General features: G+C 38.4%; 103 protein-coding genes and 1 pseudogene (1 of these 104 running past the window's edge). 91 read left to right on the forward strand and 13 right to left on the reverse strand.

Translation table 11 applies throughout. The features are described 5' to 3' along the window. Nucleotides 1-125: 125 nt before the first annotated feature. The gene (locus KQI49_RS00005) at nucleotides 126-1,115 is read right to left on the reverse strand and encodes a DUF4003 family protein (protein WP_216485578.1); all 990 of its coding nucleotides are present in this window, start codon (nucleotides 1,113-1,115) and stop codon (nucleotides 126-128) included. Between the two features lie 133 nt (nucleotides 1,116-1,248). On the opposite strand from KQI49_RS00005, the gene KQI49_RS00010 reads away from it, so the two are divergent. After that, nucleotides 1,249-1,689: an OsmC family protein gene (locus KQI49_RS00010; RefSeq protein WP_216485580.1), complete on the forward strand. Its 441-nt coding sequence runs from the start codon at nucleotides 1,249-1,251 to the stop codon at nucleotides 1,687-1,689. Nucleotides 1,690-1,891: 202 nt separating this feature from the next. Next, nucleotides 1,892-3,286, forward strand: a complete 1,395-nt coding sequence (locus KQI49_RS00015) for an L-cystine transporter (protein ID WP_216485581.1) — start codon at nucleotides 1,892-1,894, stop codon at nucleotides 3,284-3,286. A 66-nt stretch (nucleotides 3,287-3,352) separates the two neighbouring features. On the opposite strand, the gene KQI49_RS00020 is transcribed toward KQI49_RS00015, so the two are convergent. Continuing rightward, nucleotides 3,353-3,571 (reverse strand): hypothetical protein, encoded by a 219-nt coding sequence (locus KQI49_RS00020; protein ID WP_216485583.1) that lies wholly within the window; start codon nucleotides 3,569-3,571, stop codon nucleotides 3,353-3,355. A gap of 123 nt (nucleotides 3,572-3,694) precedes the next feature. Further along, on the reverse strand, nucleotides 3,695-5,500 hold the full coding sequence (gene ligD / locus KQI49_RS00025) for a DNA ligase D (protein WP_216485586.1): 1,806 nt from the start codon (nucleotides 5,498-5,500) through the stop codon (nucleotides 3,695-3,697). A gap of 112 nt (nucleotides 5,501-5,612) precedes the next feature. Between ligD and ku the strand changes: the two genes are divergently transcribed. Both ku and KQI49_RS00035 read left to right on the forward strand, forming a co-directional pair. Then, nucleotides 5,613-6,461, forward strand: coding sequence for a non-homologous end joining protein Ku (gene ku / locus KQI49_RS00030; RefSeq protein WP_216485588.1), 849 nt, complete (start codon nucleotides 5,613-5,615; stop codon nucleotides 6,459-6,461). A 498-nt stretch (nucleotides 6,462-6,959) separates the two neighbouring features. Next, nucleotides 6,960-7,988 carry an acyltransferase family protein gene (locus KQI49_RS00035; RefSeq protein WP_216485589.1) on the forward strand — a complete coding sequence of 343 codons (1,029 nt, stop codon included), beginning with the start codon at nucleotides 6,960-6,962 and terminating at the stop codon, nucleotides 7,986-7,988. 486 nt (nucleotides 7,989-8,474) lie between these two features. On the opposite strand, the gene KQI49_RS00040 is transcribed toward KQI49_RS00035, so the two are convergent. Then, nucleotides 8,475-9,830 carry a YjiH family protein gene (locus KQI49_RS00040; RefSeq protein WP_216485590.1) on the reverse strand — a complete coding sequence of 452 codons (1,356 nt, stop codon included), beginning with the start codon at nucleotides 9,828-9,830 and terminating at the stop codon, nucleotides 8,475-8,477. 210 nt (nucleotides 9,831-10,040) lie between these two features. Further along, complete coding sequence (locus tag KQI49_RS00045; RefSeq protein ID WP_216485591.1) at nucleotides 10,041-10,934, reverse strand: c-type cytochrome; 894 nt, start codon at nucleotides 10,932-10,934, stop codon at nucleotides 10,041-10,043. A gap of 107 nt (nucleotides 10,935-11,041) precedes the next feature. Between KQI49_RS00045 and coxB the strand changes: the two genes are divergently transcribed. From coxB to KQI49_RS00080, 7 genes are all read left to right on the forward strand, one after another. Beyond that, complete coding sequence (gene coxB / locus KQI49_RS00050) at nucleotides 11,042-11,755, forward strand: cytochrome c oxidase subunit II (RefSeq protein ID WP_216485592.1); 714 nt, start codon at nucleotides 11,042-11,044, stop codon at nucleotides 11,753-11,755. A gap of 14 nt (nucleotides 11,756-11,769) precedes the next feature. Then, nucleotides 11,770-13,689 (forward strand): cytochrome c oxidase subunit I, encoded by a 1,920-nt coding sequence (locus tag KQI49_RS00055; RefSeq protein ID WP_216485593.1) that lies wholly within the window; start codon nucleotides 11,770-11,772, stop codon nucleotides 13,687-13,689. After that, a complete protein-coding gene (locus tag KQI49_RS00060; RefSeq protein WP_216485594.1) occupies nucleotides 13,682-14,254 on the forward strand; it encodes a cytochrome c oxidase subunit 3 in 573 nt (190 codons plus the stop codon). The genes KQI49_RS00055 and KQI49_RS00060 overlap by 8 nt, the downstream gene beginning before the upstream one ends. Before the next feature lie 193 nt (nucleotides 14,255-14,447). Continuing rightward, the gene (locus tag KQI49_RS00065; protein ID WP_216485596.1) at nucleotides 14,448-14,597 is read left to right on the forward strand and encodes a hypothetical protein; all 150 of its coding nucleotides are present in this window, start codon (nucleotides 14,448-14,450) and stop codon (nucleotides 14,595-14,597) included. A 17-nt stretch (nucleotides 14,598-14,614) separates the two neighbouring features. Further along, nucleotides 14,615-14,872, forward strand: coding sequence for a GlsB/YeaQ/YmgE family stress response membrane protein (locus KQI49_RS00070; RefSeq protein WP_371817482.1), 258 nt, complete (start codon nucleotides 14,615-14,617; stop codon nucleotides 14,870-14,872). A 774-nt stretch (nucleotides 14,873-15,646) separates the two neighbouring features. Then, nucleotides 15,647-15,949 (forward strand): YwdI family protein, encoded by a 303-nt coding sequence (locus tag KQI49_RS00075; RefSeq protein WP_216485598.1) that lies wholly within the window; start codon nucleotides 15,647-15,649, stop codon nucleotides 15,947-15,949. Between the two features lie 21 nt (nucleotides 15,950-15,970). Continuing rightward, nucleotides 15,971-16,339 carry a DUF423 domain-containing protein gene (locus KQI49_RS00080; protein ID WP_216485600.1) on the forward strand — a complete coding sequence of 123 codons (369 nt, stop codon included), beginning with the start codon at nucleotides 15,971-15,973 and terminating at the stop codon, nucleotides 16,337-16,339. On the opposite strand, the gene KQI49_RS00085 is transcribed toward KQI49_RS00080, so the two are convergent. Then, nucleotides 16,334-16,585, reverse strand: a complete 252-nt coding sequence (locus KQI49_RS00085) for a hypothetical protein (RefSeq protein ID WP_216485602.1) — start codon at nucleotides 16,583-16,585, stop codon at nucleotides 16,334-16,336. The genes KQI49_RS00080 and KQI49_RS00085 overlap by 6 nt on opposite strands. A gap of 155 nt (nucleotides 16,586-16,740) precedes the next feature. Next, nucleotides 16,741-17,232 carry a spore coat protein GerQ gene (gerQ, locus tag KQI49_RS00090; protein ID WP_216485604.1) on the reverse strand — a complete coding sequence of 164 codons (492 nt, stop codon included), beginning with the start codon at nucleotides 17,230-17,232 and terminating at the stop codon, nucleotides 16,741-16,743. A gap of 501 nt (nucleotides 17,233-17,733) precedes the next feature. Between gerQ and pta the strand changes: the two genes are divergently transcribed. Beyond that, the gene (gene pta, locus KQI49_RS00095) at nucleotides 17,734-18,711 is read left to right on the forward strand and encodes a phosphate acetyltransferase (RefSeq protein ID WP_216485605.1); all 978 of its coding nucleotides are present in this window, start codon (nucleotides 17,734-17,736) and stop codon (nucleotides 18,709-18,711) included. A gap of 404 nt (nucleotides 18,712-19,115) precedes the next feature. On the opposite strand, the gene KQI49_RS00100 is transcribed toward pta, so the two are convergent. After that, entirely contained in the window at nucleotides 19,116-19,970 is an 855-nt protein-coding gene (locus KQI49_RS00100) for a lipoate--protein ligase family protein (RefSeq protein ID WP_216485607.1), read from the reverse strand. A 130-nt stretch (nucleotides 19,971-20,100) separates the two neighbouring features. On the opposite strand from KQI49_RS00100, the gene KQI49_RS00105 reads away from it, so the two are divergent. The 3 genes from KQI49_RS00105 to KQI49_RS00115 all read left to right on the forward strand — a co-directional run bounded on the left by KQI49_RS00105 (nucleotide 20,101) and on the right by KQI49_RS00115 (nucleotide 22,546). Continuing rightward, entirely contained in the window at nucleotides 20,101-21,417 is a 1,317-nt protein-coding gene (locus KQI49_RS00105; RefSeq protein WP_216485609.1) for an HD domain-containing protein, read from the forward strand. Then, nucleotides 21,407-21,931 (forward strand): YwgA family protein, encoded by a 525-nt coding sequence (locus tag KQI49_RS00110; protein WP_216485611.1) that lies wholly within the window; start codon nucleotides 21,407-21,409, stop codon nucleotides 21,929-21,931. Before KQI49_RS00105 ends, KQI49_RS00110 begins: the two co-directional genes overlap by 11 nt. A 90-nt stretch (nucleotides 21,932-22,021) precedes the next feature. Further along, a complete protein-coding gene (locus tag KQI49_RS00115) occupies nucleotides 22,022-22,546 on the forward strand; it encodes a YwhD family protein (protein WP_216485612.1) in 525 nt (174 codons plus the stop codon). A gap of 330 nt (nucleotides 22,547-22,876) precedes the next feature. On the opposite strand, the gene KQI49_RS00120 is transcribed toward KQI49_RS00115, so the two are convergent. Continuing rightward, on the reverse strand, nucleotides 22,877-24,898 hold the full coding sequence (locus KQI49_RS00120; protein WP_216485614.1) for a transglycosylase domain-containing protein: 2,022 nt from the start codon (nucleotides 24,896-24,898) through the stop codon (nucleotides 22,877-22,879). A gap of 186 nt (nucleotides 24,899-25,084) precedes the next feature. Here KQI49_RS00120 and KQI49_RS00125 point away from each other — a divergent pair, with 186 nt between their 5' ends. From KQI49_RS00125 to KQI49_RS00445, 65 genes and pseudogenes are all read left to right on the forward strand, one after another. Next, complete coding sequence (locus KQI49_RS00125) at nucleotides 25,085-25,510, forward strand: YwiB family protein (RefSeq protein ID WP_216485617.1); 426 nt, start codon at nucleotides 25,085-25,087, stop codon at nucleotides 25,508-25,510. Nucleotides 25,511-25,777: 267 nt separating this feature from the next. Next, complete coding sequence (locus tag KQI49_RS00130; protein ID WP_216485619.1) at nucleotides 25,778-27,883, forward strand: heterodisulfide reductase-related iron-sulfur binding cluster; 2,106 nt, start codon at nucleotides 25,778-25,780, stop codon at nucleotides 27,881-27,883. A gap of 487 nt (nucleotides 27,884-28,370) precedes the next feature. Further along, nucleotides 28,371-29,558 carry an acetyl-CoA C-acetyltransferase gene (locus KQI49_RS00135; RefSeq protein WP_216485621.1) on the forward strand — a complete coding sequence of 396 codons (1,188 nt, stop codon included), beginning with the start codon at nucleotides 28,371-28,373 and terminating at the stop codon, nucleotides 29,556-29,558. 250 nt (nucleotides 29,559-29,808) lie between these two features. Further along, nucleotides 29,809-30,660, forward strand: coding sequence for a 3-hydroxybutyryl-CoA dehydrogenase (locus KQI49_RS00140; protein ID WP_216485622.1), 852 nt, complete (start codon nucleotides 29,809-29,811; stop codon nucleotides 30,658-30,660). Nucleotides 30,661-30,721: 61 nt separating this feature from the next. Further along, complete coding sequence (locus tag KQI49_RS00145) at nucleotides 30,722-31,864, forward strand: acyl-CoA dehydrogenase (protein WP_216485624.1); 1,143 nt, start codon at nucleotides 30,722-30,724, stop codon at nucleotides 31,862-31,864. A 286-nt stretch (nucleotides 31,865-32,150) separates the two neighbouring features. Continuing rightward, complete coding sequence (locus KQI49_RS00150; RefSeq protein WP_216485626.1) at nucleotides 32,151-33,290, forward strand: acyl-CoA dehydrogenase; 1,140 nt, start codon at nucleotides 32,151-32,153, stop codon at nucleotides 33,288-33,290. A 27-nt stretch (nucleotides 33,291-33,317) separates the two neighbouring features. Beyond that, a complete protein-coding gene (gene meaB, locus KQI49_RS00155) occupies nucleotides 33,318-34,265 on the forward strand; it encodes a methylmalonyl Co-A mutase-associated GTPase MeaB (RefSeq protein WP_216485628.1) in 948 nt (315 codons plus the stop codon). Further along, nucleotides 34,258-34,932 (forward strand): TetR/AcrR family transcriptional regulator, encoded by a 675-nt coding sequence (locus tag KQI49_RS00160; protein ID WP_216485630.1) that lies wholly within the window; start codon nucleotides 34,258-34,260, stop codon nucleotides 34,930-34,932. Before meaB ends, KQI49_RS00160 begins: the two co-directional genes overlap by 8 nt. A 133-nt stretch (nucleotides 34,933-35,065) precedes the next feature. Beyond that, nucleotides 35,066-38,302, forward strand: a complete 3,237-nt coding sequence (icmF, locus tag KQI49_RS00165; protein WP_216485632.1) for a fused isobutyryl-CoA mutase/GTPase IcmF — start codon at nucleotides 35,066-35,068, stop codon at nucleotides 38,300-38,302. Between the two features lie 837 nt (nucleotides 38,303-39,139). Further along, nucleotides 39,140-39,601, forward strand: a complete 462-nt coding sequence (rpoE, locus tag KQI49_RS00170; RefSeq protein WP_216485634.1) for a DNA-directed RNA polymerase subunit delta — start codon at nucleotides 39,140-39,142, stop codon at nucleotides 39,599-39,601. Between the two features lie 246 nt (nucleotides 39,602-39,847). Then, entirely contained in the window at nucleotides 39,848-41,443 is a 1,596-nt protein-coding gene (locus KQI49_RS00175) for a CTP synthase (protein WP_216485636.1), read from the forward strand. 167 nt (nucleotides 41,444-41,610) lie between these two features. Beyond that, entirely contained in the window at nucleotides 41,611-41,970 is a 360-nt protein-coding gene (locus tag KQI49_RS00180; RefSeq protein ID WP_216485637.1) for a response regulator, read from the forward strand. Nucleotides 41,971-42,156: 186 nt separating this feature from the next. Continuing rightward, complete coding sequence (gene fba / locus KQI49_RS00185) at nucleotides 42,157-43,020, forward strand: class II fructose-1,6-bisphosphate aldolase (RefSeq protein ID WP_216485639.1); 864 nt, start codon at nucleotides 42,157-42,159, stop codon at nucleotides 43,018-43,020. Between the two features lie 648 nt (nucleotides 43,021-43,668). Further along, the gene (fsa, locus tag KQI49_RS00190) at nucleotides 43,669-44,313 is read left to right on the forward strand and encodes a fructose-6-phosphate aldolase (RefSeq protein ID WP_216485641.1); all 645 of its coding nucleotides are present in this window, start codon (nucleotides 43,669-43,671) and stop codon (nucleotides 44,311-44,313) included. A gap of 139 nt (nucleotides 44,314-44,452) precedes the next feature. Beyond that, nucleotides 44,453-45,754 (forward strand): UDP-N-acetylglucosamine 1-carboxyvinyltransferase, encoded by a 1,302-nt coding sequence (locus KQI49_RS00195; RefSeq protein ID WP_216485642.1) that lies wholly within the window; start codon nucleotides 44,453-44,455, stop codon nucleotides 45,752-45,754. Nucleotides 45,755-45,848: 94 nt separating this feature from the next. Continuing rightward, the gene (gene glpX, locus KQI49_RS00200; RefSeq protein ID WP_216485644.1) at nucleotides 45,849-46,817 is read left to right on the forward strand and encodes a class II fructose-bisphosphatase; all 969 of its coding nucleotides are present in this window, start codon (nucleotides 45,849-45,851) and stop codon (nucleotides 46,815-46,817) included. A gap of 378 nt (nucleotides 46,818-47,195) precedes the next feature. Next, nucleotides 47,196-48,476 (forward strand): transcription termination factor Rho, encoded by a 1,281-nt coding sequence (gene rho / locus KQI49_RS00205; protein ID WP_216485646.1) that lies wholly within the window; start codon nucleotides 47,196-47,198, stop codon nucleotides 48,474-48,476. Between the two features lie 156 nt (nucleotides 48,477-48,632). After that, nucleotides 48,633-48,878, forward strand: coding sequence for a type B 50S ribosomal protein L31 (locus KQI49_RS00210; RefSeq protein WP_216485648.1), 246 nt, complete (start codon nucleotides 48,633-48,635; stop codon nucleotides 48,876-48,878). Nucleotides 48,879-49,131: 253 nt separating this feature from the next. Then, on the forward strand, nucleotides 49,132-49,755 hold the full coding sequence (locus KQI49_RS00215; protein ID WP_216485650.1) for a thymidine kinase: 624 nt from the start codon (nucleotides 49,132-49,134) through the stop codon (nucleotides 49,753-49,755). Between the two features lie 368 nt (nucleotides 49,756-50,123). Continuing rightward, complete coding sequence (gene prfA / locus KQI49_RS00220; protein WP_216485652.1) at nucleotides 50,124-51,194, forward strand: peptide chain release factor 1; 1,071 nt, start codon at nucleotides 50,124-50,126, stop codon at nucleotides 51,192-51,194. A gap of 6 nt (nucleotides 51,195-51,200) precedes the next feature. Further along, nucleotides 51,201-52,094, forward strand: a complete 894-nt coding sequence (prmC, locus tag KQI49_RS00225) for a peptide chain release factor N(5)-glutamine methyltransferase (RefSeq protein WP_216485654.1) — start codon at nucleotides 51,201-51,203, stop codon at nucleotides 52,092-52,094. 150 nt (nucleotides 52,095-52,244) lie between these two features. Continuing rightward, nucleotides 52,245-52,847: a stage II sporulation protein R gene (gene spoIIR / locus KQI49_RS00230; protein WP_216485657.1), complete on the forward strand. Its 603-nt coding sequence runs from the start codon at nucleotides 52,245-52,247 to the stop codon at nucleotides 52,845-52,847. A gap of 74 nt (nucleotides 52,848-52,921) precedes the next feature. After that, nucleotides 52,922-53,323: a GNAT family N-acetyltransferase gene (locus KQI49_RS00235; RefSeq protein ID WP_216485659.1), complete on the forward strand. Its 402-nt coding sequence runs from the start codon at nucleotides 52,922-52,924 to the stop codon at nucleotides 53,321-53,323. A gap of 542 nt (nucleotides 53,324-53,865) precedes the next feature. Continuing rightward, nucleotides 53,866-54,894, forward strand: coding sequence for an L-threonylcarbamoyladenylate synthase (locus KQI49_RS00240; protein ID WP_371817487.1), 1,029 nt, complete (start codon nucleotides 53,866-53,868; stop codon nucleotides 54,892-54,894). A gap of 257 nt (nucleotides 54,895-55,151) precedes the next feature. Beyond that, the gene (locus KQI49_RS00245) at nucleotides 55,152-55,706 is read left to right on the forward strand and encodes a manganese efflux pump MntP (RefSeq protein ID WP_216485663.1); all 555 of its coding nucleotides are present in this window, start codon (nucleotides 55,152-55,154) and stop codon (nucleotides 55,704-55,706) included. Nucleotides 55,707-56,338: 632 nt separating this feature from the next. After that, nucleotides 56,339-56,953, forward strand: a complete 615-nt coding sequence (locus tag KQI49_RS00250) for a low molecular weight protein arginine phosphatase (protein WP_216485665.1) — start codon at nucleotides 56,339-56,341, stop codon at nucleotides 56,951-56,953. A gap of 21 nt (nucleotides 56,954-56,974) precedes the next feature. Beyond that, on the forward strand, nucleotides 56,975-58,267 hold the full coding sequence (locus tag KQI49_RS00255) for a methyl-accepting chemotaxis protein (RefSeq protein ID WP_371817483.1): 1,293 nt from the start codon (nucleotides 56,975-56,977) through the stop codon (nucleotides 58,265-58,267). Nucleotides 58,268-58,301: 34 nt separating this feature from the next. Then, nucleotides 58,302-58,748 (forward strand): ribose 5-phosphate isomerase B, encoded by a 447-nt coding sequence (gene rpiB / locus KQI49_RS00260; protein WP_216485667.1) that lies wholly within the window; start codon nucleotides 58,302-58,304, stop codon nucleotides 58,746-58,748. Nucleotides 58,749-59,463: 715 nt separating this feature from the next. Beyond that, nucleotides 59,464-59,982, forward strand: a complete 519-nt coding sequence (locus KQI49_RS00265; RefSeq protein WP_216485813.1) for a TIGR01440 family protein — start codon at nucleotides 59,464-59,466, stop codon at nucleotides 59,980-59,982. Between the two features lie 130 nt (nucleotides 59,983-60,112). Then, nucleotides 60,113-61,348 (forward strand): serine hydroxymethyltransferase, encoded by a 1,236-nt coding sequence (locus tag KQI49_RS00270; RefSeq protein ID WP_216485669.1) that lies wholly within the window; start codon nucleotides 60,113-60,115, stop codon nucleotides 61,346-61,348. A gap of 344 nt (nucleotides 61,349-61,692) precedes the next feature. Beyond that, nucleotides 61,693-62,322 carry a uracil phosphoribosyltransferase gene (upp, locus tag KQI49_RS00275; protein ID WP_216485671.1) on the forward strand — a complete coding sequence of 210 codons (630 nt, stop codon included), beginning with the start codon at nucleotides 61,693-61,695 and terminating at the stop codon, nucleotides 62,320-62,322. A gap of 64 nt (nucleotides 62,323-62,386) precedes the next feature. Continuing rightward, nucleotides 62,387-63,496 (forward strand): non-hydrolyzing UDP-N-acetylglucosamine 2-epimerase, encoded by a 1,110-nt coding sequence (wecB, locus tag KQI49_RS00280; protein WP_216485673.1) that lies wholly within the window; start codon nucleotides 62,387-62,389, stop codon nucleotides 63,494-63,496. A 345-nt stretch (nucleotides 63,497-63,841) separates the two neighbouring features. Next, complete coding sequence (locus KQI49_RS00285) at nucleotides 63,842-66,055, forward strand: S8 family serine peptidase (RefSeq protein ID WP_216485675.1); 2,214 nt, start codon at nucleotides 63,842-63,844, stop codon at nucleotides 66,053-66,055. Nucleotides 66,056-66,472: 417 nt separating this feature from the next. Continuing rightward, complete coding sequence (locus KQI49_RS00290) at nucleotides 66,473-67,120, forward strand: tetratricopeptide repeat protein (RefSeq protein WP_216485677.1); 648 nt, start codon at nucleotides 66,473-66,475, stop codon at nucleotides 67,118-67,120. Nucleotides 67,121-67,598: 478 nt separating this feature from the next. Beyond that, a complete protein-coding gene (locus KQI49_RS00295; RefSeq protein ID WP_216485679.1) occupies nucleotides 67,599-67,973 on the forward strand; it encodes an ATP synthase subunit I in 375 nt (124 codons plus the stop codon). Nucleotides 67,974-68,042: 69 nt separating this feature from the next. Next, nucleotides 68,043-68,765, forward strand: coding sequence for a F0F1 ATP synthase subunit A (gene atpB, locus KQI49_RS00300; RefSeq protein ID WP_216485682.1), 723 nt, complete (start codon nucleotides 68,043-68,045; stop codon nucleotides 68,763-68,765). Between the two features lie 44 nt (nucleotides 68,766-68,809). Further along, on the forward strand, nucleotides 68,810-69,016 hold the full coding sequence (atpE, locus tag KQI49_RS00305; protein ID WP_018930781.1) for a F0F1 ATP synthase subunit C: 207 nt from the start codon (nucleotides 68,810-68,812) through the stop codon (nucleotides 69,014-69,016). A gap of 156 nt (nucleotides 69,017-69,172) precedes the next feature. After that, complete coding sequence (atpF, locus tag KQI49_RS00310; protein WP_216485684.1) at nucleotides 69,173-69,703, forward strand: F0F1 ATP synthase subunit B; 531 nt, start codon at nucleotides 69,173-69,175, stop codon at nucleotides 69,701-69,703. Beyond that, a complete protein-coding gene (locus tag KQI49_RS00315; protein WP_216485686.1) occupies nucleotides 69,696-70,241 on the forward strand; it encodes a F0F1 ATP synthase subunit delta in 546 nt (181 codons plus the stop codon). Before atpF ends, KQI49_RS00315 begins: the two co-directional genes overlap by 8 nt. A gap of 18 nt (nucleotides 70,242-70,259) precedes the next feature. Continuing rightward, a complete protein-coding gene (gene atpA, locus KQI49_RS00320) occupies nucleotides 70,260-71,771 on the forward strand; it encodes a F0F1 ATP synthase subunit alpha (RefSeq protein ID WP_216485687.1) in 1,512 nt (503 codons plus the stop codon). Between the two features lie 43 nt (nucleotides 71,772-71,814). Then, the gene (gene atpG / locus KQI49_RS00325) at nucleotides 71,815-72,678 is read left to right on the forward strand and encodes an ATP synthase F1 subunit gamma (RefSeq protein WP_216485689.1); all 864 of its coding nucleotides are present in this window, start codon (nucleotides 71,815-71,817) and stop codon (nucleotides 72,676-72,678) included. Nucleotides 72,679-72,714: 36 nt separating this feature from the next. Continuing rightward, nucleotides 72,715-74,127 carry a F0F1 ATP synthase subunit beta gene (atpD, locus tag KQI49_RS00330; protein ID WP_216485691.1) on the forward strand — a complete coding sequence of 471 codons (1,413 nt, stop codon included), beginning with the start codon at nucleotides 72,715-72,717 and terminating at the stop codon, nucleotides 74,125-74,127. 107 nt (nucleotides 74,128-74,234) lie between these two features. Further along, nucleotides 74,235-74,630 (forward strand): F0F1 ATP synthase subunit epsilon, encoded by a 396-nt coding sequence (locus KQI49_RS00335; protein WP_216485693.1) that lies wholly within the window; start codon nucleotides 74,235-74,237, stop codon nucleotides 74,628-74,630. A 427-nt stretch (nucleotides 74,631-75,057) separates the two neighbouring features. Next, complete coding sequence (locus KQI49_RS00340) at nucleotides 75,058-75,288, forward strand: DUF1146 family protein (protein ID WP_216485695.1); 231 nt, start codon at nucleotides 75,058-75,060, stop codon at nucleotides 75,286-75,288. Between the two features lie 270 nt (nucleotides 75,289-75,558). Beyond that, complete coding sequence (locus KQI49_RS00345) at nucleotides 75,559-76,272, forward strand: YwmB family TATA-box binding protein (protein WP_216485698.1); 714 nt, start codon at nucleotides 75,559-75,561, stop codon at nucleotides 76,270-76,272. A 36-nt stretch (nucleotides 76,273-76,308) separates the two neighbouring features. Next, nucleotides 76,309-77,640, forward strand: a complete 1,332-nt coding sequence (murA, locus tag KQI49_RS00350; RefSeq protein ID WP_216485700.1) for a UDP-N-acetylglucosamine 1-carboxyvinyltransferase — start codon at nucleotides 76,309-76,311, stop codon at nucleotides 77,638-77,640. A 951-nt stretch (nucleotides 77,641-78,591) separates the two neighbouring features. Next, nucleotides 78,592-79,416 (forward strand): M55 family metallopeptidase, encoded by an 825-nt coding sequence (locus KQI49_RS00355; RefSeq protein ID WP_216485702.1) that lies wholly within the window; start codon nucleotides 78,592-78,594, stop codon nucleotides 79,414-79,416. 9 nt (nucleotides 79,417-79,425) lie between these two features. Then, on the forward strand, nucleotides 79,426-80,238 hold the full coding sequence (locus KQI49_RS00360; RefSeq protein WP_216485703.1) for a serine hydrolase: 813 nt from the start codon (nucleotides 79,426-79,428) through the stop codon (nucleotides 80,236-80,238). A 161-nt stretch (nucleotides 80,239-80,399) separates the two neighbouring features. Next, nucleotides 80,400-81,329 carry an ABC transporter permease gene (locus KQI49_RS00365; RefSeq protein ID WP_216485704.1) on the forward strand — a complete coding sequence of 310 codons (930 nt, stop codon included), beginning with the start codon at nucleotides 80,400-80,402 and terminating at the stop codon, nucleotides 81,327-81,329. A gap of 1 nt (nucleotide 81,330) precedes the next feature. Beyond that, on the forward strand, nucleotides 81,331-82,284 hold the full coding sequence (locus KQI49_RS00370) for an ABC transporter permease (RefSeq protein ID WP_216485705.1): 954 nt from the start codon (nucleotides 81,331-81,333) through the stop codon (nucleotides 82,282-82,284). A gap of 9 nt (nucleotides 82,285-82,293) precedes the next feature. Further along, nucleotides 82,294-83,307 (forward strand): ABC transporter ATP-binding protein, encoded by a 1,014-nt coding sequence (locus KQI49_RS00375; RefSeq protein ID WP_216485706.1) that lies wholly within the window; start codon nucleotides 82,294-82,296, stop codon nucleotides 83,305-83,307. Between the two features lie 148 nt (nucleotides 83,308-83,455). Next, nucleotides 83,456-85,123, forward strand: coding sequence for a peptide ABC transporter substrate-binding protein (locus KQI49_RS00380; RefSeq protein ID WP_216485707.1), 1,668 nt, complete (start codon nucleotides 83,456-83,458; stop codon nucleotides 85,121-85,123). A 149-nt stretch (nucleotides 85,124-85,272) separates the two neighbouring features. Next, nucleotides 85,273-86,190 (forward strand): S66 peptidase family protein, encoded by a 918-nt coding sequence (locus KQI49_RS00385; protein ID WP_216485709.1) that lies wholly within the window; start codon nucleotides 85,273-85,275, stop codon nucleotides 86,188-86,190. Between the two features lie 300 nt (nucleotides 86,191-86,490). Beyond that, nucleotides 86,491-87,504, forward strand: coding sequence for an ABC transporter ATP-binding protein (locus KQI49_RS00390; RefSeq protein WP_216485711.1), 1,014 nt, complete (start codon nucleotides 86,491-86,493; stop codon nucleotides 87,502-87,504). A 245-nt stretch (nucleotides 87,505-87,749) separates the two neighbouring features. Next, nucleotides 87,750-88,979: a stage II sporulation protein D gene (gene spoIID, locus KQI49_RS00395; RefSeq protein ID WP_371817484.1), complete on the forward strand. Its 1,230-nt coding sequence runs from the start codon at nucleotides 87,750-87,752 to the stop codon at nucleotides 88,977-88,979. Nucleotides 88,980-89,227: 248 nt separating this feature from the next. Continuing rightward, entirely contained in the window at nucleotides 89,228-90,136 is a 909-nt protein-coding gene (gene spoIIQ, locus KQI49_RS00400) for a stage II sporulation protein SpoIIQ (RefSeq protein ID WP_216485713.1), read from the forward strand. Between the two features lie 331 nt (nucleotides 90,137-90,467). After that, the gene (locus KQI49_RS00405) at nucleotides 90,468-91,517 is read left to right on the forward strand and encodes an AimR family lysis-lysogeny pheromone receptor (protein ID WP_216485715.1); all 1,050 of its coding nucleotides are present in this window, start codon (nucleotides 90,468-90,470) and stop codon (nucleotides 91,515-91,517) included. A gap of 907 nt (nucleotides 91,518-92,424) precedes the next feature. After that, nucleotides 92,425-92,718: a sporulation transcriptional regulator SpoIIID gene (gene spoIIID, locus KQI49_RS00410; RefSeq protein WP_216485718.1), complete on the forward strand. Its 294-nt coding sequence runs from the start codon at nucleotides 92,425-92,427 to the stop codon at nucleotides 92,716-92,718. A 395-nt stretch (nucleotides 92,719-93,113) separates the two neighbouring features. Beyond that, nucleotides 93,114-94,115, forward strand: a complete 1,002-nt coding sequence (gene mreB / locus KQI49_RS00415; RefSeq protein ID WP_216485720.1) for a rod shape-determining protein — start codon at nucleotides 93,114-93,116, stop codon at nucleotides 94,113-94,115. Between the two features lie 46 nt (nucleotides 94,116-94,161). Then, nucleotides 94,162-94,965, forward strand: a complete 804-nt coding sequence (locus KQI49_RS00420; RefSeq protein ID WP_216485722.1) for a flagellar hook-basal body protein — start codon at nucleotides 94,162-94,164, stop codon at nucleotides 94,963-94,965. A gap of 82 nt (nucleotides 94,966-95,047) precedes the next feature. Then, nucleotides 95,048-95,872 carry a flagellar hook-basal body protein gene (locus tag KQI49_RS00425; protein WP_216485724.1) on the forward strand — a complete coding sequence of 275 codons (825 nt, stop codon included), beginning with the start codon at nucleotides 95,048-95,050 and terminating at the stop codon, nucleotides 95,870-95,872. Between the two features lie 80 nt (nucleotides 95,873-95,952). Next, entirely contained in the window at nucleotides 95,953-96,294 is a 342-nt protein-coding gene (locus tag KQI49_RS00430) for a DNA-directed RNA polymerase subunit beta (protein ID WP_216485725.1), read from the forward strand. A gap of 322 nt (nucleotides 96,295-96,616) precedes the next feature. Further along, nucleotides 96,617-97,039, forward strand: coding sequence for a 3-hydroxyacyl-ACP dehydratase FabZ (gene fabZ / locus KQI49_RS00435; protein WP_216485727.1), 423 nt, complete (start codon nucleotides 96,617-96,619; stop codon nucleotides 97,037-97,039). 89 nt (nucleotides 97,040-97,128) lie between these two features. Further along, nucleotides 97,129-97,380 (forward strand): annotated as a pseudogene (locus KQI49_RS00440) (cupin domain-containing protein); the annotation flags it as partial. 206 nt (nucleotides 97,381-97,586) lie between these two features. Beyond that, a complete protein-coding gene (locus KQI49_RS00445) occupies nucleotides 97,587-97,901 on the forward strand; it encodes a hypothetical protein (protein WP_216485731.1) in 315 nt (104 codons plus the stop codon). Nucleotides 97,902-98,225: 324 nt separating this feature from the next. Here the strand turns inward: KQI49_RS00445 and KQI49_RS00450 are convergent, their stop codons facing one another. Further along, nucleotides 98,226-98,411: a YjfB family protein gene (locus KQI49_RS00450; RefSeq protein WP_216485733.1), complete on the reverse strand. Its 186-nt coding sequence runs from the start codon at nucleotides 98,409-98,411 to the stop codon at nucleotides 98,226-98,228. A 160-nt stretch (nucleotides 98,412-98,571) separates the two neighbouring features. On the opposite strand from KQI49_RS00450, the gene KQI49_RS00455 reads away from it, so the two are divergent. The 4 genes from KQI49_RS00455 to KQI49_RS00470 all read left to right on the forward strand — a co-directional run bounded on the left by KQI49_RS00455 (nucleotide 98,572) and on the right by KQI49_RS00470 (nucleotide 104,211). Continuing rightward, entirely contained in the window at nucleotides 98,572-99,081 is a 510-nt protein-coding gene (locus KQI49_RS00455) for a competence protein ComK (RefSeq protein ID WP_216485735.1), read from the forward strand. 246 nt (nucleotides 99,082-99,327) lie between these two features. Further along, nucleotides 99,328-100,200, forward strand: coding sequence for a TetR/AcrR family transcriptional regulator (locus KQI49_RS00460; protein ID WP_216485737.1), 873 nt, complete (start codon nucleotides 99,328-99,330; stop codon nucleotides 100,198-100,200). 66 nt (nucleotides 100,201-100,266) lie between these two features. Beyond that, complete coding sequence (locus KQI49_RS00465; protein ID WP_216485739.1) at nucleotides 100,267-101,136, forward strand: efflux RND transporter periplasmic adaptor subunit; 870 nt, start codon at nucleotides 100,267-100,269, stop codon at nucleotides 101,134-101,136. A gap of 3 nt (nucleotides 101,137-101,139) precedes the next feature. Continuing rightward, the gene (locus KQI49_RS00470; protein WP_216485741.1) at nucleotides 101,140-104,211 is read left to right on the forward strand and encodes an efflux RND transporter permease subunit; all 3,072 of its coding nucleotides are present in this window, start codon (nucleotides 101,140-101,142) and stop codon (nucleotides 104,209-104,211) included. 119 nt (nucleotides 104,212-104,330) lie between these two features. Here the strand turns inward: KQI49_RS00470 and KQI49_RS18715 are convergent, their stop codons facing one another. Beyond that, nucleotides 104,331-104,456, reverse strand: coding sequence for a hypothetical protein (locus KQI49_RS18715; RefSeq protein ID WP_256438977.1), 126 nt, complete (start codon nucleotides 104,454-104,456; stop codon nucleotides 104,331-104,333). A gap of 139 nt (nucleotides 104,457-104,595) precedes the next feature. Between KQI49_RS18715 and gndA the strand changes: the two genes are divergently transcribed. Next, nucleotides 104,596-106,008 carry an NADP-dependent phosphogluconate dehydrogenase gene (gene gndA / locus KQI49_RS00475; protein ID WP_216485743.1) on the forward strand — a complete coding sequence of 471 codons (1,413 nt, stop codon included), beginning with the start codon at nucleotides 104,596-104,598 and terminating at the stop codon, nucleotides 106,006-106,008. Nucleotides 106,009-106,389: 381 nt separating this feature from the next. On the opposite strand, the gene zwf is transcribed toward gndA, so the two are convergent. Further along, a complete protein-coding gene (gene zwf / locus KQI49_RS00480; RefSeq protein WP_216485745.1) occupies nucleotides 106,390-107,871 on the reverse strand; it encodes a glucose-6-phosphate dehydrogenase in 1,482 nt (493 codons plus the stop codon). A gap of 275 nt (nucleotides 107,872-108,146) precedes the next feature. Continuing rightward, complete coding sequence (locus tag KQI49_RS00485; RefSeq protein ID WP_216485747.1) at nucleotides 108,147-108,554, reverse strand: hypothetical protein; 408 nt, start codon at nucleotides 108,552-108,554, stop codon at nucleotides 108,147-108,149. 154 nt (nucleotides 108,555-108,708) lie between these two features. On the opposite strand from KQI49_RS00485, the gene KQI49_RS00490 reads away from it, so the two are divergent. The 6 genes from KQI49_RS00490 to KQI49_RS00515 form a co-directional block, all read left to right on the forward strand. Next, nucleotides 108,709-109,794, forward strand: coding sequence for a glycosyltransferase family 4 protein (locus tag KQI49_RS00490; RefSeq protein WP_216485749.1), 1,086 nt, complete (start codon nucleotides 108,709-108,711; stop codon nucleotides 109,792-109,794). 485 nt (nucleotides 109,795-110,279) lie between these two features. After that, nucleotides 110,280-110,771, forward strand: coding sequence for a c-type cytochrome (locus KQI49_RS00495; RefSeq protein WP_216485751.1), 492 nt, complete (start codon nucleotides 110,280-110,282; stop codon nucleotides 110,769-110,771). Between the two features lie 15 nt (nucleotides 110,772-110,786). After that, entirely contained in the window at nucleotides 110,787-112,658 is a 1,872-nt protein-coding gene (gene nosZ / locus KQI49_RS00500; RefSeq protein WP_216485753.1) for a Sec-dependent nitrous-oxide reductase, read from the forward strand. A gap of 568 nt (nucleotides 112,659-113,226) precedes the next feature. Continuing rightward, the gene (locus KQI49_RS00505; protein ID WP_216485755.1) at nucleotides 113,227-113,793 is read left to right on the forward strand and encodes a hypothetical protein; all 567 of its coding nucleotides are present in this window, start codon (nucleotides 113,227-113,229) and stop codon (nucleotides 113,791-113,793) included. Continuing rightward, entirely contained in the window at nucleotides 113,790-115,145 is a 1,356-nt protein-coding gene (nosD, locus tag KQI49_RS00510) for a nitrous oxide reductase family maturation protein NosD (RefSeq protein ID WP_216485757.1), read from the forward strand. The genes KQI49_RS00505 and nosD overlap by 4 nt, the downstream gene beginning before the upstream one ends. Beyond that, nucleotides 115,118-115,343, forward strand: partial view of an ABC transporter permease gene (locus KQI49_RS00515; RefSeq protein ID WP_216485758.1) — the 5' end (the start) only. 575 nt of this gene lie beyond the right edge of the window; only the first 226 of its 801 coding nucleotides appear in the window; its start codon is at nucleotides 115,118-115,120; its stop codon lies beyond the right edge, outside the window. The genes nosD and KQI49_RS00515 overlap by 28 nt, the downstream gene beginning before the upstream one ends.

Here is a 115,343-nt window from a genome sequence, read left to right on the forward strand (position 1 = left end):
GGTCGTATACCAAACTGGGCGATGGTTATGAACCAACTTTTAATCCATGATGATCTAAAAGATAGGGTGTTAAAATATCTTGAATAAATTAGAACTTACACACTTTATTTGACAAGCCCTTGTTATCAAGAATTATTATTGCTCGACGTCACTGCAGTTGCACTTACCACAGATGAAACGATGATGGCATGCTGTACTTGGAGAATAGCTTCAAGTGTTGTAAAAATATTTGTTTCTATTAACTGACTATTTTCTAACTTATCACTGACAAAAAAACTAACAGCTAATAGAAAGTTTAAATCTTTTTGCCATTTAAAGTGTTTTTGCTTATTGAGCCGTTCATGTACCTCCAAGATAACCTTCATTTCCACTTCTTCAGCTGGAAGGAATGCAAGTAGCCCCATTACCGTGTAATAATTATTTTTTGGTTTAATTCCATGTTCCCTCATTGTGTCGTATACGTGTATGACTCTATTTAGTAACCCACTGTCATTTTCATCTGCTGCAAGAGTGAGAAGATGACTTAAAACTTGCAGGTCATTTCCTTTTTTAAAGCTATTATTTGCTAAAGCAAAGTAGAAGTTGTCTAGCCGTTCTATTGTTGTATCCACATCTAAATGACTATTTAACGCAAGGATTGTAGCCAATGGGTAGTCACTTGCAGCTGTTAAAAACGGATGTTGTCTTTTCATACCAGTATGAATTACCTTAGCATCATTAATAATCTCCTTAGCTTCCTCCAAAGACTTAGCGTTCAGCAAAACAAGTGAAGCAGCAATATAAGTGAAATTTCCTCGCTTAAATTTATTATTTTTAAATTCATTATAAATATCTAGTAAATCATCAATCTTTTCTGTTGTGTGCTCATAGTTTAAGTCGAGATTAGTGGCCATGGTAAACCTAAATTGTGTTTTAAGCGTAGAGAATAGACTAGCCTTTTTTCTAATCGCTTCAGCAATCAATAAAAAGCGTTCACGATCAAAAGGTTTATTACTTATGACGTACATCGAAGCAATTGTCATGATGATACGGTTATCGCTTACTTTCCAATTTAACTTTTTTCTTAATTGACCATATATATTTTTATATTCATCTACTGTTTGTTCAACTTGCATCAGCTTTCCCCTTTCATTTGCGTCTAAATAACTATACGTTCGAGCAGGTGAATTTGTTTCATATTTTGTAGAAAATTGAAATGTATAGAAGGATGGCAGCTTTATTGCTAAGATAGATTTAGAGGTGATCAAAATGGCGGAACATCATTTTCATTTAAAAGCGTCATGGCCAGGTGGAAGAAATAGTGAGGGCATGATTGAAGCGAAAAATTTAAAAACAAAAATTTCAATTCCGAAAGAAATGGACGGACCAGAAATAGGGACTAATCCAGATGAGATGTTACTCGGCGCAGCAGCCACTTGCTATATTATTACACTTGCAGCCATGATTGAAAGAGCAAAGTTGCCACTAAAAGAGATGTCTCTAGAATCGATTGGCATTGTTGATGTCACTGAAGGTACTTTTACATATAAAAAAATCATACATCAACCCACTGTCGCTTTGAAAGAGGAAGCCAATGATAAAGAATATAAATTACTGGAAAAATTGATACAAAGAGCGGAATCAAGCTGTATGATATCGCGAGCGCTTAAAGGAAATGTGGAAATTAAACTTGAAGAAACAATATTGTAATCAAGTAGAACGACACGACTCAAATTATGTGATCGTGTCTTTTTATTTTTATTTTCCAAAGATATATATGTTGACAGCGTTGAAAATAGGTTGTATTTTATTAAAGCATACTATTTTTATAGGAATTATATAATTAATTAAGAACCAAGCTGATTTAATTGCATATGCTGCATTAATCAACTAAGAATTAGGGGGATGAGAAATGGATAATTTATTTATCGCTTTAAATATAGTTATTTTATTAGCTATTATTGGACTGCTTATTTATATGCAGAAAAAACATGTGTCATTTACCAAACGTGTGTTTACAGGATTAGGGATAGGGATTGTGCTTGGAGCTATTTTACAATGGGGTTATGGTTCGGACTCTATGGTTTTAACAAAAACGACCGATTGGTATAGCATTGTAGGTAGTGGTTATATCAGATTATTAATGATGATCGTTGTTCCACTTGTGATGGTTTCTATTATTCAGTCAATCATCAATTTAGAAAAGACAGCGGCACTTGGTAAGATGGCTGGTTGGATTATTGGAATCTTGATCGCGACCACAATGGTAGCCGCTTTAGTCGGCATCACATCGGCGACGGTATTTGATTTGAATGCTGATCAAATTGAGGCAGGACAGGACGAATCCGATCGAGGAATCATGCTTGAAGACACTCTTGGTGATGTAGAAAATCAGACCACACCTGAACGAATATTAAACTTTATCCCATCTAATATCTTTCTCGATATGACAGGTGAGCGGCCAACTTCAGTAATTGCTGTCGTCATATTTTCAGTAATTGTTGGCATCGCGGTCCTTGGGGTCCGTCGTAAAAGTCCAGAGCAAGCGGAAATTTTCACAAAAATGGTCAATTCAATATACGCAGTCGTCATGCGAATTGTAACGTTAATTTTACGGCTAGCACCGTTTGGTGTTTTAGCGTTGATGGCAAATACAGTTGCTAGCACAGATGTGGCTGGTGTATTAGAGTTAGGAAAATTTGTTCTGGCCTCCTATGTGGCGATTGGGATTATGTTTATCATTCACCTTTTATTGATTACTGTATCTGGATTAAACCCATTCGTATATTTGAGAAAAGCACTCCCTGTTTTAGGATTCGCTTTTACGTCAAGATCGAGTGCAGGTACCATTCCTTTAAATATCCAAGCGCAGAAGAATTCGCTTGGTGTTGACGAAGGTATTGCAAATATGTCTGCATCATTTGGAGCAACGATGGGGCAAAATGGATGTGCAGGAATTTATCCGGCTATGTTGGCAGTGATGATTGCACCAACAATAGGGATTGATCCATTATCCTTTGGATTTATTATCCAGTTAGTATTAATTATAGGAATTAGTTCATTTGGAGTTGCAGGCGTAGGTGGAGGAGCAACATTTGCTGCTTTGATTGTCTTGTCATCCATGAACATGCCGGTTGCTCTTGCAGGGTTGCTTATCTCAATTGAAGCTCTTATTGATATGGGACGTACAGCACTAAATGTAAATGGCAGCATGGTGACGGGAACCCTTACTTCAAGAGTATTGAATAAATTTAATACCAAAACGTATAATGATCGAACTGCTATCGAAGAAAATATATCTTTATAAAAAAGTCACCCGATGAGGGTGATTTTTTTGAGTGAATAATGTGAAGTTCAGTGCTAACTGAAGTGATCATTTTTTTAGGTCACACGGGATTGTGTCCAACTCGCGCGGGAATTGCACCAGGTCGCGCAGCCTCAGGTCCAACTCGCGCGGGAATTGCATCAGGTCGCGCAGCCTCAGGTCCAACTCGCGCGGGAATTGCATCAGGTCACGCAGCTCCAGGTTCAACTCGCGCGGGAATTGCACCAGGTTGCGCAGTTCCAGGTCCAACTCGCGCGGGAATCGCATCAGGTCGCGCAGCCTCAGAGTCCAACTCGCGCGGGAAGGCACCCAGGTCGCGCAGCTTCAGGTCCAACTCGCGCGGGAAGGCACCCAGGTCGCGCGGCCTTTGCTCTATTCGGGTCAGTCATTCTACCCCATAATTAATTTTTTCAACTTATTCAATCGCTGTGCTTCACCTATTTCAAAGTAATTCATAAAAGGACAACCACGTTCCTGCACCAGTTCAATCACAGAATCCAATGTAAAAGGTTCAGGTCGTAGATCGCGTGTTATTTCCTCCCAGAATAATGGCATTGCCACTGTTGCGTCAGTTGTCTTCCGTGGCGAATATGGCGCAATAAGTGTTTTATCTTTTCCATGCTGGACATAATCTATATATAATCGTCCCCCTCGTTTCTTTTTAAAACGCTCTGTTGTAAATTTTTCAGGATCCATTCGTTCAACTGTCCAGGCCACAGCTTGAGTGAATATGGCAGTTTCATCATAGTTAAAACTATTTTTTGGAATAGGAATATGCACTTGTAACCCTTTATTTCCTGATGATTTTATAAAAGAAACCAACTCAACATCATCGAGTATTTTTTTTATAAGTAAAGCAGCTTCAATGGCGTAATGAAATTTTTCCCGGCATGGTGGATCGAGGTCAAAAACAATTTCAATAGGCATGGTCTCAGCAAACTTCTGAAAAGGAACATGATATTCAATCGCACCGTGGTTAGCGAACCATAGTAACGGCTCCAGAGTGTCACATAGAATCCCTCTTTTATCATCCTCTGTCATAAAATAATTAACGTACTCAGGTGCATAGTCTGGTAAATGTTTTTGGAAAAAGTGTTCGCCATTCACGCCGTCAGGACAACGAATTAATGTTAAAGCTCGCTGCTTCATAAAAGGTAGCATATAAGGTGCTATTTCCCGCATATATGTGAGCAAGTTTCCCTTGGTTAAATTCGGTTCAGACCAAAATATTTTATCCAATTTCGACAGATCTACGTTCGGTGGAAACATGGCTAAATTTTGATTTAACTTATCATAAGTACATTCCTTAGCCGGTGTATGAACAGAGAGCTGATTAAATTCAGGTTCCCGCAATTCTCCGTCGTACAAATCAAGCGTATGAATATTAGCGACAATGGCTGGGGGGAGGATATACTCATTGTTTTGTTTAGTTCCTCTTGTTAAAAATATTTCTTTTAACGTATGTAACGTTTCATCCTTAAGACCGTGTTTACATTTACCGATAAATTGTAATTCATCGTCTTTCCACACATTGACTGAAAAATAGCCGTTTGTCACATGATAAGAATGAAGTATACCTTGAATCAGTCGCCAGTTTTTTACTTTGAACCAATCGTGGTGTCCTTTACCTGACTGGTAAGTACTATTCTTCCGTTTAGCGACAAGTCCTTCAGCTTTATAGTCAAAAGTTAATCTCCATAGATCATCAGATGAATCAGATGTATCTACTAAGGAAATACGGTGTTCTTTTCTCCCAATCAGCTCTATAATTTTTCTAAGTTGTGTTTTCCTTTCCTCAAACGTGCTGTTTTCTAGGAAAGCATCATTCAACTGTAAAATATCAAATGCCATTAATGTTGCGGGTCTCTTTTCGGCCAATTGCTTGATTTTATTGGGATTTTTTAATCTCCCACGCTTTTGAATTTCGGGAAAATTAGCTTGGAATGCTGTATTTAGAATAACAAGTTCTCCGTCCAAGCGTATGGGGAAAAATGATTTAAGCAAATCCTGCTTTTCTAAACAAAACTCCACTATCTCAGGAAATTGATCTGTTAACTCTTTATTGTTTTTACTCGTTAGTTTTATATTGTTTATGTCCCAATCTAACACACAACGAAAACCATCATATTTTATTTCAAATAGCCAGTCTTTCCCAGAAGGAATTGTTGTACTTGCGATAGGTTTCATGATGTTCATAGAATCACTCCTTCAGCTATATCCTAGTATTCCAACATATAAGTTATCTATGTTAAATCAGTAGGATAAATCACGTAAAAAGTAACAGACTAATCTTAAGGGAGGTTTTAATATGCACACAATGTGGAAAGGAACGATTAGTTTTGGACTTGTCAATATACCAGTAAAAATGCATGCGGCAACTGAAAATAAGGATGTACCCCTGAGGCAATTGCATAAAGAATGTGACACACCGATCAAATATCAGAAAGTATGTCCAGTTTGTGATCGAGAAGTAGATAATGATGAAATTGTTAAAGCGTATGAGTATGCAAAAAACAAGTTCGTCAAGCTCGATGAAGAAGATTTAAAAGCATTAAAAAAAGAACAAGGCGATAAAGCGGTTGAAATCATGGACTTTGTAAAGCTGGAACAAATTGATCCCATTTATTTTGAAAAGAGTTATTACTTATCACCGAATGAAGGGGGATCCAAAGCATACGGTCTTTTAAGGGCAGCTCTAGAAGATACTAAAAAAATCGGCATTGCAAAAATGATGATTCGATCTAAAGAGCAACTAGCCGTAATTCGGGTCTATGAAGATACCATTGTCGTTGAGACAATCCATTATCCAGACGAGGTTCGCGATGTCAAGGATGTACCTAACGTTCCTGCTCAAGTGGAAACGGGAGAAAAGGAACTTGAAACAGCGAAAATGTTAATTGATCAACTCACAACTGAATTTGATCCAGATAAATATCATGATGAATATAGAACAGCTTTACTTGAATTAATTGAAGAGAAGAAAAAAGGCGATGACGATCATACAACCGCAGTAGAAGAAAAGCCGGCCCCTGATAATGTGACAAATCTAATGGATGCACTACAAGCATCACTTGACAAAGCTAAGCAAGAAAAACCAAAACCTAGTCAGCCGAAACGAAAAGCCAAATCAACAGCTAAAAAGAAAACAGGAACTTAAAAGGTGTCCAGACAACAGCGATGAAGGCCAACTCAGCGACAATTTATCTAAGAGTTGTCGTTCATCAGAGCAAGGGTGGAAAAGTAAAGTATACTTATCATACAAGTTGTTCTCCACCAGTCTTGGCAGAAGATTACTTTCAAATAATAGTCTAAATTCAGTTGAGTTTGTATATTGATATGACAATATGTAAGTATATGGTAAAGTATCCATAGGAGCTGACGAAAACTGTGAGCTCCTTCTTCGCATGTTTATAGAAGGTACGTAAAGAATTGTGGCACAGATTTAGATATTGTTACAAAAAAGACTTAACGTTTCACTTCATTTACAGCAAGCTAACAACCTTTTTAAATCGAAATAAAAGGCTCTTAAAAAACTGAAATAGGGTATAGAATAATAGTAACATCAGATATTCCATAAATAATCTAGCTGAAGCTTTAGTAAAATGAGTGGTTGAAGTTAAGCAACTTTGATCTTCAAGAGAAAAGGGTGTGCAACATGGAGAGAAACGCTTATTTTGATAACGCAAGAGTGCTGTTGATTTTTTTAGTCGTCTTCGGGCATATGATTCAGCCTTTTAGAGATGGATCAACAGAATTGAACACCTTGTATATGTGGATGTATACATTTCATATGCCAGCCTTTATATTTTTAGCAGGTTTTTTTGCAAAAGGATCTGGTGATATAAAGTACGTTTTAAAACTGTCTAAAAAGCTTTTACTCCCATATCTTATATTCCAAGTGGTTTATTCCATTTTTTATTTTTATATAGGTAAAGAGGGATGGCAAACTAGCCTATTTGATCCGCACTGGTCTTTATGGTTTTTATTTAGTTTATTCAGTTGGCATATGTTGCTTTATTGGTTTAAAAAGATACCTGCAGTATTAGGTATTTTAATCGCTGTTCAAATTGGTTTGATTGTGGGTTATTTTGGAGAGATTGGTCATACGTTTAGCTTATCAAGGACTCTTGTATTTTTCCCATTCTTTTTATTAGGATATTGGCTAACTGAAAAACATGTTATGTGGTTAAAACAACGAGCTTTTAAATTAATTTCATTAGTCATTATGTCAGCTGCAGCCGTAGCGATTTATTATGCACCAGATTTTAATTCTGGTTGGTTGTTAGCTTCAAAGTCGTATGGTGACCTTGGCTCACCTGAATACGGTGGGATTGCAAGATTACTTGTTTATTTAACGTCGACCTTGATGGCGATGAGTGTGATGGCATGGGTTCCTACGGTAAAAAGCAAATTAACTTTTATTGGAACTCGGACACTTTATGTTTATCTTCTGCACGGATTTTTCATTCAATATTTCCGTGAAGCTAATTTATTTAACGTCGATAATATCTTTGACCTATTCGGACTCGGCCTGTTATCAGCCTTGATTGTATTCATCTTATCGAGCAAACCTGTTCTAGGTATATTGCAACCACTTGTTGAAGGTAGCACGTCTATTATAAGGAAGACAATCAATGGTTTTCGGTCCACACGAAAAGAGTCGAGTCAAGAGATGAATGCTTAAGTTACTATTCGATAGATAGTATTCAAAATTATGCCCCCTTTTATTTTTATATAAAACAACACCCCGTCAATAATCAAAATTGACGGGGTGTTGTATTTAATGATTAAGTGAATAATTATCATAAACTATGCAGTAACTAATGGACTACTTTCAAAACAAGCGTAATCACCACCGTCTGGGATCGCTCCGGGTGGATGCTTTCCGCGGGCACGGCCTCAGCCTCCTCAGAAGCAAAGAACGCTTCTTGCGGGGTCTTCGGACTCGCGCTATTCCCGTAGGAGTCTACGTATTCTGCCTACGCTTACATAGACTATATGATTTATGGTTAGGGATACTTCGGAAGGTTGATTATTATAGTTCTTTGTATCATGAAAGAAAGTTACTATAAGCGTAGTGTTTATTTTCGTAGCGATGATTTAACACTGTACCTATTCTCCTGCTGAACACAAATAGTCTTATTGCGCAGTTTATATCTAATTTATTCCTTTAAAAAATAATATGAGCAATCACAACAATAACCGGTAAAGTGATGACGGTTCTTAGTAAAAAGATAATAAATAGCTGTTTAATGGATACGGGAACTTTTGAACCGAGTAGGACACCACCGACTTCTGACATATATATTAATTGAGTAACGGATAAAGCAGCGATAATAAATCTTGTGATTTCTGCTTCGATGGATGATCCAATAATTGCAGGTAAGAACATATCAGCAAATCCGATTAAAATTGTTTGTGACGCTTCAGCCGCATACGGAACTTGCATCACTTCAAGTAACGGGATAAAAGGCAGTCCAATCCATTGAAAAACAGGAGTATATTCCGCTAATATAAGTGCAATTAACCCAAATGCCATAACAATTGGTGCAACACCCATCCACATATCAAGCACATTTTGAAATCCTTGTTTAAAAAATTGATACAAACTTGTTTCTTGTTTGGCACGCTTTAAAGCTTGCTCATAAGCATATTCACCCATGTGTCGCTCTTTTGGAATCGACTCATCTATCTTTTCTGCATTCTCGTTAATATACGTATCAGGATATCTAGATAGCGGTGGGATGCGTGGCATAATTAAAGCGGCGACAGCCCCTGCAATAAGTACAGTTAAGTAAAAAGGTACAAACATATGACCAAGATCAACTTCCGAAATGACAACTAAGGTAAATGTGATGGAAACGACGGAAAATGTTGTTCCAATAATAGCCGCTTCTCTTTTTGTATAATATCCATCTTCATATTGCTTACTTGTCAGCAAAACACCAATTGTTCCATCCCCAATCCATGACGCTAAAGCATCAATAGATGAACGTCCGGGTAATTTGAAGACAGGACGCATTATTTTCGTCATAAATGTTCCGATAAACTCCATTAATCCAAAATTCATTAATAAAGGTAAGAAAACGCCAGCAAATAGGAAAACTGAAAATAAGACATGGAGTAATCCGCCTATACCAAGTAATGTCTCACCAGTATCTTCTCCAATCACCGCTTCAGGACCTAAATTAAAATAAACCATCACAGCAAAAATAGCGGCAAGCACTCTTGTAATTAACCAAAAAGGAGTTACATTAAAAAGTTGCTGGAAAAAAGGCGTTTTATTTAACGCTTCCTTGCCGATCATCTTAGCGATAACCGTCATAATTGCTGTTATTACGATAATAATCATCATAATAAGTGACAATTGATTTTCTAGGATACCTTCAATCCAATCGGCTAATATAGCAATTGGTATTGTAAAACCATCCTCTGTCATGATAGGCGTCATAAATAAAAAGATACCAAGTAAAGATGGAATAATAAATTTCAAATGATCAACCAGTTTATAATCTTCTTTTTTCATAAGCTCTCTCGCACCCCTTATCCCTTCATAATAAAGTTTATACGCTACATGGTTAATTTATTACCACTATATAATCATATAAACTTAGTGATGTAAAATTAATATTTATACATTATATTTTATAATTATACATAACAAAACATAAAAAGTACATAAAAATTTTAAGAAGGTGAACCGATGTCGCAGGTTCACCTTCTTAGTAACCATCTATCATTTTTTAATAACATCCAACTCTGACCAATCGAACTCTCCGTTTCGAATTTTTTCCCGTCTTTCTTTCGTAATATAGTCACGATCAGGATCTAAGTGATAGTCTCCTATTTCTTCTGGGTCGGGAACTGGACGTTCGTGAGACAGAACATAGGCTGCCAGATCAGCTGCCTCTTGGTCTGTTAATGTGCCAGGTTGATCTTTTGGCATATTATTTTGTATAAATGCAGTTGCTTTATTTATACGATTCATCCCAGCTGCTTCGTTGAAAGAATTTTCTCCCCAAATGGGTGGGCCAGTTGCCATCCCTCCACCAGAACCATCTGTCGCATGACAAGAAATACAATTTTTTTCCTCAAAAAGCTCTTCACCATGATTGACATCTGGCTCAGGCACCTTATCTTTATCATTCGTCATTCTCCATGTAATATCATCTTCGCCTTCGACATCTTTTGAAATGAAATCAAAATAAGAAACTATTGCTTCCATTTCTTCACTATTTTCGTCTAATGGTTCTCCGTTCATACTTCTTTGAAAACAACCATTAATTCTATCCTGAATTGTTGTATGTTTACCATGATGCTCCCTTGGATATCTATCTGAAACCCCGACCATGGGAGAATTTGGTTCAAGACCTCCATCGCCATGACAACTTAAACAGCTCTGTTCATTACCTACATTGTCTGGAAGCATCACCTCTGTTTTATCAAATAAATCTTTACCTTCGAGGATTGCAGCGTCTTCGGGATCATCAGGATCTAAGTTACTAATCTCTTTACGAATTTTACTAGCGTCAAATGACTGATTTGAAGTTCCTGCTTCTTGGCTACATGCTGATACAACTACAGATAATATTATAAATAACAGCCATATATAGCGGTCTTTCACTCTCATTCGTTATGTCACCCTTTCAATAAATCTACTAACCTACTAAGACATTACCCACTATGTTTCTTTTATAACCCGTTTAATTAATAGAGAGAGTGGGAAAGGGGGTATTAATGATTACAAAGAAAAGGTTGTTGGTACTAATGAAAAGACTCTGGGCTCTTCCAACTATTTTGTTACTTTCAGGTTGTAATATTACGATTTTGAACCCTAAAAGTACGACAGGGGAAGAACAGGCGTTTTTAATCCGTTTAAGCCTTATGATTATGTCGGTTGTTATCGTTACGGTGTTTATTTTATTAATAAGGTTCGTTTATAAATATCGTAAGAGTAATCTATCTGAAGGTTATGTTCCCAAAGATGTACTAGGGAATAAAAAACTTGAGACAACCTGGACACTTATTCCAGTCATGTTATTAGCAGTTTTAGCTGTCCCTACCATAGCGATTACATACTATCAATCTCCTGTATCTGATTCAGCGGCCAAGAAAGAGGGGGTGCACGTAGAAGTCGTTGGTGAGCAATTTCAGTGGACATTTATTCATGAAAATGAAAAGGAAGAAAAAGATGAATTAGTCATACCTGAAGGTGAACCGATTATTTTCCACTTATATTCAAAAGACGTCATTCATTCTTTTTGGATTCCGGAGTTAAGTGGGAAGGTCGACGTTATGCCCCATGAAGAGCTCATTTATGAAGTAGAAGATCCTGAAATAGGTTCGTATGATGGGAAATGTGCAGAATACTGTGGTATACAGCACGCAAATATGCGGTTTGATGTTGAAGTTGTGTCAAAAGAAGATTATAAAAAATACTTAGATGAATAGAGGTGTATAAATAGATGAATCTCTCTTTTTTGGGAATTTCAAAATATGTTCCCTCTGACGTTATAGCAGCGTGGATTTTTACTCTTATTGCTGGCTTACTTATATTGATATATATCATAAAAAAAAGAAAACTTCCCGTGATTTGGGATTACTTAACAACAACAAATCATAGGAAAGTAGGATTAATGTATATCTTATTTGGTTTTATCTTTTTTGCACGTGCTGGAATTGATGCGTTACTGATTCGTTCACAACTTGCTGTTCCAAATAATGACTTTTGGGTGATGCAATATGAAAAATATAATGAAGTATTCACAACACATGGAACGATAATGATTTTCTTTGCAGCGATGCCGATGTTATTAGGATTAATGAACGTCGCTGTTCCACTTCAAATTGGTGCTCGTGACTTGGCCTACCCTTTCTTGAACGCGCTAGGTTTTTGGATGTTTTTCTCAGGTGCCGTATTCTTTAACATAGCTTTCTTTTTAGATAGCGCGCCTGCAGTTGGGTGGACAGGCTATGCACCTTACTCAACAAGCGAATTCACGCCTGGACCCGCGACAGATTATTATGTGTTTGGTGTGCAGATTTCCGGGATTGGAACGGTTATGACAGCACTCAACTTAATCGTTACTATCATTAGACACCGTGCACCTGGGATGAAATTGACTCGCATGCCGCTTTTTTCATGGGCAGCACTCATAACATCAACCCTGATTTTAGTTGCCTTTACAGTTCTTGGTGTTGCTTTATACTTACTCATGTTTGACCGCCAATATGGCACTGCCTTTTTCTCAGGAGACCAAGGGGATCCAGTGTTATGGCAGCATTTGTTCTGGATTTTTGGTCATCCTGAAGTCTATATATTGGCACTTCCGGCGTTTGGAATTTTCTCAGACATCATTACAACTTTTTCCGAGAAAAGAATCTTTGGTTATCCGGCTATGGTTGTCTCACTCGCATTAATTGGGTTTTTAGGTTATATGGTTTGGGCTCACCATATGTTTACAGTTGGCTTAGGTCCTATAGCTAATACATTTTTTGCAGTGACGACGATGGCCATTGCTATCCCGACAGGAATTAAGATATTCAACTGGCTGTTTACCATGCGTGGGGGCAGGCTTAGTTTTACAACACCAATGTTATTTGCTTTAGGTTTTATACCATCATTCGTTATGGGAGGCGTCACTGGTGTTATGTTGTCGGTTTCCGCAGCTAACTTCCAGTTTCACGACACTCATTTCGTGGTTGCTCATTTTCACTATGTAATTATTTCATCAACCATTTTAGGAATATTTGCAGGCATCTATTACTGGTATCCAAAAATTACCGGATATATGTTAAATGAGAAACTCGGAAAATTGCATTTCTGGCTTTTCCTCATCGGTTTTCATATGACATTTTTACCAATGCATATTACGGGTATGCAAGGCATGCCAAGGAGAATATTTACATTCCGAATTGAAGACGGAGTAAACGCGACTAACATGATTAGTACGATTGGAGCGTTTTTAATGGGAATTGCCATAATGGTTTTCTTGTGGAACTTAGTGAAAACTCATACGACAGGTCATAAAGTAAATGCCGACCCTTGGAATGGCCGGACATTGGAATGGACGGTGGCATCACCATCTCCTGAAGAGACATTTAATCCCATGCCTGTAATAACTGAATCTGATGCTTTCTGGTATGCGAAAAAGTCAGGTAAACCACTTAAAACAACAAATGAATTGATTGCGTCACCTATAGCCAAGCCGTCTATACTACCAGCTCTCATGGCCTTTAGTTTATTTATTGTAGCGACAGGGATTACGTATACTTGGAATTGGCTGGCGATTGGCGGTGGTGTCATGTTCTTTACAATAATTATTATTCGTACATTCGTTGATGAAAGAGCCGAAGTATATGGAAAGGGGGAGAATGATGAATAGTTATGAAGCAGAATTATTTAAGGATAAAAAATTAGGCTTCTTTATTTTCTTAGCAGTTGAGGCAGTTATGTTTGCAACGCTTTTTGCCAACTATTTTATCTTTACCCCTGCAGATAGAGGGCCTCACCCGTCTGAGTTATTTGAAGTTAAGACAGTTGTGTTAACATCCTTTTTCTTACTTTCGAGCAGTGGCACATTGTTGTATGCCGAAAAAGCCCTTGAAGCTAAAAAGTCAATGGGTATGTTAATTGGACTGAGTGTTACATTCTTGTTTGCACTCGTGTTTTTGGGCCTGGAAATTAATGAATTCTACGAATATGTCAGTCAAGGATATGGTCTAAGTGCTAGTGTTTTTTTAGGAGCATTTTACGTACTTGTTGGTCTCCACGCAGCTCACGTTACATTTGGAGCTGTCTGGATGATTCTTTTATTTATTCATTATAAAAGTTCAATGCCTAAATCATTGTTCTTTGAAAAATTTAAGATTTTCTCTTATTACTGGCATTTTGTAGATTTCATTTGGGTATTTATTATTATAATTGTTTATTTACCGTACCTTATTTGAAAATTCTTATGACAATATGTGACATTGACAAGTATGCTTTCCAATTGCTTGGGCATGCTAATGGTAATAATAAATAGGGAACCCACTTTAAGCAAATTAGCATGAATTTTTAAAAAACAAGCTTGAAACTTTCTGTTAATAACGGTACAATAAACAAAAATATATATGTCGAATGTTATTGGGGGTTTATAGCGTGAAGAATTTCCAAGACTTTAAAGAAGATACAGAGGAACAACTAAATCGAGATCTTGCAGAAAAAGAAATAAAATTTTTAAAATGGATTTTTAAGCGCTATGAAAATGAACAGCATAAGAAAAAACAAGAGAAAGATCCTATAACCTAGTAAAGGAGGGACTTGACGTGATTCAACTCCTGACGTATGTGATTGTTGCTGTCGTTATTGGTTTTATAGTTTCGGCAATTTTCGGTTTTAAAGTTCCTGGAGGTATACCTGGGATGATGATAGCAGGTTTATTAGGGGCTTGGATAGGGGATGTTCTCATTCATCAACTTGGTCCGACAGTAGGTAATAACCATGTTTTACCTGCTACATTAGGTGCTGTTGTTGTAGCATTAATCATTAGCTTGCTTGGCAGACGAGCAAAAGTGAAAAACTAAACTAAAGCCTTTTATAGGCTTTTTTTGTTTTTTAGAAAACTATAATATTAAAACTTCTGTGGATAACTTTATACTGAAATTGACCACGTCCAGCTTCAGCTTTTGATCGTCCAGCTTCAGCGCCCAGCAACTACCAAGCTTCGAATACCTTCCTACGATAAGTCGAACTCGAATCGCTCCGCTCTTCGGTTCTCCTTTATCTCGTCAGGTCTTCTCCAGCTTGTACGTTCCTCACCGGCCGCTTCAGCTTTTGATCGTTCAGCTTCGGGCGCCTAGCAACTAGCAGCAAGTTTTGGCATTAAAAAACTTGCGAGACTTCCTTCACCTCATGACACGTTAAGTCAACATCGGCTCAAAACACAATAAGGAAGGCCGACTAAGTTCAGCTTTTGCGGCTAACGTCGGCATACCCCTTTTGCAGCGGCACGTTTCCTTTATCTCCTACGTAATGAATGGTCAATTAAAGCCGATGCTCTTGAGCATCAACATTGACCCATCTCGCTTGGCGAGGCGCAGTTCGTACGTTGCTAGACGGGCGCCCGCGTTTTTGTTCTTGTTTTTTAACGTATAATAAAGAGAAGATTCCGACTAATGCCGACTTTTAACGTTTTATCCGAGGAGACTCAGCAGCAAAGAAGAATGAACTGCAATTCCTCTCCCCTGCGAAAGGTGGTAATTTTTCCGTAGCGATGGTATAGAAAGATCTGTTGCTGTTTTCTTTTATGAAACTGCTCGTCTTTTTGGTATACTACAATTATTGAAGGAGTGAGCTTGATGGCTGTATCGAATGAAACGATTATTCAAAAAATGATGCAAGAGTTAAATAAAGCAAAAGTTGTTTCGCATAATACAGAAAATATGACCAAACATATTGAACATGTAAAATTATTATGTGAATTATTGCTGGAAGATAAAGATGAATATACTACTCAAGCAACATCAAAGACAAGAACTAAAATAACTGCAGCGGAAATGAAGGCGATGATGGGACGGACAGAAAGTAAAAAGGTGACGCCTTCTTCTGCAGGAAGCATTGACCATGGGGATGCAAATGGTGAGTCAATCTTTGATTTTTAATCAAAATAGAGGTGGATAAAGATGAAAGTATTTTTATTACTAGGGGTTATTAACGGTTTCTTGGCTGTCGCCCTTGGAGCATTTGGAGCACATGGTTTAGAGGGAAAAGTATCTGATCATATGCTCGGAATATGGGAAAAGGCTGTTAATTATCAAATGTTTCATACAATGGCTTTGCTCGTGACAGGGCTGATTGCCGCTAAATTACAAGTCGGTGCTTTGAACTGGTCAGGTTGGTTATTTTTCATTGGTATTATCCTATTTTCTGGTAGTCTTTATTTATATTCCACGACCGGAATAAAGTTTTTAGCGATGATTACTCCGTTCGGTGGCGTGACTTTCCTAATTGGTTGGGTTCTATTAGGCTATACAATAGTAAAACATTTATAATTTAAAAATTAACAACGTAGCAAGGAAAAATAATAATACAAATCTAATGAGTTGTTTAATCCTTCTGACCTTTAAATGGGTTGATTGGGCGACGATGCTATCACAAAACAGGCTGATGGCTGTCAGATATAACGACAGACTGAGCCATATTAAATTGGCTTTAATAATAGCAAGTAAGCCAATAATTATAGCTAAAATAAGAGAAATTAATTCAATTTTTATAAACCGCTCATAAGGATGTCGCATCAAATCGCCTCATTGGAAAAAATATGGAATCCGGGAACAATCTAGTTTTATTGGACGAGCAATAAATGTTAAAAAATGAATCCGAACAGTGATTTTCTAATCTTAAATCATTGTCCGGATTTTATTTTGCATGGTTACTTATGTTCTAATTTTTGTTAACGTGGGGGTTGATTAGAAAATTGATTTGATTGTGGTGAAGAAAATGGATAGTCATAATTAATTTTTTCATCAAATGTGACGTAATCTAAGTAAACCATTAGGAGTAAATATCGTTTTCCTGTCTTTGGGTCACTTAGGATAATATGATCTCTTCCCGCTGCTTCTATGACTCCTTTGAAAGTCTGCATTTCCCGCGTTTCAAACGTCATGTAAACTGTAACTTCCTTGCCGCGATTTAGTCTTAATATGTTTTCAATATACGATTGCTGGAGTGGGAGCATACCGGGAACGTTTTGATTTTGGTTTGTTTGATTTTGTTGATAATAGGGTTGCTGTTGTTGCTGTTGCTGCTGTTGCTGTGGGGGTGGAAATTGTCTAAATTGATATCCTGGATAATAGGCTTGAGATGAAGTTGGATGATAGAAATAAGGATAATTTTGATTGGTGTAGGGTGGGTGTTGATTTTGATTCTCCTGATTTTCACTCATTATGATACCTCCTGATGTCCGGTTTAATTAATGAACCTTCAGACAAAACTTCTTGAGACGGGAGCAAAAAAGTAATGACAACATCTTCTTTTCTGAAATTCAGCTTCCGTACAAATGTGTCGATCTAGTAGATCAACGTCTTTTTCTTTGTTTGGCTAAACAGCCAATTACTCACCTCACTTTTGTTAAATCTAGATGTCGAGCTATTAAATATATGTATGTGATAAACTGCCTATGTATTACTAAAATGCAATTCTTTTTTCGGAAAATAGCACTGTCTATAAATGCTATGATTTAACTTTCCTAAAATAGGGGAATGATAATATAAAGAATAGATAATCCATCCAGTGACTTAATTACATTGTGACAAAAAAGTGTTGCTGCATTAAATTTAAGTGGAAAAAGTATGTGAAATTCTTTCAATCTTTTAGAAAGTCCAGTATTATTTTAAATGTAGATATGTGATTTATATTAATATGAAGAATAGATGGAGGCAGAACGATGAAGGAAAGTTTATTTGATGAACTCGTTGATAAAATTAAAGGAAAAGGTCAATCTGTCGTCTTCCCTGAAGCAACAGACGAGCGTATTTTAACAGCTGCCAGCCAACTCGCAGCATCTGGAATATTAACACCTATTTTAATAGGAGACGTGAAAGAAATCAGTCAAAGGGCTGGTGAACTGGATGTTGATATTTCTTCTTGCCAAATTATTAATCCTAAACAATATGAGAATTTTGATTTAATGGTTGAAACGTTGGTTGACCGTCGAAAAGGTAAAGCGACGAAAGAACAAGCTGAGGAGATGTTACTGGACGGCAATTATTTTGGCACGATGCTTGTATACATGAATCAAGCTGATGGACTCGTTAGTGGGGCGACTCACTCGACGGCTGATACTGTTAGACCTGCATTGCAAATTATCAAGACAAAAGAAGGGGTCAAACGGACTTCTGGTGTGTTTGTTATGGTGCGGGATGATGAACGTTATATATTTGCTGATTGTGCAATCAATATTTCACCTGAAGCAGAAGATTTAGCGGAAATTGCTAGTGAAAGTGCAAAAACAGCTTCATTGTTTGATGTCGATCCGCGAATTGCTATGTTAAGTTTTTCAACAAAAGGATCGGCTAAATCCCCGGAAACTGAAAAGGTAACCGAAGCCCTTGAGATAGCAAAAGAAAAGAACCAATCATTAGTCATCGACGGAGAATTCCAGTTTGATGCTGCATTTGTTCCAAGCGTAGCAGAAAAGAAAGCGCCTGATTCAGTTCTTAAAGGTGACGCGAACGTGTTCATCTTCCCGAGCTTAGAAGCGGGAAATATCGGCTATAAAATCGCCGAACGCTTAGGTGGTTTTGAAGCAGTAGGTCCGATTTTGCAAGGTTTAAATAAACCAGTCAATGACTTGTCCCGTGGCTGTAATGCCGACGATGTCTATAAATTAGCATTAATCACCGCAGCCCAAGCTGATGCTTAATAAATAACCCAACTTTCGCAGCAACAAAATGTGCCTAGATAGTGCTCGAGTCTAAACCTACAGTTGGTTTAAATGGGACTCATTCTAAAAAAGTGAACTTTGGTTACTCATTGGACCATCAAAAAATAGCTGTTTATACACAAAAGTTATAGGGTTACTCCACACTTAGCCGAGTGGGAAGAGAGTCTTCGTCGCAAATTTATATCAGGCGCGCAGTAATAAAGATTTCATGGACTTATAAATTCAGCTTTCTTTTTGGTCAGTTCTTTAAAAGGTCAACTGGTCCAATGTATCTTATCTTACCGTCATGATTCCAAGGGTTATTTGTTAATTTTATTCTACAAAAGCTGAATTAAATAATTAAAACCGGCCCGTCTGCTTAAAAAGAGCAGTGGGCTATTTTTTTAATTAATCTCCCTGATCACTTGGTTTCTTTTACCCATTTGTTCATAACGTTTTCCGAAAATTCCCTTTTCAAAACTAGAAAATTTATTCGACATAATGACGTCTTCATTTAATTCCTTCAACGTTGAGAGGACTCTTTCCATTAGATCAGGTACGGTTAAATTAATCCCTAGCAAAGTCGATAAAGAAGCCATTTTATCAGGATTAACTTTAGGATAAGTAAACTTGGTTTCATTGCCTTGTATACTCTTATCATAAAAACGACGAATCAACTGGGCTCTTTGTTTTGAATTACCTTCCACGTCTAAATAAATTTGAATCGCTGCCCCATCTTTTATGCGTCGTTGTGAAATACCGGCAAATTTTTGATTGTTAATACTCAAATCATAATCACCAGGGCAATATGAATCGACAATCTCGAAAGCCTTGATGTCATCTGTTAAATCTTTGAGCATGTACTGGACAAAACTTACCATCGCCTCATAGCAATCATGAATCGACAAATGTTTCACTTCGGGAAGAATCAGCGATAAATTCAAGACTCCTTCGTCTAAAGCTACAGCTAGTCCACCTGAATTCCGAACGATGACATGATAACCTTCATTTTTTAATAGGTGGACACCTTCTGCTAAAAATGGGACACGTGCATCTGGAATTCCGAGTACAACTGTTTTTGGATGAACCCATGTCCTCATTGTCGGCGGCGATTTTTTATTACTCACAGAAGTGGCTAGGGCATCATCGATTGCAAAGGAAGTGAGCGCAGTATACGGTTCAGATTCAAATGTTTTTATATGTGAATGGTCGATATAACGAAAGGTAGAATATTGGATAATTTGTTTCCAGCTTTTCATAATAGACTCCTTTAATAAATTACTGTTTCTTTTATTTTTAGTATCAGAACATTTTATTATCCCTTTTGTCTAAGCGGTATCTATTATATAATATAACAAAATGCTAGAAAAGAAACGGATGAACATATATATGACTTATAAAAATGAAAAATTAAATGAGGTAAAGGTTTTTAAAGATCCTGTTCACCGCTATGTTCATGTGCGTGACCGGGTGATTTGGGATTTAATCGCAACACCTGAATTCCAGCGCTTACGTCGAATAAAACAACTCGGAACAAGTAATATGACTTTTCACGGTGCTGAACATAGCCGATTCAACCACTCTTTAGGGGTGTATGAAATTGTTCGTCGAATCATTAATAAATTTCAAGACAAGCCCCATTGGAATAATGCTGAGCGCTTATTATGTTTGTGTGCGGCATTGCTTCACGATTTAGGTCACGGGCCTTTTTCACATTCTTTTGAGAAAGTTTTTAAACTAGACCATGAACAATTCACGCAAAAAATTATTTTAGGGGATACATCCGTCAATCAAATACTTGAAAAGGTTGAGCCAGGATTCTCACAAAAAGTGGCTGACGTGATTGGAAAAACATATGCAGACCAACTTGTTGTCAGCTTGATATCGAGTCAAATTGATGCTGACCGGATGGATTACCTCCAGCGTGATGCCTATTATACTGGTGTCAGTTATGGTCACTTTGATATGGAACGAATATTGAGAGTCATGCGTCCGATAGACGATCAAGTTGTTATCAAATCAACGGGGATGCATGCTGTAGAAGATTATATTATGAGTCGCTATCAAATGTATTGGCAAGTATATTTTCATCCTGTAACAAGGAGTGCCGAAGTCGTTTTGTCGAAAATATTTCAACGAGCTAAATATTTATACGAAAATGACTATTTATTTAAACTTGAACCCACTCATTTCATTTCTTTTTTTAATGAGCAACCTTCACTCGATGAATACTTAAAATTAGACGAAGCGATTGTGTTTTATTATTTCCAACTTTGGCAGGAAGAAAATGACGATATTTTGCGAGATTTATGTGAGCGATTTATGAACCGTCGTCTATTCCAATATGTTGATTTTAATCCGAATCAGCAAATGCAACAGGTGATGAAATTAACGAAGCTCTTTCATGAAGTGGGTATTAACCCTGACTATTATCTTGTGGTTGATTCTTCATCAGATTTACCTTATGACTTTTACCGACCAGGAGAAGAAGAGGAACGCTTACCCATCCACTTACAGATGCCTAATAAAGAGTTAAAAGAACTATCACGACATTCAGATATAGTTGAAGCCATTTCAGGGAAAAAACGGACAGACCATAAATTATATTTTCCGGAAGACTTTTTAAATGAATTACCACAAAGTGATAAGGTAAAAGAAATTAAAGAAATACTGTACGGTCAAGGAGAGGTAGAATATGTTGACTGATCATGCTAAATTATTACGTTTTTTTGCAGAAATGAAAAAAGTAACTGGACGAAAAAAACTTCAAAAAATGATTTTTATACTACAAGCTTGCGGTGTCCCTTTTCAAGAAAAATACCAATTTCATATTTATGGGCCCTATTCGGAAGAATTGACTTTAAGGATGGAGGAGCTCTGTAACTTAGGTTTTATCCATGAAGAAAAAGAAGAAAAGTCAAATTACGCCCAGTATATTTATGAAATAACTGACGAAGGAATTGATTTTTTATATCAAATTCAACCGGATATGCCTGACTTTGCAAATAAAGCAAAATTACTGCAGCAGGAAAGCTCTCGGTTTTTAGAGTTGACAGCAACGATGCTATTCTTCCGTGATTTGACGAAACAAGAAGTGGAAAAGAAAGTGCATGATGTTAAACCTAAACAAAACTATAGCGCTACAGAAATGGATAGAGCGTGGAGTCTTATTGAGAGCATAAGCCATCATCAACTGCCAGATAACAAACAGATGCATTAAGGGAAAAGGACACAACTTGAAAACGTGAAAACAACCTTTTGTCTATGCTACAATGGGATTCAATAGGGAAATTAGAAGGAGGATCATGGAATGAATATGAATCAGTCTTCAGGTGGAAAAAAGAAAAATCAATTTACAATTATAAAAGATGATTCCAATGATGGTCATGGTGGATACGGTGTTGGCTCGATTAGTTTAGAAAACATGTCATCCGTCATCGTAGATCCTAATGAAAATGAGGCATATGTTGATATGGCGGCAATGCACGCTCGCAGTGATATTGAGCGTCGCGTAAAATATGTTCGCGACAAAGATGAAGTACCAGACCCTAAATTATATTGGATTGTGTGGGTCAATGTAGAAAGAAATGAAAATGGACCTTATTATGCTGGCGTGGCGAGCAGTAAGCTCCTCGTTGATCGACCAAATAAACGAGCATACAAGTCGATGGCTGAGCATGTTACACATATGGAGAAATCGTTAAAAGGCGAGGTAATTGTTGACCAAATGGATGACCATTCTAAAAAACTACTCGGTGACTTTTTAGCTGACTTTAATAAAGAGTACTGGGAAAACTCGACCGCTCAACTTAAGGAAGGTTTGCAAGTTAATTGAGATGAGATAAAAAGAGTTGTGTACAATTTGTGAACGAATCATGACTTTATAACATTAACCTTGTACTTTTTATTATTAATTTGTAAAATATTATTACATGGGCTGACTCATGTATTACTAGGACAAAAAAGAAGCCGACTCTCCGTTAAGCTGGACACTTACATAGAGTCGGCTTTTTTATTTTTGTTGAGGAACTACTGCATTAAAATTTTGTGGATAATTTTACACTGAAATGGACCACATCTAGCTTTAGCGATTTAGGTCATCGCGCGGCATTTTGATATGGTCGCGCAGGTTCGACTTCAACTCGCTTCGATTTTGGGTAACTCCTTAATCCATAAATACATCAAACCACTTTTCAAAAATGCCTTTTTCATCGGTTTCTATTTCTTCTTGGAAGTGTTTGTCACAATGATGCTCTGGTGCATCACCTGATTTATAATACATCACTCTACTGGTCGGACAGTAAGGGGTGGCTCGAGCGCCAGTTTCTGGATCTACGGGGACACCCACTACACCCTTAGGAATTCTAAAATTCTCGATGTCATCATTATGGCTCGCTTCCATAAAATCTGCCCAAATTTCTTTCGAAGCGGACACTTCAGCAATTTTTTCCATCGAACGGTTGTCGTCGTAGCCCAGCCATACACCCGTCACAAGGCTCGGACTATAGCCAATCATCCAACTATCGGCATGAGTTGTTCCTGACTTTCCTGCATACGTATGGGTTAGCCTTTCAGCGATAGGAGCTCCAGTTACAGTTGTATAACCATTTAATTCTTCATCAAACATGCCTGTGAGTAGGTGGGTTAAGATAAATGTTGTGCGCGGGTTTAATTTTTCCTCTGTAAAATGTTGGCCTTTGGAATAAACTTCTTTTCCATTACGATCAATAATTTTTTCAATAGTAAAGGCTTCAATTTCCTTTCCACCGTTTGCAATCATACCGTAGCCTGTGACCATGTCTTTTATGGAAACCTCCGCCGTTCCAAGGGCGAGAGAAGCTACCGGTGGTAAGTTCTCTTTAATTCCAAAATCTTTAGCCGTTTCCACTAATGTATCTGCACCAAGATAAAGATGTGTCTTTACGGCATATATATTATCGGATACGGCAATTGCTTCCGCTAGAGAAATAGGTTCCTCGGCGTAATAACCATTATAATTACTTGGTTGATAGGTCTCACCATTTGATAATTCAAAGGCTGTCGGTTTGCTTTCCATCATAGTGCTCGGTGTGTAGCCATTTTCAAGTGCGGCATAATATAAAAATGGCTTGAATGTTGAACCTGGTGGTCGTTTTGCTTGAATTGCCCGGTTGAAAGAACTTTTATCATAACGCCTACCACCTACAAGGGCCTGAATCGCTCCGTCTTCAGGTCGCATGGCTATGGCTCCAACTTCGACTTCACTTGACTCATCAATTTTTTCCTGAACTTCCTTTTCTAATTGCTCTTGTTGTTTGAGATTCAATGTAGTATAGATTTGCAGACCACTTGATCGTACAGCTTCAATATCCATATCTAATAAGTAAGCTGCCTCACGTAAGGCTGTATCCTGAAAATAAGTACCGACAGTGTCCTGTTTATTTTCATTTTCATGCGCATATTTTAATTCTTCATTTTGAGCCATCGTAAATTCTTGCTTGGAAATAATATGTTTATCCAACATGACATTTAAAATCCGATTTTGACGTTCGGTTGCTTTTTCAAGATTATTAATCGGTGAATAATAAGCAGGGCCTTTAGGAATACCAGCCAGCATGGCAGCTTCGGCCAGTGATAAGTCTTTCGCATGATTATCAAAATAAAATTTGCTGGCCGCTTCCACTCCGTAGGCTCCATGTCCATAATAAATAGTGTTTAAATATCCTTCCAAAATGTCATCTTTTGAATAAAACATTTCAATTCTAATGGCATAAAAAGCTTCCTTTAATTTTCTTGTCCAAGTTTTTTCATGGGTTAAATAAAGATTTCTCGCATACTGCTGGGTGAGTGTGCTGGCTCCTTCTTTTAAAGACATATTTTTTAAGTCTTCAAGTGCAGCTCCAAAAATTCTTTTTATATCAAGACCTTTATGTTTGTAAAAGCGTTGATCTTCAATCATGATGGTTGCTTCTTTTAGATAGGGAGACATGTCGTCCAAGCTTACCCAATGTCTACTCTCCATCCCTTTTTCTTCTCCAAAAGTATTCCCATCTTCACTATATAAAACTGTATTTTGTTCATTATTTAAATCAGGCGCTCCAAGTAAAAAGGCAAAAACATAAATACCTCCTGCGACTAATAAAATAGCCAATAAGCAACCAAAAATAATTCTTGATGTATTCCAAGCAATTTTTTTAAACTGTGTCATCTGAGCTGGCCCCAATCTGGAGAAAGTAAATTAAGATATACTTCCATTATGGGTTGAAAAGCTTTGAATTAAACGGCAAGATAAGGTTTAACTCTGAAGTTGGTAATCATTAAAAGATAATGTTGCAAGTGTCCTCTGCTTCTCGATATAATATAAGGAATTAGTAGACTTTCAAAGGGTGATTCCATGCAACAAGATATACAAGTAAAACTTAAAACAACAATTGTTGATAACGATATAACAGAAAACAATGAGGTCAATGAATTAGGAAAATTATATATAAAAGAACATGGGGATATGATTATATACGAAGAAAGACTGGATAACGAAGAGCAACTGATTGTAAAGAATATCGTAACCATTCAACCTGATAAAGTGCAGATTAGAAGATCTGGCGCGGTAAAAATGAATCAATTATTTCAAGAAGGGAAGCGTTCTGAATCCGTATTTCATCATCCACATGGACGTATGCATATGGAAACATTTACAAAATCAATAGCATATCACCCTTTAGATGAACAGAAACAAGGGAAATTAACCATTAATTATACAGTTAAATTAAACGGCCAAGAGGCGCGTGAGCACTTTTTAGAAATAATATTGGAAAAATAAAAATGAGCTAGAGGCTTATAGAACGCCACATACCAGCCATTATTGTACAGACTTGAATATAAACTCGTACAGAAATATGTTGACTGAATGGTCATTCATCATATAAAGTAGTAGTATAAAATAAAAGCGAATACGCCCGTTTATAGGCGGTGGAACTGGAGAAGTGAATTTACCAAGGCATAAGGGGGAAGGAATTATCTAATAACTTTCACGGTAAAAATGCAACCGTTAACATTCTGCCACAACAAATAAAAGGGGGAGCGGCTGATGAATATATTATTGCTTATTAACTTGTTAGCATTTATTGCTGTCACCGTTTATGCGATATATTTATTTGCAAGAGTCATAGCAACGAGAGTCGCATACATCAAACTAGGAAAAAAATCAGAATACGATTGGAATTTAAAAAATCAGATTAAAAAAATTATTACGATTGTTTTTGGACAAAGTAAATTATTAAAGGATAAAAAATCTGGCATCATTCACGTCATGATGTTCTATGGTTTCTTACTCGTCCAATTTGGTGCAATTGACATGTTTGTTAAAGGGTTGGCACCAGGAAAGCATTTACCCTTTGGCGCCCTTTATCCAGGGTTTACATTTTTCCAAGAGATTGTCACACTAACGATATTGGTTGCTGTTGTTTGGGCCTTTTACAGACGTTATATTGAAAAACTTGTCCGTTTAAAGAGGAGCCTCTATGCAGGTCTTGTACTAATTTTCATTGGAACATTGATGATTACTGTTCTATTAGGAAATGGTATGAACCTGATATGGCACGATATTTCGCCACACTGGACGCAACCGGTTGCGAGTTTAATAGCTTTAGGTTCAGGATGGATGTCAACAACCACTGCTATTGTCGTATTTTATGTTGCTTGGTGGATCCACACTATAACACTACTTACGTTTTTAGTATATGTACCACAATCAAAACACGCACACTTAATTGCAGCGCCAATTAACGTGTTTTTCAGTAAAGAAGTACCGGGTAAGTTGAAAAAATTAGATTTTGATTTTGATGAAGACGATGACGAAGAGGAAATTTCCTTCGGTGTTGGAAAAATTGAAGACTTCGATGATGTCCAAATGATAGATTTCTATGCTTGTGTTGAATGTGGACGTTGTACGGATGTTTGTCCAGCTGCCACAACTGGTAAAATGCTATCGCCGATGGATTTAATGATAAAATTACGAGACCATTTAACTGATAAAGGTGCCGCTGTAACTGGTAAAACGCCATGGGTTCCGACTTATGCTTTTTCAGGTACTCCAGGAAATATGGCCGGTGAAGGAAATAAAGAGGTTGCTGCTACAGTTGAAAGTATGAGCTTAATCGGTGACGTTATTACCGAAGAGGAACTTAATGCTTGTACGACTTGTCGTAATTGTGAAGATGCTTGTCCCGTTATGAACGAACACGTTGATAAAATCATTGACCTGCGCCGTTACTTAGTGATGACAGAAGGAAAAATGGATTCAGAAATTCAGCGTGCTGTAATGAACATCGAACGTCAAGGTAACCCTTGGGGCCTATCTAAAAAAGACCGTATTAAATGGCGCGAAGAAGATGAATCAGTATACGTACCAACGATTAAAGAACTTAAAAAAGAAGATAAAGACTTTGAATATTTATTCTGGGTTAGTTCAATGGGCTCTTATGATAGCCGCAGTCAGAAAATTGCCCTCGCTTTTGCCAAATTAATGAACCAAGCCGGCATTAGCTTTGCTATTTTAGGAAATAAAGAAGCGAACTCAGGTGATACAGCGAGACGAATTGGAAACGAATTTTTATTCCAAGAAATTGCTGAGAAGAATATTAAAACATTTGAAAAGAATAATGTTAAAAAGATCGTTACCATTGATCCGCATGCGTATAATATTTTCAAAAATGAATATCCAGACTTTGGATTTGAAGCCGAGGTTATCCACCATACACAGATGCTTTATGATTTAGTCATGAATGGTAAGTTGAAACCAGAGCGCCCAATCAACCAGCGCTTAACCTATCATGATTCATGTTACTTAGGAAGATATAACGGAGTGTACGATCCACCGAGAGAAATTCTTAAGTCTATCCCAGGTCTTGAACTTGTAGAAATGGACCGTACAAAAGAAAATGGTATGTGCTGTGGAGCTGGTGGAGGTCTCATGTGGACTGAAGAAACAACAGGAAATCGAGTTAACGTAGCACGTACAGAACAGGCCATGGCGACGGAATCATCTATGATTTCTAGTGCTTGTCCATTCTGCCTAACGATGCTGAGTGACGGAACGAAAGCTAAGGATGTAGAAGAAGATATTAGTACACTTGATGTTGCAGAAATTCTAGCACTCTCTGTATTCGTGGAAGAAGAAGAGAAGACTGCTTAAAAGTTTATTGCTTTGAAAGTGTTTCAATCTGAGGGGGGAGAGATTTATACTTGTACCCCCTAGAATAGAAATTTCGCATTAGGGTTAACGCAAATTTTGTACTCGTGCCCCCTAGGTCCGCAATTGCGCCTTAGGGGTAACGCAAAGTACTTCTTTGTGCCCCCTAGATCTGAAATCACTCATTAGGGGGCACGAATAGCATTGCGATCTTCATTATGAAAAAACCATTAGGATTGCAAAGACTAAGCGCGAGTCGGTTGATTAGTAATTAATAGAAAATTAAATTTTATATATTGCGTCATTCATGATAGACTGTTAGAAACGGGGAAAATACTTCCCCATTTCTTTTAAATATAGATTGAGCGAGCGTTCAATCGTATATTTAGTAAGCGTTATCATTACATATAAGGAATATTATCAACGAGACCACATCGATAACAATATTTGTAATTTGATTTAAAAATAATAAAAAGGGAGTTGGAAGAATATGAGAAAAACAGTCATTGTATCTGGAGCAAGAACGCCATTTGGAAAATTTGGCGGGGGGTTGAAATCACTTACTGCTTCAAAACTTGGTGGGATTGCAATCAAAGAGGCGTTAAAGAGAGCTGACATGGAAGGTACAGAGATTGATGAAGTCATTATGGGTTCTGTTTTACAAGGTGGTCAAGGACAAATCCCTTCCCGTCAAGCATCACGCGAGGCCGGTATTCCTTGGAATGTTAAAACAGAAACGATTAATAAAGTATGTGCGTCTGGTTTAAGAAGTGTTACTTTAGCTGACCAGTTAATTCGCCTAGGTGATGAAGAAGTCATTGTTGCTGGTGGAATGGAAAGTATGAGCAATGCACCATATTTTTTACCTGATGCACGTTGGGGCCACCGTATGGGAGATAAACGTGTAAAGGATTTAATGATGCATGATGGACTGACTTGTTCATTTACAGGTCAGCATATGGGTAATTACGGCAACTCAACAGCTGAAGAATTCGAGCTGACAAGAGAAGCACAAGACGAATGGTCTTACCGCAGTCATCAGCGTGCGACTAGCGCAATTGAAGATGGGAAATTTGCAGAAGAGATAGTGGCTGTAGAAGTCCCTCAGCGAAAAGGTGATCCGGTCGTCGTTGATACAGATGAAGCACCGCGTAAAGATACAAGTGTTGAGAAATTAGCATCTCTTCGTCCGGCTTTTGATCCAGAAGGAACGATTACTGCTGGAAACGCTCCTGGTGTTAACGATGGAGCTTGTGCCTTTGTAGTCATGTCTGATGAAAAAGCGAAGGAATTAAATAAGTCACCTATGGCTACTGTTCTTGGTCATGCAGAAGTTGCTGTTGAAGCAAAAGACTTCCCGCAAACACCTGGCCTTGTGATTAACGAACTTTTATCAAAAACTGGTTACAAAAAAGATGATATTGATTTATTTGAGATTAACGAAGCATTTGCTGCTGTATCCCTAGCAAGTGGAAAAATAGCGGGCATTGATCCGGAAAAAGTGAACGTCAATGGTGGTGCAGTTGCTCTTGGTCATCCAATTGGCGCGAGTGGTGCTCGTATTATTTTAACATTAGTTCATGAATTGAAACGTCGTGGAGGTGGACTCGGTATCGCAGCAATTTGTAGCGGTGGCGGTCAAGGTGACGCAGTCTTAATCGAGGTTCCTAAAAATTAAATGATTATGTTGAGGGGCTAATTTTATAGTCATTAACGAATCGATACTTCAATTTTGTTGATTGAAACGAAAGGCGGCGACTCCAATGGGAACAAAAGCCTAGGTAAGACCCCGCAAGGCGCAGCCTGAGGAGGCTTACTAGCCCTGCGGAAAGCGTCCGCCTGTAGTGTAAATCAATGGGGTTTTAACCTAATTATAATAAGGATTGTTAATAATCTAAAATTGATAATGGTAAAAAGGAAGGGTTAACATGAGTATTAAAAAAGTGATGGTCATCGGTGCCGGACAAATGGGATCAGGTATTGCGCAAGTATGTGCCCAGTCAGGCTATGACGTCATGCTAAACGATATGAATGAAAAAGCTTTAAACATAGGCATGAAAAATATTGAAAAACACTTAACACGTTCTGTTGAAAAAGAACGTTTAACAAGTAAGGAAAAAGAAGATGTCCTAAACAGACTAACACCTTCACAAAAATTAGAAGATGCTGCTGATCGCGATATCGTCATTGAAGCGGTTGTTGAAAATATGGATGTGAAAGCGGATGTCTTTCGTAAGCTTGATAATATTACACCTAAAGAAGCAATTCTAGCAACCAATACATCATCTCTACCCATTACGGAGATAGCCGCAGTGACTGAGCGACCAGAAAAAGTAATTGGCATGCATTACATGAACCCAGTACCAGTTATGAAACTAATAGAAGTCATTCGAGGGCTGCAAACAAGCGAAGAAACATTTGATGCAGTAATGGATATGGCTGGCAAACTAAACAAAACATCGGTCGAGGTAAATGATTCACCGGCATTTGTCGCCAATCGAATTTTAATGCCGATGATTAATGAAGCTATCTTTACGGTTTATGAGGGTGTTGCCTCGCCAGAAGACGTTGATACTGTGATGGAATTAGGTATGAATCATCCTATGGGACCGATTACTTTAGCCGATTTTATTGGTCTTGATACATGTCTATCCATCATGGAAGTACTATATGAAGGGTTCGGAGATAGCAAATATAGACCATGTCCTCTGCTTAGACAATATGTTAAAGCAGGCTGGCTCGGTAAAAAATCAGGTCGCGGATTCTTCCAATATAACTAAAAAGAGTTTACTCACTGTTAAATAAAATAACAACACGAGAGTATAGAAAGGGCTGCATAATATGAAATTACAGTTTACTGAAGAACAGGACATGATGCGTAGGATGGTTCGTGATTTTGCGCAAAACGAAGTAGCCCCTGAAATCGATCGAATGGAAACGGAAGATCGTTTTCCGAATGAAGTCATAGAAAAGATGGGTGAATTGGGATTAATGGGTATCCATATTCCTGAAGAGTACGGAGGAAGTGGTATGGATTTCACTTCTTACATCATTGCAATTCACGAGCTTGCAAAAGTGAGTGCTACACTTGGTGTTATTCTTTCTGTTCATTCATCCGTTGGAACCAATCCAATCTTGGAATTCGGCAACGAGGATCAGAAAAAACATTATTTACCTAAATTAGCCAGTGGACATTATCTTGGTGCATTTGCTTTAACAGAACCAGGAGCTGGGTCTGATGCAGTAAATATTAAAACAAAAGCGGCTAAAGATGATGAGGGGAATTATATACTTAATGGATCAAAGGTTTTCATCACAAATGGTGGTGAAGCTGATACTTATATAACTTTTGCCAGAACTGGTGAAGACAAAGGATCAAAAGGAATCAGCGCTTTCATCGTTGGAAAAGATACACCAGGACTAAATATTGGTAAAAAAGAAAAGAAAATGGGTCTGCATGGTTCAAATACTGTGTCACTTAGTTTTGATCAATGTAAAGTCCCGAAAGAACAATTGCTCGGAGAAGAAGGGCAAGGTTTTAAAATTGCAATGGCTAACTTAAATGTTGGACGCATTGGTATTGCTGCGCAAGCTCTTGGAATTGGCGAAGCTGCCCTGAAATATGCCCAAGACTATGCGAAAGAACGTCAACAATTTGGCAGACCGATTGCTGCCCATCAAGGTATATCCTTTAAACTAGCAGATATGGCGACAGAAGTAGAAGCAGCGAAACTACTAACCTATCAAGCTGCAAATTTTGTTGAACAAGGAATAAAATGTCCGAAAGAAGCATCCATGGCAAAAATGTTTGCTTCAAAAACAGCACGTCAAGCTGCTATCGAAGCTGTACAAATATACGGAGGTTATGGCTACACAGAAGACTACCCCGTCGAACGATTATTCAGAGACGCAAAAGTCACTGAAATTTACGAAGGAACCAATGAAATCCAGCATGTCGTTGTAGCGAAAGAATTATTAAAATAGTCTTTAGATGAATTGGGTGTAATCCCCCCGCAGCCCGTCTACACTTCGCTTTCCGGGGGCGGCTGGTGAGCCTCCGCGTGCTACGCACTACGGGGTCTCACCGATGCCTTGGCTCCCCCAGGAGTCTACGTGTAGACGGGCTGCTGAATACAAATCACACCACTGAAACAATAAAGATACTTTAGTGTTGTTTGAATTAATGCACTCCCCAGTTATCATGATCGCATGCAACCTATGTCATATTAATTTTAAAGGAGCTATTCTAGTCAACTAAGGAGGAATTATCATGGATTTTCAATTAACAGATGAACAAGAAATGCTTAGAAAAATGGTACGTGATTTTGCAGTAAAAGAAGTGGAACCTACTGCAGCTGAGCGTGACGAAGAAGAACGTTTTGATCGAGAGATTTTCGATAAAATGGCGGAACTCGGATTAACGGGTATCCCGTGGCCAGAAGAATACGGTGGCATCGGTTCTGATTACGTCAGTTATGTGATTGCGGTTGAAGAATTATCCCGCGTGTGTGCGTCAACTGGAGTCACACTATCCGCTCACCTTTCACTTGCGAGCTGGCCAATTTATAAATATGGAAATGAAGACCAAAAGAAAAATTTCTTACACCGTCTCGCTACAGGTGAAGCCCTCGGTGCTTATGCTTTATCTGAACCTGGAGCGGGAAGTGACGTAGCTTCAATGAAAATGACAGCCAAAGAAGACGGCGACGATTATATTTTGAACGGAAGCAAAGTATGGATTACCAATGGTGGGGTTGGTGATATTTACGTCGTATTTGCAAAAACAGACGCAGATGCAAAACATAGAGGAATCAGTGCCTTTATCGTTGAAAAAGGAACTGAAGGATTCACATTTGGTAAGAAGGAGAAAAAACTAGGCATTCGTTCATCACCAACAACTGAACTTATTTTTGAAAATTGCCGAATCCCTAAAGAAAATATGCTTGGTAACGAGGGTGACGGATTTAAAATTGCTATGTCGACTCTTGATGGTGGCCGTAATGGTATCGCTGCTCAAGCACTTGGTATTGCACAAGGAGCACTTGATGCTTCTGTTGAGTATGCAAAAGAGCGTGAGCAATTTGGCAAACCGATTGCTCATAATCAAGGGATTTCTTTCAAACTAGCCGATATGGCCACTGAAGTTGAAGCGGCCCGTCTATTAACCTACCAAGCTGCATGGTTAGAATCACAAGGCAAACCGTACGGGAAAGCATCGGCTATGTCGAAGTTATTTGCTGGAGACGCGGCAATGCGCGTTACTGTTGAAGCGGTGCAAGTCTTTGGAGGTTATGGGTATACGAAAGATTATCCAGTTGAGCGCTATATGCGTGATGCAAAAATTACTCAAATTTATGAAGGTACCAATGAAATCCAGCGCCTTGTTATTGGCCGGATGCTGACGAAATAGATTGGATTTATATGAGGAGAGACATACATGCACACACTTGTTGAACGAATGAATGAAAAGGATATCCGCGCACTTGCCCGGAGTATAACAATGATTGAAAATGACCATCCAGAGAAACTTCAACTACTTAGTGACATTTTTTCCATTAAAAAGAATGCTCAATACGTTGGTGTAACGGGTTCTCCTGGTGCTGGAAAAAGTTCACTTGTCAATCGTTTAATTACAGAAATTCGTTCAGAAGGAAAAACAGTTGCTGTTATTGCTGTTGATCCAACAAGTCCTTTTAGTGGTGGCGCCTTACTGGGTGACAGAGTGCGGATGGAAGGTCATTTTACCGATCCGGGTGTATTTATTAGAAGTATGGCGACAAGGGGCAGTCTAGGTGGGCTCGCTCGTGCCACAAAAGATGTTCTCAGGGCATGTGATGCCTATGGATTCGATGTCATCATTGTCGAAACGGTTGGAGTTGGACAATCAGAACTTGATATTATGAAAATCGTTGATACAACAGCGCTTGTGATGACACCGAATAGTGGTGATGTTTTGCAAATTTTCAAGGCAGGGATTATGGAAATTGCAGATTTGTTTGTGATTAATAAAGCGGACTTACAAGGGGTTGGAAAGCTAAAATCCCTGCTGAGGGAATTGGTCATGATGACATCGACGGTTGATTATAAAACGCCTATTATTAAAACGAAAACGATTGAGAATAAAGGGATCGATGAGTTATGGGGGAAAATAAAAAAGCATCGTGACTTTTTATATGAGACAGAAGAAGGACAAATACGTCGTGAAAAACAGCAACAACTTGAAGTATATGAACTTATACGAGAAGAAATTTGGAGAGAAGTTAAAGGGTTTATCGAGCGGCAGAATGAAGGTTCACTAATTAGAGCGAACGATGATCCATATAAGCTGGCGAGAGAATGGTTTGAAAAGTGGAAAAGGGAAGAAGGTGATTCAACTGATGAATAAAGATGGTGTCCTCTCTTCCGTTAAAGATAGTGAATTAATCAAGAAACGCAGAAATCAAATGATCCAAGGGGCAATCACACTTTTTAAAGAAAAAGGATTTCATCGAACAACGACAAGAGAAATAGCCAAGGAATCAGGTTTCAGCATTGGCACATTATACGAATATATTAGAACAAAAGAAGATGTTCTTTATCTCGTATGTGATTCAATCTATGAAAACGTGAGAGAACGTTTGGAAGAGAAAATTGATTTAAGCCATGCATCGATTGAAAATTTCATTAACGTTGTTCGTTCCTACTTTTTATTAATGGATGATATGCAGGAAGAAGTATTGATTCTTTATCAAGAAGCAAAGTCATTAACACAAGAAACAAGAGAGAAAGTGTTGCAGAAGGAAAGGGATATGGTGGCCATGCTTGAGCGGGTTATCATTAGTAGTTTTCCGAATGATATCTCTAAGCAGGACGCTGATCTGTTGGCAAACAACATCTTTATCCAGGGGCAGATGTGGGGATTTAGGCGTTGGATGCTGCAAAGACAATTTACCTTAGAAGATTATATTAATCGCCAAATTCAATTTTTATTACGTGGAATTCATGTATTTGAATCAAATGAGGAAATGAATTCATGTTTAAATAATCATAATAAGCAAACCAGAACACTTTAAACTGAAGCAGTGGATGGGAGAAAATATCAAATTAAATAAGGGAATTTGGGTTAAAAGTAATGACTCATTCTGCGGTAAAGAAAGTTACTATTTCCATTCTTTTTTCAAGTTCCCTAAATAGGAGGTATTGTTGATGGAACAAGTAGAAATTTATCGTCCGAAACACGCAGTCAGATTCGTGACCGCTTCAAGTTTGTTTGATGGTCATGATGCGTCAATTAATATTATGCGACGCATCCTTCAATCGAGTGGGGCTGAAGTGATTCACTTAGGACATAACCGTTCTGTCGAAGAAGTGGTTCATGCCGCCATTCAAGAAGATGCACAAGGGATTTCTATCTCGTCCTATCAAGGTGGCCATGTGGAATATTTCAAATATATTATTGATTTGCTTGAAGAACACGGTGCAAGCCATATTAAGGTTTATGGTGGTGGAGGAGGCGTCATTATTCCTCGAGAAATTAAAGAATTGCATGATTACGGCGTATCACGGATTTTTTCACCTGAAGACGGCCGTAAATACGGTCTTCAAGGCATGATTAATATTATGCTTGAGGAATGTGATTTCGTTCCACCGATTGATCTTGAAAAAGACCTTGATCGCCTAAAAGCAGGCGAACGTCAAGCTATGGCTCGTTATATCAGTTATATGGAAAATGAAGAAATAAGTGAATCAGATAAACAGTCTACGTTGGGAAAAATTAAACAACAAGCAAGAGATATTCCTGTATTAGGGATGACAGGAACCGGGGGAGCAGGTAAAAGTTCATTAACAGATGAGTTGATTCGTCGCTTTATGAATGAAGTCCCTGATAAGAAGGTTGCGATTTTATCCATTGATCCAACAAAACGCAAAACCGGTGGTGCCTTACTAGGTGACCGTATCCGCATGAATGCCATCTTCACGGATCGCGTTTTTATGCGTTCTTTAGCAACACGTGATTCCAGAACTGAATTATCAAAAGCAATTGAAGACGTCATTCAAGTTGTCAAAGCATCAGGCTATGACTTTATTCTTGTTGAAACGAGTGGAATTGGTCAAGGTGACGCTGCCATCACGGATATCACTGATTTGTCCATGTATGTTATGACTGCAGAATTTGGAGCGCCGACTCAACTTGAAAAAATTGATATGATTGATTTTGCTGATTTTATCGTGATCAATAAATTTGAACAGCAAGGTTCTGAGGATGCTTTAAGTCAAGTACGTAAACAGTACGAGCGTAGTCATCTTTTATTCCATCAAGATCAGGAAAAATATCCTGTGTTTGGAACAATCGCAAGTCAATTTAACGATGCTGGAACGAATGCTCTTTTTGCAGCAATTATTGATAAGTTAAATGTAGACTATGATTGGAACGAAGAAATTGATTTTGAAAGAAATGTAATTGCAGAAAAACAAAACATGATTATCACAAATGAACGTCGCCATTATTTAAGAGAAATTGCAACCCACGTTAGGGATTATCATAAAAATGTTGAAAAACAAAGTGTTATCGCGCGTAAATTATATCAACTTGGAGGAACTAAGGAAATTTTAGGTGAAGGAAATCATGAAAACATCGATAAGGCAATCGAATCTTATGAAGAAGAATTAAATCCTAAATCTAAAAAACTATTAAACTCATGGGATGAGACAAAGGAAAGATATGCAGGGGAAAAGATGTCCTATACCGTTCGTAATAAAGAATTTGAAATGGACATCGTTACCGAATCTTTATCAGGCTTAAAAGTTCCCAAAGTTGCCTTTCCGAAGTTTATTGATTGGGGAGAGCGTCTCACTTGGTTATTAAAGGAGAACGTTCCAGGAGCTTTCCCGTTTACTGCAGGTGTCTTTCCGTTTAAGCGAAAAGGCGAAGATCCAACAAGACAGTTTGCAGGAGAAGGAACCCCTGAACGTACGAACCGACGTTTCCACTATTTATCAAAAGGTGAAGAAGCAAAACGTCTATCCACTGCGTTTGACTCGGTCACTTTGTATGGAGAAGATCCAGCCGAGCGACCAGATATTTATGGAAAAGTTGGTGAAAGTGGCGTTAACATCTGTACACTTGAGGACATGAAAAAGTTATACGATGGCTTCGATTTAATTGATCCAAAGACGTCAGTATCAATGACAATTAACGGCCCGGCACCCATTATTTTAGCGATGTTTTTCAACACAGCGATTGACCAGCAAATTGATAAATTTACTGAAGAAAATGATCGTGAGCCTTCTCAAGAAGAATATACGAAAATTAAAGACGATACATTAGCAGTTGTAAGAGGGACAGTTCAAGCTGACATTTTAAAAGAAGACCAAGGTCAGAATACATGTATCTTTTCAACTGAATTTGCGCTTCGTATGATGGGGGATATTCAGCAGTACTTTATCGATAAAAATGTGCGTAATTATTATTCCGTATCCATTTCCGGGTATCATATCGCTGAAGCTGGAGCGAATCCAATCACACAATTAGCTTTCACATTAGCTAACGGATTCACATATGTGGAGTATTATTTAAGTCGAGGTATGGATATTAATAAATTTGCTCCAAACTTATCATTCTTCTTTTCCAATGGCCTTGACCCAGAATACACAGTCATTGGAAGAGTGGCACGTCGCATTTGGGCTATCACAATGCGTGATAAATACGGTGCTGATGAGCGTAGTCAAAAGCTAAAATATCATATTCAAACATCCGGTCGTTCACTACACGCACAAGAAATTGACTTTAATGATATTCGAACAACTTTGCAGGCATTGTTAGCTGTTCAAGACAATACAAATTCACTGCATACAAACGCATACGATGAAGCCATCACGACACCAACTGAAGAATCAGTGCGTCGTGCGATGGCGATTCAAATGATTATTAATCGTGAATTTGGTTTAACGAAGAACGAAAATTCACTTCAAGGTTCATTTATTATTGAAGAATTAACAGACCTTGTGGAAGAAGCGGTCCTTCAAGAGTTTGAAAAAATGAACGATCGTGGTGGTGTCCTCGGTGCTATGGAACGTCAATACCAACGTGGCAAAATTCAACAAGAATCACTTTATTATGAAGGTAAGAAGCATTCAGGGGAATTGCCAATCATTGGTGTTAACACATACCTGAATCCAAACCCACCTTCAGAAGAAGACATCGATTCAATGGAATTAGCCCGAGCATCAAAAGAAGAAAAAGAACATCAAATCAGTGAACTGCATAAGTTTCAAGAAGCGAACAAAGAACATATCGATCAAGCACTCGAACGACTTAAACACGTCGCCGCATCAGATGGCAACATTTTCGCAGAACTCATGGAAACCGTCAAAGTCGCCAGCCTAGGCCAAATCACCAACTCCCTCTACCAAGTAGGAGGGCAATATAGAAGGAATATGTGATAAGAAAAGATTTAAAGACCGTTTAGCAACGTACGGACTGGAATGCATCGTAGGAGATAAAGGAGACACGAAGAGCGTAGCGATTCGATGTCGACTTATCGGACGGAGATGCATGAAGTCTCGCTAGTTGCTGGTCTTTAAATCTAGCCAGCACGAAAAGTGAAAGTGGCCGTTTAATGACGTACGAACTGGACTGAGCCGAAGGAGATAAAGGAAACACAGCGAACGTAGTGAGTTGATGTTGACTTATCGTACGGAGGTGAAGGAAGTTTCGCTAGTCATTGGCCACTTGAACTAGACAGTATGAAAGGTGAGAGACCGTTTAGCAACGTACAAACTGGAAGATTCCTGATGAGAGTTGCCAAACAAGATGGGTCGATGTTTCCTAGTGAGGAGACATCGACCTTTCCGCTTGAGTGGAGAAACATGCTCTTACAAAAATAGACATGATGATATACGGTTTTAGTCGGCTTTTCTTTAGTAATATACAATCAATTGGACATCAACTTTGAAATTAAAGCAATTCATGTCCGATAGCGCTGCTCATTAGTAGCACGAAATCAGATATCCAAGAATATTAGACGTACTCTGATTCAAAAAGCCATGCATAACATAACTCAGTTCGGGTATAGAATAGGTAGAAAATATGTCAATACCCAAACAGTTTTAATATGAGAGCTTGTGTCGTATAATCGGTCTTACGAGAAAAAACTACGGCAAATAATTAAAAGTTTAATTCTGACTTGACTATCCAATATAAATGTATTTATATTAGATGAATAATAAGGCAAATTATTGATAAGATTAATAACCACATTTAAAAAGGAGTGCAAAATTGTGAGCTTGCAAACTTACAGTAAAGAAGAGCTTAAACACATGCCAATGATTGATATCGCCCAGCATATTTTATTGGATGAGAAAGAAGCTCTTCATTTTAAGAAGATGTTTGAGCAAATTGCTGAAATTAAAGGATTTACTAAAGACCAACAAACAGAATTAATTGCACAGTTTTATACAGATTTAAATATTGATGGTCGTTTCATAACTACAGGTGACAATCTTTGGGGGTTGAAAAGATGGTATCCCGCTGATCAAATAGATGAGCGAATTTCTAATCCATCAAAGAAAAAAGTCGATGAAGAAGATGATGATGACTTAGATATAGTGGATGATGAGATGGACGATTTAATTGAAGATTTTGATGACGACGACGATAAAGAATATGATGAAGACGAAGAAGACTTTGCCGAAGTTGAAGAGGAAGAATTTCCTACTTACAAAGATGATGACGACCTGTAAATTTTTAATGGTTGCTTGACATTTAACTCTTAAATGAGTAAAATCTTTATTGGGCTCATAAAAATCAATTTAGGAAAACGTCGTGTTTTCTTAAATCTATATACGTTGAACTGAAGCGTTTCCCCTTAGACACATTTTTTGGGGAGGCGCTTTTCTTTATTGATTTAAATAAGCTAATAACCCTAGTAAAGTAGTTTAAAATATAAATACACATAAAGAGTTTAAAAACAAGAAAGAGGGATTGCAGTGACAAAGTATATTTTTGTTACAGGTGGCGTCGTATCATCACTAGGTAAAGGAATAACAGCAGCATCTTTAGGACGTTTATTAAAAAATCGTGGATTAAAAGTAACGATTCAAAAATTCGATCCTTACATTAACGTTGACCCAGGCACAATGAGTCCTTATCAGCATGGGGAAGTTTTCGTGACGGAAGACGGTGCTGAAACGGATTTAGATTTAGGACATTACGAAAGATTCATCGATATTAATTTAAATAAATACAGTAATATTACGACGGGAAAGGTTTATTCCAGCGTCATTAAGAAAGAGAGAAGAGGAGACTATCTAGGTGCCACTGTTCAGGTTATCCCTCATATTACAAATGAAATTAAACAGCAAGTTTTCCGTGCAGGGGAAGCCACTTCAGCAGACGTCGTTATAACTGAAATCGGTGGAACAGTTGGTGATATTGAATCTCTACCTTTCCTCGAAGCAATTAGACAAATAAAAAGTGATACAGGAAAAGATAATGTCATGTATATTCACTGTACACTCGTTCCCATAATTAAAGCAGCTGGTGAGATGAAAACTAAACCAACTCAGCACAGCGTAAAAGAATTACGTTCATTAGGTATTCAACCAGATGCGATTGTACTGCGGACTGAACAGGCTATTAGTAAAGATAATAAAGAAAAAATAGCTTTGTTCTGTGATATTAATGAAAAAGCAGTTATTGAAATGCAAGACGCTGACCCGCTTTATCAAGTACCAATCGATTTACAGAAACAACATCTTGATCAATTAGTGTGCGATCATCTCGGACTTGATTGTCAAGAAGCAGATATGTCTGAGTGGCATGAACTCATTTCTAAAGTTCGTCACTTAACTAAGACAACGGAAATTGGCATTGTTGGTAAATATGTTGAACTTCCTGATGCCTATTTATCTGTTGTTGAAGCTTTAAAACACGCTGGATTTTCATATGATACGGATATCAATATTCATTGGATAGACTCAGAAAAGTTAACAGCTGACACCATTAAAGAAGAATTATCAAAAGTCGATGGTATTGTGGTTCCTGGTGGTTTTGGCGATCGTGGAATCGAAGGAAAGATTGAAGCGATTCGTTATGCACGTGAAAATAAGGTTCCTTTTCTAGGAATTTGTCTCGGTATGCAACTTGCTATTGTTGAATTTGCGCGCAATATACTTGGATATAAAGACGCTCATTCAACAGAAATTAATCCAACAACTGAGCACCCAGTGATTGACTTATTACCTGAGCAAAAAGCAGGTGGCGATCTAGGCGGAACTTTAAGACTTGGTAATTATCCATGCTATTTGCAAGATAATACGAAAGTTAAAAAAGTATATGGCGATGTAGATATTGTCAAAGAACGCCATCGTCATCGCTATGAATTTAATAACGATTACCGTAATGATCTTGTTAGCAATGGGCTCATTTTTTCAGGATTAAGCCAAGACGGGACACTTGTTGAAACGATTGAATTAGAAGATCATCCATGGTTTGTGGCTAGCCAATTCCATCCTGAGTTTAAATCTCGTCCAACCAAGGCGCACGCATTATTTTTAGGACTGGTTGAAGCGTCTGTTAAATAATACTTTCTAGCTTTAAAAAATAACAAAGCGGATAGCTCCAAAATAGGGGTTGTCCGTTTTTGTTATATCGGAAAGTCCTGAATTTTATTTTTACATAAGTCATTAGCACTATGAATGCAGGAGAAACAGAATCATCTATCGAATTATGTAAAGGGGGGTGATTCAGTTTGAAGGCAAAAATATTAGTGGTGGACGATGAACTTGGCATTCGATTATTATTGGAGGAAGTTTTAAAAGAAGAAGGGTATAAAGTTTTGACAGCGGAAACTGGAAAACAAGCATTAGATATTATTAAAGGGAAACTAATTAACTTACTTGTTATTGATTATAAGTTACCGATTGTAAATGGTGTTGATGTATTGCGTAAACTCGAGCAAGAAGGTTATTTAATACCTGCTATACTGATGAGTGGTATGTTTGAAATCATTCAAAAAGATATTAAAGATTTGTCATTAGTTAAGTTTACATTAGCCAAGCCCTTTGACATCGATGAGTTAACAACCCAGGTATCTTCACTTATAAATTAAGCCCTTCATTTTTTAACTTCTCGATATAAAAAAATTCATTCTCGATATTTTATAATAAAGTATTTATAGTGATACATATTATCTCACGCAATTGTTGCACCTCGCTTAAGGAGTTGGTATTCTTATAGTGTAGTTATAGATTTCACAAACTAAGAAAAACCAACATCCTAAAGGAGGACAAGCAATATGCCATTAGTTTCAATGAAAGAAATGCTTGAAAAAGGTAAACAAAATAGTTATGCAGTAGGTCAATTTAATTTAAATAACTTAGAATATACGCAGGCGATATTACAAGCGGCTGAGGAAGAGAAATCTCCAGTCATTCTAGGTGTTTCTGAAGGTGCTGCTAAATATATGGGTGGCTTTAAAGTTGTCGTTGCTATGGTAGAAAGTTTAATGGAGGAATATGGGACGACTGTTCCTGTTGCGATTCATTTAGATCATGGATCAAGTTTTTCAGCATGTGCTAAAGCGATTCATGCAGGATTTACTTCCGTCATGATTGATGCTTCAGCCCTACCACTGGATGAAAACATTGCCGAAACTAAAAAAGTCGTTGAACTTGCACATTTACACGGTGTATCAGTTGAAGCGGAACTTGGCCGAGTCGGTGGCCAAGAAGATGATTTAATTGTTGAAGATGCAGAAGCAGCTTACGCGATTCCTTCAGAGTGTGAAAAACTTGTAAAAGAAACAAATGTTGATTGTTTTGCACCGGCTCTTGGATCAGTCCATGGACCATACAAAGGTGAGCCAAATCTTGGCTTTGATCGAATGGAAGAAGTTATGAAATTAACAGGTATACCACTTGTGTTACATGGTGGAACAGGCATCCCTACAAAAGACATCCAACGCGCCATTTCACTTGGAACAGCAAAAATTAACGTAAATACGGAAAACCAAATTTCACAAACAAAAGCCATTCGTGAAGTACTAAACGAAGACCAAGAAGTATACGACCCAAGAAAATACTTAGGACCAGGACGCGAAGCTATTAAAGAAACAGTCATCAGCAAAATGCGAGAATTCGGTTCATCTAATAAGGCGTAATAAAGGAAGTGGCTTATTTTAAGAATGAGTTATTCAACTTTCGCAGATGAAATGAACAACTAACCCTTGGAATCTTTGCGGAGGATAAGACACATTGCACCAGTTGAAATTTTGATGAACTGACACTAAGAAAGCTGGATTATCAAGTTCGTAAAATCTTTATTACCTGGCATTTAAGATAAGTGCGTGGTTATCGCTTCGGCAGAATGCTTCGCTTTCCGCGGGCACAGCTTTAGTCTCCTCGTGAAAACCACTCTGCGGGGTCTTCGGACTCGTGGGACGAGCATTTAGCGCAGTCCCAGAGGCCTAGATGAGACCCCTGCAGAGCGTTAAGCTCGAGGAGGCTCATCAGCCGCCCACGGAAAGCGAAATGTATTTCCGTAGCGATGGTGGACTCTCTGTAAAGATAGTAATTCAATACAAGAATATAATTTTTGAGTATAAACAGCTTATATTTAAATAAATTGTCAAGACGATGATTAGACAAACTATAAGCTTAGCCCCGTTCAGGGAAAGCAAGGCGTTTCCTGAAGCGAAAGTAGAATGTAACATTTTGTCCTAATCCCGTTAAGGTTTAATCTCATAGGCCTCACTTTTTCTAACAGTGCATATTATAATAAGTACTAGTAGTAGAAAGGAGCTTTGCTGATGAAATTTTTTATTGATACTGCAAATATAGACGATATTCGAAAAGCGAATGAACTCGGAATCTTAGCAGGTGTTACAACAAATCCAAGTTTGATTGCAAAAGAAGGGGCATCCTTTCATGATCGCCTTCGCGCAATAACTGATGAAGTTTCTGAATCAGTCAGTGCCGAAGTGATTTCAGAAGATGCTGAAGGTATGATTCGAGAAGGAAAAGAACTTGCTGCAATTGCACCGAATATTACCGTTAAAGTGCCCATGACTTTAGAGGGCTTAAAAGCGGTCAAAGCATTTGGGGAATTGAACATTAAAACAAATGTCACGTTAATTTTTAATGCAAACCAAGCACTGCTTTCAGCAAGAGCTGGTGCAACGTACGTTTCTCCATTTTTAGGACGTTTAGATGATATAGGTCATGACGGAATGACACTGATTAAAACGATCGCGGATATTTTTGATAAACATGACATCAAATCAGAAATTATTGCAGCGTCCATCAGACATCCGTTACATGTTATTGATGCAGCGCTAAATGGAGCTCATATTGCAACTATACCGTATAATGTATTAGAGCAGCTTGTTAAACATCCTTTGACAGATCAAGGAATTGAAAAATTCCTCGCTGATTGGAATCAAGCAAAGAAGTAGTATCAAATTAACACTGACGTATAGACTAAAACTTAAACGTTGTTTATGATTGAAATAATAATGAAGCAAACATAAAGCAATTAAACCATAACAGATGACAAGCTAATCTTTAAACAGCTTCAAAAAGTGGGGTTTTTAAATGCAGAAAATGTTGGTTGAAGGTGGTCATATATTAAATGGGAAAGTTCGGATCAGCGGGGCTAAAAATAGTGCCGTTGCCTTACTTCCTGCTGCAATTTTAGCAGATTCACAAGTGTCCATTGAAGGTCTTCCGGATATTTCAGATGTGTACACATTAAGTGAACTACTCGAAGAAATCGGAGGAATAGTTAACTGGGAAGAACCAAGTGATAATGGCAATACGATTCATATCAATCCAGAAAATATGATTTCAATGCCGCTACCTAATGGAAAGGTGAAAAAACTCCGTGCTTCCTATTACTTTATGGGTGCCATGCTTGGAAAGTTTAAGCAAGCCGTCATTGGATTACCAGGAGGATGTTTTCTAGGTCCACGTCCGATTGATCAGCATATTAAAGGATTTGAAGCCCTTGGAGCAGAGGTTACGAATGAACAAGGTGCCATTTACTTAAAGGCGAAAGAGCTTAAAGGAGCACGAATATATTTAGACGTGGCAAGTGTTGGAGCAACGATAAATATTATGCTAGCCGCTGTTAAAGCAAAAGGGCAAACCATTATTGAAAATGCTGCAAAAGAGCCTGAGATTATTGACGTTGCGACACTTTTAACTAATATGGGGGCGGATATTAAAGGTGTTGGAACTGATGTGATACGAATTGAAGGCGTGTCCTCTTTAAATGGATGTCAACATACAATTATTCCTGATCGTATTGAAGCAGGAACTTATACAATTGCAGCGGCAGCTATGGGGAATGAAGTTATTATTGATAACGTCATTCCACAACATCTTGAATCTTTACTAGCGAAATTACGTGAAATGGGTGTTGGAATTGAGGAAGAGAATGAACAATTACTTGTGAAACCAGAAAAACGGCTTAAAAGCGTTGATATTAAAACACTAGTGTATCCTGGCTTCCCGACCGATTTGCAACAACCCTTTACGAGTTTATTAACCAAAGCAAAGAATACTGGTGTCATAACAGATACGATTTATTCCGCTCGGTTAAAGCATGTCGATGAATTACGTCGAATGAATGCTCAAATCAAAGTCGAAGGTGGATCGATAATCGTTTCAGGTCCGGTTCAATTAGAGGGTGCACGCGTTAAGGCTTCGGATTTAAGAGCTGGCGCAGCCCTTGTAATTGCTGGTTTGATGGCTGACGGGATTACAGAAATTACTGGTCTTGAACATATAGATCGTGGTTATGAAAACTTAACAGAAAAACTCATTAATCTTGGTGCCAATATTTGGCGAGAAGATATGACTGAAAGAGAGATATCTCAATTTCAAAACTCATAAATCATTGGCTTGGGAAATCTTAGAAACACATATAAAACTTTTTGCAAATACACTTTTGGGATGAGGTATTTTGTAAAAAGGGAGAGGTATAACAATGGAAAGAAGTCTAACAATGGAATTGGTTCGTGTCACTGAAGCAGCAGCTTTATCTTCAGCCAGATGGATGGGGAGAGGTAAAAAAGAAGACGCAGATGACGCAGCAACGACAGCTATGAGAACAGTGTTTGATACTATACCAATGCAAGGGACCGTTGTAATCGGAGAAGGGGAAATGGATGAAGCCCCTATGCTATACATTGGAGAAAAGCTAGGCATGGGTAATGGGCCTCTTGTCGATGTCGCTGTCGATCCATTAGAAGGAACGAGTATTGTTGCTCAAGGGACGTGGAATGCGTTATCCGTTATTGCTATTGCAGATGGAGGTCACTTATTACACGCACCAGATATGTATATGAATAAAATTGCCGTTGGTCCTGAGGCGGTTGGTAAAATTGATATTAACGCTTCAGTGACTGACAATTTAAAAGCAATAGCTCAAGCCAAAAATAAAGAAGTAGAAGACATTGTTGCCGTGGTCCTCGATCGCCCAAGACATACTGATTTAATTAAAGAGCTTCGGGAAGCCGGTGCCCGAATAAAACTGATTCCGGACGGCGATGTTGCGGGAGCCATTAATACGGCGTTTGATGAAACAGGAGTAGATGTGCTATTTGGAATCGGTGGGGCCCCTGAAGGTGTTCTTGCCGCGTGTGCTCTCAAATGTTTAGGCGGAGAGATTCAGGGTAAACTAGTACCTTCCAGTGCCGAGGAAAGAGAGCGCTGCGTGAAAATGGGCATCGCAGATCTGGATAAGATTTATTATATGGATGATTTTTGCAGTGGAAATGACGCAATCTTTGCTGCAACTGGTGTTACAGATGGTGAGTTATTAAAAGGTGTCCAGTTCAAAGGAATGCGTGCAACAACACAGACTGTTGTCATGCGTGCAAAAAGCGGAACAGTTCGTTTTATAGATGGCGAACATAGTCTTAAAAAGAAGCCTAATTTAGTTATGGAAGAATAACATGATAGGGAGGATGCACTGCTCCTCCCTATTTAACTAGAAAAAGTTGCTTAATTCCGTGAAAAAAGGTAGAATTATATACATATGTTTAAGAGAAATAAAAATAGGACAAGATAGCAAGTGATTCATTCATACTTTAACTTGGTCATCATTCCCCAGAAAATGATGATAAAATTAATGTAATTAAACTAAACTTCTATTCTAACTTCTGTCGCCTCTTCATTTCTTCATGATACATAACCTAAAATAAGAAGTGAATATCAATAGAATACTATATTTTTATTATCGTCATAACTAAATTTGCACTTATATTTAGAATATTAATAATAGATGTAACATCTTTAATAATTAAAGTAAACGATTGGACGTGGTTATCTAATGAGTACTCTCACAATTTCACAACTAGAGACACTCACATTAAAAGAGATTTACGCTTTGGCAAAAGAGTACAAAGTATCTTATTATGCTAAGTTAAATAAACGGGAATTAATTTTTGCTATTTTAAAAGCAAGAGCTGAAAAAGATGGTTTTCTATTTATGGATGGTATCTTAGAAATTATTCCTTCTGAAGGATTCGGTTTTTTAAGACCGATTAATTACTCTCCAAGTGCTGAGGATATATATATTTCAGCCTCACAAATTCGCAGGTTCGATTTACGAAATGGTGACAAAGTATCAGGGAAAGTCCGTCCTCCAAAAGAAAATGAACGGTATTATGGGTTGTTACATGTGGATGCAGTAAATGGAGACGACCCTGAAACGTCTAAAGAGCGCGTTCATTTTCCAGCCCTCACCGCACTTTATCCCGATCGATTTATGAGACTAGAAAATAAACCTAACCATATTTCTAGCCGAATAATGGACTTAATGACACCAGTCGGTTTTGGCCAACGTGGTTTGATTGTTGCGCCACCTAAAGCAGGTAAAACAATGCTCTTAAAGGAAATTGCCAACAGCATTACCGCGAACCACCCTGATGCCAAGCTGATTATCTTACTTGTTGATGAGCGCCCGGAAGAGGTAACTGACATCGAGCGGTCTGTCGGTCCAGATGTGGATGTCGTCAGCTCGACATTCGATGAAGTTCCTGAAAATCATATTAAAGTGTCAGAGCTTGTCTTAGAAAGAGCGATGCGTTTAGTAGAGCATAAACGTGATGTCATTGTATTGATGGATAGTATTACGCGTTTAGCGAGAGCCTATAATCTAGTCATTCCACCAAGTGGCAGAACGTTATCCGGGGGAATTGATCCAGCTGCTTTTCACAGACCGAAACGTTTTTTCGGAGCAGCTAGAAATATTGAAGAAGGTGGAAGTTTTACCATTTTGGCAACAGCGCTTGTCGATACCGGTTCACGGATGGACGATGTGATTTATGAAGAGTTTAAAGGAACAGGTAATATGGAGTTGCATCTCGATCGTAGTCTAGCCGAAAGACGTCTCTTTCCTGCCATCGATATTTTACGTTCAGGTACACGAAAAGAAGAATTGCTTGTTGATAAAGATCATCTTGATAAAATGTGGGCAATTCGTAAAACTATGCAGGATTCCCACGACTTCTTTGAACGCTTCTTAAAACGTTTAAGAGCAGTTAAGACTAATGATGAATTTTTACAAAAGATGGATAACGAAATGAAACGTCGAGGGACAAGCCGGTAAGGATTATTTTTAAAACGAGAACAAGTTTTAGGTATTGCAATCATCGGTGTACCTTGATATAATCTTAAAGTGAGTTTAAATAGGGTTTTTACCTGTAACGTCTCTTAAAACAACTCTGTTACCAAAGGTTTCAGGGCAAAAAAGGAGTGGAAAGACATGAAAAAAGAAATTCATCCAGAATATAGAAAAGTTGTATTTCTTGATACAAGCTCAGACTTTAAATTCTTGAGCGGTTCTACTAAATCTTCTGATGAAACAATTGAATGGGAAGATGGTAACACATACCCATTAATCCGTGTTGAAATTAGTTCGGATTCACATCCATTCTACACAGGCAAGCAGAAAGCTGATAAAGCTGGTGGACGTGTGGACCGATTCAAGAAAAAATATAATATGAAGTAAAAATTGGGTTTGGTCAACTGTTTAATTTTATAAATTAGTTGATCACTCAACAATAACCTAGTTTATTTAAAAACAGGCAAATGAATTTTACAGTTTGCCTGTTTTTTTAGTTTTAAAATGGTCATCATAAATAATTGAACGCCTAAGTTTCGTGAAATTTGAAAAGATAAACTTAAAAATAAGGCTAATTTTGTCGGGAATAGTGGTAAACTATGTAGTACATATATATTAATGTTTAAAGGAGTGCCATCAAATGTACGTGATGAAACAAACAGGTTGGGTTGAAGTCATTTGTGGAAGTATGTTTTCTGGCAAATCGGAAGAGCTCATTAGAAGAGTTCGTCGGGCAACTTACGGAAAATTAACAGTCCGTGTTTTTAAACCAGCAATCGATAACCGATATGCTGCAGAGGATACTGTCGTGACCCATAATGGAACTTCCACCATTGCTCGTCCCATTAAAAATTCAAAAGATATACTGGATTATGTTGATGAAGAGGTTGAGGTTGTAGGAATAGATGAAGTACAATTTTTTGATGAAGATATCGTGGATGTTATTGACTATCTTGCCAATTCGGGAATCCGCGTTATTGCGGCAGGATTAGATACGAATTTTCGTGGGGAGCCGTTTGGTCCTATGCCGCAGTTGATGGCATTAAGTGAAGCAACAACAAAACTTAACGCGATTTGTCCGGTTTGTGGTTCTCCAGCGAGCAGAACCCAACGTTTAATCAATGGAAAGCCCGCTGCATATGATGACCCGGAAATTCTCGTCGGTGCTGCGGAATCTTATGAACCGAGATGCCGACATCATCACGAAGTACCAAATAAACCAAAATCACATATAGAAAAGAAAGCAATGAACACATCTAATTAAATACCTTGATTTAAAGCATAGCCTATAGAAAAATGAAAACGACCAATTAATAACATACCAACTGAAGGTTTCTAACTTTGTAAGAAGGCATCTGAAGTTTGAATTGTTGGTCGTTTGGATTGTTTGGCTATGTTTTTATATTAAATCAAAAAAAGATTAATCTGTGGAGTTTATGGACAGCGCATAGAGCGTTACGACGACACATAGAACGAGACGACGGCGCATAGAGCGATATGACAGCGCATAGAACACCTAAGCTCAAAATATGCACGGAACACCCGACTCCTAAAATCAAAATCCATAGAACTTTGACCTGGCTACATGTAATATATTATAATTAGACTGTTAATTTAAAAGAGGTGAACGTGATGTTAGAACGATTGCAATCTTTGGAAGATCGTTATGATGAGCTAAATCAACTGTTAAGTGATCCGGAAGTAATTAGCGATGTTAATAAGTTACGTGAATATTCGAAGGAACAATCTGGTTTGGAAGATGCTGTGCAAGCGTATCGTGAATATAAAAATATTGATAATGAATTAAAAGATGCGAAAGAAATGCTCGAAGATGAGCTTGATGACGATATGGAAGAAATGGTTAAAGCTGAAATTACTGAACTTAAAAATAGAGAAATCGAACTTGAAGAAGAGTTGAAAATTTTACTTTTACCTAAAGATCCAAATGATGATAAAGATGTTTTCGTTGAAATTCGTGGTGCAGCAGGTGGAGATGAAGCAGCTTTATTTGCTGGGAATCTTTACCGTATGTATTCACGTTATGCTGAGGAACAAGGTTGGAAAACGGAAGTTATGGAAGCCCATACGACCGGTGTAGGTGGCTATAAAGAAATTATCTTTATGATTAAAGGAAACGGAGCCTATTCAAAGTTAAAATATGAAAATGGTGCCCACCGTGTCCAGCGTGTTCCTGAAACGGAATCAGGTGGAAGAATCCATACATCGACAGCAACCGTTGCTGTGCTTCCGGAAGCAGAAGATGTTGAAGTTGAAGTGAATGACAAAGATATTCGAGTTGATACATTTGCATCTAGCGGACCTGGTGGACAAAGTGTTAATACAACGATGTCAGCTGTTCGTTTAACCCATGAGCCAACAGGGATTGTTGTTTCAATTCAAGATGAAAAGTCACAAATTAAAAACAAAGAAAAAGCAATGAAGGTACTTCGCGCTCGAATTTATGATAAGTACCAGCAAGAGGCACAAGAAGAATATGATGAGACTAGAAAATCAGCAGTCGGAACGGGAGATCGTTCAGAACGGATTCGGACGTATAATTTCCCGCAAAATCGTGTAACCGATCACCGAATTGGTCTCACCATTCAAAAATTAGACCAAATTTTAGATGGAAAATTAGACGAATTTATTGAAGCCTTACTTGTAGAAGAACAAACGAAAAAACTCGAACAAATTGGTGGGTAATCTAACGTGGGTAAACGATTTAAACAATATGAAGTCCTTAAATGGGCTTCTCTTTTTTTAGAAAAATATCACCGAGAGCCGAAAGTCGCCGAATTATTACTGCAGTATCATTTAGATGTTGAGCGAACTAAGTTTTTCGCCAGAATGCAAGAACCGATTGACCAACAACTCCTATTTAATTTTGAAGAGGATTTAATAAATCATGCGCTAACAGGTATTCCCATTCAGCATTTAACGGGGTACGAAATGTTTTATGGTCGTCAGTTTAAAGTCGATGAAAATGTACTAATACCTCGTCCTGAAACTGAAGAACTTATTGAACATGTGGTCACATATGTTAGAAAAATTTTTTCATCTAACAAGCCGCTCACTATTCTTGATGTTGGCACCGGCAGCGGGATAATTGCTATTACGTTAGCACTTGAATTGGAAAATGCTGAAGTATATGCTGCAGATATTTCCGAAAAAGCTCTTCATATTGCCAAACAAAATGCTGAAATTCTCCACGCTAATGTAGAATTTTTACAAGGAGACTTTTTATCCCCGGCTATTGAACAAGAAATAAAAGCAGACATCATTGTCTCTAATCCACCTTATATCGCGCAGGACGAGGCGAAAGAACTCTCTGATACGGTTAAAAATTTCGATCCTTCTCTAGCTTTATTTGCTGAAGAAGAAGGTCTAGCTGCCTATAAAAAGATTGTTAGCCAGTTGCCTGAATGTATTATTAACGAAAAAGGTACATCCGTATTTTTTGAAATTGGTCAAAGTCAGGGGAATCCCGTGAAAAATATTTTAAAAGAAATGTACCCAAAGAGTCATATTGAGGTCTTTCAAGATATTAATAAAAAGGATCGAATAGTCCACTGTCAAATCAGTGACGTTCAAGAGAGCAAGTAACGCGGGTATCTGTATGCTGAGAGACTTCACTGCATATATTGAATAAGCGTCTATTAAAAACAATATAATAAATTTTAGTAGAATACTAGTTTAAATATCATCACCCCTGCCCATACTGTGAATAAACCAACAGAACAAGGGGATATGACGATGAGGAAACTAGTATTTTTTGTATTTATATCTATTATTTTATTTTTTACTTTTCCGGCCATTGGAGAAACTCTCACACAAAATGAAGATGAGGAATTTCAAGTTATTCCTGATGAGGCTATTCGTCTAAGAATTTTAGCCAATAGCGATGATGAGTCTGATCAAGACATAAAGCATTTAGTACGCGACGAGGTCAATAAAGAAATCACAACATGGGTTGAAACGATGACTGATATCGACGAAGCAAGAGATAGAATTCAAAATGGCATTCCAGAAATTGAAACCATTGTAGATGAAGTCTTACATGAAGAAGGAAAATCCAGAGATTATCAAGTTGAATATGGTGAGAATGTTACATTTCCAACGAAAGTTTACGGTGATTTCCTTTATCCAGCAGGTGAGTACGAAGCAGTGCTAATCACACTTGGTGAAGGCGAGGGGGCAAATTGGTGGTGTGTTTTATTCCCACCCTTATGTTTTTTAGATTTTGACAATGGAACAAGTGTCGCTCAAGCAGATGAAGAACCTGACCAAAAGGAAGAAAAAGAAGATGATGAAGTAGAAGTTAAATTTTTTCTATTTGATTGGTTAGGTTGGTCATAGTATAAGAATGAGCTGCATAGGATGTTAGTGATAGACTTAAGAATTCAAATCTATTAAATTAATGAGGTGAAAAAATGAAGGTTATGGCAGCCGAGCACGCACCAATCGATAAACTAGAAGCATTTTTACAAACGACGCAAGAATTTAATAAAGATGGATTACTTCAAGATGGATACGTTGTTGAAATTGAAGAAGAGATAAAAGGATGTTTTGTATTAGCAACTATTGAAAAAGATATATACTGGTTAAAACAGCTTTACATTGCTAAAGAAGCTGCTGCTCATCTTCCAGTATTACTCGAAACGATTTTGCAAATGTCAAAAGGAAAGCAAGCGAAGAAAATCTATGTTAACAGTCATCAGCCAGTTGTGGACTTATTACTGGAAGCACTACAATTTAATCCACAGCCAAAACAAGAATTAGGTATGGAACTAGGAAGAAAAGAAGGGAATTGGTGGGCATATCAAGTTTCTTAGGTAATTCCCTCCACAATATTCAGAGTATGTTGTGTATATCTTGTGTGTTTAATGTGAATTGTGTGTAAATCTCTGTGGATATTGTGGATATCCATTAATAATTAATAGAGAAAATTAAGTGTTTATCAACATTTAAATTGTAAAATAAAGCTATTAAACAAAAAACGTTGAATAATTAAGTCGTCAAACTCCCTTTAAATCATATATCAAATAAAAAGGTCTGTGGATAACTATTGCAGATCTTTTTTTATTGTGTAGAAAAGTATATCAAGCACTTTAGCAAGTAGTAAGCTTCGAATGCTTTCCAACGATAAGTCAATCTTGAATCGATCCGCTCTTCGGATCTCCTTTATCTCGTCAGGTTTAGCTCAAGTGCCCCCCTCGAGGTCCTAAGCAGTAAACCTACGTGGCAAAAATCGCCACTACGTTTTTCTGCTTAAGCTTGTCGGAGCAGACCAGGCGCCCCGCGCTTTTGTGCTTTTGTTCTTGAGTAATAATCTTTTATCCTCTAAAATGTAGGAAGAAAAGAGGTTGCAGAGATGATTAATACTGAGAGATGGAATATTACATCAAATAGTGATGAAAGAAAAACAGTAATTGAAGAAGCGGTTGCTGTATTAAAGGCGGGCAATACCGTTGCTTTTCCTACTGAAACAGTTTATGGTCTAGGCGCCGATGCGACCAACGAAATTGCTGTAGCTAAAATTTTCAAAGCAAAGGGACGCCCACAGGATAATCCACTTATCGCTCACGTAGCAACAAAAGATCAATTAAAACAGCTCACAACAACATATCCACAATATGTGGATAAACTGATTGATCATTTTGCACCCGGGCCTATTACTTTTGTTTTGCCTAGCAATGGTGTATGTGCGAAAAACGTAACGGCAGGTCTGGACACAGTTGGTATTCGTATACCAAATCACCCCGTTGCACAGCATCTCCTTCAACAAGCCAATCTCCCACTAGCTGCTCCTAGCGCTAATTTATCTGGTAAGCCAAGTCCAACGACAGCTGATCATGTTTGGGATGATTTAAATGGAAAAATAGCAGGTTTATTAGATGATGGACCGACGGGAGTAGGCGTGGAGTCAACCGTTGTGGATTGTACAGGAGAAGTACCCATGATTTTAAGGCCGGGTGGAGTGACGAAAGAACAACTGGAGGAAGTTGTGGGTAAGTTGGCCCAAGACTCAGCCATTGTGGATAAGTTAGATAAACCGAAATCTCCTGGCATGAAATATAGACACTATTCTCCGGAACTCCCTCTTCTTTTAGTGGAAGGTGACACGGCTTATATGCAGAAGCAAATCAACTTAAAGAGAGAAACATACGGGAGAGTTGGCGTATTGGCAAGCAACCGTATGGCTAAGCAACTTACTGCAGATGAAATTATTCCGTTAGGCGATCATATAAACGACATTGCATCCCATTTATATGATGGGTTAAGAACTTTTAAACAAGGTCATGTGAACATAATTTTATGTGAAGCCTTTGAAAAGAAGGAAATTGGTGTCGCAGTAATGAACCGCTTGGAGAAGGCAGCAAGCTCTTATTTAAAGGAAAAATAGTGTTGTCCTGCTGTCTTAGTGTAACCTACGTACAGTATAGGGCTATAGGATGAAACAAGAGGCTATAGAAAGTTTTAAATGGCTATAGAATGAAATAAAGGCACATAGAAAAAATAGAGGAGCACATAAAGGATAAAGTTTCAAAGAAGCAGATGTATTTTTATCAATGACGAATCAGCTTATCTATAATTTAGATAACTTCATAATCCACCTTGGACATGCATATAGTTTATAAGCATGTCCGGGGAGGATAATAAATGTCTCAATCATTATTAGGTGAAATTGTCACACTCACATTTATGGCTTTTGCCACTGGAATGGATGCCTTTTCTGTTAGTCTTGGGATAGGGATGCAAAAGATAAGGTTAAGGCGGATTGCTTTAATTGGACTAATCTTTGGGATCTTTCATATTGCTATGCCGTCCTTTGGGATCATTCTAGGGTTTTTTATCTCCACGAAAGTCGGGCATTGGACGACCTTATTAGGAGGGGCCTTACTAGTAGTGATTGGGGTCCACATGCTGCTATCAGCCTTTAATCATGAAGCGAAGACCACCTTCAAACCAACGGGGATAGCATTATTAGCATTAGCATTCATCGTTAGTATCGACAGCTTTTCTGTAGGTTTGGGAATCGGCTTATCAGGTACAAAAATTTTAATTGCCCTTATTTTATTTGGAACGGTTAGCACCTTCTTAACATGGTTAGGCATGATTATAGGGGCAAAAGTCCATGGATTCCTGGGTGCTTATAGTGAAATTTTGGGCGGTAGTATACTATTTGGATTCGGGCTTAATATTTTATTCGGATAATATGTTTATTTTGAATAGAGGTAGGACAAATCTAAATAATCACACTTTATTCAGATCCTCCTGACCACAGGTTTCCCTAGCTTTGGAATGGATAACTTAGGCTTAGCGGTGACAAATAATATCAACATCAGAATATTTTATGGGACTTCTTGAGAAAAAATACATACTAACGTAAGGTATATGGTGACTTCTGCAGGTAAGCCATCGTTATGTGTATAGCATAATGGCGATGAAGGACAAATTTTAGGTCTGTCGCTCAATTTTATCCTTGATAACGTTGATTAAGGACAAGTTTTGGAATTTTTACCAAATCTTGTCCTTCATTTTGTATAGAGAAGCTATGGAACATTAAGTGCGTTTTTTGGAATACTCCAATTCACTCATTGTTCGAACCTTATTAGCTTGATATCAAAAGTATTCTAGATCAGTAACACACCCACAGTTCCGCTAACTTATAATCTAAAAACTACAGAAATATCTTTAACCTCTATTATCTGACACCTCCCTTGTTCATATGGTATATTTAATATGGGATTAATAGATTATCTAAAAACTTAAAAAGCCATTTCCCTTGATTCTAAGCCATATTAAACTCATGTATAATTTTATGTATTAAGCACGGAGGTTCATGAATGAATATATTATTTGTTTGTACAGGGAATACGTGTCGAAGTCCAATGGCAGAAACCTTGCTTAAGCAGAAATTACCTAAAGCAAATGTTCAATCTGCCGGTATTTTTGCTGGAGAAAAACAGCGTGCCAATCAACATACGATAACAGTGCTGAAAAATAAAGACATCAAACTGGCACACGAATCTCAACCAATCACCGCACGGTTATTAAACTGGGCCGACCTTGTGTTGACTATGACGACTCAGCATAAGCAATCCTTAATTTTACAATACCCCGATTACACTGATAAATTTTTCACACTAAAAGAATATGTCTCAGAAGCCGATAAAGAAGTGTGGGCAGAACTTAAGAAGGTTTATGCCAACTATGAAGAAAAACGGTTTAAATTTATTCAGGAAAACCAACATAAATTTGATAACACAATTCTTGATCAAAAGTTAGGTGAGCATCTGCAGTCAGATATTGAAAAAATTCAACAACTAGAAAGTAATTTAATCAGTTACGATATTTCTGATCCTTTTGGTGGCGACCTGACTGTATATGAAAAAACACTGGATGAAATTGAATTATACGTTAATATGTTGGTTGAAAAATTAAGTAAGTCTGAAAACTAGACGAAAATCGGGGGAAAATTTGTGAAAAAAAGTTATCGGTTCAGTTTACGAATGAAACTTGTTTTATTTACAACGATATTAGCCTTAATTACGTATTCGACAAGTGCATTTTTTATTTATTATTTATATGATCAACTACAGGGATTCTTAAATATGTCTATGGAAATGTTTGCAATCCTGACGTTGTCACTGGGGATTATTTGGTCTGGAATTTTGGCGTATTTGTTTGCGCGCATTATCACCAAGCCACTTGAAAACTTGGAAAAGGTCGCTTCTCAGGCTGCTGAGGGAGACTTGAATCAAACGATTAATATCCAACAATCAGATGATGAAATCAAAGCACTTAGTCTTGCTTTTGATAAAATGCTTAAAAATATTAAACTAATGGTTGAAGACATTAATGTAAACTTTGTCCAAACCAATCAATCAGTCGTAGAATTAAAATCAGTCTCATCACAAGTGAACGAACATTCAAACTCCATAAGTGCTTCAGTTGAAGATATTTCAAATGGTGCAGAAAGTTCAGCTTTAGCTATCCAGAATACAGCTGAAGCAATGGAAACTGCAACAAATCTTGCTGAAGAAGTAGAGGGGAAGGCGAGGCAGTCGTCGGAAAAAGCTCAAGTCATGCTTGATACGTTAGAAGAAAGTAAAAATGTGGTAAACCAATTAGTGAAAGGGATTCAACAGTTGGCGCTCGATCAAAGTGAATCGCTTAAAGATGTCAACAAACTTAATCAAAATGCCACGGAAGTTGAGTCGATTATCACCATGGTAGGTGATATTGCTGAACAGACGAATTTGCTAGCACTAAATGCATCAATTGAAGCGGCAAGAGCAGGTGAGCATGGAAAAGGTTTTGCTGTGGTTGCTGACGAAGTTCGTAAACTAGCCGATGAAAGTGCTAGCGCTGTTCAACAAATATCAAGTCTTATTAAAGCGATTCAAGATGATGTGAAAATGGTTGCTAAAAAAATGGATAATAACGTGAATGAAGCAAAAAAAGAAGCGAACAACGGGGAAAAAACGAATACTGCGATTGAAGAAATGTCCATATCTGTTGAGGAAGTGGTGAGTGATATAGATATTATTTCTACACTTGTGAATAAGCAGCTCACATCGATTCAAACAACGGCTTCTGAGTCACAAGAAGTAGCCGCTATTGCCGAGGAAACGTCTGCCGGAGCTGAAGAAATGAACGCTTCAGTACAAGAACAAGCAAGCACGATTGAAAATGTGGATAAGTTAGCACATGATTTAGAAAAACAAGCACAAAATTTAAATAAGCACATCCGAGAATTTAATGTGTCTTAGGATTATTTAAACTTTGACAAGGAGTGAATAGATTATGAAGGTACTTTTATCTGCTGACCATGCTGGAATGACACTTAGAAATGAAGTGAAAGATTTATTAGAAGAAATGGGTATCGAATATGAAGATGCTGGGTGTTCTTGTGAAACATCTGTCGATTATCCAGACTACGCATTGCCAGCTGCTGAGCGAGTCGCTAAAGGTGAGTTTGACCGCGGTATTTTAATTTGTGGAACCGGCATTGGCATGTCCATTTCTGCCAACAAAGTAAAAGGAATACGCTGTGCATTAGCCCATGATGTCTATAGTGCTAAGCTCACCCGCCATCATAATGATGCGAATATGCTTGCCATGGGTGAACGCGTCATTGGACCAGGACCAGCCCGTGAAATCGCCAAAGCATTCCTTGAAACCGAATATGACGGCGGACGCCACGCCAATCGAGTTAAAAAAATTACTGACTATGAAGAAGAGCATAATTAGATAGACAATTGATATAAACTGCGCAATAAATTTAGTCTAATATTTTCCGATTTTGAACAAGGATGACTGCTAGTCCATCGCTAGGGAAACACACTACGCTTTCCGTGGGCGGCTGATGAAGCCTCCTCATGCTAACGCACTTGCGGGGTCTCATCTAGGCCTCTGGGACTGCGCTAAATGCTCGTCCCACCGAAGACATTAGCTCCCACAAAGGTTTTCGGTGGAACGAAGCTTGCTGCAGTCCCAGGAGTCTCCGTGTGTTTCCTCCGCTTATATTAGCTTTCTCTTTCATGACATAAATATCTGTAATAATCAAGCTTCCGAAACATCATAAATTAGACGGTCTATATTAGCGCAGGCAGAATACGTAGACTCCTATGGGAATAGCAAATGGTCTTCGATGGGGCGAACGATAGTGCAGTCCCACGAGTCTGAAGACCCCGCAGCGGTGGTTTTCCGCGAGGAGGCTGAAGCCGTGCCCATGGAAAGCGAAGTATTCTGCCGAAGCGATGGTAGATCACATAACTCTCATCAGAATGAGAAAGTACATCATTATAATTTATACTGCGCAATTTACGGAAACTGTCACTTATTTTGTTTTGAAGTATTTTTTCTTTTTTGAAAAAGTCCTAAAATACTGTTACAAACTTAATCTCTATCAATTTAAAGGAAGGTGGAAATAGTGGAAGATCTTATTGAGCAGGTAAAGCAAGATATGGATGCACTTGTTGATGAGTGGATTGAAAGTGATTATTTAAAGAAAGATGATTTATTTGTCGTAGGCTGTTCTACAAGTGAAATTGCTGGTAAGTCAATCGGGACATCAGGTAGTGAAGAGCTAGCGGAACAAATTTTCCACAGCTTAGAGAAATTATCTGATGAGACAGGCGTGCGTCTTGTCTTCCAGTGCTGCGAACATTTGAACCGTGCTTTGGTGATGGAGCGAGATACGATGTCCACTCACCTACTAGAAGAAGTGACCGTCGTTCCAAGTCGAAATGCGGGTGGTTCTATGGCATCTTACGCTTATAAACATTTTGAAAATTCCGTTGTTGTCGAAAACGTTAACGCCCATGCTGGCATAGATATCGGTGAAACAATGATTGGAATGCAGCTGAAACAAGTGGCGGTTCCATTACGTTTCAAACAAAAATCAATCGGAAACGCACATCTCAATGGCGCAAGAACGAGACCAAAGTTAATCGGAGGCGAGCGCGCTATCTATAAAAACTAAGGCTCGACTTTAGTGACACTATCGATTATTATCGAGATATGTGGAAGTAGTGCTTATCCAGTTGTAAAATAATTGGATAAGCTATACATAGTTTTACGAGATATTCAATTTATCAAAGGGGGAAATAGAGATGAAGCACATTCAAGAAACCGATGCCGAAATTTTTGACGCTATCCAGGCAGAAAAGAAGAGGCAACAGGATAAAATCGAATTAATCGCTTCCGAAAACTTTGTATCTGAATCAGTGATGGAAGCAATGGGTTCTGTATTAACAAATAAATATGCAGAAGGCTATCCGGGGAAGCGTTATTACGGTGGCTGTGAGCATGTAGATGTTGTCGAAAACTTAGCGCGTGATCGAGCTAAACAACTATTTGACGCAGAACATGCGAATGTTCAACCTCATTCAGGGGCACAAGCAAATATGGCTGTTTATTTCACGATATTGGAACAAGGCGATACAGTCCTTGGCATGAATTTAAACCATGGTGGACACTTAACGCATGGAAGCCCTGTGAACTTCAGTGGAAAACTCTATAATTTTGTTGATTACGGTGTGGATAAAGAAACAGAACAACTAGACTATGATGTTGTTTTAGAAAAAGCAAAAGAAGTTAAGCCAAAGTTAATTGTCACTGGTGCAAGTGCGTATTCTCGAGAGCTTGATTTTGTTAAATTCCGTGAAATCGCTGATGAAGTAGGAGCATATTTGTTAGTTGATATGGCTCATATTGCGGGCCTTGTAGCGACAGGTCTTCATCAAAACCCGGTACCATATGCTGATTTTGTAACGACTACAACACATAAAACATTACGAGGCCCACGTGGTGGTATGATTTTATGTAAAGAAAAATACGGTAAACAAATTGATAAAACAGTTTTCCCTGGTATGCAGGGTGGTCCGTTAATGCATGTGATTGCTGCTAAAGCAACGTCGTTCAAAGAGGCGCTAACGGATGATTTTAAAACGTACTCTAAACAAGTGGTTGATAATGCGAAAGCTTTAGGTGAGGCACTTGTATCAGAGGGAATTCGTATTGTCTCAGGCGGAACGGACAACCATCTTCTTTTACTAGACGTGACTCCACTTGATTTGACAGGAAAAATTGCTGAAGAGGTATTGGACAAAGTTGGAATTACAACAAATAAAAATACAATTCCATTTGATACTGAAAGTCCATTCGTAACAAGTGGTGTTCGAATTGGAACAGCTGCTGTAACGACGCGTGGCATGAAAGAAGACGATATGAAAGAAATCGCAAGCATGATGGCATTGACATTGAAAAATACTGATAATGAGGAAAAACTAGCTGAAGTAGAAGAACGTGTTGCTGCTTTAACTAAACATTTCCCACTTTATGAATAGTTTAGAATACTCCTTTTTTGAAAGGAGTATTTTTTATGTGTTTGAGGGTATAAAAAGAAGAAGACGTATTTATATAAAAAGGCCATTCGGATTTTTATGTGCAATTTATAAAGGGAACTTTTACTAGCGAATGGAATATGCGAGACTCCAGTGGGGGCCGAGGCTCATCAGCCGCCCACGGAAAGCAAGTATATTCCGTGAGCGGTGATTTTTTAATATTAAATTTAACCATTATTTTCCGAATACCTATAAAAATAACGATTTTTAAGAGAAATTCTTGAATGTCGCCATATTTTTCTGTACAATTTCAAGGATACGACTAATTTGAAGGAGTGATCGATCAGATGGGAAAAGTACATGTACTTGAACATCCACTAATCCAACATAAACTAACATATATCAGGGATAAACGCACAGGGACAAAGGAATTTCGCGAACTCGTCGATGAAGTGGCGATGTTAATGGCTTTTGAAATTACTCGAAACCTACCTGTTCAAGAGACAACGGTCGAAACGCCTGTGATGGAAACAAAAGCCAGTGTTCTAGCTGGAAAGAAAATTGGTCTCATTCCAATTCTACGTGCTGGACTTGGCATGGTGGATGGGATGCTTAATCTACTCCCGGCAGCAAAAGTGGGGCACGTCGGATTATACCGCGACCCTAAGACATTACAGCCTGTAGAGTATTATATAAAATTACCATCAGATATTTCAGAACGTGAGCTGATTGTACTTGATCCCATGCTTGCAACAGGTGGCTCTGCCAATGATGCAATTCATTCATTGAAAAAGCGTGGTGCCAAACAAATTCGTCTCGTTTGTTTAGTAGGAGCTCCTGAAGGTGTTGAATTGATTAATAAAGAACATCCCGATGTGGATATTTATTTGGCAGCAATGGATGATAAGTTAAATGAAAAAGGCTATATTGTACCAGGCTTAGGTGATGCTGGTGACCGTTTATTTGGTACAAAGTAAATAATTAACAATCTTACAACCAGTATTGATTTAGAATTGTTTATAATTGGCGGTGGAAATAGTAATGAGTGAACGAATAAAAGTAATGACTATTTTCGGGACAAGACCAGAAGCAATTAAAATGGCTCCCCTCGTTTTAGAGTTAAATAAACGATCGGATAAAATTGAAACAATCGTAACAGTTACCGCACAGCATCGAGAAATGCTTGATCAGGTGCTGGATATTTTTCAAATTACACCAGATTATGATCTTAACGTCATGAAACAAAATCAGACGCTCGCTCAGATTACAACTCGGGTGCTTGAGGGTCTGGATCAACTAATGAAAGATACAAAACCAGATATCGTGCTCGTTCATGGGGATACGAGCACAACGTTTGCAGGTTCTCTCGCAGCTTTTTATAATCAAATTGCGGTCGGACACGTTGAAGCAGGATTAAGGACATGGAATAAGTTTTCGCCTTTTCCTGAAGAAATGAATCGCCTTTTAACAGGGGTCGTTGCTGATATGCATTTTTCACCAACAGATCAAGCGAAGCAAAATCTTTTGGATGAAAATAAACCTGAAGATAGTATATACGTCACGGGCAATACAGCAATTGATGCCTTGAAAACAACGGTGGTTAACGATTATCATCATCCCGTACTTAATCAATTGGGAGATCGGCGGTTGGTCTTAATGACTGCACACCGTCGAGAAAATTTAGGCGAAAATATGGAACAAATGTTTCGAGCTATTAAACGCTTAGTCGAGACTCATGATGATCTGCATGTCGTTTATCCGGTTCATTTAAACCCAAAAGTCCGTCAGATTGCCGATGAGATTTTAGGTGACGATGAGCGCATTCAGTTGATCGAACCGCTTGGTGTCATCGATTTCCATAATATCGCGTCAAAAGCATACTTAATTTTATCCGACTCCGGTGGAATTCAGGAAGAAGCCCCTTCCCTTGGCGTACCAGTCCTTGTACTTCGGGATACAACGGAACGTCCCGAAGGAATAGACGCGGGAACATTGAAGCTAGCCGGAACTGAAGAAGAAACTATTTTTAATATGGCAAACGAATTATTATCAGATAAAAAAGCCCATGATGCCATGGCGAAAGCTGCTAACCCATATGGGGACGGTGAAGCATCAAGGCGAATCGTTGACGCTATACTTGAATATTTTTAGGAATAGTAAAGTGAGGGACACCAAATCATAGGTGTCTCTTTTCTTTAGACACATTGGAAAATTACTGTAAGCATAATGAAGACCAAGATTCATGAGAAACCACTTAAATTTGTCGTTCATGAGGCTTATGAAGACCGAGATTCATGAGAATTCACTAAAAGATGTCGTTCATGGGGCTTATGAAGACTAAGATTCATGAGAAACCCTTAAAAGATGTCGTTCATAAGTAAATGAATCAAAAATACCTCCTGGATATCCTCTTACTTTAACAAAATAACTAAAATTAAAAAATGCTAGCATAAATCGCCCGCTTCGTTACACCCTAAATAAAAAGGGAGGTTTACTATGCGGTGGCGATTTCTTATTTTTATTACTATTTTACTATTGTTATTTGGCATCACTCCAGTGTCAGCATTTCCATCAGATGAAAAGGAAAACATCCTAGAGGCCATCATCATTGAAGTAGACGGTGATCCTCATCAGCACGCGGAATACCTTGAAACATACCATCCTTTTGTGGAGATTATTTCAGTTTATGATGAGATATTTAATGGTCTGGCAGTTAAAGCAGAACCCAAAAAATTGGCTCGTCTCTCGTCACTGGAATTTGTTCAAGCGATTCATCCTGAACGAACATATAAAACAACAACAAATAACCAAAAACCTGAACCTCCCATTGAGACTTTAGAAGACTTTCAAGATAATGAGCACGTCGTCTTGCCCCAGACGTTAAACGATACAAATTATACAGGACGCGGTGTTAAAGTTGGGGTAATTGATACAGGGATTGATTATACCCATCCCGATTTAGAAAAAAATTATCAAGGTGGCTATGATTTAGTTGATTTGGACGAAGACCCTATGGAAACAATGCCGGAACAGGGCATTCCAACGGAGCATGGTTCTCATGTCGCAGGTATCATTGGTGGAAACGGCTCTTTAAAAGGCGTGGCGCCTGAAGCTGATATTTACGCTTACCGCGCGCTCGGCCCAGGAGGTGTAGGGTCATCAATACATATTATTGCAGCGATGGAGCAAGCGATAAAAGATGACGTCGATATCATTAATTTATCCCTAGGTAATGATGTAAACGGCCCTGACTATCCGACGAGTGTCGCTGTCAACAAGGCCAGTGAACTCGGTGTGTCTGTAGTCATTGCGAATGGAAACAGTGGACCAGATACGTGGACTGTTGGATCACCAGCTACAGCAACCAAGGCTTTTTCCGTAGGTGCGTCCGAACAATTAAAACATCTACCGTTTTTACATGAACCAATTGAAGATGAAACCATTGCCCTGATGCCCTTTATCGGCTCTCCACCTTGGGATTTAACGAAAGACTATCCTATTACTACAGACAAAGAAAAAGTTATTGGAAAAATTGCTCTCATTCAGCGGGGAGACATTCCTTTTTATGAATTAGCAAAAAAAGCTGAAAATCAAGGTGCAGTTGCAGTATTGATTTATAATAATGAAGAGGAAGCGATTCAAGGCTCTATAGCGAGCGAAAAAGATCCTGTTGAAATTCCTGTAGCTTTGATTTCTAAAGAACATGGTGAATGGTTGGCAAATCAAAGCGAACAAAAAACGTCTTATCTGGAAACTGTTTACAAAGAAAAAGAAGCAGGTGTGGCTGAATTCAGTTCAAGAGGCCCCGTGACAGTAAATTGGGATATTAAACCTGATATCTTAGCACCAGGTACAGATATATTGAGTACAGTGCCAGGTGGTTATCAAATATTACAAGGAACGAGTATGGCTGCTCCTCACGCTGCGGGGGCCATTGCTTTAGTTAAGGAAGCGCGTCCTGACTGGTCGAACGAGCAAATTTATGGCGCACTCAAAACAACGACCAAACAAATGATGGATACTGATGAAAAACCTCTTGATCCCATCGAGCAAGGCGCAGGTCTCATACAGATTAAAAAGGCGATTGAAACTTCAACCATTATCTATGATTCGTCTTTATCATTTGGAGAGTTTTCAAGAACAAGACGTTCAACATCAACTGACTTGAGTGTAGAAAATAAGACGAATGAAACGCAAACCTATTCATTTCAAATCCCAACAAAAGAACGGGGGATACACTTTAATTTGCCTCAAACTTTTATGGTTAAACCGAAAGAAAAAAAGACTATCCCCATTGAATTAAAGGTCAATCCCCAGTTGTTAGATGAAGGAATTCATCAAAATTGGCTTACTTTGGAGAGCGCGGATCAAACGTATCAGCTTCCATACTTATTTGTTAATGAAACGGCAGATCATCCAAAAGTTATGGGCTTTAACTTTTCCTTAAAAGAACTGTCTCAGGATGACTATCAATATCAACTCTATTTAACCGAACAAGCAAAAACAGTGGACGTCAATTTATATAATCCAGATACACTTGTCTATGATCGGCAGTTTTTACATTTAAATAATGTTGATTCAGGTTTAAATGAAGGTGAATTACAACAATCAGACTTAGGAAATCCAGGGCATTATATCGCCATCGTTACTGTTCAGCTTGAAGATGGACAATATGAAAGTTATGAAACAATGCTTACGATAGAACCTTAAAATGATCCGCACGAGATTCGAAACATCAACAAAGTATCGAATCTCGTGCGGATGTTTTTTGCTTAATTTACTGTTATTCAACTTTTGCATCAGTGAACTAGACTTGAGCTTATAGATTGTCTGATATCTTCTTGACAATTTGTTTAAATGGGGCTGATTCTAAAAAATTGAACTTTGGTCAGCCATTGAACTATCATAAAATAGCCGCTTATAACAAAAGATATATAATGCGCAGTAATAAAAATTTTGTGGACTTGATAATCCATTTTTCTTATGGTCAGTTCATTAAAAGTCAGCTGTGCTGTGTGTTTTTTATCCTGCCGCCATGATTCCAAGGGGGGATTTGTTAATTTTATTCTGCGAAAGTTGAGACTATTAGAATGAAGTCATAGTAAAAAGAAAGTAGGTGACTTAAAAATGCAACATATTACAAGAAAGCTTAAAAATGCTTTAAACGCTTTTGAACAGGGGCATTTAAAACAGGCAGAAATTTTATATTTACAATGCTTGGATAAAATGACAGATAAAGACACAGTTGTTTATAAGCAAGCACTACATGGACTCAGTTTCGTAAAAGTTGAAATGAAGCAATTAACAGACGCAAGTGAGCTTTATTCACAGTTGCTTAAAATTGCGGAACAAGAGGGTAATAAAGAGGAAGAAGCAATTGTACTTCATCAGCTAGGAATTATTTATCGCATGGACGTGAATTTAGATAAAGCAATCTCGTATTTCAAGCAGGAACAAAGTATTTATGAGACTCTACAAGGTGATTTTCATCTTGAACTTTCTGCTAACTACTTTGAGCAAGGGATGACTTATAATGCTATAGGTAGCTTAAAGAAGTCGAGGGAACTTATGGAAATAGCCTTAGCAGAAGCAAAACTCGCTAAAGATCAAATGGTTATTGGTTATGTGTACCGGGCTTTGGGAGATAACTCTGTAAAAGATAATAACATAAGTGAGGCCCTTGAAAACTTTACCAAAGCTCAAGAGGCTTTCCAAAATGAAGGTGCAGAAAGTGCATTAAGAGATCTAAAAGAAAGAATCAATAAAATACAATAAACATTGACATAATGGCTTTGGTAAGACGAATGTGACTATAACTTGCGATGCATAATGTTTAAATTTAAAGTGATTATGTTAACTGAAAAATGATGTTCACAAAAATGTCACTTTTAATCGAAAAAAGTTCTATTATAATGGAATAGAGTATTTTTCTAAAAAATAAATATTTATCAAAATAATGTGGTTTTCGTCACATTATGAGTTATCATATTTCAACATAAGTTAATTCATAAACCAATTGACATCCAAGTATAGCTATTGTAAACTTGTCTAGTGTGGAATGATAAGGGTTTCATTAGAATTGTGTAAAAAAGCCCGCCATTTTCCATTAATAATTATAGCAATTTCAGTAGCATGTGCAGTGACTTTTCTCACACGAGGGAAGTAAAAGCTTTAAGGAACGGATTTTCTGCCGGAATAGCTTGAAAAAGAAACTTTTATAAGTGTTTTAAGAGGTTGGGAGAAGAATAGAAAAATGTCGCAATATGAAAGTATGATAACTCGGCAGCGCAAATGGATGCTCTACCTTTTAGCTATTTTTGTCCTTGGAGCAGGATTTAGTTCCTACCCCAATTTTTTTAATGGTCTTTTGTTGGGGGGTGCCATTAGTTTTTATAATTTATGGGTACTTCAACGTAAGATCAGACGCTTTGGCGAAGCGGTTGCTGAGGGTGGCTCCCCACTTGGGATAGGCACTTTCACTCGTTTAGCAGGAGCGGCACTGGCTGTCATTATCGCCTTGAGATTTGAAGGCGTTATTGACATCATAGGCGTTATCGTTGGTTTAGGTACATCATACATAGTTTTAATGATAGACTTTGCTATTCGTACCTTTTCCCAAAAAGATTAGTAACCAAACATTGTTTTTCATGTTTGGAAGTAATTAAGGTAGAATTGTGCTTGGAAAGAGGTGAGCAACGTGGAACATGAAGCACCGATAGTTGAAAGTGCATTTGGGATACCATGGCTTGATTTTAACTTATCGAACGTCTTTATGATAATAGTCGTTTCAGCAATAGTTTTTATCATTGCCGTGATAGGCAGTCGAAACTTACAAATGAAACCGACAGGCATGCAGAATTTTTTAGAATGGGCCGTCGACTTTGTTAAAGGCATGATAGGCGACACGATGGACTGGAAAACGGGTAAAGTATTCTTACCTCTTGGATTAACATTGATTACGTATATCTTAGTGAGTAACGTTGTTGGTGTTATCACAGTCGGGGTGGTAGGCGATAATCTTTGGTGGAAGTCACCAACCGCTGATGCTACTCTTACATTGACCCTTTCAGGAATGGTTATAGTTCTAACTCATTATTATGGTGTCAAAGTAAAAGGAGTTAAAGAGTATGGAAAAGATTATATTCGTCCACTACCATTTCTTTTACCACTTAATATCATTGAAGAGTTTACAAACACATTAACCCTAGGCTTACGTCTTTTCGGGAACCTTTATGCGGGAGAGATTCTGTTAGGCCTTATCGTATCAATGGCTCAACTGAATGTGTTCGCATTTATTGGATCAGCCATCCCAATGATGGCGTGGCAAGGATTTAGTCTCTTTATCGGGGCAATTCAGGCCTTTATTTTCACAATGTTAACAATGGTATATATCTCACACAAAGTGAATCCTAGCCATTAAAATAAAAAAATAATATTTTAGGTAAATATAAGGAGGAAATTTAAATGGGAGCTTTAGCAGCAGCAATAGCAATTGGACTTGCCGCATTAGGTGCGGGTTTAGGTAACGGTATGATTGTAAGTCGTACAGTTGAGGGGATTGCACGTCAACCAGAACTTCGTGGTGCTCTTCAAACAACAATGTTTATCGGGGTAGCATTAGTTGAGGCGATTCCGATTTTCGCAGTAGTTATCGCATTTATGGTTATGTAATACGTTTAGTCAAAAGGGTATATGGCGAGGTGAGGGACAGCCCCCGAATCTTCGCCATTCCTTTATGTATGAAATTAAAGAAAATCTAATCTAAAAACTTAAAATGTTACGTTTCTATAAGCAAAATGATAACCATTAGCGAAAGGAGTGAACGTTGTGCATTTTTATACTGACTTGTTAACTCTTGGAGTGAGTGTAGGTGGTTTAAGAATTGGAGACATGCTTACACAGTTGTTCTTTTTCCTAATTCTATTAGCCCTTCTTAAAAAGTTCGCCTGGGGTCCATTAATGAGTAAAATGGAAGAACGGGAGAATTATGTGGCTAATGAAATAGAAGAAGCAGAGAAAAACCGAAAAGATGCTGAAGAAGCATCTCGAGAAGCTCAAGCTCAACTTAAACAAATGAAGCAAGAGGCTCAAAAGATCATTGAAGATGCTCGTCAAGCGGGTGTTAAACAAGAAAACGATATTATCGAATCGGCTCGAGCAGAAGCTGACCGACTAAAAGTTGCCGCACAAGCAGATATTCAGAACGAAAAAGAAAAGGCATTACAAGCCCTTCAAGATAAAGTTGCTTCATTATCTGTGATGATTGCAAGTAAAGTCATTGAGAAAGAGATCAGTGCACAAGATCAAGAGAAGTTGATCAACGAATACATTAAAGAGGTAGGAGATAGCGATGCATGATGCAGTAGTAGCTAATCGGTATGCAGATGCTCTCTTTGAACTCGGTATTGAAAAAAACATATTAGATAAATATGTTGAAGAATTGAACACTGTTAAGGACGTTTTTAGCGACAATGAACAGCTTGATACATTTTTAAAACATCCAAGCATAAAAAATGAAACAAAAAACCAGTTGCTAGAAGAGGCATTTACAGGCTTGCATGTTGACGTTTTAAACACTTTAAAATTGCTCGTAGAACGCAGCCGTACAGAAATGGTACTAGCCATTATCGATCATTTTATCCAGCTGGTGAATGATAGAAAAGGGATTGCAGAAGCAAAAGTATTCTCTGTTCGCGAACTGTCAAAGCTTGAGCAAACAGAACTGCAAGCAACTTTTGCAAAACGTTTTAATAAGAGTAACATTCACCTCGTGAATATTGTAGATCCTGGCCTACTTGGTGGTATGAAAGTACAAGTTGGCAATACAATCTTTGATGGGACTGTGAAAAACAAATTAAAACGTATTGAACAAAAAATTGTCGCTGCAAACAATTGATGATAGGGGTGAAATGGTATGAGCATCAAAGCTGAAGAAATCAGTAAATTGATTAAACAGCAAATCGAAACTTTCGATTCAGATATTGAAGTAAGTGATGTCGGAACCGTTATTGAGATCGGTGACGGAATCGCACGTGCTCATGGTCTTGATAATGTCATGGCTGGTGAGCTTGTTGAATTTGAAAACGGAACAATGGGTATGGCACAAAACCTAGAAGAAAGTAACGTTGGTATTGTCATCCTTGGCCCATACCTTGATATAAAAGAGGGCGATGAAGTTCGCCGTACAGGACGTATTATGGAAGTTCCTGTTGGTGAAGAATTACTTGGACGTGTAGTTAACCCATTAGGACAACCAATTGATGGCCAAGGACCGATTGAAACATCTAAAACTCGGCCAATCGAAGCCGAAGCACCAGGTGTTATGGCCCGAAAGTCGGTACATGAGCCGCTACAAACAGGTATTAAAGCGATTGACGCATTAGTACCAATTGGCCGTGGGCAAAGGGAACTTATTATTGGGGACCGTCAAACAGGTAAAACAACTGTTGCTGTTGACACTATATTGAACCAAGCAGATCAAGATATGATTTGTATTTATGTAGCTATCGGACAAAAGGAATCTACTGTAAGTAGTACCGTTGAAACATTTCGTCGTTATGGTGCACTTGACTATACAATTGTTGTTTCTGCTGGTGCATCTGACCCAGCTCCACTACTTTATCTAGCACCTTATGCAGGAGTATCAATGGGTGAAGAGTTTATGTATAACGGCAAGCATGTTCTTGTTGTTTATGATGACTTATCTAAACAAGCTGCTGCTTACCGTGAACTGAGCTTGTTACTACGTCGTCCACCGGGACGTGAAGCATTCCCAGGGGATGTATTCTACCTCCATTCACGTTTACTGGAACGTGCAGCTAAATTAAATGATGACTTAGGTGGCGGATCTTTAACCGCATTGCCATTTGTTGAAACGCAAGCAGGAGATATCTCTGCCTACATTCCAACAAACGTTATTTCTATTACTGATGGACAAATTTTCTTGCAGTCAGATCTATTCTTCTCAGGCGTTAGACCAGCAATCAACCCTGGACTTTCAGTTTCCAGAGTTGGGGGATCGGCACAAATTAAAGCAATGAAGAAAGTCGCCGGGACACTACGTCTTGATTTAGCGGCCTTCCGTGAATTGGAGGCATTCGCACAATTTGGATCAGACCTAGACAAAGCAACGCAAGCCCAACTAAACCGTGGTGAACGTACAGTTGAAGTGCTTAAACAAGGTCTTCATAAACCACTTGTTGTTGAAAAGCAAGTTATGATTATTTATGCACTCGTTCACGGATATCTCGATGATATCCCTGTTAGTGATGTTACTCGTTTTGAAGATGAATTCCATACTTGGCTAGACCAAAATGGAAAAGAAATTCTTGATCATATCCGCGAAACAGGAAAGTTAGCTGAGGAAGAGGAAATGAATCAAGCTGTCGAATCGTTTAAAAAGACATTTTTACCGTCTGAAAAGTAAGGATAACTTAACTTTTCGGTCGTAGAAAGGGTGGTGAAATAGCTTGGCATCACTTAAAGAAATTGAAAATAGAATTAACTCAACCACGAATACGAAGCAAATTACAAAAGCAATGGAACTCGTATCTGCTTCTAAAATGAGTAAAGCAGAGGAAAATGCCCGTTCTTTTGTTCCTTATAGTGAAAAAATAAAAGAGGTCGTTTCTCATATTGCTGGTAGTAGTTCAGATGCCGAACATCCGATGCTTAAGAAACGTGACATTAAGAAGACTGGATATCTTGTCATTACATCTGATCGGGGCTTGGCGGGTGCTTTTAACAGTAACGTTTTAAGATCATTGAATAAAACAATTGAAGAAAACCACTCAAGCACCGATGAATACACCATCATTGCTATTGGACGTATGGGATATGATTTTTGCCGAAAAAGAGGCCTGCCCGTTACGAAAAGTATTATCGGACTTGCAGATCAACCGAGTTTTGCTGATATTAAGGAATTAGCTAATGAAACAGTTCAATTATATAGTGATGAAGAGATCGATGAATTAATCCTCTTTTATAACCACTATGTAAGTGCTATTTCGCAACAAGTGACACAATCGAAGTTACTACCGATTGATGACATTGGTGAAAATGCATCAACAATAGATAGCCAGTACGAATATGAGCCAAATGAAGAACAAATTCTAGAAGTGTTACTGCCACAATATGCTGAAAGCTTGATTTACGGTGCAATTTTAGACAGTAAAGCAAGTGAGCATGCTGCGCGTATGACGGCGATGAAGAGTGCTACAGATAATGCTGATGAGCTTATCGATGACTTGACATTGTCATTCAACCGGGCACGCCAAGCAGCTATCACACAAGAGATTACGGAAATTATCGGTGGAGTTGCTGCACTAGAATAGGTATACCGATATGAGAGTGAGTTAGGAGGGAAATCGATGAGCAAAGGACATGTTACACAGGTCATGGGACCGGTAGTTGACGTTAAATTTGACGATGAAAATCTACCAGAAATTTATAACGCCCTGACTGTCCAAATAAAAGCAGATGATAACCAAGACGAGGACAATCTTCTAACTTTAGAAGTAGCACTTCATCTTGGTGACAATACAGTACGTACCATTGCGATGTCTTCCACTGATGGAGTTCAGCGTGGTATGGAAGTGGAAAACTTAGGAAAGCCAATTTCAGTACCAGTAGGTGAAGTGACATTAGGACGTGTCTTTAACTTACTAGGAGACAATATTGACCTTGACGAACCATTGCCAGCAGATACAAGAAGGGATCCGATTCACCGAGACTCCCCTAAATTTGAAAATCTATCAACCGAGACTGAAATCTTGGAAACAGGAATTAAAGTTGTTGATTTACTAGCACCATATATTAAAGGTGGAAAAATCGGTTTATTTGGTGGTGCTGGAGTAGGTAAAACAGTACTTATACAAGAATTGATTAACAACATCGCTTTAGAACATGGTGGTATTTCGGTTTTTGCAGGTGTTGGAGAGCGTACCCGTGAAGGAAACGACTTGTACTACGAGATGAAAGACTCAGGCGTTATTGATAAAACGGCCATGGTGTTCGGTCAGATGAACGAACCACCAGGAGCACGTATGCGTGTTGCGCTAACTGGTCTAACAATGGCTGAATATTTCCGTGATGAAGAAGGACAAAACGTTCTACTCTTTATCGATAATATTTATCGTTTCACACAGGCAGGTTCTGAGGTGTCAGCCCTACTAGGCCGTATGCCTTCTGCGGTTGGTTATCAGCCGACACTAGCTACGGAAATGGGACAATTACAAGAACGTATTACGTCAACAGATAAAGGATCCGTAACGTCCATCCAGGCTATTTATGTACCTGCGGATGACTATACAGACCCTGCACCAGCAACGACGTTTGCTCACTTGGATGCAACAACAAACCTTGACCGTAAATTGTCAGAGCAAGGTATTTATCCAGCGGTGGATCCTCTAGCTTCAACGTCACGTGCACTTGACCCAGAAGTTGTTGGAGATGAGCATTATGAAGTTGCTACAGCAGTGCAACGTACATTACAGCATTATAGAGAGTTACAAGATATTATCGCTATTTTAGGAATGGATGAACTATCTGATGAAGATAAATTAACGGTAGCTCGTGCTCGCCGTATCCAATTCTTCCTTTCACAAAATTTCCACGTAGCTGAACAGTTTACTGGACAAAAAGGATCTTATGTATCAGTTAGCCAGACAGTTAAAGATTTCAAGGAAATTTTAGAAGGTAAATACGATCATATCCCTGAAGATGCTTTCCGCCTTGTTGGAACAATTGAAGATGTTCTAGAGAAAGCTAAAGATATGGAATAATATGACAGATATGAGGCACATGGCATGTTCATTAGGCATCGCCATGTGCTTAAAAGCTGGGAACTTAAATCAAACCGGCTTATCAGTCTGCCTAAGGAGGGGTTTCTTTGAAAACACTAACTGTGAGTGTTGTTACTCCTGATGGTCCTGTATTGGAAGATCAATTCAGTATGATTAGTTGTAAAGCTGAAAGTGGTGAATTAGGAATTTTACCTAACCACATTCCATTGGTTGCACCATTGTCAATCAGTGCAGTTCGATTAAAGCGTGAAAATGATGTTGAAAAACTTGCCATTACAGGTGGGTTCTTAGAAGTGCGTCCAGATAAAGTGACTATTCTCGCACAATCAGCAGAAAAACCGGAGGACATTGATGTCCAACGTGCTCGCGAAGCAAAAGAACGAGCTGAAAACAGACTTCAAGCAAAACAAGATCATATTGATTTCCATAGGGCTGAATTAGCACTCAAACGAGCAATGAATCGACTAGATGTCGTACAATAATAAAAATAGCAAAAGAAGGCTTCCTAATGTGGAAGTCTTTTTTTGTAGTTAAGGAAACTATAACATTAAAATCCTTATGGTTAAAAATCATATTAGAGTTGGTACTATCCAACTAGCGCCCAACCCGACTAAGGTTCTAAGCAGTAAGCTACGTAGCAAGACTGCTAGTACATTTAAGTGGATGCTTTATACTTTTGTCCCTAATTTTAAAATATTGAATAATATTTTTGGCTATTTCCCGGGAAATGTGAATGATTTTCATGATATTTATGATATCCTGTCGAGTAAGTTTTATTAATTGTCGGACAAAGAGTAAAAATGGTATTGAATTATTTGAAATGGTTTTATTATATATTTGCTTCATTATTGACATAATAATATCCGAATGGCAAAGTTACATATAGTTAGAGAAAAGGGTGGTTTAATTATGTTTTCAATAGGTCAATCAGCGATAACTGGATTACTTTCTCATATTATATTTATTATCATAACGTGGCAGGTTATGCAGGCAATTAACTTCGAACCTTTGATTAGAAAAAATCGAACAACTGAAGCACGGATTTTCCTATTATTACTCGCAATCGTCATTGGGACTGGGGTCAGTCGATTTTTCCTTGATATTTTACAATGGTCACGTGATTTACTGTTTTTATTTTAATTCTCTTTATGTAGTGAGTGACCTGAACTCTTTGTCATTTATGTATGATTCAGATGGACTTATTTTTGTCTTTTAGAGTACAGGCAGTCTTTAACTCTCTAAGCGCAATGAAACCTACGTGGCCCAGACCGCCACTACGGTTTTCTGCTTAAGCTTGTCGGGGTTAAACGGGCACTTGAGCTTTTGTTTTTTCTATTAATCTAGTATATTGGGTATTTTTTTGAGCCTCTTTGTTCATACTGGAAACAGTAGGACAAGGGGGCTGTTTTTGTGAGGAAATTATTATTATTAAATTTGATTGCGATCTTGTTATCGAGTCCACTAACAACTGTTGAAATTAGTACAAATGACGTTGAAGATATGATTGATATAGTCGTAAATAATGACTTAGAGATTGATGAGTGGGAAGTCACTATTAAAGAAAAGGTAAATATGAATAAAAAACAAGATATTATTGAGGAAATAAAAATAAATGATGAATATACTAGGAAAGAAAATGAAAATAGTGTATTATATACTTTTGAGGACAGTCACAATTACTCAGAAACTGTCGAAATTTATAATGTACTCGTACCTAAAAATAAAAGTGATGACATAGAAATTGTTGCCGTATTTAAAGGTTATACATGGAACGAAGAAACTAAGACAAACTATACTAAATGGCTTCGTGCTATGATGAATAATGTCTTCACAAAATCAGCTCGGAAATATACTTGTCTGACAACTGAGTTTAGTGGTATAATCAATGCTGATTATGTATTAAATTACATAAACGAAAAGCTTGATATCGAACATAAACAAACACAAATCGACAAAAATAAAAATTCGACGCTTGATAAAGTAATATACGGGTATACACCATTATGGAGCCAAGAAGTTAGCATAATGGATGAACCAACAAATGTGCAAATAGCCGTTATAACAAATGAAATGGGGTTGACCAAGTTTTCAATTGGCACACCCATCCTTATTAATGAATACTAATAATAGTGAAATTGGAACTGAAGGGGATTTTGACATATGGAAAAAATCATCGTAAAAGGCGGTAACAAGCTTCATGGTACCGTCAGAGTAGAAGGTGCTAAAAATGCAGTACTCCCAGTAATCGCAGCAAGCCTAATTGCCAGTGAAGGAAAAAGTGTAATTCACGATGTTCCTTTCTTAGCAGATGTGAGTACAATTAACGAAGTCTTACGTAATATGAACGCAGAAGTTCACTTTGCTAATAATAAAATTACAGTTGATGCTTCTAAGCAACTAAAAACTGAAGCTCCATTTGAATACGTTCGTAAAATGCGTGCATCTGTCCTTGTATTAGGGCCTTTATTAGCACGTTACGGTCACGCAAAAGTGGCAATGCCTGGTGGATGTGCCATTGGTTCAAGGCCTATTGACTTACACTTAAAAGGGTTTGAAGCCATGGGTGCTGAAGTCCATGTAGGTAATGGGTTTGTTGAAGTCACTGCTCCCAGCCGCCTAAAAGGTGCGAAAATATATCTTGATATGCCAAGCGTTGGTGCAACTGAAAATATCATTATGGCAGCTGCACTTGCTGAAGGAAGAACAGTTCTAGAAAATTGCGCAAAAGAGCCTGAAATCGTGGATTTAGCTAATTATTTAAATAAAATGGGCGCTAACATTGTCGGTGCTGGTACCGAGACAATTAAAATTGAAGGTGTGGAAAAATTAACAGGTGCTGAGCATACAGTTATTCCTGATCGCATTGAAGCAGGAACCTTCATGGTAGCCTCTGCTATTACAAATGGAAATATTCTAATTGAAAATGCTGTACCGGAACATTTACGACCAATTATCTCAAAACTTCAAGAGATGGGTGTCGTAATTAAAGAAGAAAAAGGTGGCATTCGCGTTATTGGACCAGAGAAACTACAATCAACAGATATTAAAACATTGTCACATCCTGGCTTTCCAACTGATATGCAATCACAAATGATGGCTTTAATGCTGTTTGCAGAAGGAACAAGTGTCATTACAGAAACTGTATTTGAAAATCGCTTTATGCACGTAGAAGAATTCCGCCGAATGAATGCACAAATGAAAATTGAAGGTCGTAGCGTTATTATTGAAGGACCATCCGATTTACAAGGTGCAGAAGTCGCAGCGACAGACTTAAGAGCTGCTGCAGCTTTAATTTTGGCTGGTTTAAAAGCTGAAAATTATACACGTGTAACTGAATTAAAGCACTTAGATCGAGGATACGTTGACTTTGCTGGGAAATTAGCTGCCTTAGGTGCAGACATTGAGCGAGTTGATGAACATGGTGATGTCGTTGAAGTTTTTGTACAAGTGGATGACGAAGAAACTAGTGAATTAACATCTAAGTTATCATAATTAATATTTGCAGGATTAAATCTTGAATAATAAACATTAAAAAGCAGGTGATCACTCGTCATCTGCTTTTTTGTGTTAATTATTTTGTAGAGACCTCAGCTCTAATCCCCTTATGATGTATAATTCTGAAAAAATTTGATTATGTATCGTTAGAAGTGCCCTCATGATGTGAAACTCTCGAAATCCTTGATCATGTATCGTGAGAAGTGCCTTCACGATGTGAAACTCTCGAAATCCTTGATTATGTATCGTTAGAAGTGCCCTCATGATGTGAAACTCTCGAAATCCTTGATTATGTATCGTTAGAAGTGCCCTCATGATGTGAAACTCTCGAAATCCTTGATCATGTATCGTGAGCAGTGTCTTCACGATGTGAAACTCTCGAAATCCTTGATTATGTATCGTTAGAAGTGCCCTCATGATGTGAAACTCTCGAAATCCTTGATTATGTATCGTTAGAAGTGCCCTCACGATGTGAAACTCTCGAAATCCTTGATCATGTATCGTTAGAAGTGCCCTCATGATGTGAAACTCTCGAAATCCTTGATTATGTATCGTTAGAAGTGCCCTCATGATGTGAAACTCTCGAAATCCTTGATTATGTATCGTTAGAAGTGCCCTCATGATGTGAAACTCTCGAAATCTTTGATTATGGATCGTTAGAAGTGCCCTCATGATGTGAAAATTTCGAAATCCCAAATCCTGTATCGTGAGTATCGTTCTCATGATGCCGCCACCTAAAATTCCAAACCACGCATTATTAGAATTCTTTTGCGAACTATGCTTCAAAAATAATATAGTATTATAATTTTGTATAAGTGTTCATCATTTTCTAAAAATTATCTTTCTATTTTATTCATTATATGGTAAAATTAATAGAAAATTACCAACAATTTATAAGTTATCCAGCACTATTAGCATCATTAAGTATTGATTTAGGAGGACGACAACATGAAACTATATCTCTCAGTAGATATGGAGGGGATTACGGGTCTGCCCGATTATACGTATGTAGACTCGACACAACATAATTATGAGCGTGCTAGACGAATCATGACTCAAGAAACAAATTATGTTATAGATGCAGCATTTAACACAGGGTGTGAACATGTTTTAGTAAACGATAGTCATTCAAAAATGAATAATTTATTAGTTGACGAAATACATAAAGAAGCTGAGTTAATTACAGGTGATGTTAAACCTTTATCAATGATGCAAGGGATAGATGGTAGTTTTGCTGGTGCTATGTTTATTGGTTATCATGGGCGAGCAGCAAATTTTGGCGTAATGTCCCATTCAATGATTCATGCAGTGAGACATTTTTATATAAATGATCAACCGCTTGGGGAATTAGGCATGAACGCTTATGTGGCTGGACATTTTGGAGTTCCAATCATCCTTGTATCTGGCGACGATCAAGCCTGCAAGGAAGCGGAGGAATTAATACCGGGTGTTTACACGGTTGCAGTAAAAGAATCCATATCTAGATCCGCAGTCAAAAGTTTAACGCCTCAAAAAGCAGGTGAGCGATTGCAAAAGAAAGTGAAAGAAGCTCTAACATCTGCAGATAAAATTGAACCCTTAACCCCACCTGATAATCCTGTACTAAACATTGAATTTAATAATTATGGACAAGCGGAGTGGGCTCATTTAATGCCAGGAACGGAAATCATACCAGGGACAACTAAAGTATCATTTCAAGCTAAAGATATATTGGAAGCATATCAAGCCATGCTTGTTATGACAGAGCTTGCAATGCATACGAAGTTCTCTTAGGTGACAACTATGAAGTTATTAACAGAGAAGATACAAAAAATAGCTGAACAGTATGGTGGATCTTGGGGGATTGTTTTAGAGGATTTAGACAGAGGTGATAAGTGGGAGTGGCAAGCTGATGAAATATTTTATGCGGCAAGTATCATTAAAGTACCAATTATGGTGGCAGCTTATGATGCACTAGAGAAAAAGGAAATATCCTTTAGTGACACCGTCAGATTAAACCGCGAAGAACTTGTTGGTGGATCAGGTGTTTTGCAACATTTGTCTCCCGGGATGACGTCATTGACCATTTATGATTTGGTCGTACTTATGATTGTCCAAAGCGATAATACAGCAACAAATATGCTGATTGATTTACTAGGAGTAGACAAAATCAAAAAAGTAATGACTGATCATGGTTGGACAAACAGTAAATGTTACAACAAACTCATGACAATTCCTGTAGAAAGAGAAGGTAGTAATATTATCAATGCCAATGAGATGTCGATGATGCTGAAACAAATGGTGACTGGAAAACTTGTGTCTGCTCACGCATGTGAAGAAATGATAACCATTATGAAAAAACAGCAAATTAGGGATTCCTTACCTGGTAAATTACCGTCACCTGAGGCTGATATCATTGGTGGACAGCCAACATGGGAATTAGCGAATAAAACAGGAAATATTACGAAAGTACGGCATGACATCGGTATTTTCTATGTTGAAAAAAGAACATTCATTGCGACAATTCTTTCAAGAGGTATTGATGATTACCAATCAATAATTGCCTTGCAGAATATGGGCTTAGAAATATTCAATTATTTAAAAAAATGGCAATGATGTTGTTAAGGTGTTTAGACAGGTGTTCCTGTACTCATATTGCTTATAGTTGCATCATAAAAATAAATAAAACATATTTGTAAGCGTTTTATAAGTGGAGGATGTGGGGGAAATACATAGAACTTTGAGTACACTTTAGTTTCTATCTATGGGGGGAAGACATGTTTAGATATATATTAAAACGTTTGCTGATTATGATTGTTACTTTGTGGATTATTGTTACATTAACGTTTGTATTAATGGTAAGTATTCCAGGTTCCCCGTTTAATAGTGAAAGTTCATCTAACGAAACGGTTCAGGCCAACCTGGAAAGACATTATAATCTTGATAAACCCTACCATATTCAATATTTATTATACATAAAATCGATTGTCACTTTTGACTTTGGTCCTTCAATCAAACAAAAGAACCAAAGTGTCAATGATTTATTATCAAGAGGATTTCCAATATCGTTTGAACTGGGAATGATTACGATTGTTGTTGCTCTGATCTCGGGTGTCATATTGGGGATACTAGCTGCCCTAAGACATAATGGCGTTATAGATTATATGGCGATGGGGTTTGCCGTACTCGGAATCTCAATTCCCAACTTTATTTTAGCGACACTGTTTATTCAACAATTAGCTGTCAACTTTGAACTTTTCCCTGTTGCAAGATGGTCAAGTGTTAAACATATGGTTTTACCTGTGCTCGCCCTAGCAACAGGTCCAATGGCAATTATTGCGAGACTGACGAGATCGACCATGCTTGAGGTGTTAACACAAGACTATATCAAAATGGCTAAGGCAAAAGGGTTATCGCCCTGGAAAGTCATTTTTAAACATGCCTTAAGGAATGCTCTTATGCCAGTAGTAACCATTATGGGGACACTGCTCGCCGGTATTTTAACAGGAACATTTGTTATCGAACAAATTTTTGCGATACCTGGTATGGGGAAGTACTTCGTTGAAAGTATCAACCAACGAGATTATCCGGTTATCATGGGGACGACCGTGTTTTATAGTGCATTTCTAATTTTGATGCTATTTCTTGTCGATATTGCTTACGGGATTCTTGATCCTCGAATAAATGTGCACAAGGGAGGGGATTAAAATGAGTCTCGCTGAAAAAGAGCCGCATCAGCCTTATACAGAAGTCCCTGATGAATGGTTCAAATGGAAAGAAAAAGATATTGAAGCTGCTGAGTCAGTTGCTAGACCGTCCCTCTCTTATTGGAAAGATGCATGGAGGCGGCTTGTAAAGAATAAAATGGCAATGTTAGGACTAATTTTTCTAGTTTTACTCTCTTTCATGGCTATATTCGGACCCATTCTTTCACCGTTTGAGGTGAACAAGCAAGATTTGCCCAGTCAGTATCAGCCGCCAAGTCTTGAACATTGGTTTGGGACAGATTCAGCTGGTCGAGATGTCTTTACAAGGACATGGTACGGGGCTCGCATATCATTATTTGTAGGCCTCATGGCGGCCCTTATCGATGTCACGGTCGGAATCATTTATGGTGGGATTGCCGGCTATAAAGGTGGGCGCACTGATAATATAATGATGCGTATTATTGAAATTCTATATGGTTTACCTTATTTACTCGTTGTTATTCTACTTCTAGTCGTGTTAGGCCCTAGTTTAATGACGATTATTATTGCCTTAACCGTAACAGGTTGGGTAGGAATGGCGCGAATTGTGCGGGGGCAAGTTTTACAGATTAAAAACTTCGAATTTGTCCTCGCATCTCAATCATTTGGGGCAAAAACGTCGCGAATAATTCGGAAAAACTTACTACCAAATACGATGGGTCCCATTATTGTACAAATGACGTTAACCGTGCCGAGTGCAATTTTTGCTGAAGCTTTCTTAAGTTTTATTGGGTTAGGCATTCAAGCTCCTTTTGCAAGTTGGGGTGTAATGGCTAATGATTCTTTAGGAGCTATTCTTTCGGGACATTGGTGGACACTCTTTTTCCCGGCTTTCTTTATTTCGTTTACCATGTTTGCGTTTAACGTTTTAGGTGACGGCTTGCAAGATGCGCTAGATCCGAAGTTAAGGAAGTAGGTGACATATATGGAAAATATTCTTGAAGTAAATGATTTGCATGTAACATTCTCAACTTATGGTGGGACTGTGAAGGCGGTCCGTGGTGTGAATTTTTATTTGAAAAAGGGTGAAACCTTAGCCATTGTTGGCGAATCAGGTTGTGGTAAAAGTGTGACCTCAAACGCAATTATGCGCTTGATACCTGATCCACCAGGTAAAATTACAGGTGGCAGAATTCTGTTTAAAGGAAAAGATCTGACGAAACTATCAGACAAAGACATGCGCTCCATTAGGGGTGTTGATATTTCAATGATTTTTCAAGATCCGATGACAGCATTAAATCCGACATTAACAATTGGCACGCAATTAATAGAAGGGGTGATGCAACATCAAAAACTTTCCAAAGAAACAGCTACTAAAAAAGCGTTAGAAATGATGAATCTTGTCGGTATTCCGTCTCCTGAAGAGAGACTTAAACAATATCCACACCAATTCAGTGGGGGAATGAGACAAAGAATCGTTATTGCGATTGCATTAATTTGTGAACCTGAATTATTAATTGCCGATGAGCCGACTACAGCTTTAGATGTAACAATTCAAGCGCAAATTCTGGAATTGTTTGAAAAGATACAGGAAGTTACAGGTGTTTCTATTATTTTAATTACGCATGATTTGGGGGTGGTTGCCAGTATAGCCGATCGAATTGCCGTCATGTATGCGGGCAAAATCATTGAAACAGGTACGAAACGAGATGTTTTTTATCGCTCAGAACACCCATATACAAAAGGCTTGCTTAATTCTGTTCCACGATTAGACCTCCAGGAAAAGGAATTAACGTCTATTGATGGAACACCGCCGGATTTATTTTCACCGCCGAGAGGTTGTCCGTTTGTTGCTAGATGCTCTTACGCAATGGAAGTATGTGATCATATTTATCCAGCCGCAACAGAGCTTTCAGCGTCACATGATGTGAATTGTTGGTTACAGGACGAACGTGCGAAAAAGCTCTTAGCAGTTTCTTCACCGGTAAACGGGGAGTAATCATGGAATCAACTCTTTAAAAAGGGGATATTTGCTAAGAAAAATAAAAGTTCAATAGGCCGGCCAACTGTATTATGGACAATGCTTATTTGGAGAAGTAGTACCATCAGTTTCATAACTGGATATTCATAAAATAAGGGGGATAAAAATGAATTTAAAAAGGTTTTTATTACTTTTACTTACTGGTTTAACAATTGTTGTTTTAGCTGCATGTACGGCAAATGAATCAGCTGGTGAAGAGCCCGAGGATGATGATGAAGCAGATACAGAAGAGACAGATGATACAGAAGCTGTAGAAGAAGAGGACGGAGAAAAAGTTCTTTATTTAAACAATGGCGTTGAGCCAACCTCACTCGATCCATCCATTGGTTTTGATGAAGTATCATGGGATCCATTGAACAACTTAATGGAAGGATTGACACGTCTATCAGTGGACCATACTGCTCAACCAGGTGTTGCTGAAGACTGGGAGATCTCAGACGACGGGTTGACTTATACATTCCAATTACGTGAAGATGCCAATTGGTCAAATGGTGATCCGGTTGTTGCTGAAGACTTTGTGTATGCTTGGAAATACATGCTTGATCCTGAAAATGCTTCAGAAGCAGCATTCCTCGCTTATTTTATTGAAGGCGGAGAAGATTATAATAGTGAAGAAGGATCAGCAGACGATGTAAATATTACCGCGGTTGATGATAAAACATTAGAGGTTGTTTTAGATGCACCGACAGGGTTTTTCCTTGATTTATTGACAAACCCGGCATTCTTCCCTGTGAATCATAAAGTAGCTGAAGAAGATCCAGATTGGCATGCGGAAGCAGATTCATTCGTCGCAAACGGTCCATTTGAATTAGAATCTTGGGATCATGATGATGAGATGGTCTTAGCCAAGAACAATGAATACTGGGATGCGGATGAAGTAAAACTTGATAAAGTGCACTTTGCAATGGTGAATGATGAAAATACGCAATATCAAATGTTTGAAAGTGGAGAACTTGACACTGCAAGCATTCCACCTGAATTGTCAGATGAGCTCATTGATGATGAACATACATTTATCGGTGATCAAGGTGGAGTTGAATTTTACCGTTTCAATATCACTGAAGAACCATTTCAGAATAAGAAAATAAGACAGGCGTTTTCATATGCGATTGACCGCGATGATATTGCTGAATATGTCGTTAAAAATGGAGTAGAACCTGCCTATGGCTTTATTTCACCCGGTTTCACTAGCCCTGAAGGCAATGACTTCCGTGAAGAAAATGGCGACCTCGTTGCATTTGATCCAGACAAGGCGAAGGAATTATTAGAAGAGGGTATGGAAGAAGAAGGGTATGATGAGTTACCTGAGATCGTTCTATCCTACAATACAAGTGACTCCAATAAAGCAGTTGCTGAAACTTTGCAAAATATGTTCAGTGAGCATTTGGATGTGGAAGCAACACTTGAAAACCAAGAATGGAACGTTTTCGCTGAAGCGCAGCAAGATTTAGAACTTCAATTTTCTAGAAGTTCATTTATCAATGACTACAACGACCCGGTTAACTTTTTAGAGAGCTTCATTACAGACTCCTACATGAACCGTACAGGGTTTACTGATGAAGAATACGATGAGTTAATTGCTAATGGTAAAGCTGAAACAGATGAGGAAAAGCGTTGGGACTATTTGTATGAAGCGGAAGAATACCTTGCTGAAGAGATGATTGCAACACCGATTCGATTCTACAACACGGTCGTTCTTGAATCAGAAGACATCTCGGGTATTTTACGTCATCCAGTAGGATATTTCGACTTGAAGTATGCTGATAAAAACTAATTGAACTAAATGTAAAGACTGGGCTGGCTCATTCTAGGTCTCTGAATGAGCCACTCGTCTTTTTCTCCTTACCATTATGAAAATAAGTCAGCGACTAATTGATTTCCATTTTCGTTTTAAAAGTGTTGTTTATGAAAGAAGGTGCTTTAGTGCTTTTACCAAATCGTTTGCAAAAAGGTGATACTGTAGGCGTGATTGCTCCTGCAGGCCCACCCAATCAAAAGAATCTTCATCAAGCCCTTACATTTTTAGAAGAATTAGGACTTAATGTAAAGCTTGGTCGATACGTTGACTCTAAATATGGTTATCTAGCCGGGACTGATGATGAGCGGCTCCATGATTTTCATGAAATGATTGAAAACCCCAAAATTCAAGGCATCTTTTTTGCTAGGGGTGGATACGGCACAGGACGAATCGCAGCCAACATAGATTACGAATTGATAAAGCAATATCCTAAAATTATCTGGGGATATAGTGATATTACATATTTACATACTGCTATGAGGCAAGCGACAGGTCTTGTTACATTTCATGGACCAATGGTTGCAACCGACATGGTAAATAAACAGTTTGATGAAAAAACGAGAATAATGTTCAATCAGCTTTTCACACCAACTGAACTGCACTATACAGAAGCTTATTCGCCACTCTCTACTCTTGTTGAAGGACGCTCTAGAGGACAGATTGTTGGTGGGAATCTATCATTAATTGTAAGTACACTTGGCACGCCTTTTGAAATTGATATGAAAGATAAATTATTACTAATAGAAGACATCGGTGAAATGCCATACCGTGTGGATTCAATGCTCAATCAACTTGTGCTTGCTGGAAAGTTACAGCAGGTGACAGGAATCATTATTGGTGATTTCGCAAACGCTGAAACAGGTGATAAACCATCCTTATCATTAGAAGAAGTGTTTAGGCACTATTTTGGTAATCTAGGGTGCCCAGTCATGAGTGGGTTTAAAATTGGCCACTGTTTTCCACACTTCGCCATTCCCTTAGGTGTCGAAGGTACATTGGACACGAAAAGTAAAACTTTGATTGTGGATCCAGGGGTGCAATGATAAGATCACTGAAAAAGTGTTTCAACGTTATGGCATAATCTTCAGCAGGCTTTTTGGATTTTACAGAAACACTCCTTGGAATACGGTTCAGGAGCAAATACGGGGAGGGAAAAGCCGGTACCCTACCTGGAATATGGTTCAGGAGCAAATCCAGGGAGAATAAAACAGATGTACTAGCCAGAATGTGGTACCGGAGCAATTCGGAGGATTTTTTCAGTGATCTCTACTTTGACATGTTGGAGATCGAAAAAGTCTTATTTAACCTGAATCAAGCATCAAAGTGAAAGGAGAAGCCAACGAATGACAAATAAAATTTTGCAGGTAAATAAATTAAAAAAGCATTTTGATATGCGAAGAGGCCAAGTTGTCAAAGCGGTGGATGGGGTATCATTTGACGTCAATAAAGGAGAAACATTCGGACTTGTTGGAGAATCAGGGTGCGGGAAGTCAACCATTGGTCGGACTATCATGGGACTTTATGAAAATACTGCTGGAGATGTGACTTTCGATGGCAAAAAAATTCACGAATTAAATGTAAAAGAAAAAAATGCCTTTTACCGTAGAATGCAGATGATTTTCCAAGACCCCTACGCCTCTTTAAACCCACGTTCGACTGTCAAAGAAATTATTGCAGAACCAATGGAGGTTCATGGCTTATATAAAAGTGATAAAGAGCGCCTTGAGAGAGTATATGAATTACTGGAAGAAGTTGGTCTTAACCGTGACCATGCGAATCGATACCCACATGAGTTCAGCGGTGGGCAGAGGCAGCGAATCGGTATTGCGCGAGCATTGGCTTTAGATCCTGATTTTATTATTGCTGACGAACCGATTTCGGCTCTCGATGTATCTGTACAAGCGCAAGTTGTTAATTTGCTAAAAAGATTGCAAGAAGAAAAAGGATTAACATTTTTATTTATCGCTCACGACCTTTCAATGGTCAAACAAATATCTGACCGTATCGGAGTGATGTATTTAGGTAATTTGGTTGAGCTGACCAGTAGTGACAAGCTCTATGAAAATCCGTTGCACCCATATACAAAAGCTCTATTATCAGCTATACCAATCCCCGATCCAGATATTGAAGAAAAAAGGGAGCGTATTATTTTAGAAGGTGAGCTTCCAAGTCCAATTAACCCACCCAGTGGCTGTGCTTTTAGAACGCGTTGTCCGTTAGCGATGGATGTTTGCGCAGAGAAAAAACCAGCTTGGCAAGAAGTGTCTGACAATCATTATGTGGCATGCCATCTATATGATGAAACCGTTGAAGATCCGGATAAAGCGGCACCTAAACTGACCATTTCAAGCCAGTAATTAGTTGCAGTTGAGTAGAATTCATGACTTGACTGCTTTTTTGTGTTTAAAAAAGCAGTAAATTTCCGTTGTAGGTTGTTTAGCTAGGTACCATGTCATTTATTCTCCATAATCGCTCGTGAGCATTAATATATAATTTCAAAATGAGGTTCTATTGTTTTCTCAAAATGTATAAGTTTAATAGTAGGGTACTAGAGAAGAATTTTAAAGTATTAAAAATTCAGGCCAAAATAAGGAGGGTGTCTGTGAAAAAAGGAAAATTCAACAAATATGTATCAACACATAAACGTAAACAAAGTAAATCATCCAATATGGCGCAACGAAAAAAAGAAGTCCTTAGGAAAATTAAAAGTAATCAATCGAACTTATCAAATAAACCACCAAGACAAAAGTTCCCAAAGTTAAAACCGGATAGAAAACCAGCAAACCTAAACTTTAAGAAGAGCACTTCACCTTGGAAATTAAAAGGCGTTCTTTTTTTCGCAAGCATGTTATTAGTCATCCTGCTTATCCCAACTTTAATCGTAGTACCTTCAGCAACAGGCAGTGAACTTGACTCAACATCTAAAGACACAGAAAATACTCAAAAGGAGAGTGCAAAAGCGAGTGAATCAAATTCTTCATTGTCAGTCGCTGTCATGCGCTCAGAAGCAAAAGAAGTGGAGGACGTCCCTCTTGAAAGTTACGTTGAAGGTGTGGTTGCAGCTGAAATGCCAGTTAGTGATTTCGAAATGGAAGCTTTAAAGGCTCAGGCTCTCGCTGCACGAACTTATATAGTTGATCATTTGCTCCACAAATCAGATTCAGAAGAGAGCGATGGTGATGTGTCAGATACGGAACAGCATCAGGTTTATAAAAATGAAACAGAGTTAAAAAAGATGTGGGGAAATGATTATGATGACAACATAGAAAAATTACGAGAAGCTGTAATGGCGACTGAAGGAGAAATTTTAACATATGACGACACACCAATTTTACCTGCGTTTTTCTCAACCAGTAACGGCTTCACGGAAAACTCTGAAGACTATTGGGAAAATGAAGTACCCTATCTTCGCAGTGTAGAAAGTCCATGGGATGAAGATAGCTCTAAGTTTCTTGATCAAAAAACGATGTCCATCCAAGAGGTCGAGCAATTATTAGGAATTGATTTACCCAAAAACACGGCGGTTCCCATCGAAACAACACGGACAGAGGGAAAAAGAGTAGCAGAACTCACCCTTGGTGAACATTCTCTCTCAGGTCGGGATGTCAGGGAAAAATTAGAGTTACGTTCAAGCGACTTTACAATTAAACAAAAAGGAAATCACTTTATCTTTACAACAAAAGGCTTTGGCCATGGTATCGGTATGAGTCAATTCGGCGCAGACGGCATGGCGAAAGATGGGAAAGACTATCAAGATATTGTTAAATATTATTATCAAGATGTGGAAATCAGTACCGTCACAGAAACAGCACCTACATTAGTGAGTAAGTGAAATGTGGTTAAATGACGTGTCAGCTTTTCGTATTTCTTAATAATTGAACAAAAAGGAGTCTCTCGATTAGACTTCCGACATACTAGCAACATTAAACGTGATAATCTCTCTCGCAACTTCCAAGAGTCAAGATAAGCTCTTACTTTTCCCAATTATAATAAAATAATCCATAAATATGAAAAAAGTAATGAAATAAAGGTATAGTTTTCTTCTTTCCTGTTCAGAATGGTTCATGAGGTGATGAACAAATGAAAGAAGAAAACAAAGCTTCAAATAAGTGGAGCAGAATATTTCGTAAGAAGTGGTTTTTCCCAGCTTTATATCTTGGTTTCGCTGCTATATTATTATCAGTGGTTGTCTGGTATCAAAACGTAGGTAACCAGGTACCAGAGGCGGAAGATAATCAAGGGATGCCAGGTGATGTTGCATCAGATCTTTATGATGATGAGGATGCCGAGTCAGTGATGGATCAACAGGAAGTCATTAAAATGCCTGTTAAAGAAGAAGAGCAAGCAGAAATCGTAACTAAATTTTATGATTACAACGCAGATGAGGAAGATCAAGAGAATGCTCTGATTCTATATAACAATCGCTATCATCAAAGCACAGGGATTGACCTCGCTAGTGAGGACGGAGAATCGTTTGAAGTGACCGCTTCATTAAGTGGAACTGTAAAAGAAGTAAAAGAAGATCCGCTTCTAGGCAATGTGGTAGTTTTAGATCATGACAATGACGTTACGACGTATTATGCTAGTTTAGATGACGTACAAGTTAAAGCTGGCTCTGATTTAAAACAAGGAGACTTATTAGGTGTCGCTGGGAAGAATATTTTCGGACAAGACAACGGTACACATGTTCATTTTGAGCTGAGAAAAGATGGAAAAGAAGTAAATCCAGAAGATTACTTTAATCAACCAGTAAGTAAACTTGACAATGTTCAAGAAGACGAAGAAGCTGATGAGACGAGCACAGAGTACAGTCCAAATGATCGAACAAATGAACTCGATGGCATGGAAGAGGATTCACTAACACCAGAAGAAGATGAAGACCAAGATGAAGACGAGTTGGAAGATGACGACTCTGACGAAGAGGATTCCGAAGAAGATGAGGAAGAGGATGAAATGAATCCCTCAGATGATGAATCAGATGGTTCATAATTGTTATTAAGCTATTAAAAAATCCTAGTATCTTATGGTACTAGGATTTTTTTGTTTCAATGTCTATCTGATTATTTGTTAGAATTAAAGGAATTATGCGAATTTTGTCGAACGATTAGGGCTTGTGTAAAACTTTAGTTGTGTTATGATATTATTAGACTCAAGGAACTTACAAATATTAGATTTAGTGTAAAAAAATTCAAAATAAATTGAATAGACGAAAAGTTTTGTGAACTATTTATATTTTAAAAGACTCCAAGAACACCACATAGACTTAATTCTCTCATTTAATATCTGGATAACAACTTTATTTTTAAAGGAGAAACGATTTATGTCAAACTTGGACATTAAACTACAATCAGAGTATTTTGCTTCGATAGATAATAATATTTTATCACTTGGACAAGCTCTGTTGTTGCTAACTCGCGAGCATAATGAGCGGGTGGCAAGAGAAGTTATTCGCAAGTACTGCATGAAAACGACCGTTGAAGAAACGCAAAGAATAGGGATGGAATTTTTATATATTAATGGGTATACGGCTGATCTACAAAACTTGATTATAAAGAATAAAAGCTCATTAAATCAATTAAACCAGAAATGGGCGGACGCCTATCAAGTATTAATAGACCGCCGATATAGAAGACATCAACCTCATATTTACCTTCGTCGGCTTAACAACATTAAAACCGATGACCCGCAACTAAAGTGTCTGATTGAACTTTCCAAAGTCGCACTGTATTACGATCAAAACCAGTTTGGGAAGATTGGTAACTTCTTGGATATCCAACATAACTTATTTAATCAAATTAAAGATGATTTCTTGTTCTCAAGCTTTAGATTAAAACTCTATCAGCATTTATTCGTCTATTACTGGGTCAGAAATGAATTGATTATGGCAAGAAAATATGCATTCAGAGCATTGAATAAAACGAATAGTGCTCTGACGAAGGCTTCATTGAATATTAACTTAGGCTTGACATATACGTTCGATACTTTACAACAAGGGATGTATCATTTGAACGAAGCTAAAAAAATAACAAAAGAACTTGGGTTGAATAAAACTTATGAATCCATCAATCAACGTAACATACCATTTCTTGCTGCTACTTTTAAGCAAGTGGAAGGTGTGACGAGCAATGATAAAAGTGAGCAAGCTCACATAGAAATTGCCAAGGGAAATCATGATAAAGCAATTGCTATACTTGAAGATGTCCCGATTGATTCACCATTTAAGCTGTATTATTTAGGCTTAGCAAAGCAAGACGAAGCTATTTTGCAACAATCATATACCGATTTTATTGAAAAACGAAGCGATTATTTCTTTAGCCGTTTACCGTTTAATGCATTAAAAAATTTAAAAAATATTAAGTCATCTTATTAGAATTAACCATCAGGACATCCATTAAGATGAACGAGGGCAATGGGAGAAATAATTAGGAGGGAAAGCATTGAAAAAAGCTAAAATGTTTTTATGTATGACACTATTAGCCGCTGTTGTTGTATTTTCAGGCTTTACACCGGGGGATTCTACAATACTGAGTGATCCTGAACTCGGTCAAAATGATTAATTAGTTATTAGTTTGCGTCATCAATAAACAAATGTACAGAATCACTTTCTACAATGTTTTCAAAGAGATAGCATTCAAGTGCAGTTCTAAGTTAACCTATTAGTTACAACCAATTGCCCTCGTTTATTATAAATCCTCTATGTCAAAAAGACATGGGGGTTTTTTGTTAATTAAATAATCACAAGTTCACTCAGAAGAGGCGCCAGATTATGAAGGTTTTCTATATGATGTGATCCTGTTCAATGCGGTATTAAACTTATCTATGCACCTTCATTCCACTCAATGTGCTGTTTGAATATCCTCCCAAAATTAAATTCTACTTGTCCTTTTTCATTAAACATTCAGTTTTAATCATAATACCAGTTCTTGAGTAATAAAATGTTACAAACCAGCAATCAGTAAGGTCTGAGGTAAGAGCTTGTGTGGCTCTTAGTATCACTATTTGATGCACCTATAAAAAACATACAAACGACCTTTGGCAATGGAAAGTATTGTCCTGAAACATTTAGCGTAGTTCCTAAGAGAGTAGATGAAGAATGTCTTATTAACGTTTGTCCTACTGAAACCAAGTTGCAGGCCACGATGATTTAACATTCAATGATATGCCTTTTATTAAAAATTAATACAAGTATGAAGCATGGTTTGGCATAGTTGAATCGAATACAAGCACCTTGTCTCAACCCACACCTCTGAAAATTCCAATATAGGGAGGCGACCGGTGTGCACGATTACATCAAAGAAAGAACGATCAGGATAGGTAAACATGTCGTGGAGACGAGGAAAACTGTCCGAATGATAGCAAAAGAATTCGGTGTTTCCAAAAGCACTGTCCACAAAGACTTAACCGAAAGATTACCTCAAATCAACCCGGAGTTAGCGAAAGAAGTTAAAGAGGTGCTGGAATATCATAAATCAATCCGCCATCTCCGCGGGGGAGAAGCAACAAGAAAAAAGTATGAGACCGAGACTCAATCATTTAACGATTCAGACTCCAAAGCAGAACCAATCGGTTAAGAGAAATCAAACCCTATTTATAATATGTTATTTAAAGGGGGTGATTTAAAGAAGATACTAAAAAGACAAACATAGGCGGGGTGGTTATGTAGAAAAACGAATGATGAACACATAAGAAAAGAGCGTAGCTTACATTTTATGCTACGCTCTTTTCGCTGTTAATTATACGATTTTTTTAGAATTTAAGTTCTATATTAAAAAATGCCCTTGATGAATAGCTATTTTTTGATAGGGGAAAATACGCAAGATGACCGTAATATCAATATTTGAAAAAAATGTAGACTTTTTGTATATTTTGTACTTTAATGTTGAGATTTATGGTAAAATAAACTATTAGTAGCATTGTGTTTTCAGACAGGTGCGAGATAGTATTTATGCTAGGAGGATTTTGAGTAATGTTTTCGAGAGATATCGGGATTGATCTTGGAACTGCCAACGTATTGATTCACCTTAAAGGTAAGGGAATTGTTTTAAATGAACCTGCTGTTGTGGCCATGGATAGAACAACAGGTAAAGTCCTAGAAGTCGGTGAGGAAGCTCGTCGCATGGTGGGACGTACACCAGGAAATATTGAAGCGATCCGCCCGTTAAAAGAAGGCGTGATTGCTGATTTTGACGTGACAGAAGCAATGTTAAGACATTTTATAAATAAAATAAACGTTAAGGGATTTTTGTCGAAACCTAGAATGTTAATCTGCTGCCCGACAAATATTACGAAAGTTGAACAAAAGGCAATTAAAGAAGCAGCTGAAAAATCAGGTGGCAAAAAAGTATATCTTGAAGAAGAACCGAAAGTAGCTGCGATAGGTGCAGGGATGGAAATTTTCCAGCCAAGTGGTAACATGGTTCTAGATATTGGTGGCGGAACGACAGATGTCGCGGTGCTTTCAATGGGTAATATTGTGACAGCTGAATCCATCAAAATGGGTGGAGATAAATTTGATGGTGAAATTTTACAGTACATAAAAAAGAAATATAAGTTGCTCATTGGAGAGCGTACTGCGGAAGACATAAAAGTAAATGTTGCGACGGTATTCCCTGATTTGCGTCACGAAGAATTAGAAATTCGTGGTCGTGATATGGTGAGCGGATTACCTCGAACGATAACTGTTTATTCTGATGAGATTCAAGAGGCTTTAAGCGAGTCTGTTGAGCTTATTGTACAAGCAGCGAAAACTGTGCTTGAGCGCACACCACCAGAATTATCAGCTGATATTATTGATCGTGGCGTCATTCTTACAGGTGGGGGAGCTCTTATCCATGGTATTGATGAACTTCTAGCTGAACAACTAAAAGTTCCTGTATTTATTGCTGAAGAACCAATGAACTGTGTTGCTAAGGGAACTGGCATGATGCTTAGCAATATAGATAAAATAGAACGTAAAAAAATCGTTTAAGTACAAATTCCGTAATGAAGTCTGGTTTTAAAAGGAGGTTGTTCGTATGTTACGTGGGTTTTATACGGCAGCAAGCGGCATGGTTGCTCAGCAACGTCAACAAGAAGCTTTATCAAATAATATTGCTAATGCCAATACACCAGGTTATAAAGCTGATCAATCAACAATGCGTTCGTTTCCGGAAATGCTGATCCAGCAAATGGGTTCAAAACAAGTACCGACAAGTAGCGGGGTTAATATGCCAACTCGTCATCCTGTCGGTCCGTTGAATACTGGAGTTTACGTTCAGGAAATGATACCTAATTTTGGTCAAGGTGATTTAAGGGAAACAGGCACATCGACTGATTTGGCCTTAATCAATGGTCAGTTTCCTGATGAAACAGGTAGTGTATTTTTCACTGTTCAAAATAGTGATGGTGACGTGCGTTTTACGCGCAATGGCCATTTTGCGATTGATGGTGAGGGCCATCTTGTGACAAGTGAAGGTTATTATGTTTTAGACCAAAATGAAAATCCTATTCAAACGAATGGTGAGGAGTTTACAGTTTCTTCAGATGGTATGATCCAATTGGATAATCAAGACATACCCTTAGGTATTGCTTATGTTGCCAATACGAATGAACTTGCCAAAGAAGATACTGGCCTTTTAAATGGGGAAGCGGACGGTATGCCGGCAAATACTACATATCAGGTACAGCAGCGTGCGCTTGAACAATCAAATGTTGATGCTATGCAAATGATGACACAAATGAACGAATCTTACCGAATGTTTGAGACGAACCAAAAGGTTTTAAAGGCTTACGATGAAAGTATGGGGAAAGCCGTCAGTGAAATTGGTAGGATAACTTAACTAGCATTCGACCAACCTCATAATGGTAGATTGTTATATACAGATTTTTCCTTAAAAAATGGTTTTGTTTAGGAGGGTGAAGATGTCCCGAGCTATGATTCAGGCTGCTGTGACAATGAACCAGTTGCAACAAAAGTTGGACGTGATTGGTAATAATATGGCGAATAGTCAAACGACTGGGTATAAAAGTCGTCAAGCTGAGTTTTCGTCTTTGTTGAGTCAGCAAATTAATAATATGTCTCGTGATGGTGGGGCTAATCGACTTACTCCGGATGGTGTTCGTGTTGGTTCGGGTGCTCGTTTAGGTCAGGTGAAAAATAATTTGGAAATGGGCTCGATTAAGGAAACGGATCGGGCGTTAGATGTTGCTTTAAATCAGAAAAACCATTTGTTTCAAATTGAGGTAACTGAAAATGGTGTGACTGATCGTCTTTATACGCGTGATGGTTCGTTTTATTTACAACCCCTTGATAACAGTGATAATGTGATGCTTGTGACCAGTGAGGGGCATCCTGTCATTGGTGATAATGGGGCGATTGTGCTTCAGGATGATTTTGATGATATTATGATTCAGTCAGATGGTTCAATCCAGGTGACAAGGGGAGGCCAAACGGGTACGGAAGGTAGGCTTTCTGTTGTTGAAGCAGTTTATCCAGAGTTGCTTGAGGCAGCGGGGGAGAATGCTTTTCGTTTGACTAATCTTGCTGAGTTAGGGTATACACTGGGTAATGTTATTAATGATGTAGATGGGCTTAACATAGTTAAAAGTGGTGCACTTGAGCATTCAAATGTGGATTTATCTAAAGAAATGACGGATATGCTGGCGACACAGCGTTCTTATCAATTTAATGCGAGAACCATTTCAATGGGTGACCAGATGTTGGGCTTAATTAATCAGCTAAGGTAAGCAAGCTTGTTAATAATATTTCCTAAATGTTTGAATATATATTAGTAGTTAGATTTATAGGGAGTTAGGAGAACCGAGCCATGTCAACTAAACAATTGGAAAAACCCGTCAAAAAAAAGTCAGAGAAAGATGCGGAAAAGCAAAAAAGGTCTTTACCAAAAGATAAGAAAAATAAAGAAGAAGCTGAAACGAGAAAGCAACAGAAGAAAAAGCAAAAACAAGAGAAGAAAAAGAATAAAAAGCCTCGTCGCCGTGTTTTTCCTATTTGGTTAAGGATTATCGTCGTACTTTTATTGGCTGTAGGTGCTTTGACGCTTGGTTTGATGATTGGTTATGGAGTTCTTGGTGATGGGAAGGCACTCGACGCCTTAAAAACAGAAACATGGCAACATGTCATTGATATTGTAACGAAAGAAAAGTAGTTTGATAGATTAGGCTTGTGGTGGATAGTAGCAAGCCTATTTTTTGTTGTTTAGCGTACTTTAACATTAAAGCTCCTATGGTTGTGGCTAACTTTATACTGAAGTTAGCCATGTTTTTTTATTGATCGCGCAAATGATGGACAACTTTTCGTGAAAAGTCGAAAATGTGTCCTTCATCGCGCGTCGTTCTGTATAAAAGGCGTACCGAACCGAAAGTTATTTGCAAGTGGCGATAAGTTGTTGCTAGATCCTTTACCTTGGTATAACATAAAATATATTAGGTAGATGATATATGAACTAAGCGTAGATTAAAGGAGAGTAAATGATGGATACACAAGAGATTAAAGATATTATTCCACATCGGTACCCATTTCTTTTGGTAGATAAGGTATTGGAAGTGGAAGAGGAGAAGCGTGTTGTTGGGTTGAAAAATGTGACGGCGAATGAGCCATTTTTTCAAGGTCATTTTCCAGACTATCCTGTGATGCCGGGCGTTCTTATTGTTGAAGCTTTAGCTCAGGTGGGAGCAATTGCGGTTCTGGGCATGGAGAAAAATAAAGGTAAGATTGGATTTCTCGCTGGAATAGATAAATGTCGATTTAAGCGGCAAGTGAAACCTGGTGACCAGTTGAAATTAGAAGTTGAAATTACGCGGATTAAAGGGCCAATTGGAAAAGGAAAAGGTGTCGCCACAGTTGATGGTGAAGTGGCGTGTGAAGCTGAGATTATGTTTGCAATTCAGTAACTTCGTGTATGAGAAGCTTTCTTAAGTGAAAAAGACTTAAGAAAGCTTTTTTCATTTTTAATTCTTGTTCGCATACACATATATAGGTACGGACTTTTAACTATCAGGCTGGTGACGTTGGATATGTGCCCTTTGCCGAGGGTCATTATATTGAAAATATTGGCGATGAGACCGTCTGGTTTTTGGAGATTTTTAAAAGTGACCGTTATAATGATGTATCGCTTGAGCAATGGATGGCTTTGACACCGAAAGAGCTGGTTGGTAGTAATTTAAATATGAATCCAGATATTCTTCAAACGTTGCATAAAAAGGAAACACCAGTGGTAAGCAATAAGGAATGAATCGGTAAACTTTTAAAAAGAAACTTAGATTAAAGAGGCCCCCTCATATTTGGGTTGTTTTTTTTGTTAAATTTAATGTAAGGTCTTAGAGATACTGGACTGGAAGTGCATTTTTTAATTGTAAAAAAGAATAAGAATAATAGTATGTCTCTGGAAAAGTCGGGGAAGCTAACACATGCATAAGAAAAATAAGGAGGGTAAATACCATGAAGAAAAAGTTCCTGTATAAAGTAGGGGCATCGTTGTTAGCATTATCCCTGGTGACTGCTTGCGGTACGACGAACGACAACAATGATAATAATGCACCTGAGGCACCATTGAATCAAGATGAAGATCAGAATAACAATAATGATCTTAACAATGATAATAATCAAGACGATGACAATGATCTGAATGAGGATCTAAACGATGATTTAAATGAAAATGATCGTGACAATAATGATGATCTCAATGATGATGACCGTAACAATAATGGCGATGACATGAACGGTAATAATAAAAACGATGAGGACAGAAGATAAATCCTCCTCTACATCCTAAGTTGAAAATATCCTTTCATGGAGAACTGGATATTTTCAACTTTTTTGTTTTGGCTAATCAGGCGCTTTCGCTTTTGATCGTCTAGCTTAAGCACCCAGCCCTTCGAGGTCTTAAGCATTAAACCTACGTGGCAAAAAGCGCCACTGCGGTTTTCTGCTTAAGCTTGTCAGGGCTAAGCGGGTGCTTTCGCTTTTGATCGTCTAGCTTAAGCACCCAGCCCTTCGAGGTCAAAACTACGTGGCAAAGCGCCACTGCGGTTTTCTGCTTAAGCTTGTCAGGGCTAAGCGGGGTGCCCCGCGCTTTTGTTATGCGTTTAGATCGATTTTATTCCCTAGTGAGGGATGTGGTGCGGGTGAGCTTGTTTCTAGCATTTCTAGAAGTTGATCGCCTTGTTGGTTTAGTAAGTCTTTAACATTTGACATGACTTTCATACTAGCATCTGCTTTGACTTGTGTTTGAGCTTTTGCGATTGATAAAGCGGCTATATCCATTTTCGATTCCCCCTTTAAGCTTAGTGTATCATAAAACCGATAGCCTCAACATAGTTTGGAAAAGGTTTGTATAATTTTAAAATAATAAAGAATAACTAGTACTTTCTGACTACCTTTAGTATAATAAATATAAGTTAAGTTGGTGCATATACTTAGGGGGATGGATGGGGTGCAAAAAAAGAATAACTTTCTCATTACGAGGAAAACAAAAGCCATTGTCGCTAAAGATTCTGCTTACTATCGGTCAGCTATTTTAGAAAGTAATGGAGAACATGACTCCATACATAGTGCTGAAAAAATTTTAGATTACAGCTGTTTATTATCTGGGGCAACGTTGTCGGGCAGGAGAGCTGCTGTAAAAAAAGCTTTTAATATCAATAATAAGATTCCTGTTCCTGTTAATCCGGGGCAAGCTATTTATATGATGCCGACTTGCTCCACTAAAAGTAAAGATTGCGTCTGGTTGTCCTATTATCATATCGATTTTTATAAGGGCCGGGGTAATACAACATATATTACCTTTATGGATGGGTCTGGTTTATTTGTAAATGCCTCAGAAAATTCAATTGATATGCAACATAAACGTACGAGTCAAATTATCGCTAGACAAAATCGGATAGTATTATTTTCTCGCAATTATAGAGATCCATTTAACAATAGACCATTTTAACAGTAACTTGTAGAAGCAAGTTACTGTTATATATGCTGTTATATATGTAGCTTTAGATTTTCATTGGAAATAGATTTATCAGGGAAACAGTTTTTGGCTTGTAAGAGGAAGGGTCATTATGTATAATAATTAAGTGCGTGTAAGTTATTGTGAGTATTGACTGAACGGTCAGTCACAGACTTTACCACTACATGACCAGTCAGTCACTACATCATATCGTCAATATTATGAAATAGGTGTGGTTAAATGAATGAAAAAAAATTAAAGATAATGGATATTGGTTTAACCCTTTTTTCAGAAAAAGGCTACCATTCCACCTCCATTCAAGAAATCGCTACGGAAGCTGGGATTTCTAAAGGAGCCTTTTACTTATATTATCAATCAAAAGAAGACTTTATGGCTTCATCCATTGATTATATCTATTTGAAAATTATGAATAGATTGGATCAAATAAGTAATGAAGAGCTTCTGCCGAGAGAAAAGTTAGCCCAACAAATCAATATTCTGCTTGGTTATATTGAAAGCTATAAGGGTTTTATCTTAAGGTTTTTTACAGAAAGCATTTCAATTGGTGACCGAATGGATTCTCTGATAGAAAAAATGAATACACAACGCATACAATGGATGAAAAAGATAATTGAAGACATCTATGGAGATCAAGCAAATAATTTATTAATCGATATTATGATTCAATTTGAAGGTGTTCTAAATGCCTATTTTAAATGGATAGTTATGTATAACATAAAAATAGATTCAGAGAAAACAAGTAAGTTTATTACCCGACGGCTTGATGACATTGTTAACGGGATGATAAGCCAAAGGGAAACTCCACTCATAACTAAAGATCATATTACTTCATTATTAAATTATAAAAAACAAGATTTCAAAGATGTGATGCAAACTTTATATGAAAAGATTACATCTTTACCAATAAAAAATGAAAAAAAGAATCAATTATATGAGGTGGTCGCCACATTAAAAAAGGAAAAGAATCAAACAGAAGCAAACCCCATTTTATTACAGGGACTATTAGCACATTTTGCACCTTACCCAGTGCTACATGATGAGTGTGAACAATTGGCAGAGTTATGGGGGATTGAGTTATTACAAAACAGTTGAAACAAATCAGCGTTAAGTACGTATAAAGTAGAACGATAGATTAAATGGGACGAAGGAGTTAATTAAATGAAAATGAGAAAAATTTTACTGAGTTTGACTGCTATCCTGCTGATAGCTATGCTGGCCGCATGTAATGACGATGAAGAAGAATCGGGGGAAAAAGAGGAAGAGACGGTTACACCTGTGGAAGTAGCTGATATTACAAAAGGTGATCTGGTCGTTGATAAGTCATTTTATGGAAGAGCAGAACCAAATAAAACAACACCGATTATGGTTCAAATGCCTGGTGAAATTGATTCCTTGGAAGTTGAAGAAGGCGATAATGTAAAAGAAGACGATCTTATTGCTAAATTAAAGACACAAGCTGGAGTTCAAAATATCCGTGCTTCAAAAGACGGTACAATTGTAAATCTAGATGTTAGTGAAGGAGATATGGTCACCGATGAAGATCCACTGGCTATTATTGCAGACCTTGACACAATGAAAGTGAGTTTCGATGTTTCAAGTTCAGAGCACAGTTTATTTTCCAAAGAAGATAAACGTAAAATCTTTTTAGAAGATGAAGAATATGAAGCGGAAATTACCAAGGTTGGCTCCATGCCTGGCGAGACAGGATTATTTTCTATCCAAGCCAAAGTTGATAGTGAAGATGCAGATATCTTGTCTGGAACCGTTCTGAAAATCGAAGTGCCGACCAAACGCGTCAAGGATAGTCTGATTGTACCAACAGAAGCAATTGCTGAAGAAGATGGTGAAACGTATATATATATAGTGAATGACGATAAAGTAACTAAAACGGAAGTGACTATTAAAGAATCTCAAACAGATAAGACAGCAATTGAAGCAGATGCAAAAAAAGATGATCAAGTGGTCATAAAAGGTCAATTGACTCTGTCGGACGGTAGTCAGGTTAACGTAGTGGAAGCGGGGGAATAAATCTTGAAGTTAGTCAATACATCGGTCAAAAGACCTGTTGGTGTTATTATGATTGTCATTGCAATTATCGCACTTGGAATTGTATCGTTTCGTAATCTAGTTGTCGATATTTTTCCGGAAATTGATTTACCTGTTGCAGTTGTAGCGACATCATATGGTGACGCCGCACCACAAGAAGTAGAAAATTTAATCAGTAAACCTATTGAGTCTTCTGTAAGTTCGGTGGAAGGTATTCAAACGGTTCAATCTCAGTCGCAATCAGGCTCCTCCTTAGTATTAATGATGTTTAATAATGGGACGGATCTTGACCAAGCCTTACTGGACGTACGGGAAAACGTAGACCAAGTGAAGGGTTTTTTGCCAGATGACGCTGGTGACCCAAATATTATGCGTTTTAGCCCAGACCAACTCCCCGTCATGTGGGTTGGCTTAACGGGTGAGGATGCTGAACAGCTAACAAACGTAGCGGAAGATGAAATTGTTCCCTATTTTGAGCGGCAAGAAGGGGTAGCTTCTGTTAGCGTTGAGGGTGGTAAAGAACGAGAAATTCAAATTGTTTTAGACGAGGCAAAACTACAGCAATATGGGCTTAATTCACAAGCAATTATGCAAGCTGTCAGTAATCAAAATAGTTCAGCCTCTGTCGGGACAGTTGATAAGGGAGATAAAGATCTGCAACTCCGAGTATCGGGTGAATATGAGTCTGTCGACGATATAAAGAACACTGTACTCATGACCGAAGAAGGGGCGACTCTCCATGTTGATGATGTTGCTGCAGTAAAAGATACATTTAAAAATTCAGATTCAGAGACATTAGTGAATGGCGAACCATCTATTGTTTTATCTATCATGAAAAAAACTGATAATAATACAGTAGAAGTTGCTGATAATATTCGTGCTGCGATTGACGACCTTGAAGGTGATTTAGTAGATGGGGCACATTTAGATGTAGTCATTGACACGTCAGAATTTGTTCAAATGTCCATCGACTCAGTCATTAGTAATATTCTGATTGGGGGAGTCATCTCCGTCTTTATTTTACTCTTGTTTTTAAAGAGCGTCAGGGCAACACTTGTTATTGGACTATCAATCCCAATTGCGATTATCTCAACTTTTTCCTTAATGTATTTTACTGGAGAAACGCTGAACATTCTAACTCTCGGTGGATTAGCACTTGGACTCGGAATGATGGTCGATAGCTCCATTGTTATTTTGGAAAATATATTCTCCTATCGCCAAAGAGGCTATAGCTTATTTGAATCAGCGACTAAAGGAGCATCTGAACTTGCACCTGCCGTTATAGCGTCAACCACGACAACATTAGTTGTATTTTTACCAATTGTGTTCACACAAGGAATTGCGTCAGATTTATTTACACCACTTGCTTTAACGGTGTCATTTTCACTAATAGCTTCTCTTGTTGTAGCCATTACACTTGTTCCAATGCTTTCTTCAAAATTACTTGCAAATGCCATGGAAGATCATGGACGTCGTTACTGGTTTAATCGTGTGTTAGATCGTGTTAACAATGGTTACAGCCGTGTGCTGAAAGGTGTATTAAAATTCCGTAAGACGACCGTGTTTGGAACATTGGTTCTTATTATTTTAAGTCTAGGGCTGATTCCATTTATCGGAGCGGAATTCATTCCAGAATCTGATCAAGGCCAGGTGGGCATAACGATTGAAACGGAACCTGGTACATCATATGCTTATACGGAAGATATTGTAGATCAAGTTAACGAAAAGCTTATACCTTATGAAGATCAAATGGAAACCAACTTTGTGAGCATCGGTGGCGACGATATGGGTATGATGGGAGGAGGAGCAGCTTCATATACAATGCAGCTCATCCCAGCATCTGAAAGAGAGCAGTCAACCAATGATATCGTGCAAGCCATTGATGAAGATTTGAAAGATATTCCAGGCGCGGAAATAAAAGTTAACGCGATGGACACTGAGGTCAGTTTAGGTGATCCAATTCAAATTCAATTAAGCGGACCCGAACATGACGTATTACGCGAATTAGCAAGTGACGTTGTCGATGAAATTTCCCGCGTTGATGGGGTATACAATCCCGAGTCGTCAGCAGGAGATGGCACGCCACAACTTGATATTGTCATTGATAAAGATAAAGCTGCAACATACGGATTAACTCAGGATCAAATCTTAGGGCAAATTCAACTGCAGTTTACAGGTCAGGTCATTTCTCAGTATCGTGAGGAAGGCCGAGAAATGGATATTTCTATGGTTTACCCTGAAGATGAACGCAGCACTATAAGTGATTTGCAAGATATGAAAGTTCAAACACCGTCAGGAGCTGCGCTTGCTCTTGAAGAAGTAGCTGACTTGAAGGAAATGCAAGGTCCCGTTGCATTATCGCGTCAAAACCAACAGCCACAGTTGAACGTCACAAGTGAAGTTATGGATCGTGATTTAGGAAGTGTTATGAACGATATAGAAGATACACTAGCATCAATGGATTTACCTGAAGGATATGCTTATGATTTTGGTGGGCAAGCAGAAGATATGGCAGAATCGTTTACAGACTTAACCATCGCCCTCATCTTCTCAATTTTCTTAGTTTATGCTGTGATGGCTGTACAATTTGAGAATTTCTTATACCCATTCATTATCATGTTCTCATTGCCAGCAACAGTTATTGGTGTTCTATTAGGCCTATTTGTCATGGGTATACCGCTCAGTATTCCAGGCTTCATCGGGATCATTATGCTGGCGGGAATTGTCGTCAATAACTCTATTGTGCTCGTCGACTATATTAATATCTTGAGAAGACGTGGCATGGAACGATACGAAGCTATAATTGAAGCGGGTCGAAGTAGGTTAAGACCAATTTTAATGACGACTTTAACAACGATCTTAGCCATGGTACCGTTAGGCCTAGCGCTCGGTGAAGGTGCAGAAATGCAACAACCATTAGCCGTCACCATTATTTTCGGATTAACCGTATCAAGTATTTTCACCCTATTGTTAATTCCGGTTGTTTATACATTATTTGACGACTTTACAGGGAAATTTACAAGAAAGAAAAGGAAGAAGAAAAAGACAAAAGCTTAAACATCAAACCGTCACCAAGATGATTGAGCCCCAGTTAGTGGACTATTAAAAGTTACTGACTGGGGCTTTTATGTATTTGATTGTGCGGGATGGGCTAGTGTTAATCTATTGGACATGTTTTAAGTTAGTTTCGTGTTTAATGTCCAATAGGAGCGTTCAATTGGACATGGCTTCAGCAATTCCCGCCTTTCATGTCCAATAGTACAGTTCAATTGGATTGGAGCAATTATAAATCTTAATCTCATGCTCTAAGCCCTCCCATTTTCAATCATTGTATTTGTGAATGAGCGTACAATAGTGGTATATTTACAAATGAAGAATGAATTTAAATGTTACATTCGTGTATTATATGAAATGAATGCTAAAGTGAAAGGACGAAAATAAATGACAAAACAACAAGTTGGCGTCATCGGACTTGCAGTAATGGGAAAAAACTTAGCCTTTAACATTGAATCACGTGGTTACACCGTTTCGGTCTATAACCGCTCTTCTGAGAAAACAGAGCAAATGCTTAAAGAATCAGATGATAAAAATATAGTGGCAACGTACAGTATTGAGGAGTTTGTGAATTCACTTGAAAAACCGCGAAAAATCCTCCTCATGGTTCAAGCGGGGCCAGCGACTGATGGGGTAATTAAATCGCTTCTCCCACACTTAGATAAAGATGATATTTTAATTGATGGAGGCAATACCAACTTCAGAGATACTCAGCGTCGTAGTGAGGAACTCGAAGCAAAAGGAATTAATTTTATCGGTACAGGTGTTTCCGGTGGAGAAGAAGGTGCGTTAACAGGACCTTCGATGATGCCTGGTGGACCGAAAGAAGCACATGATTTGGTGCGACCGATGCTTGAGGCAATCTCTGCAAAAGTTGATGGTGAGCCGTGTACCACTTATATTGGACCAGACGGAGCAGGACATTACGTGAAAATGGTTCATAACGGTATTGAATACGGTGATATGCAGCTTATTTCTGAAGCCTATTTTATTTTAAAACATGTGCTAGGGCTAGACGCGAATGAACTTCATGAAGTCTTCAAAGAATGGAATGAAGGTGAACTTGATAGCTATCTCATCGAAATCACGGCAGATATTTTCTCCAAAACCGATGAAGAAACCGGTAACCCCATTGTCGATGTGATCCTTGATACGGCTGGCCAAAAAGGAACTGGAAAATGGACAAGCCAAAGTGCGCTTGATCTCGGTATACCTCTGCCAATTATTACAGAGTCTGTTTTCGCGCGTTTCATTTCAGCGATGAAAGAAGAACGTGTCAATGCAAGTAAAGTTCTGTCAGGACCTGAAGTCAAGGTGCATGAAGGGGATAAAAAGGAATTAATAGAAGCGGTTAGAAAAGCACTTTACATGAGTAAAATTTGTTCGTATGCTCAAGGGTTTGCTCAGTTGAGAGCGGCGTCTGAAGAATTTAATTGGGACCTGCAGTACGGTGACATTGCGATGATTTTCCGAGGCGGCTGTATTATCCGCGCTGCTTTCTTGCAAAAAATTAAAGATGCTTATGATCGTGATAAGCAATTACCGAACTTATTATTAGATCCATACTTTAAAGATATCGTTGAAAATTATCAGTCTGATTTAAGAAAAGTTCTTTCAGTTGCTATTGAAAATGGAATTGCGGTGCCAGGCTTGTCTGCGGCGCTGTCTTATTATGACAGTTATCGTTCAGAGAGACTTCCGGCTAATCTATTGCAGGCCCAACGCGATTATTTTGGTGCACATACGTATGAACGTGTTGATAAAGAAGGTCACTTCCATACAGAATGGTTAAAAGCGTAGGGTTAGTCGCCACACCGCTCGCTGCGGAAAAATACTACGCTTTCCGTGGATGGCTAATGAGCCCCGGGCCAAAAGGATGTTGGTTATGAAGGCGCCCTCACAGGACGTCGCGGTTTTAGCCTTCCATCATTTATAACGCATTTCGGGGGTGCGTTTGGCCTTACCTCCCACAAAGGTATTCGGTGGGACGAAGCTTGCTGCAGTCCAAGGAGTCTCCGTATTTTTTCTTCCGCTAAGGTATATGTGTTGTCTGATAGAATAATACTAAAAAAATATCCGAGCAATAATTCGAATCTCTTTTAAAAGGATTTTAATTATTGTTCGGATTTTTTCATTTTACATATTAATTACGCCAATTATTACTTTCATTGTTAGCCAGAGTTAATCCCTAATTTGCCACCAGTGAAAACCATCTTTTTCGAGTAATTCATCGGCAGCTTTTGGTCCCATTGAGCCGGATTCGTAGTTAGGGAAGTCAGGTTGTCTGTTTTCCCATATTTTTAAAACACGATCAATATAGCGCCATGTTAAGGCTACTTCATCCCAGTGGGTAAAATTAGTGGCGTCTCCTAGCATACAATCAAGAATTAACTTTTCATAAGCTTCTGGGGTATTCATGCCGTCAACGCCCGCGCTATTATATGAAAGCTTAACCGGTTCAGCTTGGGAGCCGACGCCAGTTTTTTTGGCATTTAAATAGAGTGTAATCCCTTCATCTGGGTGGATATTAATATAAAGCAAATTCGGATGTCGATCATCTTCATGTTTATAATAAAGATTCATTGGAATATCTTTAAATTCAATAACAAGTTTCGTTGCTTTTGTGGCCATACGCTTGCCTGTCCTAAAATAAAAAGGAACGCCAGCCCAGCGGTAGTTATCAATCATGACTTTTCCAGCGACATATGTTTCTGTATTTGAATCGTTTAACTCATAGGCTTCGTCACGATAGGCCGGAACTGTTTTATCGTTAATATGCCCACCACCATACTGTCCGCGCACGAAAAAGTCATCAACCTCGTCTTCCTCAATAAGTCTTAATGCGCGCAGCACCTTCACTTTTTCCGAACGAATCTCATCAGGTGTCAAGTTAATAGGGGGCTCCATAGCGAGAAGGGCAATCATCTGAAGCATGTGGTTCTGCGCCATATCCCGCGTTGCTCCTGAAACGTCATAGTACCTCGCCCGTTCTTCAACCCCAATCGATTCGCTTGATGTGACTTGAATATTGGCGATGAAACGATTATTCCATAAATGTTCAAAAATACCATTGGCAAAACGAATGACTTCAATATTTTGAACCATTTCTTTACCTAAATAGTGATCAATCCGGTAAATTTGGTCTTCATTAAAAGCAGCCCGAATCTCGTCATTAAGTATTTGCGCTGATTCTAAATCATGGCCAAATGGTTTTTCAATAACAAGGCGTGTCCAACCGGGGCTATCTTTCAACCCATTATTTGCCAAATTATTAGCAATAACCCCAAAAAATTGAGGTGCCATAGCAAGATAGAACATTCGATTTCCTTCTGTTTGATAGCGTTTCTCAAGATCGACAACTAACTGGTTTAATTCTTGATACGAACCAGAATCAGTCACGTCAAGGGATTGATAATAAAAGTTCGCTGTGAAATGACTTAAATCTTGTTCTGGTGAATAAGATTCTTTTACAGAATGTTCCACCGTATCACGAAATTCATCATTAGACCAAGGTCTACGTCCGATTCCAACGACTGCAAAATCCCCGCACATTTTCCGGTGTTGGCATAAATGAAAAATCGATGGAAATAATTTTCGTTTAGCCAGGTCACCTGTTGCTCCAAATATGATAATAAGCGCTTTAGGTCTCTTAGAATTTTCCAATTTAAAGCCCCTCTATTCGTAGATTTTAATACTCCAAACATCATTTTAAGGTTTAAAAAGGTTGAATTCAACTATACTGGCTAAAAAGTTCATATACATTATGTTCTAAAAATTATGTCTATTTATAGAATAAGGTTATACTTAGTTTCTAAAAATAGATAAAATAGGTGAGAATTTTATCTCTACATCAAGATAATAGGTTATCTTAATTAAATAAAGTGCCCTACGATTGTAGAGCACTTATATTATGTAGTCAATTTTCAGTTATCTGAGAATTATTGCGGTAACATCGAGAAAAAAGCAACAGTTGAAATGATTGGCATTGAAAACATCAATGATATGCCAATCAACGTAAATGTCGTCATCATTTCTTTCATATCTGCTGGCACATCGACTAATCGCTGTAAGAAGATAAAAACGACACCAAATAAAGTAATAGCTACAATAATAATAGCTGGAACAAGCATATCATTTATTGTTTCTGCTGGTGCCATATTCACGAAGCCGAATACGACTAAAATAATAGGAATGATTTCACTTATAAACACCCATATGAAAAATTTCTGCTGTATAGAGAATCTTTCTTCAGGATTTTCCTTCAGTCGGTCCATTGATATTTTAAAAATAATAGCAATGGGCAACACGGAAAGCGCCACAGCTGCTGCAAAAAAATGCATACTCAAAATCATCACCTCCGTTTAACATAGAGTAAAAAAGTATATTGTTCATAGTTTATCATAAAACTAAGACCTGTAGTATCTATTGTCAATTTCCTACAAAATTCGCTATAATATGAGTTAGTCTGTAGTTGGTGTGAGGTATGATTAGGAGAATAAAATGTATAATTATATGGATTTAGCTATCGCTTTTTTTATATCATTAATTTCTGCGTTTTTATTAACATATCCAGTGAAAAAAATTGCGCTCAAGTTTAAAGTGGTTGATTTTCCAAACTACCGTAAAATACATAAAAAAGTTACACCTCGACTTGGGGGTCTAAGCATATTTTTAGGTGCTTTACTAGGTGTACTTTATTTACATCCCCATCACGAACATTTACCAGGTATTTTCATGGGAGCATTAGCCATTATCGTCACCGGTGTGTTGGATGATCGTTACACCATCCGCCCTGTTATTAAACTTAGTGGACAGCTCATCGCCGCGTCATTTCTAATTTCCTCAGGATTGATCATTGAACGGGTCACGCTTCCTTTTATTGGGATGGTGGATCTTGGTTTTTTTAGTGTTTTGATTACGGTGTTATGGGTTGTTGGAATTGCGAACGCGATTAATTTAATCGATGGACTTGACGGGTTAGCGACAGGCGTCACAACCATTGCTCTTATCTGTATGTTTGTCATGGCTTTAATAGACGTGAGAACTATTGCTGCAGCCCTTTCCATAGTGTTAATCGGGGCAAATATTGGCTTTCTATATCACAATTTTCATCCTGCAAAAATATATATGGGGGATACCGGATCGAATTTTTTAGGGTATATGATAGCTGTCGTTTCGATGCTCGGTCTATTTAAAAATATTGCCCTGTTCAGTTTCATCATCCCAATTATTATTTTAGCCATTCCTATTTTTGATACACTTTTCGCCATTATTCGACGTGCTTATAATAAGGAAAGTATTATGCAACCAGACCGCAAACATATTCACTATCAGTTGCTTGATGTTGGATACAGCCACCGTCAAACAGTCCTAATCATTTATGCGTTCAGTGCATTGTTCGGTTTAATGGCGATTTTATTCTCAGAAGCATCACTCCAGGTGTCAATTCTCATCGCTGTTTTTATTTTATTACTACTTCATTTATTTGCTGAAATGGCAGGGTTAGTATTCAATGGCAAACGCCCCGTGCTGGACTTATTTGCTCGTATCTTCAGACGTGCGAAACGGGAGAAAGATGAAGAGTAAAATGCTTATATATAACGGTTATTCAGATTAGAGGCAGGGTGACAAATGTTACTCTGTTTTTTGTTGTGGAAAGAGCGCGATTAAAGTAGAAAGGAGCTGGTCGAGCGGGAACACAGCCCGCTCGTGCGGGTTCGGCTTAGGTCGAGCGGTAATTGCTCCCACTCGCGCGGCCGGCTCTCCCGCTCGGTCCGAAATTGTTCTCGCTCGGTCGGTAGGTCCGCTCACTCGGTCCAAAATCTCACCGTCAATCCCCTTCAATCCAGGTATTCCCCACGCTCAAAGTATCAATGTTCATAAGGTCACAAATTAGTCTATTTCTATCCAACGTTCTGTAACAAATATCCCTATTTTAAGTGATGTTAATCACACGTGCTCACTTTATATTTTCGTATCCTTTAAATGTAACATTCAATCGAGGACTTATTATCTTTGATTGATCCACTGCATTTATTTATAAAATTCAATGATAGAGGAGGGTGGAATTTATGAAGATGAACGGTCTTATATTCGTGTTAGGATTTTTGCTCGCTTTTGGAGCGGGTTATCTATTGTTAGGTAATAGTGGTGGAGAAGAAACCCAAGATGCTCCAGCACCTCAAGCAACTGAAAATTCAAGCCCAGAAGCAAGTGACTCAGAAGCTACAGATGACTCAAACTCAAACGCAGATCAAGAAGAAGCTGACACATCAACAGAAGCTGATGTGACACTAGATGCCGACACCGAAGCATTGTCTAGAAATAACTGTCTATCATGTCATGCGGTTGAAGCGGCTGGCCTTGACGGGGGGACAACAGGTCCTGATTTATCAAATGCTTATGAAGAAGTTGAAGGAAAGCACGGTAAACCAATTGATGAATTCTTACAAGAGCCGACGTCAGCCGTCATGTCCACTGTGATCGAGGACAATCCATTGGACGATGCTGAGCGGGAAAAAATCGTGGAACTATTAAAAGAAGTTTCAGAACTAAATGACTAACAGGAGGTGACGAGATTGACAAAAAGTAGGATTATATCTGGCGTTTTTGGCATATTAGCAGGATTGCTTGTCGCGTTTGTCTTTTTTGCAGACTACGGTGGTCAAGAAACAGCAGAAGACCAAGCGGATAACAAAAGTAAAGCTGAAAAAGTTTATGTACCTTATGGGGAACTTGACGATTATTACATGCTTGCCTCTGGCGGTCACTCAGGTCAACTTTTCGTTTATGGAATTCCGTCGATGAGAAAAATTAGAACAGTTCCAGTATTTACACCAGATCCAGCTACAGGATATGGCTATGACAAAGATACAAAAGAAATGCTTGATGGTTATACGTGGGGAGACTTCCACCATCCAGCTATTTCAGAAACAGAAGGCGAATATGATGGTGAATTTTTGTTCGCAAATGACGTGGGAAATAACCGTGTAGCTGCCGTTGATTTATCAACATTTCATACAACAGACATAATGAAATTACCGAACATGGGTGGCCCTCATGCCGGAGTGTTTGTCACTGAAAACACAGAATACATCGCTTTACCAACACGTTTCGCTCGCCCACTTGGCGGAGAATACGCATCCTTAGATAATTATGAAGAAGAGTATAAAGGTGTCGTATCCATGACTACCTTCGACCGTGAGAAACAAGAATTTGATTTAGCCTATCAAATTATGCTTCCACCATGGTCTTATGATTTATCAGACGCAGGTAAGAAAATGTCAGGCGATTGGATTGTCATGACAACGTACAACACAGAATTTGCAACAACTAATCTTGAAATCAATGCCTCACAAAATGACCGTGACTATATCGTTTTAATTAACTGGAAAAAACTCGAGAAAGAAGTCGCGGATGGTAATTACAATGAAGTCAATGGAGCAAAAATGATTGACCCACGCGACCATAAAGGCGCTATTTATGCAGTACCTGTCGCTAAATCACCACATGGCGTAGATGTTACCCCTGATGGAGAACGTTTCATCGCAGCCGGGAAACTTGCCCCATTAATGACGGTCTTCTCATTTGAAGAAGCCTTTAGCGCTATTGAAGAAGAAGATTTCAAAGAAGAAAAATTTGGTATTCCAATTTTACCATACGACCGCGTCATGGAACGTGAAGTTGACCCACCAGGCGCACTTGGACCACTTCATACTCAATTTGACGATAGAGGAAATGCTTACAACACCATGTTTATTTCATCTGAAATCGTCAAATGGAATATCGATTCAGGTGAAGTCATTGACCGTATACCAAACTACTATTCACCAGGACATGCCGCAGCATCCCAAGGTGATACCGTGGACCCTAAAGGGGATTGGATTGTCGGACTTAACAAACTATCAAAAGATAATTTCTTATCAGTCGGACCATCACACCCTGAATCAATGGACTTGATTGATATCTCTGGTGAGAAAATGGAACACATCATGGCCGTACCGGTCGACCCTGAGCCCCACTACGCGCAAATCGTAGAAAGGGATAAGATCAATCCTATCAAGCTCTATGAAAAAGATGAAGACCGTGAAGATTCCGTCTGGAAAAAAGAAGATGCCCACATCGTACGAGACGGCGATGAAGTTCATGTTTACGGCATAGCCATGCGTTCTCGCTTCGTATTCGACGCTGAAGCCGAACGCCCAGACGTCGTCGAAGTCAAAGAAGGCGATCATGTATACTTCCACATGACAAATATTGACCTTGACCAAGACATCACACACGGATTTGGCATCAATGATTATGACCTTAACTTTGAAGTCCAACCAGGTCAGACAAGCACACTCGACTTCGTAGCCGACAAAACCGGAACCTATCCAATATATTGCACCAACTTCTGCTCAGCACTGCACCAAGAAATGAGCGGTTACTTACTTGTCGAACCGAAGTGATATAATTCGGGACAATCCGAAGATAGCTCACGAACCAAAAAAGATGGTCGAATAAGAAACGTCACGCATCAAGCGTCCCTACGGCTTACCCATCGCCCGTGGGTAGCTGCGCCGCGCGAGTTGGTCCAGATCCCGCGCGACTGGTAGCATTTCTCGCGCGAGTTGACCCGGCTTCCGCGCGACTGGTAGCATTTCCCGCGCGAGTTGACCCGGCTTCCGCGCGCCCGGTAGCATTTCCCGCGCGAGTTGATCCGGCTTCCGCGCGACTGGTAGCATTTCCCGCGCGAGTTGTCTCGGCCCCCGCGCGCCCGGTAGGTGTTCTCGCGCGAGTTGGTCCAGATCCCGCTCGCCCGAACAGCATTCCCACGCGAGTTGCCGGAATCATGGTCCGAGTAGTAGCTCGGGCCTGTCGGGTGGGCGTTTTAGAGGCACATCACAGGCAACAGGAAGGAACTATGAAATTTTTATAGCCCACGGAAAGCGACGTATTTTTTCTGTAGCGGTGAGAAACAACCAAAAACAATCGCAATCCAGTTTCATAATCTGAGCCATGAAGGAGTGAATCAACATGGCAAAAAAGAAATTATCACATATATCAATAATCAGTTTAATCATAGCGGCCATTCTCTTAGTCATCTCCATTTTTGTTCCGTGGTGGCGGATGGATTTCTTTGCGCCGCAATATCCGGAAGGGCTCGATATCATCGTCTATCCGTATACTCTTGCAGGCGATATCGAAATCGTCAATGGCCTCAATCACTATATCGGCATGGAACTTTTCAGCAATGAAAGTTTTCCAGAATTAGCTTTTATGCCGTATATCGTTGGCGGGTTTGCCTTACTTACTCTAATTGTTGCATTATGGCGCAAGAAATCTGCTTTATACGGCCTGATTACACTTTTCGTTATTGGTGGCGCTGTAGGTATTTGGGATATGTATCGTTGGTTGAGAGAATTTGGTACCAATCTCGATCCCACTGCACCCATTGATTTAGAACCATTTGTTCCGCCCATTATCGGGGAAAATATCATAGCAAACTTTGTGACCTATAGTTATTTTTCAACTGGTGCCTATATTCTGCTCGCTGTATTCTTATTAATGATTTTCCCATTATGGAAGGATAGAAAAAAATGAGAAAACATTCTCCCTTACAAATAACTGGATGGGTGATATTGAGTCTTATGATCCTTTTATTTATTACACCTTTACCGACATTAGCGGCTGAAGAAGGATCCTTGCAACAGCTAATCGACGCCACACCAGCCAACGGAGAACTTAAACTTGAAGGAAAGGTGTACAAAGGAAATATTGACATCACTAAGCCCATTACAATCATCGGACAAAAAGGAACCGAAATTCACGGAGAAGGTGACAACAACGTCATCACCATTCACGCTTCCGACACGACCATCGACTCGGTCACTATTAAGTATGGTGGACTCAGCCGTGACTCCGAAGAGGAATTTTCAGGAGTACGTGTCATGGGAGAGAACAACGTCTTAAAAAATTTAACGATATCTGATATTTACCATGGTATTTTTCTAACAAAATCCAAACAGACGACAATTAAAAACTCACATATCACAGGTCAAGGTGAAGGCAAACTCGGAGATCAAGGAAATGGCATTCATATCGCCAGGTCGTCGGGAAGTAACATCATCGAAGACAACAAAATCCAAAACACACGCGATGGTATCTTCGTCGAATACTCAAATAACAACGAGATTAATAGAAATACCGTGACGCACACACGGTACGGCCTGCATTATATGTATTCCAATGATAATCATTTCTCTGATAATCATTTTAACAATAATCTCGGTGGAGCGGCCATCATGCATTCGGATCATATTTTACTAGAAAATAATGAGTTTTCTTATAACCAAGGCTCTCGTTCATTTGGCTTACTCATTCAAGCCAGTCGTGATATTGAAGTGTATGACAACCAATTTCACCTTAATCAACGTGGGCTTTATTTGGAACAATCAACAAGCAATCGGATTGAAGACAATGATATTTTCCATAATCAAATTGGCGTTGAAATATGGGCCTCATCAACCGCTCATGTATTCATAAAAAATGCCTTCAATAAAAATAATTCTGATGTCGTTGCCATAGGCGGTTATATGGGGAACGAATGGTTTGAAAATGGGGTCGGAAACTATTGGAATAAACCGATGTTTGATTTAAATCAAGATGGTGTCGGTGACTCGACATTCCAATACACATCTTCACTCGCCAATCTACTAGAAGATAATGAGCTGGCCTATCTCTTTTTAAGCAGTCCAGCTATCAATATATACGAAAAAATGAACGCTATGTTCAGTAACAATCAAATCATGGCTGAAGATGAATACCCACTCATGCCAGAACAAAAACCATTATCAATTTATACGGTGGGACTTATCATCATCGCAGTTTTTAGCTTAATTTACGTCTATGGAAGGAGTCGGAAAAAATGGCCTATATTTGGAAGGAATGGTTAGAACAAGTACGAGGTAAAGGACTATGGATCGGCGTTGGCATGCTGATGCTTGCATCCATTTTTCTCATCGCTGAAGCCCGTAGTTATCCAACAGATTTAGGATTTGAAGCACTCCTTCTTTCCATGTTTGATATTAATGTTTATTTTATTCCTCTCTTTGGAATGTTTCTCGCGTCATTTTCTATTTACCAGGAAAAAG

The sequence above is a fragment of the Virgibacillus sp. MSJ-26 genome, assembly GCF_018918075.1.
GTDB lineage: Bacteria > Bacillota > Bacilli > Bacillales > Amphibacillaceae > MSJ-26.

Excerpts from the sequence above, each read along its gene's own strand:
- KQI49_RS00460 (WP_216485737.1), top strand. The coding sequence starts at position 99,328 with ATGAATGAAAAAAAATTAAAGATAATGGATATTGGTTTAACCCTTTTT.
- KQI49_RS00160 (WP_216485630.1), top strand. The coding sequence starts at position 34,258 with ATGAATAAAGATGGTGTCCTCTCTTCCGTTAAAGATAGTGAATTAATC.
- KQI49_RS00040 (WP_216485590.1), bottom strand. The coding sequence starts at position 9,830 with ATGAAAAAAGAAGATTATAAACTGGTTGATCATTTGAAATTTATTATT.
- KQI49_RS00045 (WP_216485591.1), bottom strand. The coding sequence starts at position 10,934 with ATGAGAGTGAAAGACCGCTATATATGGCTGTTATTTATAATATTATCT.
- KQI49_RS00265 (WP_216485813.1), top strand. The coding sequence starts at position 59,464 with ATGGATGCACTTGTTGATGAGTGGATTGAAAGTGATTATTTAAAGAAA.
- KQI49_RS18715 (WP_256438977.1), bottom strand. The coding sequence starts at position 104,456 with ATGAGATTAAGATTTATAATTGCTCCAATCCAATTGAACTGTACTATT.
- meaB (WP_216485628.1), top strand. The coding sequence starts at position 33,318 with ATGCACACACTTGTTGAACGAATGAATGAAAAGGATATCCGCGCACTT.
- KQI49_RS00195 (WP_216485642.1), top strand. The coding sequence starts at position 44,453 with ATGCAGAAAATGTTGGTTGAAGGTGGTCATATATTAAATGGGAAAGTT.
- KQI49_RS00080 (WP_216485600.1), top strand. The coding sequence starts at position 15,971 with ATGAAAGTATTTTTATTACTAGGGGTTATTAACGGTTTCTTGGCTGTC.
- rpiB (WP_216485667.1), top strand. The coding sequence starts at position 58,302 with ATGAAGGTACTTTTATCTGCTGACCATGCTGGAATGACACTTAGAAAT.
- pta (WP_216485605.1), top strand. The coding sequence starts at position 17,734 with ATGAAGGAAAGTTTATTTGATGAACTCGTTGATAAAATTAAAGGAAAA.
- KQI49_RS00405 (WP_216485715.1), top strand. The coding sequence starts at position 90,468 with ATGTCAAACTTGGACATTAAACTACAATCAGAGTATTTTGCTTCGATA.
- murA (WP_216485700.1), top strand. The coding sequence starts at position 76,309 with ATGGAAAAAATCATCGTAAAAGGCGGTAACAAGCTTCATGGTACCGTC.
- ku (WP_216485588.1), top strand. The coding sequence starts at position 5,613 with ATGCACACAATGTGGAAAGGAACGATTAGTTTTGGACTTGTCAATATA.
- atpA (WP_216485687.1), top strand. The coding sequence starts at position 70,260 with ATGAGCATCAAAGCTGAAGAAATCAGTAAATTGATTAAACAGCAAATC.
- KQI49_RS00020 (WP_216485583.1), bottom strand. The coding sequence starts at position 3,571 with ATGCGATTCCCGCGCGAGTTGGACCTGGAACTGCGCAACCTGGTGCAA.
- KQI49_RS00375 (WP_216485706.1), top strand. The coding sequence starts at position 82,294 with ATGGAAAATATTCTTGAAGTAAATGATTTGCATGTAACATTCTCAACT.
- icmF (WP_216485632.1), top strand. The coding sequence starts at position 35,066 with ATGGAACAAGTAGAAATTTATCGTCCGAAACACGCAGTCAGATTCGTG.
- atpD (WP_216485691.1), top strand. The coding sequence starts at position 72,715 with ATGAGCAAAGGACATGTTACACAGGTCATGGGACCGGTAGTTGACGTT.
- gndA (WP_216485743.1), top strand. The coding sequence starts at position 104,596 with ATGACAAAACAACAAGTTGGCGTCATCGGACTTGCAGTAATGGGAAAA.
- fsa (WP_216485641.1), top strand. The coding sequence starts at position 43,669 with ATGAAATTTTTTATTGATACTGCAAATATAGACGATATTCGAAAAGCG.
- nosD (WP_216485757.1), top strand. The coding sequence starts at position 113,790 with ATGAGAAAACATTCTCCCTTACAAATAACTGGATGGGTGATATTGAGT.
- prfA (WP_216485652.1), top strand. The coding sequence starts at position 50,124 with ATGTTAGAACGATTGCAATCTTTGGAAGATCGTTATGATGAGCTAAAT.
- KQI49_RS00235 (WP_216485659.1), top strand. The coding sequence starts at position 52,922 with ATGAAGGTTATGGCAGCCGAGCACGCACCAATCGATAAACTAGAAGCA.
- fabZ (WP_216485727.1), top strand. The coding sequence starts at position 96,617 with ATGATGGATACACAAGAGATTAAAGATATTATTCCACATCGGTACCCA.
- KQI49_RS00215 (WP_216485650.1), top strand. The coding sequence starts at position 49,132 with ATGTACGTGATGAAACAAACAGGTTGGGTTGAAGTCATTTGTGGAAGT.
- KQI49_RS00465 (WP_216485739.1), top strand. The coding sequence starts at position 100,267 with ATGAAAATGAGAAAAATTTTACTGAGTTTGACTGCTATCCTGCTGATA.
- spoIIR (WP_216485657.1), top strand. The coding sequence starts at position 52,245 with ATGAGGAAACTAGTATTTTTTGTATTTATATCTATTATTTTATTTTTT.
- KQI49_RS00140 (WP_216485622.1), top strand. The coding sequence starts at position 29,809 with ATGAGTATTAAAAAAGTGATGGTCATCGGTGCCGGACAAATGGGATCA.
- KQI49_RS00370 (WP_216485705.1), top strand. The coding sequence starts at position 81,331 with ATGAGTCTCGCTGAAAAAGAGCCGCATCAGCCTTATACAGAAGTCCCT.
- KQI49_RS00150 (WP_216485626.1), top strand. The coding sequence starts at position 32,151 with ATGGATTTTCAATTAACAGATGAACAAGAAATGCTTAGAAAAATGGTA.
- KQI49_RS00210 (WP_216485648.1), top strand. The coding sequence starts at position 48,633 with ATGAAAAAAGAAATTCATCCAGAATATAGAAAAGTTGTATTTCTTGAT.
- ligD (WP_216485586.1), bottom strand. The coding sequence starts at position 5,500 with ATGAACATCATGAAACCTATCGCAAGTACAACAATTCCTTCTGGGAAA.
- KQI49_RS00420 (WP_216485722.1), top strand. The coding sequence starts at position 94,162 with ATGTTACGTGGGTTTTATACGGCAGCAAGCGGCATGGTTGCTCAGCAA.
- KQI49_RS00295 (WP_216485679.1), top strand. The coding sequence starts at position 67,599 with ATGTCGCAATATGAAAGTATGATAACTCGGCAGCGCAAATGGATGCTC.
- KQI49_RS00100 (WP_216485607.1), bottom strand. The coding sequence starts at position 19,970 with ATGAAAAGCTGGAAACAAATTATCCAATATTCTACCTTTCGTTATATC.
- KQI49_RS00245 (WP_216485663.1), top strand. The coding sequence starts at position 55,152 with ATGTCTCAATCATTATTAGGTGAAATTGTCACACTCACATTTATGGCT.
- KQI49_RS00340 (WP_216485695.1), top strand. The coding sequence starts at position 75,058 with ATGTTTTCAATAGGTCAATCAGCGATAACTGGATTACTTTCTCATATT.
- upp (WP_216485671.1), top strand. The coding sequence starts at position 61,693 with ATGGGAAAAGTACATGTACTTGAACATCCACTAATCCAACATAAACTA.
- KQI49_RS00115 (WP_216485612.1), top strand. The coding sequence starts at position 22,022 with ATGAATATGAATCAGTCTTCAGGTGGAAAAAAGAAAAATCAATTTACA.
- KQI49_RS00315 (WP_216485686.1), top strand. The coding sequence starts at position 69,696 with ATGCATGATGCAGTAGTAGCTAATCGGTATGCAGATGCTCTCTTTGAA.
- KQI49_RS00495 (WP_216485751.1), top strand. The coding sequence starts at position 110,280 with ATGAAGATGAACGGTCTTATATTCGTGTTAGGATTTTTGCTCGCTTTT.
- gerQ (WP_216485604.1), bottom strand. The coding sequence starts at position 17,232 with ATGAGTGAAAATCAGGAGAATCAAAATCAACACCCACCCTACACCAAT.
- glpX (WP_216485644.1), top strand. The coding sequence starts at position 45,849 with ATGGAAAGAAGTCTAACAATGGAATTGGTTCGTGTCACTGAAGCAGCA.
- KQI49_RS00010 (WP_216485580.1), top strand. The coding sequence starts at position 1,249 with ATGGCGGAACATCATTTTCATTTAAAAGCGTCATGGCCAGGTGGAAGA.
- rho (WP_216485646.1), top strand. The coding sequence starts at position 47,196 with ATGAGTACTCTCACAATTTCACAACTAGAGACACTCACATTAAAAGAG.
- KQI49_RS00085 (WP_216485602.1), bottom strand. The coding sequence starts at position 16,585 with ATGCGACATCCTTATGAGCGGTTTATAAAAATTGAATTAATTTCTCTT.
- KQI49_RS00490 (WP_216485749.1), top strand. The coding sequence starts at position 108,709 with ATGTATAATTATATGGATTTAGCTATCGCTTTTTTTATATCATTAATT.
- KQI49_RS00015 (WP_216485581.1), top strand. The coding sequence starts at position 1,892 with ATGGATAATTTATTTATCGCTTTAAATATAGTTATTTTATTAGCTATT.
- KQI49_RS00450 (WP_216485733.1), bottom strand. The coding sequence starts at position 98,411 with ATGGATATAGCCGCTTTATCAATCGCAAAAGCTCAAACACAAGTCAAA.
- KQI49_RS00390 (WP_216485711.1), top strand. The coding sequence starts at position 86,491 with ATGACAAATAAAATTTTGCAGGTAAATAAATTAAAAAAGCATTTTGAT.
- KQI49_RS00360 (WP_216485703.1), top strand. The coding sequence starts at position 79,426 with ATGAAGTTATTAACAGAGAAGATACAAAAAATAGCTGAACAGTATGGT.
- mreB (WP_216485720.1), top strand. The coding sequence starts at position 93,114 with ATGTTTTCGAGAGATATCGGGATTGATCTTGGAACTGCCAACGTATTG.
- spoIIQ (WP_216485713.1), top strand. The coding sequence starts at position 89,228 with ATGAAAGAAGAAAACAAAGCTTCAAATAAGTGGAGCAGAATATTTCGT.
- KQI49_RS00130 (WP_216485619.1), top strand. The coding sequence starts at position 25,778 with ATGAATATATTATTGCTTATTAACTTGTTAGCATTTATTGCTGTCACC.
- KQI49_RS00425 (WP_216485724.1), top strand. The coding sequence starts at position 95,048 with ATGTCCCGAGCTATGATTCAGGCTGCTGTGACAATGAACCAGTTGCAA.
- KQI49_RS00105 (WP_216485609.1), top strand. The coding sequence starts at position 20,101 with ATGACTTATAAAAATGAAAAATTAAATGAGGTAAAGGTTTTTAAAGAT.
- KQI49_RS00380 (WP_216485707.1), top strand. The coding sequence starts at position 83,456 with ATGAATTTAAAAAGGTTTTTATTACTTTTACTTACTGGTTTAACAATT.
- wecB (WP_216485673.1), top strand. The coding sequence starts at position 62,387 with ATGAGTGAACGAATAAAAGTAATGACTATTTTCGGGACAAGACCAGAA.
- atpE (WP_018930781.1), top strand. The coding sequence starts at position 68,810 with ATGGGAGCTTTAGCAGCAGCAATAGCAATTGGACTTGCCGCATTAGGT.
- coxB (WP_216485592.1), top strand. The coding sequence starts at position 11,042 with ATGATTACAAAGAAAAGGTTGTTGGTACTAATGAAAAGACTCTGGGCT.
- KQI49_RS00505 (WP_216485755.1), top strand. The coding sequence starts at position 113,227 with ATGGCAAAAAAGAAATTATCACATATATCAATAATCAGTTTAATCATA.
- KQI49_RS00120 (WP_216485614.1), bottom strand. The coding sequence starts at position 24,898 with ATGACACAGTTTAAAAAAATTGCTTGGAATACATCAAGAATTATTTTT.
- KQI49_RS00270 (WP_216485669.1), top strand. The coding sequence starts at position 60,113 with ATGAAGCACATTCAAGAAACCGATGCCGAAATTTTTGACGCTATCCAG.
- KQI49_RS00075 (WP_216485598.1), top strand. The coding sequence starts at position 15,647 with ATGGCTGTATCGAATGAAACGATTATTCAAAAAATGATGCAAGAGTTA.
- KQI49_RS00455 (WP_216485735.1), top strand. The coding sequence starts at position 98,572 with ATGGATGGGGTGCAAAAAAAGAATAACTTTCTCATTACGAGGAAAACA.
- KQI49_RS00135 (WP_216485621.1), top strand. The coding sequence starts at position 28,371 with ATGAGAAAAACAGTCATTGTATCTGGAGCAAGAACGCCATTTGGAAAA.
- KQI49_RS00145 (WP_216485624.1), top strand. The coding sequence starts at position 30,722 with ATGAAATTACAGTTTACTGAAGAACAGGACATGATGCGTAGGATGGTT.
- KQI49_RS00430 (WP_216485725.1), top strand. The coding sequence starts at position 95,953 with ATGTCAACTAAACAATTGGAAAAACCCGTCAAAAAAAAGTCAGAGAAA.
- KQI49_RS00035 (WP_216485589.1), top strand. The coding sequence starts at position 6,960 with ATGGAGAGAAACGCTTATTTTGATAACGCAAGAGTGCTGTTGATTTTT.
- KQI49_RS00355 (WP_216485702.1), top strand. The coding sequence starts at position 78,592 with ATGAAACTATATCTCTCAGTAGATATGGAGGGGATTACGGGTCTGCCC.
- KQI49_RS00055 (WP_216485593.1), top strand. The coding sequence starts at position 11,770 with ATGAATCTCTCTTTTTTGGGAATTTCAAAATATGTTCCCTCTGACGTT.
- KQI49_RS00125 (WP_216485617.1), top strand. The coding sequence starts at position 25,085 with ATGCAACAAGATATACAAGTAAAACTTAAAACAACAATTGTTGATAAC.
- KQI49_RS00005 (WP_216485578.1), bottom strand. The coding sequence starts at position 1,115 with ATGCAAGTTGAACAAACAGTAGATGAATATAAAAATATATATGGTCAA.
- KQI49_RS00365 (WP_216485704.1), top strand. The coding sequence starts at position 80,400 with ATGTTTAGATATATATTAAAACGTTTGCTGATTATGATTGTTACTTTG.
- KQI49_RS00110 (WP_216485611.1), top strand. The coding sequence starts at position 21,407 with ATGTTGACTGATCATGCTAAATTATTACGTTTTTTTGCAGAAATGAAA.
- KQI49_RS00250 (WP_216485665.1), top strand. The coding sequence starts at position 56,339 with ATGAATATATTATTTGTTTGTACAGGGAATACGTGTCGAAGTCCAATG.
- fba (WP_216485639.1), top strand. The coding sequence starts at position 42,157 with ATGCCATTAGTTTCAATGAAAGAAATGCTTGAAAAAGGTAAACAAAAT.
- KQI49_RS00290 (WP_216485677.1), top strand. The coding sequence starts at position 66,473 with ATGCAACATATTACAAGAAAGCTTAAAAATGCTTTAAACGCTTTTGAA.
- KQI49_RS00445 (WP_216485731.1), top strand. The coding sequence starts at position 97,587 with ATGAAGAAAAAGTTCCTGTATAAAGTAGGGGCATCGTTGTTAGCATTA.
- KQI49_RS00060 (WP_216485594.1), top strand. The coding sequence starts at position 13,682 with ATGAATAGTTATGAAGCAGAATTATTTAAGGATAAAAAATTAGGCTTC.
- KQI49_RS00285 (WP_216485675.1), top strand. The coding sequence starts at position 63,842 with ATGCGGTGGCGATTTCTTATTTTTATTACTATTTTACTATTGTTATTT.